Genomic DNA, 110,759 nt, shown 5'->3' with positions numbered 1-110,759 from the left:
AGTGCGAGGACGTAGAAGAGTACTGCTGACGGTGCATGGGGCGCGTACTCCTCCGGGAAGACTCCCACGAGGAACAGGAATACCATCGCGAGCGGCATCAGGTAGCTCAGGCCGTTTCTAAAGGCACCGGCCGCCGCGATAAAGCCCACGGCCGCGAAGGCCATCAGGAAGCCGTTGAAGTAGTAGTTTACCGGGTTCCTTATCGAACCCATGTCGCTGAGGGCGTTCCCCGTGAAGGAGAACCACGGGTTCCGGCTCATCACCAGCAGCAGACCCATCACGAATATCAGAGGCAGGGCGAGAGACAGGCGTGCGGAGAGCTTAGTGAGGTCCATTTTATCACCTCAGCACTCTTTTTTTCTTGGCTCCTCCCCAAAGATGGCTCTGTAGAGCTTCCGGAATTCCTCCCAGGAGCCCCTTATGACGGGGTGCTTGGGGATGAAGGGTATCTCGTCTTCGGGGAGAGTTGACAGCTCAAATGTGCCTATCTTTTTCGCTATTCCCACTATCTCCTCTTTGTCCATGCCGATGAGCGGCCTGTAAATCGGTAAATCGCTCGCCTGGCTGACGATGTACATGTTCTCAAGCGTCTGGCTGGCGACCTGGCCGAGGGAGTCGCCCATGACTATCCCCTTCGCCCCAAACTCCCTCGCAATCCTGTCAGCGTTCCTCACCATCATGTACTTGCAGAAGACGCAGGTATACTTGTCTTTCTTCAGCTCCTTGAGCTTTTGAATAATTCTCTCGCGCTCCTTGGGCTTAACCACTATCAGCTCGCCCTTTCCGCCGTAGTGGTACTTCTTGAGCTGGTTCCATATCCTGCGCACTTTCTCAAGGGTCTGCTCGCCCATGTAGATGTGGACTGGGATGACCTCAACGCCCCTCTTCATCATGAGGAAAGCCGCCACCGGCGAGTCTATGCCGCCGCTGAGCAGTGCGACCACTTTTCCCTGCGTCCCTATCGGCAGGCCTCCCCAGGCCCTCACCTTGTCCACGTAAATGTAGGCCTTTCCCTCCATCAACTCGACACCGACCTCGATGTCGTACTCGTGCAGGTCAACCCTGCTTTCCTCGTTCTCAAGGATGTATTCCCCGACCTTCGCCTGTATCTCAGGGCTCTTGAGCGGGAACTCCTTGGTTATCCTTCTCGCGGTAACGCGGAAGCTAGGCTTTTCGAGGCCAAGCTCGCGCTTCTTCTTCCTGAAGAGCTTGAGGGCGGTTTTGTTTATTTTCTCCATTTCGGCCTCGACTTCCATTGCGGGCGAGAGGGAGACTATTCCGAAAACCCTCGTGAGGACTTCAACGGCTTCATTTGCCTTGTTAGTCCTGACGAGAACGCGGCCGTGTTTGGCCTCGACCTTCTTGAACCCGATCTCCTCGCTAACCAGAGCCTCACGGATGTTGTTCATGAGGATGTTCTCGAACCATCTCCGCGTCTGTCTGGACTTCGTACCTATCTCGCCGTAGCGGACTATAACGACGTTCATGCTCTCACCCCGGCATATGGGGGAACTTTATTACTATCTCCACGTACTTCTGGATGCCCTCGTAGAGGAGCAGCGAGGCGATGTAAGAGGACAGCAGGATCAGCTCGTTCATCTCGAAGATGTGCGCCGCTATGGCCTTCGCCCTGGGGGTGGCGTTCACGATCGTGCTCATGTACCTCCTCTTCAGGGTGTTGTTTATCTGGATCGATGCCACGAGCAGGAGGATGCCCGCCAGCCCCCAGGTCTGGCCGAGGGCAAGCATCAGGAAGAGCGTTGAGGCCACAATGATCCAGCCGCCAATGACCCCCAGCAGGATAACGAACTCTATCATCTTTCCACCAAATAAGATGGGGCGGGAAAAATAAAAACGTTTAGATGAACCGGGTTACATCTTCGAGGCCTTTCCGCCTCTTCCGCGGCTTCACCTCGCCCCTCGGATATCCGACGGGAATCAGGCCCACCAGGTAGTAGTTTTCGTCGAGGCCCGCGAGCTCGCGAACCTCTTCCTCTATGTCCTCAAAGTTCGTGACCCCGATATAGACCGTCCCGAGGCCGAGCTCCACTGCCTTCAGCATGAGGTTCTGGATCGCCATGGCAGCGCTCTCGACGCTCCAGAGGAACTCCAGCTCGTCGAACTCCTCCCCCTTAAGGAAGCGGACGCGCCTGTCAATGAAGACTGCTATGTAAACAGGGGCCCTGAACATCCCGTCCCTGTAAATCCTTTCCCTGAGCTTTTCTATCTTCTCCTCCGGCAGGTTGACGGCCCGGTAGTACGCCTCCATGCCCTCCCCTATGAGACGGTATATCTTGTCCCTTGCCTCATCGCTCCGAAAAACCACAAAAAGCCAGTTCTCAAGCCCGCTTGCCGTCGGCGCCCGCATGGCGGCCTCTATAAGGGCCCGGACATGCTCGTCCGGAACCTGCCTGTCGAGGAAATGCCTTACGGACGTTCTGTTCATTATGGCATCGTCCAGCTCCACACCATCACCCCCGTGGGCAGTTTTTTCCGCGGGTTAATCAGCCTTTCCGAAACCAAAGGTTTAAGAGAACTCCGGAGTAGTTCAAGGGAGGTGGGAATATGTACGGATGGAGGGGCAGGCTCGGTCTTATCGTGCCCTCATCAAACACGACCATGGAGATGGAGCTCCACTCGGTTCTCCCGGACGGTGTTTCCCTGCATACGGCCAGGGTTCCGCTTAAAAATGTCAGCGAGGACGAACTGATAAAGATGAACTCCCTCGCCGTTGAAGCGGCAAGGCTTCTGGCGGACGCCGGGGTGGAGCTTATACTCTACGGCTGCACCAGCGGCTCCTTCATAGGTGGGAAGGACTACGAGAGGGAGCTTGAGGCGAGGATAGAGGACGAGGTCAACGTGCCCGTCGTGAGCACCAGCACGGCTGTGGTTGAGGCCCTCAAGGTTCTCGATGCTAGGGATATACTCGTGATAACCCCCTATACGGAGGAGATAAACCTCCGTGAGAAGGAGTTCTTGGAGGCCCATGACTTCAACGTCCTTGACATAAGGGGGCTGGGTATAGAGGACAACACCCAGATTGGAAAGCTTGAGCCCCACGAGGCCTACCGCTTGGCCAAGGCCAGCTTCATGGACGAGGCAGATGCGATATTCATAAGCTGTACGAACCTGCGGACGTTTGAGATAATAGAGCCCCTTGAGGACGACCTCGGCATCCCCGTCGTCACGAGCAACCAGGCCTCTCTGTGGCTGGCCCTGCGCGAGATGGACGTGATGGAGAGGATACCCGAGCTCGGCAGGCTCTTCGTGGAGTTCTGAGCCTGTAGGCGCTTTCTGGTACAACTTTTTTTGGCTTCTTTCCCCGCGGGAGACGAAACCCTTTTAAGAACTGCACCACATCTCCAAATGTTAGTCACTGAGGGTGATACATATGGGGCTCCTGGACGAGGCGAGAAAGCTTTCGGTGTACACCGCTTACAACACCAACGTTGATGCCATAACTTACCTGAAGGGAGAGACGGTTCAGAGGCTCATAGACGAGTTTGGAGCCGAAGCAGTGGAGGGGAGAATGGAAGACTATCCTAGAGAGATAAACGAGCCCCTAGACTTCGTTGCCCGCCTAGTCCACGCCCTCAAAACGGGCAAGCCTATGGCGGTTCCCCTCGTCAACGAGGAGCTTCACGAATGGTTCGACTCCCACTTCGAATACGACGTCGAGAGAATGGGCGGCCAGGCGGGCATAATCGCGAACCTCCTCGCGAACCTGGACTTCAACCGTGTGATAGTTTACACTCCCCACCTTGCCAAAAAGCAGGCCCTCATGTTCGTGGACAGGCCAAATCTCTTCTATCCCGTCGTCGAGGGCGGGAGGTTGACCTTCAGGCACCCGCGCGAGGCCTACCGCGAGGGGGACCCGGTAAAGGTCAACAGGATATTCGAGTTCCGCGCCGGAACGACATTCAAGCTTGGAAGCGAGACTGTAACCGTCCCCTTCTCGGGCAGGTTCATCGTTTCGGCGAGATTCGAGAGCATAAGAATCTACACCGAGCCAGAGCTGAAGCCGTTCCTCCCGGAGATAGGCGAGGCCGTTGACGGTGCCATCCTCTCGGGCTACCAGGGGATAAAGCTCCGCTATTCCGACGGGAGGGATGCGAACCACTACCTGAAGGAAGCCAAGAAGGACATTCTCCTCCTCAAGCGCGAGAGGGATGTCAAGGTTCACCTTGAGTTTGCCTCGATCCAGAACCGTGAGCTCAGAAAGAAAGTCATCTACAACCTCTTCCCGCTCGTTGACAGCGTGGGAATGGACGAGGCGGAGATAGCGCACGTCCTCAACGCCCTCGGCTACTCAAAACTCGCGGAGAGGATATTCACCTACAACCGCATAGAGGACACTGTCCTCGGCGGCAAGATTCTGGTGGACGAGATGAACCTTGAGGTGCTCCAGATACACACCATCTACTACATCATGTACATCACCCACGCCGACAACCCCCTGAGTGAGGGGGAGCTGAGACAGAGCCTTGAGCTGGCAACGACACTGGCAGCCACCAGGGCCTCTCTTGGTGAGATAAAGAGCCCTGCGGATGTACGGGTGGGCACGGGCGTCCCCTACAATGAGCGCGGTGAGTACGTCAAGCTGCGCTTCGAAGAGGCCAAGAGGCGCCTGAGAACCAGGGAGTACAAGATAGTCATAATACCGACGAGGCTCGTCAAAAACCCCGTCTCGACGGTCGGCCTCGGCGACACAATTTCGGCGGGAGCTTTCACGAGCTACCTGGCGATGCTGAAGAAGAAGGGCGCGCTGTGATTTTCACCCCCTTATTTCCCATTAAACCGGACTATTCCATCAGCCCCTCTATGAGTTTCGCCTTCTCCTGGGCCTTCCGCAGATGTTCAACTGTAACCTTCGTGTATATCTGGGTCGTCGAGAGGTTTGAGTGGCCGAGCAGCTCCTGGATGGCCCTTATGTCCACACCGTTTTCGAGCATGTGAGTCGCGAAGCTGTGGCGGAGCTTGTGGGGCGTAACCTCGACACCGGCTTTCTGTCCATACTTTTTGAGGAGGTGCCAGACAGTCTTCGGCGAGAGCCTGTCCTTGTTCCTCCTGCGGTCCTCTACGATGAGGTACTCGCTCCCGTCGTTTCTGCCTTCGAGGTACTCCCTTATCGCTCTGCCCAGAAAAGCTGGAATCGGGACGACCCTGTCCTTCGCCCCTTTGCCTCCCCTAACCACTATCAGGTTTCTATCTAGGTCAACATCGCTCTTCTTGAGGTTGCACAGTTCACTGACGCGTAATCCAGCGCCGTAGAGGAGGAGAACGATGAGCCTGTCGCGCTTCCTCGTCGGGGGGATAACTGAGAGGAGCCTCTTGACCTCCTCCCTAGTTAGGGCCTTCGGCAGACTGCGCGGAACTTTGGGAGGTTTGAGCCTCTCCGCCTCCTCATCGTGGCCCTCGAAGCGGAAGTATGCCCTCAGGGCCTGGACTACCAGGTTTAGACTCCTGTTTGAGTAGCCTTCCCTTCTAAGGCGGGCCAGAAATCTCAAAGCGGAGCGGGCGTTTAAGCTCCCGCCCCCCTCCAGATAGCGCCTGACGTAGTATGAGTACATCCTGATCGTGTTTGGGCTTTTTCCCTCCAGGTCGAGGTACGTCTCGAACTCCTCGATGATATCCCCTACTTCACTCATCTCCGATACCCTTGAGAAGCCTCTCTATCTCGTCCGGATTGACCTCCGGGTTCTCAACTATGTTGCCTCCGGGCTCTTCGGTCTCCTGGGCTTCTGGTTTCGAGCCCTCCTGACGTTTCTTTGTCCCCTCATCGAGCTCCTCTCTGATGGCCAGGCTGAGGTAGACCGTCTTGAGGAGCTCGTCTATGAGTTCCCCTTCCTCGGCAAAGATGTATCCCTGCCCCACTATCACCCTTCCGGTCAGCCCGAGCTTCTCGACGGCTGTGGCCAGTATCCTTTCGTCCGGGACGGGCTCCGCCGGGAAGAGTCCCTTCCATGCGTCTTCAATCTTCACGGGCCTGCTCTTCCTCTCAAGGAGCTCCTTCAGCCCCTCATTTTCGTTCCGGATGCGGACGTACTCCGCCTGGAGTTCCTCGTACTTTCTCCTCAGCTCCTCGTGCTCCCTGTAGAGCTCTTCATACTCCTGGGCCAGGGTGTCGTGCTTCCCTTTGACGTCCAGCAGCTGCTTTCTCAGTTCCATGTATCCGGGCAACACCTGGAGGCTCTTCAGCCCCGCCCTTACGAGGGTGTTCTTCAGCTCCTTCCTCACGAGCTCGACGTCTACGTGTTCCAGATCGTGGCCGAGGGGGAGCTTCATCCTCTCAACGTGGCCGACCATCTCACCGAGCTCGCTGAACAGCCTTTCGGCAAGGTCCCGCCCGACCCTGTCGGCGTCCGTCGCTATGATGAGCAGGTCTGCGCCGGCCGCGGCGCTCTTCGCTATTTCCACGTTGGTCGTCGGGATTATCGCGGATATCGTTATGTTGTACTCGCTTCCAAGGGCAAGCCCCTGGAGGGCCTTGCTTACGACCTCGACGTCGCTCGCGCCTTCAACAAGGATCCTGACGTCTACTATGGCCATTCCCATCACCTCACGGGGTCGTTACCCCCTGTGGAACTAGGGCGGCTTCTTTAAAAATCCTCCTCCAGCTCGATGTACAGGCTCGGCCTTTCAAGAACGATCCTCCCGTCGGGAAGGAGGGCCAGGCTCAGTGCGTGGATTTCAACGCCGGCCTTTTGAGCCTCAGCAAGCAGTCTCGCTATCTCCGGGTCACCCTGAGAATACGGTCTAAACCTCTCGACGCCGGGCATCGCACCTATGAAGAATATCATGGCCCTTTCCCCGGCTTTTGAAAGCTCTATGAGCTCCCTTATGTGCCTTCGCCCCCTTACGCTGGGGCAGTCCGGGTACATGGCGTACTCCCCGCGCTCTCCACCCCTAAGCACGGCACTCTTCATCTCGGCGTAGATTTTTCCACCTGGGCACCCAAAAAGGTAGTCCAGGCGAGATTTCCCAACGGTTACTTCCTTCCTCTCTATCCTGCAGTCCCTGAGCCAGGGTACCAGACCGAGTTCGACGGCCCTCTCAAAGGCCCTCGCCTGGGTTCTCGTGTCTATTATGGCGCCCCTGCCCCCGAGGTCTTCAAAGGCCACCAGCACGAAGTCCGTCTTTCCACCCCTCTTCGGGGTGCAGAAGGCCCTCCTCCCGGGAACCATGAACTCCTCCAGGCGTCCTGTGTTGGTTACGAGTGCTTTTCTGGTCTCGCCGTTCACATCCACGAGGGCAACGAAGCGGTTGAGCCTCTCGATGAAGGTGCACGGGACGACGTTGAGCTTGAGCAGTGCTGACTTTGTCATGGAGGGTGTTGGAAACAGAATCTTTTAACGTTTTCAGGGCATCTGAAGTCCCGGGTTCACCTAAAACCTTAAATATTCTTCACCGGACATTCAGATGGAAATCTGAACGGAAGGTGATGGGAATGGTTGACTTTGAACTGCTGAAGAGGATTGTAGAGGCGCCGGGCGTCACCGGCTACGAGTTTCTGGGAATCAGGGACGTTGTCATTGAGGCTTTCAAGCCACACGTCGATGAAATCAGGGTGGACAAGCTCGGCAACGTCATAGCCCACAAGAAAGGCAAGGGCCCGAAGGTCATGCTCGCGGGCCACATGGACCAGATAGGCCTCATGGTCACCCACATCGAGAAGAACGGGTTCCTCCGCGTCGCCCCCGTGGGAGGCGTTGACCCGAGGACGCTTATAGCCCAGAGGTTTAAAGTCTGGGTCGGCCCGAACGAGTACATCTACGGCGTCGGCGGAAGCGTCCCGCCGCACATCCAGAAGCCGGAGCAGAGGAACAAGGCCCCGACCTGGGATCAGGTCTTCATCGACGTCGGTGCAGAGAGCAAGGAGGAAGCCGAGGAGATGGGCGTCAAGATAGGCACCGTCATCACCTGGGACGGAAGGCTTGAGCGCCTCGGCAAGCACCGCCTCGTCAGCATCGCCCACGACGACAGGATAGCCGTTTACATCCTCGTCGAGGCGGCGAGACAGCTGGCCGAGACCGACGCGGATGTCTACTTTGTCGCCACCGTCCAGGAGGAGGTCGGGCTCAGGGGGGCGAAGGTCTCAGCCTTCGGCATCGACCCGGACTACGGCTTCGCCCTTGACGTTACCATCGCCGCCGACGTTCCGGGAACGCCGGAGCACAAGCAGATAAGCCAGCTCGGAAAGGGCGTCGCCATAAAGATTATGGACCGCTCCGTCATCTGCCACCCGACCATCGTCCGCTGGATGGAGGAGATTGCCAAGAAGCACGAGATTCCCTACCAGTGGGACATCCTCCTCGGCGGCGGAACCGACGCGGGAGCTATACACCTCAACAAGGCCGGCGTCCCGACGGGCGGCATAAGCATCCCGGCGCGCTACATCCACTCGAACACGGAAGTCGTTGACGAGCGCGACGTTGACGCTGCTGTGAAGCTGACCGTCAAGGTTCTCGAGGAGATTCCGGAGCTTAGGCTCTGATTTTTCTTCTCTTGTCCTGTTCTCTTGGTGCCCTCCGGGGCGCCAACTTTAAAAATCCATGAAAGGTACTTCTTGGGGAAGAGTGTACAAGGGTGCGCTTCATGGAGTCGAGGACGGCAGAGGTGCCATTTCGGGCCGGCTGGGAGGCGCTCATAGGCGTTGCGGCGAAGCCGGAGAACATGTTCCCTGCACTCCCCTACAGGGCAGAGTTCACTAAATCGGGCAAAAAAGTGCTGATCCGGCTTTCTTTCAGGAAGTTTCTCACCAGGTTTGAGTTTGAGGGTGTCCTGGAGTCCGCCTCCAATGAGCCCCACGTAACCTACATCATGAAAGGCCGGCGGGGGCTGCTTATATTCTCATTCGCCGCTTATGAAGGCAGCCTCTCCGCTAGGGTCTCCGCGGACATCCCCGGCGAGAGGGGCCTGGGCAAGAAGCTGAAGTTCCTTGCGGAGAACTCGGCGCTTGCGGTCTCGAGGATGGCCGAGAGCCACCATCTAGTAGCGCCCAGGGCCTTCGGTTCCCAAAAGGACTTCATAATACGGAACTTCAGCCCCTTACTTCTGCCCCACACGGTGAGGTACGTCCGTTTTAACCTCGGCAGGCCGACTTTCAGGATAATCGGAGAAAACGGGGGCGAGAGGTTCACCGTCCAGGTCGAGGACGACATTGTGAAGAGGGTTGAGTACGAATCCGCCTCCGGAAGTTCAATAATAGAGGTCGAGAAAAGGGTGCTGGACGTTGACGGGGACGACTTTGGTGGGATAGATGTGAGCGGGGAGTACGTGATAAAGGTCATGGGATGAGGCTTTCTTCGTTCTCTGAAGGGGGTTTTTGGTTAGCAAGCGCATCCCCCGCCTCCGTGTCCGTCAAAGGCGCGGAGCCTGAACCCCCCGAAACGGCTGGGACTGTGGATTCGGAAACGGCATGGTCTTTCTTCTCAAACTCCTTTTCGAGCCTGGACCACTCGTACCAGAAGAACAGGGCCCCGAGGACTATTCCCGCAACAATGAAAGGGGACTTGGACGGCAGCGGAAGCCCGCGGTGCCAGGTGTATAGGAGATAGTTCTGGTACAGGAAAAGGTAGCCGAGCCATCCAACTAGAACAGCCTCTGCAATGTACTCGATGAGTCTCTGATCTCTCTTTTCCACCTTTTTCACCTGGGGAAAAGTTAAAAGCGAGCAGTTAAAACTCTTTCCCATGAGCGAACTCAGCGGTACAGCGGACTACTTTCCCTACGACCACCTCCGGCCGAACCAGAGGGAGTTCATAGACCTGGTATCGGAAGTGGTGAGGAACGGGGAGAACGCCATAATCGAGGCCCCGACGGGCTTTGGAAAGACCGTTAGTGTCCTTGCGGGGGTGCTCCCCCACGCGAAGGAGATGGGCTACAAGGTGCTCTACCTCGCGAGGACGCACAGGCAGATGGACCGCGTTATAGAGGAGCTCAAGGTGATAAGCAGGAAAAGCCCCGTCTCAGGCGTCGAGCTGAGGAGCAGGAGGGAACTGTGCCTCCACAACTACCTCACGCAGTTCACGAGCGATGCCTACACGGCGATGGTCGTCTGCAAGAACCTCAAGAAGCTCGGTAAGTGCGAGTTCTACGAGAATGAGAAGAAGAAAAAGGCGGAGTTTGATGAACTCATCATGTTCTTCCTTGAGAGCCCGAGCCATCCGGCTGAGGTGCTGAGCCACGCAGAGACGCTTGAGCTGTGCCCCTACGATCTGACGAAGAGGATGGCCGAGAAGGCCGACGTTATAGTGGCCAGCTACCTCTACCTGCTCAACCCTACCATAAGGGAGAACTTCATGAGTTCGATAGACGCCGACTATTCTGACCTGATAGTCGTTTTCGACGAGGCCCACAATTTGCCGGACCAGGCCATTTCTGCCCTGAGCGACAGGATAAGCATCCATACGGTGAATCGGGCAATAAAGGAGGCCGACGAGTACCGTGAGCATGAGATAGCCAACTTCCTCAGCATCTTCGGGCGCGGACTGGAGATCCTCTACGAGGAGAAGCTCAAGGACAGGGAGGTTCAGGAGACCCCCATCCAGCCGGAGCTCGTCTTTGCGCACGTTACCGACATCCTGAGCCTTGATACCAGGGGGCTGGTCAGGATTCTCAACGACATGGTGGCAGTTGGGGATTCAATCAGGGAGGACAGGATAGAGAAGGGCAAGCCGCCGCGCTCTTACATTGGGCGCGTTGGCGAGTTTCTGCTCCTCTGGCTGTCCCTCATTGGGAGGGAGGATTACCTCTTCCTGATGAGCAGGGACAAAGGGCTGAGCCTTGAGCTGGTTGCTTTAGACCCCTCCAAAGCATTGGGCTTCATCAGAAACGTCCAGGGCGCGATCTTCATGTCCGGGACGCTGACTCCCCTTGAGGCCTTCCGCGACGTCATGGGCATCGAGAACGCCCGACTGAAGAAGTTTCCGCGCATGGTGAAGCGCGAGAACGCGCAGGTTTTAGTTGCCAGAGACGTCTCCACCAGGGGGGAGGAGCGCTCCCTCCAGGTTTATAGGAAGATGGTTGACTACATAGTCGAGGCCGCAAAGATGATCCCCAAGAACGTGGGGGTCTTTGCAGCGTCTTATGAGGTTCTGCAGGGCCTCCTCTCGGCCAACCTTCAGGTACGCCTTGAGGAGGCTGGGAAGGCGATATTCATAGAGAAGCAGGGTGTCTCATCTGCGGAGAATGACGCCATGATAGCCAGGTTCAAGGCCCACGCGAAGGCCAACGGTGCTGTTCTGCTCGGCGTCATGGGTGGAAGAAACAGCGAGGGACAGGACTACAGCGGTGACGAGATGAATGGGGTCATATTAGTGGGGATACCCTACGCGAGGCCAACACCGAGGGTTCAGGCTCAGGTAAGATACTTCGAGAGGAAGTTTCCCGGAAAGGGTAGGTACTACGGATACTATCTGCCGGCCCACAGGAAGCTGGTTCAGGCCGCGGGAAGGGTGCACCGCTCTGCGGAGGAGAGGGGGTCTATAATAGTCCTCGACTACCGCCTGCTCTGGGGTTCGATAAAGAAGGATCTGCCGGACTGGATGCGCGAGACGATGAGACCTGTTGACATCGCGAGGATGAGGCTCTACCTGAGGCGGTTCTGGGGGAACGGGCGCTGAACCACGTTTTTAGGGAAGGTTCTACTTTCTAAACCAGTTATCTCCTAAGAAACACACCAGAAACCAGCGACTTGAGAAGGGGCTACAAATTTTTGATCAAACTTTTGTCCAGCAAAAGTTTGTGTTGGTGCGGTGGCCGGGATTTGAACCCGGGTTACCGGCTTGGGAGGCCGGTGTCCTAGACCAGGCTAGACTACCACCGCGCTGTCCAGCCCGTAATATAAGGCATCCTCGGACTTTAAAAGTTTTATCCTTCCTTTCTCCCCACAATAAGCCTTACAATCCCGTGGTAGCGGCTCTCCTCATGCTCGACCTTGAAGTACTTCCCCACCAGTCTGTGGGTTTCCCGGAGGGTGTTGTCCTCTATTAGCCACCCGAGGAGAAGGTCAAGGGGCTTGAGGAAGAGCCAGTTGATCAGCCTGCAGTCGCTTTTTGTGTGTTCGAGGAATACCGCCCTCCCGCCCGGCCTCAGGACGCGATGGATTTCTTTCATCGCCTTCTCCGGGTTCGGGACCGTGCAGAACACGAAGGTCGAGACGACCGTGTCGAAGCTCCCGTTCGGGAATTCAAGGTTCTCGGCGTCCATGACGTAGAAGTGGGCGTTCAGGCCGAGTTCCTTAGCCTTTTTCTTGGCAGCCTCCACCATCTCCGGGACTGCATCAACCGCGTGAAGTTCAATGGTCTTTGGATAGTAGGGGAGCATCAAGCCCGTCCCCACACCGACCTCCAAAACCTTTCCGGAAACAAAGGCGGCCGCTTTCCTTCTCAGGGGGTCGAAGAACCTCTCAAGCGGCCCGTCTATGCGCTCGTACCTCTCGCCGAGCCTCGCGTACTTCTCCCGGAAGCCCATGACCTCGAATTTTAATCAGTGGTTAAAACCCTTGCTGGACAGAAACGGGGAGTCGGCAGGCTTTTAAGGCCGGACCCTAAAGCTCCCCCGGTGATGCTCATGCCGTACCTGATAATCGAGCACCTTGAGGAGCTGAGGGAGTGGGTTCTGCTGGAGTACCGGCACGCGAGCGAGTGGTGGGGAGAGAGGCTTATCTTCACCAACGTAGAGCCCCACGAGAGGGAAGAGCTGGCGAAGCTCGGCGGGGTTATACCGCAGAGTGTCACTGAGTTCCCCTTCGACAGGTCGAGGCTCATAATCCTCGACCCCTTCGCAGAAGAGGAGCTGAAGCCGGAGGACATTGACGAGGACACGATGATAGTGGTCGGCGGAATCCTTGGGGACTTCGAGTTCACGGGCAAGACCAAGAAGTTCATCACGTCCAAAATCGAGGGGGCCAGGGCCAGGCACATAGGAAGCGTGCAGTTTTCGATAGATGGCTCGGCCATCGTCGCGAAGCTGATAGCGGAGGGGAAGAGACTTGAGGAGATAGAGTACGAGCTGAACCCCACGATAAAGCTCGACGAGTTCAGCGAGATAACGCTCCACTACGCTGTTCCAAAGCTCGATGGGAAGCTCCTGCTCACGCCGGGCCTGATAGAACTCCAGAAGAGGGAGCTTGGATACACTGAGGCTGACACTGAGGTAAGCGACGAGGAGCTGGAGGCGTTCTTTGAGGGGAAAGGGGAACTCTAGTCCTTCTTCCACTCCTCCGCGAGCCTCTCTATCTCCCTCCATACCTTCTCTCTGTCGGCTTTGTCAACCACAAGAAACACGTCCTGAACGGAGCCGTCGCTTTTGGCTATCAGCTTCAAACCAGTTGCCGTTTCCCTCGAGACCTTTATCTCGAAGCCCCTAGAATCGCTGGCGTAAATCCTGCCAGGGATTACCTTCTTAACCCCTGGGATCTGGGCTATCTCTTCGAGCGGCCGCTCAATACCCTTGAGAAAGTGGTGCTCCCTCTTGACGCCCCTCTTGAAGTGCTTCGGCATGTTTGAGAATATTAGGTGGGCTTTTTAGCGTTTTCTCTCATTTCTTCACCACGAAGAACCCCACGAACCCTATGACGGCCAGGAGAATGACGGCAGTCCAGAAGGCGACTTCATGCGTCTCCGGGGGATGACAGGCTCTGAACGACACGTTCTCGGCATTCACAATGAACCCGCTGCCCGCGGGCTCTCCAAGCTTGAACGCCTTCAAAGTCCCGTTGTAGTGGATGACGTAAACCGCTGAAATCGAACGCACAGGGACTTTCTCGTTCCCAAAGATGAGGAGCTCGCCGGTGGAGTTCGCATCGGGCGCGAAATAGTGCATCACATCGGGAGGGATCATCAAAATGCCGCTTTCCAGAGGGTAGACTCTGATATGTTCCGCCTCCTCCTCGCTCCAGAGGTAGGGTCTGAGCCTTTCCAGGGGTATGGAAACCTTCCCCCTGCCCAGGGCTACGATAAGGTTTCCGTCCCGCAGGTCCGGCTTAAGGGGGGATGGTGGACTTTCCGGGTTATCCCCGACGAGGCGGGTTCTGCTCCCCTCCTTAACGATGGTCACGCCCTTGAAGTAGGCTCCGTTCTCCGCTCTGGTCAGGTCCAGCGTATCGACCGTCACGTTCTTGGCGATGTTTATCGCCACGAGCTTCCACGGCGCAACCCTGACCACGAGGTAGGGCATCGCGATGGCGAAGTCCATCTGATAGTCCTCAATCTCCGGCCTTATCGTGGTGACCCTCTCAAAGCAGTCCTCCCCCAGACGGAAGACTTCAAGTGAGTTGTTTCCGATTGTTGGGGTGATGAAGACGTAGTAGAAACCCCTGTACCAGTGAACCACTGGCTTCTCCCATGATTCGTCTATTAGGTATGTCCCGCTGGAGTTGGCGTAGAAGTTGAAGCTCAGACAACAGACGGTGGGGACGAGCGAACCGCTCATGGAGGGGGAGTACGTTGTGTAAGTCACCGAAAGGATAGCTGAATCGCCTGAGATGACGACCACATCAAACTCCAGCCTTTCGGCCCCGTTGTACCCTGCAGAAGCCTGAGGAAGAGGGGCGAGAACTGCCAGGGCTAAGAAAAGCAGTCCAATGGCCCTCCTCATAGCTATGCCCTCTTCCCGACCTTCACGGCAACGCCCTTCTTAGCCCTCACCATCTCCTCGCCGCTGAGGACGGCCTTCCCGACGCCAATGACTCTCCCGTCCCTAACAACGCCAACGATGTCGTCCGGACGGATTCTCTCATCGGCCTCGCCAACGCCCACTGCGAAGACATCACCGCGAAGGTCGAAGTCTATCTTCACCCAGTAGGACTTGGTTGCATCATAAATCCTCTGCATGCCGAAGGGCGTCACGCTTATCACGCCGTCCTTGTAAGTTCCCGTCTGCTGGCCGTCGACGAAGAGGCGAAGCATCTTGGAGCCCTTAACCTGGCCTTTATCCGGCAGGACGGCTTCTCCAGCGCCGGGACCAAAGTAGAAGTCAAAGACCTTCCTTATGCCCTCGAAGTAGCGGTATGTCCTATCCTCCTTGGTTCCCTCAAGCTTGAACTCCCTGAGGGTTTCAGTCAGTGACCTGAGACTCTCCTTGCTCGTGGTCCCGTTCTCAACGCGGGTGAAGATTATTTCCCTGCCGCTTATCTCCGAGGCGAGCTTGGCTATCTCCACGTAGGCCTCGTCGAGGTGGGCTATTATCGGGACGTCCTTCGGGTACTTCTCCAGGGTCTTCGCGAGCAGCTCTGCCGCTGGCTTGATCTCCTCCTCACTCCAGTGACCGGTGACGACTATGTCGTACTTGGCCAGCCATTCCCACTCCCTTGGGACGACTCCGAATGGAGAGGTTAAAATCAGCTCGTGGATCTTTGCTATGCCAGAGCCTAGGGCTTCTTTCATTGCCTTGCGGTAGAGCGTGTGGGAGCGCGAGTGGGAGTAGGGCTTTTTAGCTGAGCAGGGGAAGAGGAGGAGCAACTCGGTGTTCTTGGGCGGAACGAACCTCTCCACAACGCGAGCATGCCAGCGCTTAACCTCAGGCCTCCTTATCGAGGCGTCGCTTATGAAGTAGACCGTCTCCTTCTGGATTGGAGTGTACTTCTCAAGGTAATCACCGTGCTCAAGGTCGGCTATCCGCAGTATTCCCGCGTGGTACTGGGTCGAGAAGTAGTTCTCCACCAGATAGCGGAGCTTGCCGCTTTCGAGGGCCTTTCTCACTTCCAGAATCGTCTTCCTCGCAAAGTCGAGGGAGTTGGGTTCATCGCTCCAAAGGAAGGGACTGAACTGGGTGAAGCCCCTGCCCTCGAAGTCATACAGTTTGAGCGAGCGCGTGTCGAAGGCATCGACACCGAGATAAACTGCCAGCGGGTAAAAGAAGGGCTCCAGGTCTGCTATTATCATGATGTTGGGAAACCTCTCGCGCAGCTCGCGCAGAATTCTCACGAAGTAGCGGTACTCCCTCACCAGAATCTTTGAGTTGCCGAGGTAGACGGCATCGAAGTTATAGCGCTCAATTATCTTGAAGAACTCCTCTAAATAGGCGGTCCTTCTCAAAGCGGGCAGATAAAAGGCGTTGAAGCCCTCGTAGTTTACGCTCCAGAGCCTCCCGAGGGCTTTTTCTATCACCTCGTTTGGCGTGTAGAATCCCAGGGGTATAGAGGGAGCCAGATTGAAGTCGTACTCCCCGGGTTCGGAAGGGTGGAAGAAGGAGTTGAACGGGGATAGTGTGAAGTCTACCCCCACTAGGGCGGGAGTTCTGAACGTATGCTCCCCGAGCCTTACGAGGCCCAGCCTTCCTGGCCCTTCGTGCCTGATGACTTCCATAGCCAGGCCTCAGACGAGGTTGTACCTCTGGAGGAGGAGCAGTTCGTCGAGGGTGAGCTTCTCGCCGCGCTTGAACTTCTCAAGGGCCTCGACGGCCTTCTCGAAGCTCGCGTCCTTCTTGGCGCGCATCCTGGCTACAAGCCTGTAGGCTATGAGTTCCTTGTGCTTCTCGTCGTACTCCCTTATCTTCTTCTCTATCTCGCGGAGCTCTCTTCTGACGTCCCTGACCTTTTCGCGGAGCTCGACGACCTTGGCGTGGTACTCGTCGGCCTCCTTCTTGACCTCGTCGGCCTGGTTGAATGACTTGATCATCATCTCGTGGAACTGCTGGCTCTGGTTCGCGAGCTTCTGTATCTCCAGACTGATGGCTTTTCTGGCCTTTTTGAGCTGGTCCACCTTCTTTCTGGTCTCCACGAGCCTGTTGTGGAACCTCTGGGCCTGCTGGATTATCTCAAGCTCGGTCGCCAGAACCTGAATCTGGTCGACTATCTGCTTCTCCCTGTCGGGGGTGATGTTCGGGTTGGTCTGGAGCTCCCATTCGAGCTTCTCGATGCGCTCCTGTATCCTCTCGGGCGGCATCTTGAGCCTGCGGAGCTGGTTGTACTCGTCCCTCTTCGTCCTGTACTCGAGTATCTCCTGGTAGAGGAGATCGAGCTTGGCGTTTATCTCCTCGCGGTTCTTCTTGAGCTCCTGTATCTGCTGGTTGATTTCATCACGCTTGGCCTTGTATTCGCGTCCCTTCTGGCGGAGCTGCTTGACCTCGTTGTTCTTTTCATCCCTCTTTTGGATCCAGATTTGAAGCTCCTTTTCGAGCTCCTCAAGTTTGGCCCTTATCTCATTTCTCTCCTTTTCAAGGGCCTCTATCTCCCTCTTGATCCTCTTAATTTCCTCTGGGTCTACTTTCACTTGCATCTCTCTTCCCCTTCCCTATTTTTAGAACAGCGTTCTTCGCTCCAAACATCTGGACTGAAAAAGGTGGGAGTAAATAAAAACTTTTTGGCTTTGTCCCGGCCGGCGGCCCGAAACCAGTTGGGAGTAAATGAAAACTGAAAGCCTCAGGAGCTCTCGCCCCTCTGAGTGTAGGGCATGAACTCAACCGTCCCCCTCTGCTTCATCGGCTGCTTGTACATTTCCATCAGGGCGTACACTTCCTCTGGGACGTCCGTGCTGACGTGGAGCCCCAGCTCTCTGGCGTGCTCGTAGGTGATTGGATAGTCGTGGGTCCACCTGCCCTCTGTCAGAACCTGCGCCAATTCTCTGGCCTTTTCGTCGCCGTACCTGTCCTTCAGGAGGTCGTATACGAAGTCCCTGACCTGGACTATCGCCTTCTCGGCCACATCCGCAAGGATAAGGGTCTGATCGTCAACCTTGTCGGCACCCTTCTTCTCCACAGCCTTCACGATGCTGGGTGCTGGGTACTGACCCAGCTGGGGGTCAACGGGCCCCAGTACTGCGTGGGGATCCATTATTATCTTGTCCGCGGCAAGAGCTATCAGCGTCCCTCCGCTCATCGCGTAGTGGGGCACAATGACCCTCGTCTCTGCGGGATGGTCTTTGAGGGCCCTGGCTATCTGCGTGGCCGCCAGAACCAGGCCGCCAGGCGTGTGAATTATCAGGTCAATGGGCTTGTCCTTGGGCGCCATCCTGATGGCCCTGAGAACCTCCTCACTGTCCTCGATGCTTATGAACTTGTAGAAAGGTATGCCGAAGAGGCCGACGCTCTCCTGCCGGTGGATCATTGTGATGACTGTTGAGCCCCTTTTCTCCGAGAGCTTTTTGAGCATCCTCGCCCTCGCAGCCTGCAGCCCTTTGTACTGCATCTGGGGCCACAGCAGGATGTACAGGAAGAACAGCCACCAGAGCAGGGAGCCGAAGAACCCGGTCGTCGCGTCCGCCATGTCATCACCGGATAAAATTTGGGGAGGGGGGTATTTATAGGATTTGGTTCAGCCCTTTATGACCTGTGTCCCGGTCTTTCCTTCCAGGGCCTCAACGGCCCTGTCGAGCGCCGCTATGACGGCTCTCTCACCGCCCCACTCGACGAAGCGTATAGCCGCTAAAACCTTCGGCCCCATGCTTCCCTTCTTGAAGTGTCCTTCCTCGTAATACTTTTTCAACTCCTTCACGGTCACCTTTCCGAGCCACCTCTCGTCCGGCCTGCCGAAGTTCACAGCGGCGCCGTTCACGTCGGTAAGTATCATGAAGATGTCGGCGTTAACCTCTTCCGCAAGCTTCTCACCGGCCAGATCCTTGTCTATGACCGCTTCAACGCCCTTCAGCTGTCCGTCCTTCTCGATAACCGGGACGCCGCCACCACCGCTCGCTATGACGATGAAGCCCTTTTCCACCAGGTCAACTATGATCGGCGCCTCGACGTGTCCTATTGGATCTGGACTCGGAACGACGCGCCTCCATCCCCTTCCGGAGTCTTCTATGACCGTCCAGCCCTTCTCGGCGGCAAGCTTTTTTGCCGTCTCCTCGTCGTAGAAGGGTCCCACCGGCTTGCTGGGGTGCTGGAAGGCCGGGTCGTCCTTGTCAACTATGGTCTGGGTGACTATCGTCGCCACAGGCCTGTCCACACCCCTCCTCCTTAGCTCGTTCATTATCGCCTGCTGGATCATGTAACCTATCTGTCCCTGGGTCATGGCCCCAGCAACGTCCATGGGCTGGGCCGGGATGCCGTGAACCTGCTGTCCAGCGTCCATGTGGAGGAGCAGGGCCCCAACCTGCGGCCCGTTTCCATGGGTAATAACGACCTCGTAATCGCCGTCAAGGATGATATCAACGATTTGCTTAGCCGTTTTTCTCACGTTCTCCATCTGCTCCTCGTAAGTGCCCCTCTGGCCCCTCTGGAGAATAGCGTTCCCGCCAAGAGCGATAACAACCCTCTTCATTCTCCCACCTCCGGGATGGATAACTCAGCGCGGGAGAATAAAAACGTTCGTTAGGAGCCAGCCATGTTCACCGAAAAAAGGTTCGGTTATTGGATGGATAAGTTGGCAAAGATAAAATGGAAATGCCCCGCCTGGAAGTCAGAGGTACCACTCGGAGAAGTTCCCAAGGCCGAGCCTCTCAAGCGTCCTCATGACACCAAGGGCTATTCCTTCGACCTCTATCCCACCAGGGAGCTTGTAGGCATCGCCGACGATGTAGACGTCCTTGACTGGGAAGTCCTCAATGACCTGGCCGCTGGCGACCCTGTTGACGGGATTTCCGTTGAGGTATGTCTGGATCAGCAGTATCTCGCCCTCCTCGTCGAGGTTCGGGAAGATGCGGTAGATGTCCTCGATGCCCTTCCTCTGCTCTGCCTTGACGTTCCTGTCCTGCAAAGCGTGGTGGAGCATTACCAGGGTATATCCCTCCCTCGCCAGCTCTGGGGAAAGGCTCGAAGGCTCGTTGTAGCCGTTTATCCTCTCGGTGTCAAGTGTGAAGACGACGGTGTTCCCTATCCTTGGCCCGCCCTTCAGGACAACGTTATACTTGATGCCCTCGCTCGGCTTGAGGGCGTTCACCCGTTTGAGGTAGTTCCGGTCGAAGTTCTCCCTTCCAATCAGCTCGACCGTCTCCCTGATGCCGATGTTGGAAACGAGCACGTCGTAGGCGAACTCCTCACCGTCGGAGGTAAAGACCCTCTTCGCCTCGGGGTCAATTTCGACGACCCTCTTCTTCGTGAGGATTTTTCCGCCGTTGGCTTCCGTTATCCTTGCCAGCTCTCCGGTTATCGCCCTACAGCCGCCCTTGACCAGTCCGGGCCCACCCCATTTCAAAGCCGCCTTTATCTCCCGCGCAAGCTCGCCTGCCGGGACGTCAAGGACGCTGTCGGCCCAGCCAAGGAAGCTTTTGATGAACAGATCAACGAACTCGTTGTCGCCTATCCTTTCCCTTATCCACTCGCGCCCGCTCATCTCGGCCTCTTCTTCGGTTGGGAGCCTGTTCCTCTTGATGTCCGCGAGGAGCTTCATCGCTTTCGCCTTCTCCTTCAGACCGAGGTATCTCCAGCCGTCTCTGTAGTGGAAGGTCTTACTCTTGTAGAATATTCTGCCCTTGGGGTTGGAGTTTACTATGGTGACGTCCGCGCCGAGGAGCCTGAGGAGGTGCGCTAAGGGCCCGTCCTCCCCGTGGGGGAGCATATGGAAGGCTCCCGTCGAGAGCCCGAACCCTTTATAGTTTAAATTTGTGAAGCGGCCGCCGACGTAGGGAGCCTTCTCAAGGACAGTAACTTCGTAACCGTTCTTCACGAGAAAGGAGGATGCTAAAAGCCCGCCGATTCCGGAGCCTATGACGACTGCCCTCATTCTACCACCTGAGAATGTGGGGCTGGGGGAAATATAAGGGTGTCGGAAGGCGTTAAAGCCTCCACTCCACACCTAGCATCTTGCTGTATGCATCGAGCACCCTTTCGAGGTACTCCTTGGCGGTGCCGACCTTGTCGAGCCTGAACTTTTCGGCCCAGCGCTCGTTTCCGAACTCCTCGCTGCCAGCGGAGACCAGGTCAATAACGCGCATGCTGTCCCAGAAGACGGGGGTGTAGCCGGCCTTTCTGGCGTACTCTATCAGCCTCTTTATCTGCTTCTTCGCGTGCTCCTCCATATCGACGTTCTCGCCGTAGGCGTCCATGAAGAGGGCCTTCAGAACTGGCTTCATCCAGCCGCGGTGGAAGCGGCACCAGCCGATGTTGTCGTACCAGAACTCCCATAGTGCTGAGGCAATAATCTTGCTTGCAAGTTCCTCGGGCTCGAGGAAGACGCCGAACTGGTAGAACGTCCAGTAGCGACCCTGAATCGGGAGCGGGATGTAGTTTCCTATCGCCCAGTACATCGTTGGCGTCATTTCGCCGTCCTCGCCGAGCGGGGTGAAGACCGCGTAGTCCTTGAAGCTCTCGCCGTACTTGAGCCTGTCCTTGAACCTCTCGTCGAGTATAACGCTGGCCTTCCTCTTTCCAAGGCCGATTATCTTGGCTATCTCGTTCTCGGCGAAGGCCACCCTGCGGGCCAGCTCGGCGACGAGCTTGGCGTTGGTCTCGCTCGCCTCAACAGGCCTCTCAAGCAGGGCCTCCTTCGTGAAGTCGGGCTTTCCGCTTAATCCAACTTCCTCTGGCTTCAGCAGACCGCGGTGAACGAGTTCGAGAACCCACGCTGCCGTTCCTCCAAACTCTATCGCGTCGAAGCCCATCGCATCTGCCGCGTGGACACTCATATCGCTGGCCCTGAGCGAGATGCTGCCGCTCAGAGGGCCGTTGGCCTCGTAGGGCTCGTACTCGACGTGGTGCCCCCTGCGGTGCTTCTTACACACGACCGGACAGGGCTCGCCACAGGTCGTCCAGTTCTTGGGCTTTATGGCCTCCTCATTGAAGGGCTCCCAGTAGTGCTTCATTATGTTCTCGTGTATCCTTATGCGCTCCTCTTTTTCGATGTACGGCATCTGCCAGTTCAGGATGGGCACGAAGTCGCCTTCGGCCGGGTAGTTGCCGCCGAAGGTTCCACCAGTGTTGAGCTTGGGGTTGAAGCGGTACTTTGTTGTTTTCTCGCTCACGACCTCGTTGTAGGGCTTCTTGTGGACGCCCTCAACGATGGCCTTCGCCGTCCTGAAGCTCCCTATGTTTTCGCCAGGGAATTCCCTCTTTCTGGGCTTTCCGCCGAATATTATTCCGACGACGTTGTGGGCCCTGAGAAGAACCGAACCGGGGCCACCGCGGGCGGCCCAGTCCTCGCTCCCCACGAGCCTCTCTCCCTTCCTGAGTGCCTGGGAAAATATGGCGCCGTAGTTGGTGTTCAAAGCGGCAGGCCCGACAACGGCAACCCTGTATTCGAAATCAAAACGCTCTCCGAAGCTGTCTATGAGGTACTGGGTGAGGGCATACACGCCCTCTTCACCCTTGTAGTCCCTCCATATCTCGATGACCTTCTCCAGCTCTATCTCGTGGAGCTCGACTTTAACGTTTTCACCGTCGTTGTAGAGGAGAACGACAACAGGCTTTTCGGCCTTACCTTCGAAGGTCACGAAGTCAACACCGACGTTCTTGAAGGCGTATGCCGCCCCTCCCATTGCGGAGGGGAACAGGGTCCCGTAGAGGGGGGAACGGAAGAAGAACATGAGCCTGTGTGCCCCGGGCAGGGTTGAGCCGGAGAAGGGCCCCATGCCCATTACCATGACGTTCTGGGGGTCGTACGGGTCAAATTTGTGGGTCTCAAGGCCTTCGTGAACGTGAATCCCGTAATCAATTATGCCATATATCCCTTCCCTTTCCAGCTCCTCACTCTTCACGCTTTTTTCGCTCAGGTCGAGCCTGAGAACGGTGAACCTCATGTTCTCACCCCTTTGTATCACTCCGAGTGTTAGTTTTGGGTGAAGAATATTTAAGGCTTCCGATGGGTCTAACTAAAAAGTTGGAGCGGGAAGTATAAAAGATTTAGGCTGGGAAGAGAAAGTTAGAAAAGAGGGTCATTCAATGTCCTCGAAGCGCTCCTCAAGCCTCTTGAGGACGCCTGGAAGGGTCGTGTACTCCATGTCCTCAAGCGGCAGCCTGTGTGGCTCGAAGGGCCCGTGCCTGCGCATGTACTCGGTTATCTCAAGCGCCTTCTTCCTGGCGTAGTCAAAGGCAGGATCGTCGAAGAGGTCGACAGGGCCGACGAGCTTTCCTTCGGGGCTTATCTGCCAGCCGAGCGCGACGACCCTCGGCGGACCGTCGAATCTTGTCGGGTTGGCCTGGTGCATGGGGACTGGCATTATTGGGCCGTTGTGAGAGCCGCGCATCCAGCCGCTGACGAGGTGCGGGAATGCGAAGGGCTCAAGGACTTCTCCCAGGGCCGGCAGGCCGCTCTGAGCCCTGACTATGGCTACCGGATCGTCCTTTCCGACGTATTCTCCGGCAACCTCAAAGAGTTTCTCCGTGCTGACGACGGCGACGGGTTCGTCCGGGCTTATCCTGTGGCCCTCCTTCGGGAAGACCCTCTTGATGACGTACCTTGACTTAGCGCCGATGAGGGCAAGGAGGTCGTAGAGCTCCTCGGGGGTATTGAGGACAACGCGCTTGTGCCGGAGGATGTCCCAGACTTCAAACCTGAAGCCCATGTGCATGTTTGGGTCTATGACGAGGCCGGCCGTGTTGAACGGGTCGGCAAACATCCTGAATATCGGGAGGTTGAAGGCACCGGGCTCGGTCTTGTCCATGTGGAATGTAACGACCGGCTCGCTCTTCCTGAGGGTTATCTCCATTTCTGCTATTCCTGGTCCCATACCCCTTATGTTTCCGCTGAAGGCGTCCTTGAGGAGGTCTTGACCGGCTCCGTAGAGGCCGAGTTCCTTGGCTACCTTCGTGGCCTCTTCAAAGGCTCTCCATGCCAATCCATGTATCTCGGGGCTGTCGGTGCCCTTCCGGTGGGTCATGATGAGCTGAAGGTCGTCGCCGCAGGTGGCGACGTAGAAGTCAGCTATGACCCCCTCCTCAACGGCCTTTGACAGAACCTCTTCGGCGGTCTCGACAAGCTGCGGGTGAACCCTTGAGTGGCCGGGCCAGCCGCCTATGTCCGCCTTGATAACGCTGATGGTGATCCTGTCTCCGACTGACATAACTACCACCCAAAGGGCTTTAACCACTTTTATGCTTATAAAACGTTAATATCACCGCCGATGATACACATAGAAGCGTTAAATCCCTGATCCAGCTGGAAAAAAGGAGATAACGGCTCACTCGCAGATGTCCGTCCATCCGAACTTTTCTCTGGCCACCCTGATAAGGTTCTTCAGTTCTTCCCTTTTGATGTTCACGCTGGAGCTTGCACCCACCAGGGCGATAATGCCATGAACCTCTTCCTGTACCTGTATGACATCATCGTGGACTTTGATGATGCGGAGCTCCCTTCTTGCCGTCTCATCCTCGCTTATGCGGAACTTGTCCTTTCCAATAACAATGGGTTCTTCCATCGGTGCCACCCTCTGTATTTTTTGTGTTAAAGTTAATAAAACTTCCGCATTGGGGGAAAGATTTAAATATCCATCCCTACCCACATATGAGTAAGAGGTGAACAAAAATGATGCTCATACTCGAGGCCTACTTCAAGAACTATCCCGCTAGGAGGAAAGTCGCGGAGTTCCTCTTTGAAAACGGCCTCAGCGTGAAGAACGGCAGGATATACCTCAGAAACGTTGAGGTGCCCATAAGCGAGCTCGCCAGGGTCATAGGTGTCAACAGGAAAATAGTCTACCACACCATCGAGTACATAGAGAAGACGTACCCGCTCAAGCTCATCTTCGAGCAGCTCGCCCCGCTGCCGAGCCTGATTGACGTCGCGCCCCTGATGGGGTGGGAAGTTCTGGAGATAGAGCTGGAGAAGGACAGCTACCTCCGGGGGTTTTCGGAGGCCCTGAGGCTCCTCTCCGACAACGGCGTTTCGGTAATGGAGGTGTTCAGCAGAAACCTGCGGGAGGAACCCACTAAACTCTACATAGTCATAGACGGGACGCTTCCCGTTGAGGTCTTCATGAAAGTGAAGGAGATGGAGGGCTTCAGGAAGCTCATCCTCCACACTCCTGAGAAGGACAAGGAGAGGTTTGTGTGTAAGTACTGCGAGGTCAAGTACTGCCCCAAGAGGGTTCTCCTTGAGCGGATAGAGGCTACCCCGTGACTTTAAACCCTTCCAGCCCCTCTGGTTCTTCCCATTTTACCTCGACGCGCGTCACCCGCGCCAGCGGCGGCCCCTGGTGGGCCCAGCCGATGAGCGTCTCAACCCTTTCAGGGTCGCCCTCGACAACGGCCTCAACCGTTCCGTCCGGAAGGTTCCTCACCCATCCGCTGACACCGAGCTTTCTGGCCTCCCTCTGCATGCTCCACCTGAAGCCAACACCCTGAACGCGCCCGTAAATCCTGAGATGAGCCCTCACCCGCTCCATACCACATCCCTCATGGGTTATCCCCACAACCGATTTAAGCTTATCCGTCGAGTCTGGAACTGGGGGTGGTTTCATGGACATGATATTCGTTTACACGACCTTTCCAGACTGGGAGAGTGCGGAGAGGGTAGTGAAGGCCCTCCTTGAGAAAAAGCTCATCGCCTGCGCCAACCTCAGGGAGCACAAGGCATTCTATTGGTGGCAGGGGAAGATAGAGGAAGACACGGAAGTCGGCGCCATACTCAAGACGAGCGTTGAGAAGTGGAAAGAACTAAGGGAGGCCATAAAGGAGATGCACCCCTACACCGTTCCCATAATCGCACGCATCGAAGTCGACAAGGTAAACGATGAATATGCGGAGTGGCTTGAGAAGGTGCTGTCATGATAAGAAAGGTCAAGCCTCAGATTCGCGTCGTCGGATTCGACGATGGAACTTTCTCATTTTCTTCTAAACTCAAAGGAGAGAAGACCATTCTAGTGGGAGTCATCATGAAAGGCTCGTCCGAAGTAGTTGGTGTCCTCTCCCGCTGGATAACCGTCGATGGACTAGACGCCACCGACGCGATGATTGAGGCCGTTCTGAGCTCCCGCTTCAAAGACCTGAGGGTTATCCTCCTCAAGGGAATAACCTACGCGGGCTTCAACGTCGTGGATCTGGAGAGGCTCCACGGGGAGACGGGTCTGCCCGTTATTGTGGTGGTCAGGAAGAGGCCGAATCTGGAGGCAATGGAGGCGGCCATCAGAAAGCACTTCCCTGACGCGGAGGAAAGGATAGCCCTTCTGAGGAAGGCACCCAGGATAGAGGAGCTGGTCCCCGGAAGGCTCTACTTCCAGGCTGTGGGGGTCCGGAAGGATACCGCGGCTGAGGTCATCAGGACAACGACTAGGACGGGCCTTACCCCCGAACCCCTCCGTCTGGCCCATATGATGGCCTCCGCTGTCATGACCGGTGAAAGCCGGAGGGAGTAGGTTTATAAGAGGGGTCGAAAAGAAAGAAACGACCGATGATGGCAACAGGGTAGCTACCGAAACTTGATGTGGAAGCCGTTCCAGTCTGAGGTCTAACCGCAGGGCACCAGGAGCACGGGGATTCTTGAGTCCCTCATCACCCTCTCGGCCGTGCTTCCCAGAATCAGGTCTTTCAGAAAGTTCCTTCCTTTCTTGCCGAGCACTATGAGTGTCGCCCTTCTCGCGAGTGCGCTCCCTATAATGGCCTGGCTGGCGGGCCCCGTGAGGACGTCGGTTTCAAACTCCACGTTCATGCCTCTGGCGGATTTCTCCAGGCGTTCCTTCGCGCGTTCGATGTTCTCCTCGAGCTCCTCTATCTTCCCGTAGTCAACCGAGTGTATAAGTATGCCCCTCTCCACGAGCTCCGCGAACTTCCTTACCTCCTTTAGCACCCTGATGGAGCAGCTGGAGAAGTCTAGGGCGACTAGGGGCCTCTTGAAGATGTCTGCACAGTCCACTGGAAGCTCAAACTTCCCGTCTTTTCTGAGGTATTTGAGTATCAAGACGGGCCTCTTCGTTGTCCTGGCTAGGTTGGAGGCTGTGCTCCCGAGGAACATGGTGCGCCATATGTTTTCGCCTGCGCTGGGTATTACGACGAGGTCTATCTGCTCCTCCTCTGCCACCTCGGCTATCTCTATCGATGGGATTCCTATCCTCACGATGGGGTTAACCTCAATGCCCTCTGTCTTCATCTCCTCCGCCAGCTTTTCGAGCTTCTCCTGGTATATCTCCTCGAGCTCGAAGGCCTCGAACTCGGCCAGGGTTATGTCTATAACGTGGACGATGTGGAGCTCCCTGACTCCGAGCGATATGAGCCGGGGGATGCAGTTGTGGAGTGCGTGGAGAGACACATCCGAGAAGTCGGTGGGATACAGAACCCTCTCAAACATGTGATCACCTCAGTATTAACTTGTACTGTGATGCTTATTATAGTTGTCTATGCATTGGAAAGTGTTATAACGCTCAGGTTGAAGTTTGAACGGTGATAGCTATGGTCAAGAGAGTTCACATATTCGACTGGCATAAGGAGCATGCCAAGAAGGTTGAGGAGTTCGCCGGCTGGGAGATGCCCATCTGGTACTCCAGCATAAAGGAGGAGCACCTCGCCGTCAGGAACGGCGTGGCGATCTTCGACGTCTCCCACATGGGGGAGTTCATATTCAGGGGTAAGGACGCCCTTGAGTTCCTCCAGTACGTCACCACCAACGACATAAGCAGACCCCCCGCGATAAGCGGAACCTACACCCTCGTTCTCAACGAGCGCGGAGCGGTAAAGGACGAGACGCTGGTATTCAACATGGGGGACGACACCTACATGATGGTCTGTGACAGTGATGCCTTCGAGAAGCTCGACGCCTGGTTTAACGCCATAAAGAGGGGAATCGAGAAGTTCGGCCAGCTCGACCTCGAAATCGAGAACAAGACCTATGACATGGTCATGTTCTCGATCCAGGGTCCGAGGGCGAGGGATCTGGCGAAAGACCTCTTCGGCATCGACATCAACGAGCTCTGGTGGTTCCAGGCCAAGGAGGTCGAGCTCGACGGAATAAAGATGCTCCTCTCAAGGAGCGGCTACACCGGCGAGAACGGTTTTGAGGTCTACTTCGAGGACGCGAACCCCTACCACCCGGACGAGAGCAAGAGGGGCGAGCCAGAGAAGGCCCTCCACGTCTGGAAGACCATCCTTGAGGCGGGAGAAAAGTACGGCATAAAACCCGCTGGACTCGGGGCCAGGGACACGCTTCGCCTTGAGGCCGGCTATACCCTCTACGGCAACGAGACCAAGGAGCTCCAGCTTCTCAGCACGGACATAGACGAGGTCACCCCGCTCCAGGCCAACCTCGACTTCGCCATCTTCTGGGACAAAGAGTTCATAGGAAAGGACGCCCTCCTCAAGCAGAAAGAGCGCGGCCTCGGCAGGAAGATGGTGCACTTCAAGATGGTGGACAGGGGAATCCCGAGGGAGGGATACAGGGTTCTCGTTAACGGCGAACCCATAGGCGAGGTCACCAGCGGAACCAGCTCGCCGCTCCTCGGAATAGGCATTGGAATAGCCTTCGTCAGGGAGGAGTACGCCAGGCCGGGCGTTGAGATTGAAATCGAGATCAGGGGCAAACCCAAGAAGGCCATAACAGTTGCGCCGCCCTTCTATGACCCGAAGAAGTACGGAGCTTTCAGGGAGGAGTGAGTTTTCCTCTTTTTTACCCCTACTTTTGTCTCCTGACCAAGCCTTATAGGTAATAGGGGTGTTGTCTGGTAACGGGGGCAGAACCAAATTTTATTCGGAGAGTCAAAATCGCTGAATTTATATGTCCCGAGAATGAATTGAACCCATGTCCAAAAAACACGCCGTCGGTGCGGTGTTACTGTGGTCAACGGTTGCCAGCGCTTTCAAGCTCTCGCTGCGCTATTTAACTCCCCTCCAGCTCCTCTTCTACGCATCCCTGACCTCCCTAATCCTCTTCGGGCTCCTCTACGCTCCCAACTTTTCGCCGAGGAGAGAGAACCTCCGCTCCGCCTACCTAGGCCTGATAAACCCCCTCCTATATTACACCGTCCTCTTCTCCGCCTACGACAGGCTTCCCGCCCAGGAGGCCCAAGCTTTGAACTACACGTGGCCTCTAATGCTCGTTCTTCTCTCAATCCCGCTCCTCGGAAAGAGACCCGGGGCAAGAACCGTCATCGGCTTAGCCCTCGGTTTCCTCGGTGCCCTCATTGTGGCCACGAAGGGACAGCTCACAACCTTAAACTTCTCCGACCCAGTAGGAGTCGCCCTCGGCCTCGGTAGCGCGGTTATATGGGCATCCTACTGGCTCCTCAACCTGCGCGATGGGAGAGCCCTCGCTGAAAAGATGTTCTGGAACTTCCTCTTCGGCTTCGCTTACGTCTCGGCTGCACTCTTTCTCTCCGGCGGGTTTGCGGTTCCTCTGAGGGAGGGTCTCGCCGGAGCCGTTTACGTCGGCCTCTTCGAGATGGGGGTCACTTTCCTCCTCTGGTACAGGGCGGTGGAGGGGGACATGGCCTTCGCCTCGAACCTGGCCTACCTCGTGCCCTTCCTGAGCCTGTTCTTCATCTCCCTCGTCGTTGGAGAGAGCATAGCTCCGGCGACTGTCTTGGGGCTGGCGATGATAGTGGGGGGCATATCCCTCGGCAGAGGAGGGCAAAGCTTATAAACTCGGTGTTGGTAGGTTAAGCCGGATGGGGGCGTGGTGTAGCCTGGTCCATCATCGCGGGCTCCAGAGGTATGAGGACTTGCGGGTTTGCTGATTTGGGGATGAGCCTTTGGAGCTCTGACCCGGAGAAACCCGCGGACCGGGGTTCAAATCCCCGCGCCCCCACCATTGAACTTCTCTGTCCCTGCTGTTGCGCTCTTCTGTTCCGTCCTGTGCGCCCCACCGCAACGTTATTAACACATACCTCCAACCTATTCCCATCGCCTTTTCAGGAGGGGTTGTGATGAAGCTCGACGTCATAGGGGTTGGAAACCTCAACTACGACATCATAATGCTCCTTGACAGGTTCCCCGAGTTTCACGAGAAGGTAAGTGCCCAGAAGGCATTCTTCGGTCTTGGGGGGGCCGCAGCCAACACCATAACGTGGCTGGCCCACTTCGGCCTCAGAACGGGCTACATAGGTGCCGTTGGACGGGATGAGATAGGTGAGGCCCACCTGTCTTACTTCAGGAAGATAGGGGTCAACACGGATGGCATACGGGTCGTGGACGCACCGTCGGGCGTGGCCGTGGCGATGATAAGGGGGGAGGACAAAAGGATTGTCAAGTACCCCGGTGCCAACACCATGAAGATGGTTGACTTCGAGTATCTGGCGAGGGCCAGGCATGTCCACCTCTCCTCCAATCCCCCTGAGACGATATCCCAGGTCGTGAACTTTGCTCATGAAAATGGAATCACGGTGTCCCTCGACATCGGGGAGGCCGAGCTTCCACCTGGGGTCGAGGAGAAGGTGGACTACCTCACCATGAACGAGGACGAATACAGAAGAAAGTTCGGCTCCCTGGATCTGGGCCTGTCCAAGGCCAGGAACCTCGTGGTAACACTCAATGGGGGAGGAGCCCTTGTTAGGGACGAGGACGGAAACGTCTTTGAGGTCAGAGGGCTAAGCGCTGAGGTTGTGGACTCGACAGGGGCAGGGGACTCTTTTGATGCGGGGGTAATATACGGGGTTCTTCAGGGTTGGAGCCTCAGGGATGCCGCGAAGCTCGGGATGCTGCTGGCGTACCTTACCGTACAGAAGGTGGGGGCCAGGAGTGCCGTGATACCCCTGGATAGGGTCGTGGAGACCGCCCGCCGCCTTGGCCTTGATCTGCCCTTCGGAGAAGGATGAGCCTCTTCTTTCCCTTCCATGTTTTTGGCTTCCGTTAGCCGTCTTATGCCCCTGGCCGTCCACTCACAACGTTTAAATAACACTACCGAGGTACTTTATCCAGAACATCGGGCCCCTAAGAAACCCTTAAAAATCCGGGCTCTGGAAGGCTTTAGAGGAACCAAAATATCTTAGGCCGGAGGTGGACCTCTTGGAAATCATAATTGACAACTTCAAGCCGAAGATCACTCGTCCGTTCAAGAGGAAGAACGAGTATTGGGTCAAGCTCATCCTGCCCGAGGGAGAGGAGTATATAATGAAGTTCAAGACCCCCCTTGAAGCGGAGGATGCTATATACGGCATGCTGGATGACCTCCAGGTCTACGGCGGGAAGGTGAAGTTAAGGCTTCGCGAGGGCAACGTGATAGAGGATATCGAGGTCTTGGAGCTGTACAAGCCCTCGGCCAAGGAGCTTCTTGACGAGTACTTTACTGACTGACTCCTTTAACGCTCTTTTCTGTTCATTGTGGTTGGAAATCTGACAAAAACCTATATATACTTCAGGCCACATAGTCTATTATTGGACGACTTTGCGGTGTCAAAACCAGCGGCTCAAATATTCTCCTGGGGGTTGTCGTTGTGGCAAGGAGGAAGAACAAGGAGCTCTTTGAACTTGCAATGGATCTTGGCGGTGAAGAGGCCGTTGAGGTAATCAAGGCTCTGGAAAAAAAGAAGGAGTCCACAGATGAGGAACTCGCCGAGATAACCGGAATACGGGTCAACACCGTCAGGAAGGTTCTCTATATGCTTTACGACCAGGGACTGGCAGAATTCAAGCGTATTCGCGACAAGGAAACCGGGTGGTATTACTACTACTGGCGCCTTGAGACCAAGCGCCTCCCTGAGATAATCCGTTCCAAGAAGATGGCCGAGCTGAAGAAGCTCAAGGAAATGCTCGAGGAGGAGACCAGCGAGATGTACTATCACTGCGGCACGCCCGGGCATCCGAAGCTGACCTTTGACGAGTCCATGGAATACGAGTTCCAGTGCCCGATATGCGGGGCCATGCTCATGCAGTACGACAACACTGCCGTTGTTGAGGAGCTTAAAAGGCGCATAGAGGAGCTTGAGATTGAGCTCGGGCTGAAGAAAAAGCCCAGAAAGAAAAAGAAGTGAATGATGCTGTTTGCTGATGAACTTCGGGGATGGTGGGAATGGAAGAGGTAGTTATTCTGGAGAAGGTTTACGGGGACAGGAGTGGCTTTTTGAAGCTCGATAAAAAGCTCAAAGCCCTGCTCGGTGATCTGGAAGTTGAATGGAAGCTCTCAGCTGTGAAAAAGAACTGGGTCAAGGTAAGCCTCAACGGTGAGGACGAGGAAATAAGCACGAACCTCGTCCGTGAGGAGTTCGGGGAGGTCCCCTACAGGCTCAAGGCCGTTGAGGAGGGCAAGACCTACCGGGGGCGCTTTATAGACCTCGGAAAGGTTGGCTACGGCGCCTACGTCGATATTGGGATTTTCACTCCCAAGCCTAAGGATGCCCTTCTCCCCCTCTACTATCTGAAGGAGACCTTTGGCGAAATGCCTGTCAGGCAGATGATAAGGGAGTTCGGCTGGGTAGACAACATTCCCGTTGAGGTCACCGTTACCGACGTCGAGTTTGGTACGAGGGAGGTCGAGCTGGCCTTCAGCGACGCCCAGTTAAAACGCATAAAGACTTGGCTCAGCGACGGCCACGACAAACTCTTCATCGCTGGGACGATAAGCGAGAACGTTGAGAAGGCGCTAATCCGCACCGGCCACGGAAGGGATGTCAAGCGGATTGAGGAGCTCGGCCTCATGGAGACCCTCCTCATACTCAAGAAGGGGACTCAGGCGCCGGGCATAATCAAGGAGATAGGCCCCCACCTTCGGGGGACCGTGATAGGGGCGATCAAGTTCCAGGAGTGAACCCGTAGAGGAGCCTGACGACCAGACCCGCAAGGAGCACGAAGCAGTATGGCAACAGAGATGGCACAAACAGTGACAGGGGCAGGTACACGGCGGTCGCCAGGAGGAAAAATGCTGTCTGGCCCTTTATTTTTACCTCCCTCCTCGTGACCGCGTACCCTGCGGTGGCGAGCGCAAGCCCGCTGTTGAGGAGAAACCGCCTCACCATCACCGGCCCGTTTGGATCCATACCCTGAGGGATATGTGGGGGGAACCCCAGGTAAACGTACATCAGGAAAACTCCAAGGGCCGTTAAGGCGAGGTACGTGTAGTTTCTCAGGTACCTCTTCGGAAAGACCAGCACAAACACCAGTGGAGTGAGGGCTAGATATGGGTTGATGGCCGTGGCCAGCAGGGTAAACGCTGACAGGATCACCGTCTGTGCGAGGGCCTTCCCCTTCTCCGGCGAGAAAGTCACGTTGCTTATTATTGCAACGGCGGCTATGAAGGAAGCCAAGCCAAGGATGCCCCCACTGATGGTTCCTATTTCCTCCCTGAACATAGGGGCGACGAACGTCAGTCCGAAGATTATGAAGCCCATCTCGCGGAATCTCCTTGGAGCTATGCAGAAGGAGCATGATATCACCAGGAGTACCAGGATCCAGTGAATAAAGACGAGATTCTCCTCTATCGGTGGGATGACCCTGAACACGAGCCCCATGATAACGCTCAAAGGAGACTCAGGGGGACCTCCTTTGGTAAAGCTCAGGGCTTGGAGGAACTGGTGCAGAAAGCCCTCAGTCGGGGCCGGTCTCTGGCCCGTGAGGTACCAGAGCACAAAGAGGGACACCGTGAGCAGGTAGAAGCTGCCGGCATGTTTTCCATCCCTTGTGAGGGCTGTGAGAAAAACGGTCACGATGGCCAGAGCCAGCAGGGATGAGAGCAGCACTGATGAAAGGGGAGGGTTCCACAGCTCTCGGAACGCCAGCTCCGTGAGGTATATGTTGTCCTTCGAACCAGTTATGAGCACTGTGTCGTTGAGGATTATCACCGACGGGTGAAAAGACTCCTCCGCCGGCAGTCCTGTCCGGTTCCAGACCTCCGCCATCAACCGGTTGTTTTTGACGTTACCTACGAGGACGAGGACTCCGTCCCCATGCCCCTTTATGGTGTCCAGCTTTTCGTCAATGTAGTATGCCCACCCCCTGGCCCAGCTTTCGTTGCCCCCCACCACCCTGTATGTTGAGTCCGAGGTTAAAAACTCCCGAAACGCGGCTCTGTCGGGGTGATATGTAACCCCGCCCGCAGAGGCTAAGGGGGCCGCGAGAAGTATTATGAGCGCCGCCAGAAAGAGGGCCCTTTTCATGTTCTCCCTCCCAATGGGATAGCCCGATGTGGTTAAAAAGTTAATGTAGCCCGGCCCAGCGCGGCCCCATCGCTTCGGCCCCCAGCCGGTCTGAGCCGCGCTGGCTAGGGATAATACCAAAGGCTTAAAAGCTTCACTCCGATTCGGGGCTCTCCTTCTCCCCTCCCTTCATCTCCTCAAGCCTTTTCACGAGCTTCTCCGCGATCTCCACGAAGGCCTTCGCCGCCACGGTGTCCCCGTAGAGGACTATCGGCATGCCCGCGTCGCTGGCTTCTCTGGCCTTGAGGTCTATCGGAATCTCGCCAAGGAAGTCAACTCCCTCCTTCTCGGCGAGCTTTTTACCACCGCCCTTGCCGAAGAGGTCTATCTCGTTGCCGCAGTGCGGACAGATGAGGTAACTCATGTTTTCAATGACCGCTATGTAGGGGACCTCCATCTTCTTCATCATGTTAACCGCCTTGCCCGTATCGAGGAGGGCGACCTCCTGCGGGGTGGTGACTATTATCGCCGCGTCGAGGTGTATGCTCTGAGTAACCGTGAGTATCTGGTCTCCGGTTCCGGGCGGGAAGTCGATTATCATGAAGTCGAGCTCTCCCCATTTTACGTCTCCCAAAAGCTGCTTTATGGCCTTGGTGACGAGGGAACCCCTCCAGATTATCGGCTGGTTCTCCGGAACCATGAATCCCATGCTCATGACCTTTATCGGTGTCGTCTGCCCAAGGAAGTCGTTCATTGGGGGTATCATCTCGAACCTGCCGTCCTCCAGCCTCTCCGCGAGGACATCTGCCCTGTCAACACCGAGCATCTTAGCGACGTTGGGGCCGTGTATGTCAGCGTCGAGGATTCCCACGAAGTAGCCCTTCTTAGCCAGGGCCGCCGCAAGGTTGACCGCGACGGTGCTCTTCCCGACGCCGCCCTTGCCGCTCAGCACGGCTATCTTGTACTTCCACTTCCTCTGCTTCTCGTTTATTCTCTGGGTAAGGGGATCAGCGCCCAGTCCTCCTATGTTGAGCGTGGGGGCTTTGATCGTCATGTCTAACACCTCCGGTTTAGGTTGGCCTAAGGGCTTAAAAGTTTTGTCCCAAAATTCGACAGTGTTGCCCAGATCTGGGTAATCAAAGCGGGAGCACGACTGGAATGCCCCTGACTTTCCCCACCTCAACGTCCACACCGTAGACTTCCCTGAAGAGCTTCCTATCAAGAACCTCGATCCCACCGTCCGCGACTATCTTCCCACCCTTCATGAAGACTAACCTCTTCGCGAAGCGCATGGCGAGGTTTACCTCGTGCATGACCACGATCACCGTCCCCCCTCCCTTTAAGAACTCCCTCGCTATCCTCATCACCTCGAGCTGGCTCCTTATGTCGAGGTTGTTTGTGGGCTCGTCCATCATCAGAACCTTCGGCTCCTGGGCTAGGGCCCTCGCTATGCTCACCTTCTGGAGCTCACCTCCGCTCAGTTTGTTGGTGGTTTTGAGGGCGAGGCCCTCTATTCCCAGCCTCCTCAGCGCGTTCCTAACTGCCTCTATATCCCTCTTTGAGGGCCTCAGCCCCATGTACGGCCTCCTTCCGAGGAGAACACTGTCAAACACCGTCATGAAGCCGGGTTCGGTCCTTTGGGAGACGTACGCTACCAGCTTTGCTAGTTCGTCCCGGGAGTATTCCTCTATGGGTCTCTCGAACACCTCGACGCCCCGGCAGTTCAGGATTCCGGAGATGCACTTCAGGAGGGTGCTCTTTCCGGCTCCATTAGGCCCGAGGATAGCGACGAACTCTCCCTCCTCGACTTCCAGGTCTATCCCCTTCAGGATATCGGTGCCGTTGTAGGAGAAGCTGAGCCCCCTAGTTCTTACGGCCTTCATCTTCTTCCCTCCATCCTTATTAGGAGGTAAATGAAAGCCGGGGCCCCAAGGAATGAAGTCACGATTCCAACCGGGAGCATAATCGGAGCGAGAACCAGTCTCGCGGCGGCATCTGCGGTAATGAGGAGTAGAGCCCCCGCCAGGGCCGAGAGGGGTACGAGGAAGCGGTAGTCGCCGCCGGCGACGAGCCTTACCGCGTGGGGTGCTATCAGGCCGATGAAGCCTATCACCCCGACGAAGGCGACGCTCACGGCAGTTATGAGGGCGGCGAGGAACGTAGATACCAGGCGGACCCTTTCGACGTCAACGCCGACGCTTTTAGCGACCTCCTCGCCTATGGCTGACGCGTTCAAATCCCACCTTTTTATGACGAAGTAGACGAACACCGGGACGAAAACCAGGAGCATCATGCCGTCCTCCCGCCAGGTGGCCCGTCCGAGGTCGCCGAAGCTCCAGTAGACCATAGCAGCTAATTGGAGTTCGTCCGCGAAGTACTGGACAAGCGTCGTGAGGGCAACGAAGAGGGAGCTCATGGCCACTCCTGCCAGGATTATGGCTTCGGGAGAGAGCTCCTTGAGCCTCGCCAGGAGCAGGATTATTCCTACCGCAACCATGGCACCCATGAAAGCGAATAAAACTACTGCGTAGGGGTTGTCGAGCGATATCCTTCCCGAGCTCTCGGTGTAGCCCGCGCCGAGGATTATGGCTAAGGAGGCGCCGAACATCGCCCCGTGGGAGACACCCATCGTGAAGGGCGTCGCCAGAGGGTTCCTCAGGAAGCCCTGCATGACTGCACCGGCCACCGCTAGGGCAGCCCCCACGAGGAGTCCGGCCACTATGCGTGGCAGGCGGATCTTCCAGACAACGAGAATGGCGCTCTCGCTCCCCCTGCCGATAAGAGCGTCCACCACTTCCCGAATGGAGAGGTAATAAGAACCATGGGAGAGGGAGTACAGGCTAACAAGAAGGATTGCGAGGAATAAAAAGAGGCCGATAAAGAGCTTTCTTGCTATGTACCCCTCGTAGTCCATAACCATCACGGCGATGTCGGCAGTGAGTACTTAACCGTTCCGTTTTCAAGGTCTACCCTTCCAAACCCGCCGAACTGGTCGGTCATGTCCATGTAAACGGGCTTTCCGAGGAGGAAATTGTATATCTCGTCGGCCTTCTTTGCCGGGTCAACGTCCTTGAAGCGCTCTGGGTAGAGTACTTTGCCGATGTAGTAGGCGTCCGCTAAAGCGGTTCCCACGTTGGTGGTGTAGAAGTTGTAGGGCAGTATGCCGTAGACGTTGCCGTTCTTCACGGCCTTCAGCGAGTTATAAAAGTCCGGGTTCTTCCTGTAGTCATCGAGAACCAGCTTCAGCCCACCCTCGTCGATGAAGATGTAGTCCGGCTGCCACTCAAGGAGCTTCTCCTTATCTATGGAGTGGTGGCCCGAGCCGAGCTCGTCGGCGACGTTATCTGCGTGGACTGCAACGAAAGGCGAGTACTTGCCCTCAGTGCTCTCGATGCCGTGGGCGCCCTTGTAGCCGATTCCACCGACGTAGACCTTCTTGGGCTCAACGCCCTCGGTGCGCTTTGAGAGGTCATCCTGAATTGATTTTATGAAGTTTATTACCTCCTGCGCTCTCTTTTCCTTTCCGAGTATTCTCCCCGCGAGTTCGAGGGACCTGAAGAGCTCTTCGTCCTCGAAGGTGGCCAGCTGGCCATAGCTGAGAACCACTACGGGGATGCCTGTTTTCTCCTGTATTTCATCGGCGGTCTTTGCATCGACGTAGGTCAGGAATATCACGTCCGGCTTGAGGTTTATCAGGGCCTCGAAGTCCGGCAGCTTGCCCGGCCCGCCGGGGCCTATGCTCGGCAAGTCTTTGAGCTCGGGGTGGGCTATGATGTAGGGTCTCCCAAAGTTGTAGCGCTTCTCGAAGTCCTCAACGCCCACAACCATGTCGCTCGCGTTGAGATAGACCACGAGCCTCAGCGCTCCGGGGCCCGCTGCGACAACTTTGGTTACCTCTGTGGGCACTTCTACGGTTCTTCCAATGGCGTCGGTCACCGTTACGGTTCCTTTCTCAGTTCCAGAGTTGCTGGTGCTCCCGATGCAGCCGCTGACTGCCACAACCAGAAAGACTAGAAAAATAGCTAGCAGCTTTCTCATTTCAACCCCTCCCTCCGAGTTTGACTATTCCACGACCAATGACTCCGAGGTACCTCTCGCCTGCACAGCGGAGGCAGAAGGGCTTTCCGTCCACGTGAACGGCCCTGGTCGACATGACGAGCTCACCGCACTCTGAGCAGCGGACGCTCTCGAATATGGGGGCCTGCTCTATCGGCGGGACCTTAACGCGCTCGATCTTGAACTCCTCCGTTGGAATGTGGAGCATCCTGTGAGCGGCCTCCTCCCAGAGCTCCCAGAGCCTGGCCCTCTCCTCCGAAGTTCCCTTCCTCTCCCTGACAACTTTGTTGAAGAGCTCCGTCGCTCCGGGCGGGTAGTACTTCGCCAGCCTTTCCGCGTCGGCGTAGACCCTAACACCCTCCCACGTTGAGCGCTTTACGAGCGTGAGAGCGGTCTTTCCGAGGTCGAGGTAGACCAGCGAGTTGTTCCCGAGTGTGCAGCCCGTTGCGACCTGAACTCCGTCCGTGAAGCAGCTGTTTATCTCCACTATTGCCAGAACCGACTCGTCCACGCTGCCGGAATAATCAAGCCTTCCAACGCCGAGCTTGTCCATCGCCACCAGTGATGCCCTTATTCCGAGTGCGAGGTAGGGGCAGACGTGCCCGTGAAACTCCCTCGCGTACTTTAGGATGCCCTCTACATCCCTCTCATCGACTAATCTGTTGAGCGTGAGCATGGTATCACCGATTTCGGATAAAGTAACACGATTTTTAACAGTTTTTTAAAATTGGTGTTATGAACAAAAGGTTGAAAACCGGGAAAGTATTACGCGGGTTTAAATCAGGAAGCTTTAGAAAAGCCTTGAAATGAAAAAGGGGAGGAAATCACTCCTCCGGCTTCGGGAGTGTGACCTCGACGCCGAGGACCTTCCACATGGCCTTGATCTGCTCGCGGAGCTGGTCAATTGCCTCTGGCTGCTTGAAGAGGTGCTTGAACCTGCCCTGGAGCTTGAGGTACTCCTCGATGGGCTTCTTGAACTCGATGGCCACGACTCTTCCTCCCTCGCGCTTGACCTTTGCGCCTCCGCCCGGTGCCTGTATCTTGATGTTGTGGAAGTCGCCGTTCTCAATCTCGAAGAGCGGCCAGACACCGGTCTCAATGGCTAGCCTGGTGATCTCAATGCTCTTCTCAGGCGGGGCGCGCCAGCCCGGAACACAGGTACACTGGACCTGAACGAAAGCCGGGCCATCGATCTTTGCCGCCTTCTTCATCTTCCTGATGTAGTCGTAGGGGTTGGCGACGCTGGCGGTGGCAACGTAGGGTATCTGGTGTGCTGCCGCGATGAGGGCGACCCACTTCTTGGGCTTGTCCTCACCGATGGAGAGCTTGCCCGGCGGGCTGGTGGTGGTCCAGGCGCCGTAGGGTGTGGAGCTTGACCTCTGGATTCCGGTGTTCATGTAGGCCTCGTTGTCGTACATGAGGTATACGACGTTGTGCCAGCGCTCGAGCATGCCGCTCAAAGCCTGCATACCGATGTCGGCTGTTCCACCGTCACCGCCTATTGCCAGTATCTTGCCCTTCCTGCCCACCTTCTTCCAGGCGGCCTCAACACCGCTGGCAACGGCAGCCGCGTTCTCAAAGGCCACGTGAACCCACGGGGCCTTCCAGGCGGTGTACGGGAAGACAGCGCTGACGACCTCCATACATCCGGTGGCCTGGGCTATTGCAAAGGCATTCGGGTCTCCGTACTTCTCCTCCATGGCCTCGCTAAACGCTTTGGTGGCGAGCCTCAGGGCGGCGGCACAGCCGCAGCCGGCACAGGCGGCGTGTCCTGGGGCCCAGTACTCGCGAGTAGTGATCGGGGGCTTCCTAACGGCCATCTTCCTCACCTCACAGTATCTCCTTCCTCAGTCCTATCCAGTTGACTTCATCAAACTCCTCTCCAGCGAGGGCCTTCTGGGCTATGCCGAGGGCCTCGTCGAGGTCCTTGAAGGTGACGTCCCTTCCACCGAGGCCGAGGATGAAGTCAACTATGACGGGCTTCTCCTTCTCGTTGATAAGTGCCCTGCTGAAGTCCTGGAAGAGGGCACCGCCGACGCTGAAGGTGACGTTCTTCTCAAGCAGAGCGAGAACCTTGGCCTTCTTCGCCAGCTCCCTGACCTCTTCAGTCGGGAACGGCCTGTAGACGGTGAGCTTGGCGACTCCAACCTTGACGCCCTTCTCGCGGAGCATGTCAACGTACTCCTTGACGGTTCCGGCGAGTGAGCCCATGGTGACGAAGATTATCTCGGCGTCGTCGGTCTTGTACTCCTCAATCTTCTGGTACCTTCTACCAAAGCGCTTCTCGAACTCAGCAAAGGCCTCGTCAATGACCTTCTTTGCTGCCTCATTGGCCTCCCAGACGGTGTATCTCGCCTCCATGTAGTGGGCCGGGAAGGCGAGGGTACCCTGGGTTATCGGCTTGCTCGGGTCGAGGTAGGCGTGCTTTGGCACATACTCGCCGAGGAACTCGTCGACGAGCTCCTGGTCGGGTATCTCGACCGGTTCGACCGTGTGGGTGAGGATGAACGCGTCAAAGCCGACCATGGCCGGGAGGAGAACGCGCTCGTCCTCGGCGACCTTGAAGGCTATCAGGATGAGGTCGAGAGCCTCCTGGTTGTTCTCAGCGTAGAACTGGAGCCACCCGGTGTCGCGCTCGCTGATGGTGTCCTGCCAGTCGTTCCAGATGTTGATCGGAGCTGAGAGAGCGCGGTTTCCGACGGCGATGACTATCGGGAGGCGCATTCCGGCGGCGATGAAGAGTATCTCGTGCATGAGGGCGAGACCCTGCGAGGCGGTCGCAGTGAAGGTTCTGACTCCAGCGGCTGAGGCACCGACACAGGCTGAAATCGCTGAGTGCTCGCTCTCGACCTTGATGAACTCTGCGTCAAGCTCTCCATCCGCGACAAACTCGCTGATCTTCTCAGGAACCAGTGTGGACGGCGTAATTGGGAACGCGGCTATAACCTTTGGCTTGGCCAGCTTAGCCGCCCAGGCAGCCGCTTCGTTGGCCTTCATAACCTTTCTAATCGGCATCTTCCACCACCTCACTTGACTTCCCTAACCATTGTTATGGCATCAACAGGGCACTCGTTCGCACAAATTCCACAGCCCTTACAGTAGTCGTAGTCAAAGACCGGGTAGTTCTCCTCGTCGAGGTATATGGCCGGCTCCGGGCAGTAGATGTAGCAGAGATAGCACCTAACGCACTTGTCCCTGTTGAACTCCGGCATGAAGACACGCCAGGAACCGGTCTTGTTGACGACGCTGCTTCCGGGTATGGTCGCTATTGCCCCAACCGTCATCTTTTCGCTATACTCCTTCTGAACCCTCTCAATCTCGGCCTTAAACGGACTCTCGGCCATGTTTATCACCTCGGGTGAATTATCAGATGGGAACTTAAATCTTGGGGTAAAGAGGGAAAGCTCAGCCGAAGACCTCGGCGAGCTTCTTGAGCTTCTCCCACTCGCGGTTGACCCACTCCTGGAGCCTCTCAATGTCCTCCTTGGTCATGTACTTGAACCTGCCCTGGTACTTGAGGAACTCCTCGATGGGCTTCGGCTCCTTCTTCGTTGACGGCATGTTGATCTTGTACTTTCCGTTCTCGTACTCAAAGAGCGGGAAGTAGGCAGTCTGGACCGCGAGCCTTGCAAGCTCGATGCTCTTGTCTGTGGGTGAGCGCCAGCCTGTCGGGCACGGGGCGAAGAGCTGTATGAAGCTCGGCCCCGGAATCTTCTGGGCCTTCTTGAGCTTCCTTATGAAGTCCTCCGGGTATGCTATGCTGGCGGTTGCCGCGTAGGGCACCTCGTGGGCGATGACGATGTCAATGACCTTCTTCTTGTTCCTCTTTTCCAAGAAGTGCATCTTTCCGCCTGGGGTGTTGGTGGTCCAGGCTCCGTATGGGGTTGAACTTGACCTCTGGATTCCGGTGTTCATGTAAGCCTCGTTGTCGTACATTATGTAGACCGCGTCGTGGCCCCTCTCAAGGAAGCCCGAAAGGGCCTGGAGGCCTATATCCGCTGTACCGCCGTCGCCGGCCCAGCCGACGACCATTATTCCGTCCTCGCCCTTGACCTTGTACCCCTTGGCCTTCAAAGCCGCCTCGATGCCGCCTATGACCGCTCCGGTCGTCTCGAAGGCGGTGTGGAAGAGGTTGGCGTCGAGGGCGCTGTAGGGCCACGGGCCGGCTATGATGGTTGAACAGCACGCCGGGATAGCGAATATGGTCTTCTTTCCGTAAGCTTTAAGAACGTAACGGAGTCCCAGGGAAGCACCACAGCCCTGGCAGGCCGTGTGCCCTGCGTAAAAGTGCTCGTCGGCCGGAATGCTCAGCCTCTTCCTAACGTTCTCGGGGATCTCCATCTTTCTCACCTCTTAAGGTGGTACCAGTCCACCTCTACATCCAGCTCGCCCTTCTCGATTATGGCCTTCATGTTCTCAGCTATCTTCCTGACGTCGCTGACGGTGAAGTCCCTTCCTCCGAGGCCGACGATGTAGTTCTTCATGAGCGGCTTCGCCTTGGTGTTGTAGAGCGCTCCCTTGGCCTCGGTGAAGAGTATGCCTTCCATACCGAAGGAGTAGTTCCTGTCGAGAACGGCTATGCCTTCAACGTTCTTGGCGAGCTCGTAGAGCTCCTCCTTCGGGAAGGGCCTGAACCAGCGAACCTTGGCTGCTCCGACCTTGTAGCCCTCCTCGCGGAGTACATCAACGGCCTGCTTGACGGTTCCCATGAGGGAGCCCATTCCCATGAAGACGAAGTCCGCGTCCTCAGTCCTGTAGAGCTCTATCATCTGGCTGTAGTCTCTTCCAAACTTCTCGCCGAACTCCTTGCCGACGTCCCTGATGACTTCCTTGGCCTTCTCCATGGCCTTCTGTATCTTGTAGCGGAACTCGTAGTAGTCGGCGGGCGTTCCGAGGGCGCCGACCGCTATCGGGTTGTCGAAGTCGGTCAGCGTGTAGAGGGGCTTCCTCGGCGGGAGGAACTCGTCAACGAGCTCCTGGGGGATCATCTCGACGACGTCGTAGGTGTGGCTCAGGATGAACGCGCTCTCAACGACCATGGCCGGCAGGTTGACGGTCTCCGCCACCTTGAACGCCATAAGGACGCCGTCGTAGACCTCCTGGTTGTTCTCGGCGTAGAACTGCATCCATCCAGTGTCCCTCTGGGCAAGGCTGTCGGTCTGGTCGTCCCAGACGCTCCACGGTGGGGCCATGGCACGGTTCACATCAACCATGACAACCGGAAGCCTCGCCCCGCTGGCCCAGTGGAGCATCTCGTGCATCAGAGCCAGACCCTGGGCGGAGGTGGCTGTGAAGACCCTGGCTCCAGCGGCGCTCGCCCCTATACATGCCGCCATGGCAGAGTGTTCGCTCTCAACTGGAACGTACTCAAGGTTCTCCACTTCGCCGTTGGCCAGGAACTCGGCTATCTTCTCGATGATGCTCGTCTGGGGGGTGATGGGGTAAGCGGCCACAACCTCAACGCGGGCGTGCTTGACGGCGTAAGCGGCCGCGTAGTTGCCGCTCACAACCTTTCTAATGGGCTTGTACTCCATGGCCAACACCTCACTTCTCCTCTTTCTCCATGGTTATCGCCTTGGTCGGGCACTCGTTGGCGCAGATTCCGCAGCCCTTACAGTAGTCGTAGTCAATCCCCACATAACCGTCCTCACGGATGTATATGGCCGGCTCTGGGCAGAACTTCCAGCAGATGTAGCACTTGACGCACTTGCTGTCATCAACGACGGGTATGAACGTCCTCCAGTCTCCCGTGAAGTTGGTGAGGGTTGTGCCCAGGCTTATCGGGGCCTCCGGATACTCGTCCACGGACGTGAGGACGATTTTGACGGCCCCTTCTTTCCTTTCACCAAACAACGTGTTCACGCTTTTCACCCCTTCAAGGATTATAAGGAAAGAGAATCAGAGTTCGTAGAGGACGGTCTTGTTGAAGGCTTCTGCTGCGGCCTTGGCGTTCTTCTCGCCAAGGGCTCCTGAGAAGACGTCCTGGATGGCCTTCTGGACGTGCTCAAGGGTAACGACGCCGGTAGCCTTGGCGACGGCACCGAGGATCGCGGTGTTGGTGATGGGCAGGCCGAGGACTTCAAGTGCGATGGTGGTTGCGTCAACGAGCGCCAGCTTGGCCGGCTTCTTCTTGAGCTTCTTAAGGACTTCCTCCTTGCCCTTCTCGGTGTTGACTATGACGATTCCGCCCTCCTTTAGGCCTGCGGTGACATCAACCGTGTCGAGAAGGCTCGGGTCGAGAACGACGACGATGTCTGGCTCGTAGATCTGGGTCTTTATCCTGATTGGCTTCTCGTCGATCCTGGTGAAGGCCGTAACCGGCGCTCCACGCCTCTCAACACCAAAGAACGGGAACGCCTGGACGTACTTGCCCTCAAGGAAGGCAGCTGAGGCTAGTATGTTGGCGGCAGTAACTGCACCCTGTCCACCCCTACCGTGAAAACGAATCTCGATCATCTTCTCTGCCTCCTTAAATTTGTCAAAACTTATTCATCCATTGCATTTATTTAAGTTTCGGTATTGGCTTAAGCTCCCTTCGTCAGCTGTCTTTGGGTAGGCGTGAACTTTGTCAGTCGTCAATGGCATGATTGGGGCATCGTTTCCCGAAAAAGGTTCGTCCGCTAAATTTTTAAGCCCATAAACTACATGCCGGTATATAGACTATATAGGTGATGCTCATGGATGGCATTGCCCTTGCAGCGATAGCAGTGGCCTTCTACATCGCCTGGAACATAGGTTCCAATGATTCCGCCAACGCTATGGGCACCGCGGTTGGTGCGGGCATACTCAGCTTCCGCCAGGCAACGCTGACGATAGCCATCTTTGTTCTCATGGGGGCGTACCTCAAGGGCTACAAGGTCATGAAGACCGTGGGCAAGGGCATAGTTCCGGAGGGATACCTCACAATGGAGATGGCGGTGATAGCGCTTTTGGCAGCCGGCGTCTGGGTCACGATAGCGACCGTAAAGGGGCTCCCTGTCTCGACAACTCAGGCTATAGTTGGGGGTGTCATCGGAGTGGGCCTGGCCACCCACGCACCCGTCAACTGGTACACCCTCGGGAAGATAGCCGCAGCGTGGGTCGTTTCACCGGTTCTCTCTGGGATACTTGCGATGTTCCTTTACAGGTTCTACTCATGGGTTGTCTCTAAAATCAAGAGCATGTCAACAATCGAGGCCCTCTATAAGGCCCTGGCCATACTGGGCGGCTCCTACATGGCCTTCAACTTCGGAACCAATGAGGTGGCGAACGCCTCCGGGCCAATAGTGGGAGCAGGCTTCATGGAGCCCAAGACGGCCGGAATAGTGGTGGCCCTCAGCCTAGCGGTGGGGGCTCTGACCTTCAGCTACGCGGTCATGCACACCGTCGGCAAGAGGATAACCGCCCTCGGCCCAATTTCGGCCTTCGCGGCCCAGTTCGGCTCCGCCATAGCGGTGAGCCTGGCGAACTTCTTCGGACTGCCGGTCAGCTCGAGCCAGTCTATAGTGGGCGGCGTCGTTGGGGTGGGCCTCCTAGCGGGCGAGGGCATCGAGAAGTCCGTGATAATGGACATAATCTTCGGATGGGTCGCCACACCGCTGACGGCGATATTCATCTCACTGGCCATCTTCAAGGCCTTCTCTCTGGTGGGGCTAGTTTAACCTCTTTATTCCGACGCCCAGCCTCGTCAGCTCCTTTATCATTCCGGTCTGAATGTAGGCCTCTATCCTCGTTTCCTCCCCGTACTCCACATTCAGAACCTCACCGATGGCGTTTATCAGCGCTATCGCCTGGGGGACCTTCTCTGGCTCCCCCACTGTTATCTCGAAGGCCCCGTACTTGGGCAGGGTCAGTATGACATCTTCAATGGCCTCGTACAGTTCCTCCAGTTCTCCAAGCTTGGCTGATATCGAAACGACGCGGGAAACGTTTATCTCCCTCTCCTCGGCTAGCTCCCTTATTCTGTCGGCCTTGTCCCTGACGTCTTCAACGGCTGTTAGGTCCCTCTTGTTGAGCACCACTATCATTGGCTTATCGAGTGTTTTAAGCTCCCTTAGGACGTTAATGGACGCCAAAAACTTCCTCCTTATCTCGCCCCACGGTTCGCTTACGTCCAGAACGAGGAGTATTATGTCCGCCTTCACTATCTCCTCCAGCGTCGAGTGGAAGGCCTCTACTATGAAGGGAGGAAGTCCGTCTATAAACCCGACGGTATCGGTAACGAGAACCCTCTTCCCGCCGAGTTTAAAGCGCCGGGTGGTCGTATCTAGGGTCGTGAACATCTGGTCCTTGGCCTCGATCTCCTCCCTTGCGAGCGCGTTCAGGAGCGTGGACTTGCCCGCGTTGGTGTAGCCCGCGAGGGCTATGAGTATGAAGCCGACCTCTTCGCGCCTTTTCCTCTTGACCTCCCTGTCTGCCTTGACCCTTTCGAGCTCCTTCCTTATGCGGCCCATCCTGTAGCGGATGTGCTTGAGGTACTGCTGGGTCTGGTACTCACCCATTCCCTTGAAGCCTGCCCTGTCGCCGAGCTTTATCCTCCGTATGGCCTCCTTCACGAGGGGAACCTCGTACTGGAGTGAAGCGAGCTCCACCTGGAGCTTGGCTTCCTTTGAGTGGGCCCTCTTTTCGAATATCTCAAGGACGAGCTGCCACCTGTCTATGACCTCAACCCTGAGTTCCTTCCAGAGGTTGTAGGCCTGGCTGGGCGTGAGCCTGTTGGCGAAGACCACCCTGTCCGGCCTCAGCTCATCAACGAGTTCCTTCAGCTCCTCCAGTTTCCCCTTCCCGATGTTGTACTTCGGGTGCTCCTCCCGGTTCTGTTCGAGTATCGCCACTATCTCGTAGCCAGCACTCCGGAGGAGCTCTTCAAACTCCTCCCGGCTTATTCTCTCCCGCCGGGACTTCCTTACTACGCCGATTGCCCTCATCGTCAGCGCCTACTCCCCTTCCTTTATATTCTTTTGGTATGGTTTCCAACCTGAAGTTTGGGATACGCCTTTAAACTGAAAATGCAAGTAATATGTGGTGGTTCCCGTGAATTCCGACGAGGTTAACGTCAAACTTAGGGAGATAGAGGAGCTCCTCGACACCCTGGGGAAGCAGCACCCCAAGGAGATGGCCGCGTTTTCCCGGTTCCTCAGAGAGGTCGTTGATAACAAGGCCCTTACCACCCGTGAGAAGGAGCTCATAGCGGTCGCCCTTGGCATAGCACAGGGCTGTGAGTGGTGCATAACCCTGCACACCCAGAAGGCCCTTGAGGCGGGGGCAAAGAGGGAGGAGCTGATAGAAGCGGGCCTGGTTGCCGTTCTTATGGCAGGAGGACCTGCCCTTATGCACCTGATACCGCTCATGAAGGCCATTGAGGCCTTTGAAAGGGGAGAAAAGGGATGACTTTTTTACCTTTTGATTGATCATTCCGTTAGCCGGAGTATCGCCTCAGCGAGGTCGCCCTCGGCCTCTTCCAGGGCCTTTTTTGCTGTCTCGTAGTCCACCCCAGCCTGCTCCATGACGAGCCTGATGTCCTCCTCGGATATGCTGATTATTGGCCTTACCTCCTCGCTCCCTGGAACGATCTGGTAGCTCTTCTCTCCCTGGGCGGTTATGACGGTTATAACGGGGTCTTTGATGACTACCTCCTTGTTCGCGAACCTTATCACCACCTCGGTGACGCCTTCTAACTCCTCCATTTTGATGCCCATTTGGCGCATGAGCTTCTTCATCTGCCTCGGGTTCATTCCCATCATGTTCGTCCACCTGCGTAGAATTTGGTGGAGGATTTTAAAAAGGTGTGGGATCTCCCAGGGCTTTCAGGCCTGCCGCTGGTCACGCTGCCCCTATAGCCTCCCTCACCAGCTTCTCGGCTTTTTCCATCAGCCCCCTCGCCTTCTCCTCCGTGTGGGCTTCCAGCGTTATCCTCATTATCGGCTCGGTTCCGCTCGGGCGGAAGAGAACCCACCACTCGTCGTTCTCGATTCTAACGCCGTCTATGTCGATGAGCCTCCTGTAGTCGAAAGTCTTGAGGGCTTCCCTGGCGATTATCTCCATCGCCTTTGCCTTCTTCTCGTTGGGGCAGGGTATCTTGGCCCTCAGCGTAACGTAGCGCGGGACATCCCTGGCCAGTTCACTTAGGGGGCCGAGCCTGTCAATCATCTCCAGGACGAGAGCCCCAGCAAAGATTCCATCCGGAGTGAGGTTCCACTGGGGCATTATCCACGTCCCGCTCGGCTCACCGCCAAAGACGCCGCCGTGCTTTGCAAGTTCGTCCGCAACGGCAACGTCTCCAACACGCGTCCTCACGACTTCTCCGCCGAGGGGTCTAACGTAGTCGTCCAAAGCGAAACCGGCATCGACGGTGGTGATTATCTTCCCCTTCCCGAACTTGCGGAGGGTGTAGCCGGCTATAAGGCTCAGCATGACCTCGTACTCGATGAAGTTGCCCTCATCGTCCACAACTCCAATCCTGTCGGCGTCGCCGTCGTGCGCTATGCCGACGTCGGCATCCATCACCCTCACGGTTTTGGCGAGCATGGCTAGGCTCTTCGCGTTCGGCTCAAGCTCCCTGACAAAGAAGCCGCTCGGGTGGGAGTTGAGCGAGATAACCTTATTTCCGAGCTCGCGCTGGAGGTATGGGCTTAGAATCGAGCCAGCACCGTTTCCAGAATCGAGAACGACCGTGTACGAATCCTCAAGGCGGACCATATCAAGGGCGGCTTTTATGTACTCCCCCCGCGGGTTAGCGGTTCTGAGGTTACCAATCTCGTTCCAGGGGGCCTTCTTGAAGTTCCCGGATTCGAGGATTCCCTCAAGCTCGTTCTCCATCTCGGGGGTGTAGGCCATTCCGTTGGCCTGCCAGACCTTTATGCCGTTGTACTCGGGCGGGTTGTGGCTTGCCGTGATAGTGACGCCGGCATCGGCACCGTAAAGCTTGATGGCGAAGCCGGTCAGGGGCGTGGGCGCGAGGCCGATGTCTATGACGTCTATCCCAGTGGATAGAAGCCCGCTTATTAAAGCTCTCTTAAGCATCTCGCCGCTCGTCCTGGTGTCCTTCCCAACTACCACCGTTCCACCGCCAAGGTAGGTTCCCAGTGCCCTGCCGACCTTTAGGGCAAGCTCGGGAGTTAGCTTCTCGTTGACGACCTCCCTGATGCCGCTGGTTCCGAAGTACTTCCCCATGATGACCACCCGTGAGAATTATGATTTGTGATGAGAACGGGAGAAATATAACCTTTTCCCACGAACTGGAGAGAAAAAGAAAGGGCTCAGATGAAGCTGAAGCGCGGGTCCTTAACCCTGACGCCTAGCCCTTCGAGGGACTTTTTGACCTCCCGAATGGGAATCGTGCTCGCATCGGCGTAGAACTTGTAGCTCTTCCCGGCCTTTACCTCAAGCTCGTCCCTCTTCCCGGACTCGGAGTCACCATTCTTCATCTTTACCTCCCTGACCTCGCGGATTGGGATCTCAAAGTTCTCCGGGCTCTCTCCGAGGATTTCGTCAGGGCTCATGTCGTAGTACTCCTTCCAGTGGCCGTATGCCGTGGTGATACCCTTGAGAAAGCCCCTAACCCCTCCTTCAGTCTCTTTCTTCATTTTCTTGGCGAGTTCGGGAGTTAGAAACGCCACTATAAGCCTCCCGTCAGTTATCACAAGGCTCGCCCTGCTCTCCCTCATGAAACCCCTCTTGTAGTCAACGTTGCCCACAACGTAGAGAACCTTCTCCATTCCCTTCACCTCAACTCGTAAACCTCGCTATCTCCTCACCGCTCGGATTGAGAACCCTGAGGACGACCTTTCCACCGAGCTTTTCGGAGAGGTCCGATGCCATCTTCCTGTACGCGCCCTCGGCATCGCCTATCTCGTCCCTGCTCTCGAAGGAACTCATGGCGCTTATCGTGTAAGGGTTGCTCCCGTCGATGAAGATATCCCAAGGGCCGTTCCCCGCGAAGGAAACCGCATAGTCGAGTACCTTCTGGGCGTCATCCTTCCCAACGCCGACGTACCAGACGGTTATACCGTTGGACTCGATGTAGGTGTATTTGCTCTCCGCCGAGAAGACCTCGTTTTCATCGGGGCTCAGGAGCTTAAGGAACACTTTTTCCCCGTTAAACACCTCCTGAGACATCTTGGACGCCATTATCCTCACGTAGAAGGCAGTTTTTTCATCGACCTCGCTCCCGCTCCCGTAGGGTGTGGTCACCCCGACGGTGTATGAATCGCCGCTCTTTGAGAGGTAAACGTCCGTTTCCCCGGTTATCTGAAAGTTGTCGCGGACGAAGTTCAAAACGGAATTAGCCTGGGATAGTGAGATATCCCCCGAGTAGTGCACGGTTATATCGTTCACCGTGAGAGTCTTCTCGGTCTCCACGTTTGCATCGGGACTTTCACAGCCCGCCGCGATGACCAGAAGGGTCACCAGCAGGGCAAAGACGAACCTTCTCATTCCCATTCCTCCAGTTTTCGTGTGAAAAAACAAAAGGGCTCACTTCTTTTCCAGCAGGTAAATTCCAACGCTGACTTTGTAGGAATCCACGTTCAGGGGGCTCTTGTAGTCAATCCTGACCTGGAAGGGCTTGCTTGAGCCGTAGATCATACTGTCTGTTTCCGATTCGGTCAGGACGTTGTTGTTCTCGTCGAGTATCGTTATCTTCTCCACCGTCCCATCGCTGCTCGCGTTGATGTAGTACTTCCCGGGATCGAGGACGTGCGAGAGGTAAAAGACATCGCCGCTCACAGTTTCCGTTTTGACCTCGACCGGAACCTTGTCGTAGGTGCTGAGGTAGTAGTACTGGGTGCCGAAGACCGCGACTATGCCTATGACTATGAGCAGGAAGAAGCCAACGATCAGCTTTTTGATCAGTCCCATATCATCACCTCCTCCGAGTTATTGCAATCACCAGCAGCGCGAGCAGGGCCATCATCCCTGGCCCGCAGGTCACGTCTACCGAAACTCCCCCGTCAGTGCCTGTTCCCTCGCTGCTGGGGCCGCTGGATGGGCTTGGGCTTGTGAAGCCGGAACCTTCGGATGTGGCTGTTGGCGAGTGGACCGATGTGGCAGGGCCGGTAGAGTCTTCAGTTCCCCCCTCGGATAAACCCGTCTGGTTGCAGGCTTCCTCAACGTGGAAGTACTCGCTCGGGTGGTCGTGAACCCATATCTCCACTGGAGCGATCTTGTACCACTCCCCCGTCGGGAGGTCGTCGAACTCAAAGGTTCCCTCAAAGCTGGCCTCAGAGTAGAAAGGCACCTTCACGAACTTCACGTCATCCTTTCCGAGCTCCACGAAGTTCGGAACCCAAGCGGCCAGCTCTCCGCCCTGCTCGACGTGGTGAACGTCGCAGCCGGCGAATTCCATGTTCGGGCCAAGTTTCAGGAGCCTGTCCGGAGGAAGGAATATAACGAAGCCGTCCCCTGCGCGGGATATGTACCTGCTGTGGGGCTGAACGTCGTAGTAGACCTTGAGGATCTCCCCCGAGGGGGAGGTCTTGACGAGAGGGTCAAGGAATACGTAGTTTCCGTCATCTGCGAGGGCAAAGCCCGCCGGGGACTGTCCATTGTAGATGGTCGTATTCCAGAAGCCGCTCCAGAGGATGTTGCCCTTCTTGTCGAGCTTTACCCAGATTGAGGCTCCGCCGTCGTACTTCCCGGGAAGGCCGTTGGTGTAGAGCCACCCACCGGGAACGCTGTAGAGCATTGGCCTTCCGCCGGAGAGGGTATTGAAGCGCCCCATCTTCCAGAGTTCGTCACCATCGATGGCCTGTTTATACTCCTTAACCCATTTCGGCTCTCCCGTTACGGGGTCTATGCCTAGGAATCCGAGGTCTGGACCCCCGGGAGAGGAGAACGCTATCACCACCTCGTTTCCATCGAAGCTCACTGCCTGAATATGCTCGTGTAGACCCTCCCTTCCGTAGATGTGAATCCACTCCAGGTTTCCAGAGGGATCAAACTTTATCGCCCCTACGTCGAGGGCGGAAGCTATGTGATCGTAATCGTACGGGTCATCGGGGTCTTTGTGGTGCATGTGCGCGTAAATCGGAGCGACCACTATGACCCCGTCGCCGGTAGGTTGAACCCTGATGCCCCCATAGCCATTGTCGGAGTTCTTGAAGGCCCTGGCCCAGACGGGGTTCCCCGAGAAGTCGAACTTGACCAGCGTGAAGAGCGGGTCCCCCTTGATCCAGTCATCTGGTGCCGAAACATTGACGACGCCGTTCGTCCTTAAGACGACGTAGATGCCATCATTCCCAACGGCTATATCCGACACGACCTGATACTGCCCGTAGGGGAGGTTGAGGGGAAGTTCCTGACTGAGGCTGAAGTTCTTGGCCCAGAGAACCTCTCCCATCGGCGAGAGGTGTATCAGAACCGCCAATCCGGCCCCGTGGCTTCCGAGGAGATAGTAATCCCCCGAGCTCCCCGGAACAAATGCCACAGGGTTGTAAGGACTGTCAAACATCGTTTTATCGGGCTGGACCTCGTAGATGACCTCCCACGCGCTGGAAGGGCTTGCAAGGGGCAGAAAAAGGCCCATAGCAAGAAAAAATGCAACGAAGATGCCGGATTTTTTCATTTTTCCATCTCCTCATGGTTTTCCGATTTCAGAAATGCTTATTGAGTTCGCGAACTCCTCCGGCGAGAGCTCCCCGGAGAGGGCCTTCAGCAGGTCGCCGCTGGAAACGGAAACGCTGACGTTCCTCTCGCCGAGGTATACTATCTCCACCCTCTCGACCCAGGGGGCGTCCTCCAGAATGGCGAGACTCATCCTGGCGTAGTCCCTCCAGAAGGAGTCCTCATCAGCCAAATACTCAAGGGAAACGCTCGCTGTGTCGTTCGTGACCGTCACGTTGTGCACGATGACGTCGAAGAGGCCCAGGTCGTTCTCAATCATGAACTCCGGCCTTCTAATGTCCTCGAAGGCCGCGTTGTCGAGGTCACCGTTTTTGACCGTCAGCGCGATTACCGGCTCGTCCCCGAAGTAAGCCTCGACCCTGATGTTCTCGGAGCCGTTTTCGCGGGCCTTCTCCGCGAGGGTGTAGAGGGCACCAAGAAGGCTCCCGTCGATGACGCTCGTCTCGAAGTGTATAACCGTCCAGTTGCCGGAGCTAACCACGCTGACGTTCCCGGCTAAATCGGTGCCCGTTTCCTCCAAGGGGGTTTCCGTGGTGGTGGAGGTCTCACCAAGGTTGTTCGTCATGTTTTTGGCCGTGTCTATGACCCCCTTGGGACTCAGGTCGTCTGGAATCTGAAAGTCCCAGTTGAGGTACAGGTAGGCACCCGCGATTAGGAGGAGTACCAGGAGCAGCTTCCCCTTCATATTACCCCCTCCTCGTAGAGCTTGTTTATGTAGAAGCGTATCCTCGCCTCCTGATCCTTGAAGTCGCCCTTGGAGTTCCTGTCCATCATGTTGACTCGGTGCATCCCGGTCGTGGTGTCCCTCATCTCATCGATGGTGTTCCTGATTATGTCGCGGTACTTCAGCCCGGCCTTCTTGTAGCGGACGGCAATCTTCGCGGTGGTTTCAAACTCCCACCTGTAGTCCTGGGCGAGCGTCTTCTTTATGGCAACTCCCATCGAGTTGAGAACTATCTCTATCGGCTTCGTCTCGATGTTCGACGGGACGGCGTTCTTGTATGGTGAGAGGGCCTTCTCGCGGTTCTCTATGTCAGACATGTCGTTGTAGAACGAGGCGCTCTTCTCGTCCACGTGCAGGTCCTTGGCGGTCTTCTTCACCGCCTCGCTATCGGAGAAGACGTTGATGTCCTTGTCGGCCTTGAAGTAGTCCTTGAAGAGGCCCAGGGGCTTAGGGAGGTAGTTGGCGACCTGGTCGATAAAGGCATCGAGCGCCTTGTTGCCATAGTACTTGGTCTTCCAGCCGAGGGCGGAGCTATCGCCGGTGTAATCGGCCTTCGAGTTGACGACTTTGACGACGTCTCCCCTCGGCGTTTTGATGACCATGAAGCCTCCCCAGTTTTCACCGAGGCTCTTGAGCCCCTCGATGTTTTCATCCATCCGTTTGGCAGCTTCGGGACTCAAGCCCTTAGATGAACCTTCCGAGCTCCCCGGGACGGCGACCGAGGAGTTCACCGGAACCCTCATCGTGCTGTTGGGGATTCTCTCCAGGTACATGTTGAGCAGAACCGGGGCGAGTCCCTCAAGGTTGCATGCGGTGGTTCCCTTAACGTAGACGGCCTTCGACGTCACCCAGTAGTGGTCGTTGACCAGGGCCTCGTAGGTGTGGTCGACCGATATGAAGCTGTACCCGTCGAAGTACTCCCTGCCATGCACGACTTTCAAATCGGCATAGTTCGCCCCGCCGCTGAACTCGTAGTGGGTGTACTCCTTTCCTATGTTGCCCATGTCGGGATCCCATATATCGTACTCGCTGTCAGTGTAGTTCATTCCCATCTTGACGAACCAGTTGAACTGCTCCACCGCTCCGTTGTCAGTGTAGTAAACTATCGTGACCTCTATGTAGTTGCCGCTGTCCGGGTCGTGGTTGGCGCACATGAAGTCCTGGTAAAACAGGACGTAGTTTGAATGCGTCGCCCCGTTGCTGAATGTGAGCATCAGACCGAGGGATTTAGCCTCTTCCTTCGTTATCGAGGGTAACTGATCCGGAAACTGGGAGGCAGAAACGGGTAAGGCAAGTAAGAGCGTAACTCCCAGGAAAAGGGCCAGGTTCTTGAACATCATACCAACCTCCGTAGAAGCCTCAGAAACCACCTCACGAGGAGAAGAAACATCCCGACTGCTCCTATAGCCAGGAGAAGCCCGAGGAAGGGGCCAAGAACGTTGAAGCCCGTGAGGGGTTCGGGAGGCATGTAATCACTTCCGGGTGAAACCCATCTCGCGGAAAAGAAAAGCGGGACAGGGCCTGCTTTTTAACATATTACGCATTCTTGGGTAATAAGACTTTCGGAAAAGAAAATTCGAGGAAGGAATTTATAAAGCAAATTTCCTTCATGAGCGAAGCGTTTTCACCAACTCGACGAGCTTTTTAGTTCGTTCTAGAGAAACCTCGTTCTCGACGTTTCCACCGCGCTTTATCCATGTGCCGACTATGAAGCCGTCCGCGTGCTTCCAGAGCTCCGGAAGGTTGTCGTAGGTGGTTCCAGAGCCGACGATAACCGGGACCGGGGAGATCTTCTTCGCCAGCGCGAGCCTCCCAACATCGACGGGCTTCCCCGTTGCTTTCCCGCTTACAACCACAGCATCGGCCAGGCCCCTCTCAACCGTGTCCCTCAGAGAGTCCTCAAATTCAGCGAAGTGAACGGCGTGCTTGACGTGGACGTCGGCAAAGACCTGGATTTTTGAGGGGAGGAGCTTCCTAAGCTTTGCAAGCTCGTGGGCGATGCCCTCTATAACTCCCTGGTCCGTGTAGGCGACGCCACTGAGGACGTTCACCCTTATGAAGTCTGCCTTGACCGCGTAGGCTATCGAATAAGCCGCAATCCCGTCGTTCCTGAGGACGTTTATTCCGAGCGGGAGGGAGATCTCGTCCCGGAGGGCCTTAGCGACTGCCGTGAAGGCCGCGACGGTGGTCTTGTCAACGTACTTCGGGAAGGGCACGTCGCCGAAGTTCTCAACCATTATCGCGTCGAAGCCCGCTTTCTCAATCGTCCGCGCATCCCTCAGGGCGGCTTCAACCACCCCGTCCAGATCACCGTCGTAGAGGTAGGAACCGGGAAGCGGTTTCAGATGAACCATCCCTATGAGGGGTTTTCTCTCGAAGTCCATAGTACCACCGGAGATGAGACGTCAGTGGGGTAGTTAAGGGTTTTGTATCGTGGGACGCACGGATGTACAAACTTTTACATTAATGAAAAGCCTTATATAACACGTGGAAGAAGTAATGCACATCATGGTGAGGCGGAAGTACGTTGCCTTTTTCATGCTAGTCCTGCTCTCGATGCTCGTAGCCTCCACCGTGCTGAGCCGGTTTCTTATAGTTGTGCCTCCAGAGACCCCGTCTCTGGACGAGCTCCTTTTTCCTACACTTTCCCCTGGCAACGATACTGACGGAACCCTTCCCTCACCGTCCGTCCCAGTGAAGCCCCGGTTCACGATGATAGTGGCCGGGGCGGCCCACACTCACTACCTCCGGAGGGTGGTGTACACTGACTACGTAAATGGCACGTGGGTCACTCGGAACGCCACGTCCATCCCGCAGAGCGCAGTGGCGCCGCCGGAGGTAGCCATACCCCACCACGCTGAGAGGGACAGCGTCACCATCACGCTTTTTTCTCCCTTCCGGGGAAACCTTTACACCTCCCTCTACACTGTGAGGGTGAACGCCGTTGGCGTGGAGGCCGTGCCCGACTACAACCTGTTCCGGACGGCCTTCAACCTGACGTCCTACTCCTTTTCCTCTGTGGCGTTCACCTTTGACTGGCCGTACCTCCTGAACGTTACCGCGGGCAATCAGAGCGAGTACCTTGTGGTTCCAGACGACCCGGAGCTCATGAACCTCTCCGAGATGATAACGGCCGACGCTGGCTCGGACTACCTGAAGGCCCTCGCCATAATGCGCTACCTCTCCCGGCACTACAAGTACAGCGAGAACACATCTGCCCCGCAGGGGTATGAGAGGCTGAAGTGGTTTCTCTTTGAGTCTGGGGAGGGCAGTTCCTATGACTTTGCATCGGCCTTCGTGATACTCGCGAGGATGAGCGGCCTCCCCGCGAGGCTGGTTGAGGGCCTCTACATAGACGCGGTTCCGCAGGCCCAGGTGGTGACCGAGAGGAACATTCACTACTGGGCGGAGGTCTACTTCAGGGAGACCGGCTGGCTGACCTTCGACCCCCTCCACCCGGATCCTAATATTTTCGTGCCGTTTGAGCTCTCGGTTTCCCCGGACAGAATGACCCTTGGGCCCGGTGAGAACGGCACCCTGACACTGAAGCTCATGAGGGTGGCTAGAGGGATAAACGCCACGGTAACGGTTAAATCCCCCGACGGCAGGATTCTTGCGGCCTTCGACCGTGCCGGTGTTTATTCTGTGGAGGTGGGCGGTTTCACCGAACCGGGCTATTACCCCGTCATGATCAACGCCTCGGCAGGGGGGTATCCGTTCAGGGTCGTTAGATTCGTCCCCGTGACGGTTCCGGGAAATCTCACTGTCTTTCCGGAGGCGGAACAGGTGACACTTCTCCGTGGGGGCCAGAGCTGGCTTGACGTGGATGTAAACGGCTCCGAGAGCATTCCCGCCGTGAGAAGCAGCTCTAAACTGTTCTACATGGCCCTCTCCATCGGGGGGAGGAGGATGAGCATAGGGCTGCTTGCCGGGCGAGACTCGGAGCTCGGCTGGAGGATCGAGAAATTCTCCTTCGTGTCCGGAAATGGGGCCTTCGATCTTTATATCCCTGTCCTGGTGGCCGAGTCGTCCCGTGTGGTTCTCTCGTCTCCGCAGGAGGGCACCGCTGGAAAGGAGTTGCTGGTTAAAGGGTACGTGAAGGCGGGGGAGACGTCCCTTGGGAAAGGGAATGTGCTGGTATACACCGTCAGCGGGGGCAGGCTGGTTATCCTTGGGTATGCCAACGTCAGCGGGGACGGATCCTTCTCGATCAGCGGACGGCTCCCTAAAAGCCTGCCTCCTGGGACGTACGGGATCACCGCTGAGTACATCCCCCCGACAGGAAGCCCATACCTCCCCAACCGCTCCACGGTGAACGTTCCGGTCAAGGGGCTGGCCGAGCTGAAGGTTCCGGACACTGTCGTTTCAAGGCCGGGACGGGTTCTGGTGGGGGGCGAGCTTGTTGGCGGGGACGGGAGGGCAATAGCAAACGCCACCATTGAGTACTTTGTGGACGGGACTCCTTCCGGCACAGTAAAAACGACCGATGACGGGAGGTTCTCGATAGAGCTTAATGTTTCGGGCATAGAGCGCCACACCCTCCGGCTGGTTTACGGTGGCAGTGCCAATTACTCGGCGGCCGGTGGGGTCGTGAATGTCTTCACTGTGAGGATGGACGTCCCGGAAAGGGTGGAGACGGAGGTTGGAAAGCCCGTGGAGATCAGGGGGAGGGTCATTGGACTGGAGGGGGGCACCATAACGGCGTACGTCTTTCCGGGAAAGAGCTACACTGTGAGGGTTGTGAACGAAACGTTCAGCCTCGTCCTGGAGCCCTTCCAGACCGTTGGAGAGCGTTCGGTGGACTTCCGCCATGGTGCAAACGTTCTTGGCAGGAACACGGTGGTCGTCATGTCCCCCGTCCGGGTGGAGCTCCTGACGCCGACGGCCAGCGGGGAGGAAACTGCGCGGCTCGTGTTCCGCCTTATGGACGGGGATGGAAACCCCCTCCAGAACGTCCCGGTCATGGTGTGGCTCAACGGGACGGCTTTCACCTTGGAGACCAACGGATCGGGCGTGGCGGTTCTAACGGTTCCCGTCCCTGAAAGGAGCACCAACACAACGGTGACCGTTGTTTTCCGGGGCACCCGCTACTATCTCCCGGTGAACGAGACTTTTCACGTCGTTATCTCACCAAAAAGGAGTGTCCCGTGGCTGTATATTGGGGCGCTCTTAGTAATCGCGGCGGTGCTGCTCAGATACCGCCTGGCCAGAAAGAGGGCCGGGGCCGCCGGGGAGGAGAGGATACTCAAGATAATCTTCAACAACGGAGTCCCACTCTTCAGAGACGGGGAGGTAGTTGAGCTCACTGTTGAGTGCGACGGGGTACCGGAGCTGTACGTGGACGGAAAGTCTGTGGGTAGGGGGAGGGACTTCAGGCTGGTTCTCTCCCCTGGTGAACACACAGTGGAGGCCCGTTGCGGGGATCTCGTGGAGGCAGCCCGGGTGAGGGTCGTCGGCAGGTACAACGACGCGGTCGTAGAGTACTATGAGAGATGCTTCCTGCCGTGGGCCAGGAATGCAGGGGTGGAGGTGGATGGAATGACGCCGAGGGAAATAGCCGCCGAGCTGACGGGGAGGATGTACCCGTGGGAGCCCGTAGACACCCTCACCGAGATATTCGAGAGGGCCAAGTACAGCCCGCTTGAGATATCACGCTCGGAGTTCATACGCTTTTACCGCGCTGTCCTAACTTTGACCGGGGGTGAGTGCGTTGTTTAGGCTCAACTGGGGGAGGATTCTCATCTACGCAGGCATAGCTTCGATCGCATACGCTGTCTCCCGGCAGGTGGGCGTGGGGGGCCTGGCCGTACCCGCTCTCCTGTGGGTCGTCCTCATGACGGGGGCGGACATTGTGGAGTCCCTTGGGAACACCGGGTGGGCCCTGCTGATCCGCGTTGCCGGCCTCTCCGCGCCCATCGCCATGCTGCCCTTCCCGGAATGGAGGGTGCAGATGTCCCTTCTGATACTGGGTGCTGGCAGTGCACTCGTCGCCCCGAGGCTCGAAAAGTATCAGCGCACTGTGAGGGGGGCTGGGATTTTTCTGGCCATGTATGCACTGTCGGGAATTGGGCCTCTCCTGGTTCTTGGGGATGTTTTCCTGTACGCGGGCGCTTCGGTCTTTGTGGCGTACCTCGCCTCGGAGCTCAGCGTTAGGGGCCATCCCTGGGCCGAGATGATCGAGAGGAACATCATCGGGATAGGGGTGCTGGGAGGGATCCTGGGCCTCTACGTTTCGGTGAGGGGCAGTCTGGGGAGGAGTCACCCCGAACTTGTATTTTACGGGGAGTGGCTGGTGATGGTTCTGGGGGTGGCGGCCGCGGGGGCGGTGGTCTACTCCTACATCGTTGAGAAGGATCCTGAGGAGTACCTCCTCTCCCAGTGGAGGCGGCATGAGAGCAGAGTTCTTGAGAAGACTGGGTCAGAGCTGGCGAGGGCCAGAGAGGCCGTGGAGGACTTCGTTATAAGGGGCAAGAGGGGTCCCCTGATAACGTTCATCACATATTACGGTGCGCCCCTCTTCGATGACAGGGAGGACTTTGGGAGGCTGGTCTCAAAGATAGCCGACTATGAGGGAAAGAAAACGTCCCTCCTGACGCCGGTCTGGATACGGCGCCACTACGAGAGGAGGGAGCTTGAAAGGAGGGCCAGGATAGTTGAGGAGGTTTTTGGGGAGCTGAGAAGGCTTATGGGGTGGGAGCGATGAAGGTTGAGGAGGCATCTGGAATACTTGGGGAGATAGTCGAAAGGATAGGGGAAGTCTACATTGGTAACGAGGCCGTTATCAGGAAGACTCTTGCGGCTGCTCTGGTGAATGGGAATGTCCTCTTCGAGGACTACCCGGGCTTGGGCAAGACGCTCTTAGCCAAAGCCTTTGGAAGGGTTCTTGGCTTAAAGTACACGCGAGTCCAATTCACTCCAGACTTACTACCAGCGGACATTCTGGGGACAAAAGTCTGGCGGCAGAACCTTGGAACCTTCGAACTCATCAAGGGCCCAATCTTCACACATGTGCTTTTGGCAGATGAGATTAATCGGGCCCCGCCAAAGACTCAATCGGCACTGCTCGAAGCCATGGAGGAGCGGCAGGTCACCATCGAAGGGGAAACCTTCCCTCTCGAACGCCCCTTCTTCGTGATTGCAACTCAAAACCCGATTGAGTTCGAGGGGACTTATCCTTTGCCTGAAGCCCAGCTTGACCGTTTCCTCCTCCGCCTGCGCGTTGGTTATCCCAAGAGTTTGGAGGATGAGGTGGCAATTCTTGAGGCTCGCTTGACCTGGGGGAAGGACGACCCGACGGTCGACTTGAGGCCGGTTATTGACAGGGAAACCTTTGTTAGGATGCAGGATTTGGTGGAGGAGGGGATCTTCATCGGCAGGGATGTTGTCAGGTACATTGTAAACCTGGTGCGGAATGCTCGCGCGGATGAGCGTGTTGAGGCTGGACCAAGCCCCCGCGGGGGCATTGCGCTGATGAAGGTTGCGAAGGCCAACGCGTTGCTTGAGGGAAGGGATTTTGTCCTGCCTGATGATGTTAAGGCTTATACGGTTGATGCTTTGGCTCACAGGGTTGTGATTAAGCCGGAGTATGCTTTTGAGGGGTTGACTGGTGAGGACGTCGTGAGAGAAGCCCTAGAAAAAACACCCGTGCCGAAGGGAGATGGGTCATGAGGAGGGTGCTCTTCGGATACCTGCTCTGGGCACTGCTCACGGGAGTGCTGTTCCTTTCCCCGGGAATGGTGGGAGTGGCAGTGATTCCCCTCTCCCTGCTCGCGGCGGGAATGCTCATGGATCCTCCCGGTGCCATCTCTCTGAGGAGAACAGTCTCAAGGACTGAGGTGAGGACGGGGGAGGAGGTGGAGGTGTCCGTCAGGCTCCGCGTGGAGAGGGGCGTTGGCATAGTGGTCGTCCGCGACCGCCTGCCCGGGAACGTGGCCGTAACGAGGGGGAGCAATGTGGGTGTCTTCTTCAAGGGCTTCAGGCCATTGGAGGTCAGCTACAGCTATACCGTGAGGCCAGTCCTGAGGGGCACCTACGTCCTTCCGAAGAGTGAGGTGACCACGAGAAATCCCCTAGGTGTACGTTACTTCTGGGGCCTCTACGGCGATGAGATAGAGCTGAGGGCGATCCCCGCGGTTGTCAGGGGCATCCCGCTCAGGGGTGTGAGGAGGAGGGCAAAGATAAACGTCCCCGAGACCAGCTTCTCCATAAGGGGCCCCCTCTCCACGGACTTCAGGGAGATAAGGGCGTACCAGACTGGTGACCCTATGAAGCTCATCAACTGGAAGGCGACTGCCAGGACGGGCAGGGTTCTTGTGAACGAGTTTGAGAGGGAGGGGAAGAAGACGGTGGTCTTCATAGTGGACGCAAGGGACTCGATGAAGGTTGGGGTGGAGGGCGAAAGCCCCTATGAGCACGCGATGAACCTTGTCGCTTCGATGGCGCGCGGCTTTCTCAGGAGGGACTACCACGTCGGACTGTACATTCTCGGGGCGAAGAAGTTTATACCCCCCTCTACAGGGCCAAGGCAGCTCCACAAGATTGTTAAGGCCATGGTGGACTTTGAGAGGGTCAAGACCGGGGAGGAGCGCCTGAAGGAGGCCGTGGAAAGGATGAGGCGAACCCTGGTGCAGTACACGCCCCTCGTCGTCTACGTGTCTAACATTCTTGAGGGTCAGAGGGAGGACACTAAACAGGGCCTGCTCTCTCTGATGGCCGTCAGCAGGGGGAGTGTGAAGCCAGTGGTGGTGGACGTGTCCGTCTACTCCGCCCTTGACCCTCACACGGGCACCCTCCTGGAGATGGAGAAGAGGTTCATTTCGGGGGAGCTCGGAGAAACTGGGGCCTACGTCGTCAGGTGGGTCGTGGAGAAGGAGGACGTAGGGAGCATGCTCAGCAGGCTGATGGGGGAGATAAAATGAGGGCCCTCACACTGGTGAAGCTTTCTGTGGTCGTTCCGGTGATAGCCCTGACCGCGCTGGCATATTCGAGCATCTTCCCTGGGGTAGGGAGGGTACTGGGGGTCTCCCTGGCGGTTGTCCTGATGGGCGTGTTCCTGTCCAGCCGTTCCGCTGGAAGGGTGGTCTTTACGTCGGTTGTCCTGTACACAGTCCCGTTCACTATAGCGCTCTCCCAGTTCCTTCCTGTGGCTTTCCCGAGCGCCTACCAGGAGCTGGGGTCGCTGATAACGGGGAGCCCGTACTTTTCGGACGAGAGGGTGCTGTTCCTGCTGGTATCTCTGGGTATCTTGGGGGAGTACGTGGAGACCACCGACGAGTGGGAGAGGGCACTTCTGGCGCTGGGAAGAGAGGGGACGGGTGTTAGGGTGCTGGTATACGGCCTTCCGGCCTTTATTGCGTCCATGCTCCTGTCCTTTGCGGTGTTTGCCATCGCTGAGGCCGCGGGAGTTGCCCTGGCCGGCGTGGTTCTGCCCTTTCTGATGCTGGCCACGGGGCTGGCGGTCTCCTACGGCACGGCTGGGTCTGGCAGATATAGGAGAGTGGTCGCTGCTGTGGAGGTGGAGCCCCCGGCCGCGGGCGGTGAGGTGAGGATAACCTTGCGGGACGGGGAGGTGGTTGTCCCTGTTTCTCCTTCCGCGGGCTTCGAGTGGAGAGTGCTCAGGATAGAGGTCGAACTTAAGAAGAGACCGATAAGGGTCGTTTTCATGGAGGGAGGTCGTGAAACCGTCCTCGTCCCCATGATGGAGAGCACCGACGGGGACACCCTCTTTGTTCTGTACCACCCCGTAAGCTGAATGGAATATCAACAGATCCCGTACGAGGAAAGAGGAAGAAACCGCTGGAGCAAATTTAGCCCCTCTTCTTCCAGATTGTTGACAGCAGGGTTATTGCAGCCATCGCGGCCAGGGCATAGAACCCGTACCTCCCCGATTTCTGCGGAATATCCTCTGTGTTCGTTGTGTACGCTGGTGCAGGTTTCTCCGGGGGTTCATCGGTCAGAACAACGGTTCTCTTGCCAACTCCGTAGAGGGTGATGTTGAGCGGTTCGAGCTCTCCCCATGCAGAACCCCTGTAGAGCCTCACCGAAAACGGTTCCCCTTTTGGCAACGGCACCACTGTAAAGTAGTAGCCCGTCGATGATCTGAAGAGGGGCCTTGGTTCGGCGAGTTCCGAGATGTTGCCCTCAATCCAGAGCTGGCCGGTTAGGTTCGTCGCGTTTATCGCCATCAGTGCGGGAACCTCGTTGCCTGAGTAGTAGCGGAGCTTAGCGGCGTTACTGGCCTTTCCGGCGGTTTCCACAACCACATCAACCCAGGCCTTTGGTGTTTTGACTTCGGGGACGCGGGCGAGTATCTCGCCGGGGCTCCATGACAGGACTTCCGCCTCAACGCCACCGATGAAGACCTTCCCACCGTTCCCAAAGCCTGCCCCGGCTATGAGGATTTCCTGGCCAGGCTGGGCCGCATAGGGGGTTAAGGAACCGATTAAAGGCTCCTCCTGCTCGCGCTCAATGTGGAAGACGTAGAAGCTGTTTCTAGGCAGTGTTACGGTCGCTCTGCCGTTCTCAACTGCTATCTCCGCTCCGTAGAGGGCGTCGATGTAGGTTCCGTCGGGCCAGTCGAGGTTGAGGGTCAGACTAACGGGCGAGCCTTTGTTCATTACGACGAGCAGCCTGTGCGTCCCAAAGGCCCTCTCGAAGGCCCAGACCGAGTAGTTGGAGTAGATGGTTTTGAAGTCTCCGAGGGCCAAGGCGTCGTTGGTTTTCCTCAGCTCCGCGAGGGTCCTTATTATCCGGGCCGCCTCGGTGGTGTTGTTGAAGACCATCATGGGCCTGTTGTATGGGTCGCCCTTTCCGTCCCTGCTCACAAGGTAGCTCTCGTCGCCGTAGTAGATGACCGGGATTCCCGGGAGGGTCATCGTCAACGCCAGTGCCATGTGGAAGCGCTCCACCGCGTCGTCCCTCTTCGCGGCGTTGAGGAAACGGACGAGGTCGTGGCTGTCGAGGAAGTTCAGCTGCTTGTTTGGATAAACGAAGAGGGAGTAATAACCCTCAAGCTTCTCCGAGAGCGTCTCAAAGCTCCCGACGAAGCCAAAGGTTCTCACTATGTCCTCCCTTATGGGGATGTTGAGAACTGGTGAGACGTTGGAATAGCGGTACAGCTCGTAGAGGTCGCTGGTTTTATCGGTGGAGAGGGAGTAGTACTCGCCGTAGATGAAGAGAGGCTTTTCGGAGTAGAGCTGGAGGTAGAAACTCTCCAGCCAGCCCAGCTCCATGTGCTTCACCGCGTCGATCCTGAGGCCGCAGGCGCCTGCCTTCACGAAGAGTCTTGCCCCTTCGGTGAGGTAGGAATCGACCCACGGGTTTCCCTGGTTGAAATCCGCCAGGCCATAGAGGTTGGCGTATTTCAGCGGAATCCCTTCCCAGGTGAATATGTTGCCGTTGTGGTGGTAAATACCCTCCCTGATTCCCGTTATCGGGTTCACGCTCGCGTTCTTCGTGTCCTCGTAGTAGTCCGTGATTTTAACTCCGTCGTCGTAGAGCGCGCCGAATTCCCCATCGGTTGAAGGGCCGGCGTGGTTCGGAACGTAGTCCACTATGACGCAGATGTTCCTCTTCCTTGCCTCCTCAACCAGGTGAGCAAAGTCCTCCCAAGTTCCAAAGTGCTCCTCTATGCGCTTATAGTCCCTCGTCCAGTAGCCGTGGTATGGGGCTGAGCCGTGGGCCATTCTGTTGATGTTGTCGTTGAGGGGAGAGACCCATATCATCGAGACGCCGAGGCTTTCGATGTAGTCGAGCTTCTCTGTAACCCCCTCGATGTCACCGCCCCAGTATAGGCGGTAGTTTCTGTGTTCCGGGTCGTAGAAGGGGTCGTTGTTGCTATGGTTCCCGTCGTAGAAGCGGTCAATCATGATTTGATAGACGACGCCCCTCTCGGGAACCTGATATGCACCAGCAAAAGGGGTTAGCAGGAGTATGAGCACAACCACAACCCATGTCCTCATTATATCACCAAAAGTGATAAGATAAGAAGCTTAAAAACCTCACGTCCCCCTGATGTCTCTGAAGCTCACCAGGATCCTGGAGCCGGGGAGTTCCGGGCTGGGGGCCTTTGCGACATCAAGGCGGTAGGTGCCCCCGTCCACGCCCCACCTCAGAACTGTGGTCGCTGTTTCCTCCAGCAGGGGCAGTATCTCTGGTATCCTCCGCTCGACAGCGTCCTGGTTTATGAAGTAGATTGCAAAGCGGCTTTTCTTTCCGACGAACGTGGCTATATTGCGCACGAGCCTTATAACCTCGTGCCTTTCCCTCGCTATGAAGAGCTTGTATATTCCGAGAACTGGGTTGCATACGACCTTCTCTGGGATCACTCCCTCGTAGATCTCCCCGTAGTACTTGAAGTCGAGCGAATACTTGTCCACTTCAACCCTTCCAACGACGTTGCCCACTCCCCTGCTCCCGCCCACCTTTATGACGGGTACCTCCAAGAGGCTTTCCACGGAAATGCCCGCAATCTCGAGCCGCGTTATGTACTCCGGAAACGTGTCGGAGACGTCGTCTATGAGGAGGGGTATATCCATACGGGTGCAGGCGCGGTGCAGCAGGTACAGCAGCAGTTCTGGGGAGGAAACGGGGGTGTACTCCAGAAGGACGGTCTCTCCAGGGCGGATGTTCGATACGACATCTGCGATTCCCACAGTCCCCACGCCGGCTCACCGAATTATTTTAAGGGCTGCGGGGTATAAAAGCCTACCCCATTGAAAAAGCAGGTGCATCAGACTATCCGCAGGTTCCCTGCCACCCTCGGCGAGCAGAAGGAGCCTATCCTTTTCACGTCCCTGCCAACGGCGGTCAGGGACTTCAGGAACTCAAAGGCGTTGCCCACGAGCATGTTGCCCTTGAACGGCCTGACTTCGCCGTCGTGGATGACGTAGCCCAGCTCCACGGTGAGCGAGAAGTCCCCGCTTATGGGGTTAGCGGTGTGTTCTCCGAAGACCTTCCTGATGAAGACCCCGTTTATGTCCTCCAGGTCATCCCTTCCGGGCCCAACCAGCACGTTGCTCGTCCCGATGTGGGGAGCTGTCCTGAAGTCCCTCACGGCGTTTCCGGTGCTCGTCATGCCCAGAAACCGGGCGTGGGTCTCGTCCAGGAGGAAGGACTTTAAAACGCCCCCTTCAATGAGCACCGTTCTTGACCCTGGGCTGCCCTCTCCGTCGAAGGAGTAGCTTCCCGTCCCGGATTCCACCGTTGCATCATCTGTGACCGTCAGCTCCCCGCTTGCCACCTCAACGTCCACCTCGGAGAAGCGGCTCCGGCCGTAGTAGACGCTGTCCCCGAACACGTTCTCAAGGAAGATGCCCAGGATGGCCTGGAACGCCTCCGGCTCGAGGATGACCTCTCCGCTGTATGACCCGATGTTTGACGCCTCCCTGCTCATCTTGGCCTCCTCGATGGCGCGCTCTATGGCATCCCTGAGCTCCCCGAAGGGCTGCATGGTGCGGTACGACTGGTAGTACGAGCCCGTCCCGGAGGGGTCCATGACTGCATATGCGAAGACGCTCATGCCCGTCGAGCGCTCCTCCAGATGAACCCCGTTCGAGTTGGCGACACCGTAACGGTTCACTCCGAAGGCAAGGGATCCCGAGAGCGTAACGCCTCCTTCTCCCTCCTTGAGCTCTTTCATTGTGCTGGCGAAGTCGAGGGCCAGGGAGTAGGCGTCCTCGAATGGTATCTCGTCTATCCTCCTGTCGTAGAGGCCCCCCACTCTTGGGGCTCTGTTCTTGTCCGGGAACCCGACGAAGGGCACCTCACTGACCCTAGCCAGCTTGATGGTCTTCTCGACGAAGTCCTCAAGGGTTCCTCTGTCGTGGGTGAGGCCGGTTATGTAGGAGAAGCCAAGTTTCCCCCTGTAGCCGATCCTGAGGCCTATCCCCGAGTAGAACTTCCTCTGGGAGCGCTCCACCCTCTCGCGCTCTATCCTGAAGGAGCCCCCTCTCCCGCGCTCCCAGTAGAGCTCCCACTCCACGTTTTTTCTCTCGAGTATCCTAACCAGCTCGTCTATCATCGGCCCACCCGGCTGGAGTTCCATGGGGGGCTTAAAAGGTATTCCATCCCGCGGGACTTCAAACGGGGTTGAAGCGGTGGGAAGGGTTAAAACGTTCGGGGGCGGAATGGAACGTGGAGGAGCTGAGATGAGAATGAAGCTACTCGCCCTCGTGGCCCTGATCCTCATAGCCGGAGCCGGCTGCATAGGGGGCTGGGGCGAGAGAACGACCTCCCCCTCTTACTTTCCCGGCTACGGGGAGTTCAACGCCGGCAACGTCCTCGTCGGAACTGGAGACAATATGAGGGACTACTACGGCATCGTCGTGCCCGTGAACCGGACGGTGACGCTCAGGGGGCTCGTCTTCGCGAAGGAGTACAGGGTCTCATCTGCTGGGGGCGAAGCCAGTACCGGCTACTATGGAGGAAGGGTGGAGCTGAGGGCGTACCTCGGCGAACCTGGGAGGCACAGCTCCTGGAGCGGCCTGGAGTCGAAGCTCCGGCCCGTATCGGGGATAGAAGTGGGGATAACGCCTGAAACCCTCGAAGTCGAGCCCGGGAAGAACGGGACGTTCGAGGTAAAGATAAACACAGCAAACGCCACCCCCGGAAAGACCTACTACCTCTACATCGTCGCCTCTGGGGAAGAAGGGTGGAAGGGCTGGGCGGTCGTGGAGGTAATAACCTGGGCGACCGAGAACACCTCACCTTAGGCCCCCAACGAGGGCCCTCGTGAGCAGGTGCGGCCCCCCGTCATCAACTGGGACGATCTGCCCCTTGCCGCAGTAACCGGGGAACTCCACCTTCAGCTCCTTCCCTATTGCCCTCACACTTCTCAGGACGTCGAGTATCCTCCCGGACATGGCAACGTCCCGCACCATCTCTCCTATCTCGCCGTCCTTGATGATGTAACCGAAGGCGGCACCGAAGGTGAACGTCCCGCTGGCTGTGTCAACCTGACCGCCCCTGTCTCCGACCATGTAGAGGCCGTTCCTGACTTCCTCGACCATCTCCTCAAAGCTCCAGTCACCGGGCTCGACGTAGGTGTTGCTCATCCTCACTAGGGGCTGGTGGCTGTAGCTCTGGGCCCTGCCGTGTCCGTTGGGCTCTAGCCCAAGGAGCGCGCTCGTTTCCCTGTCGTTGAGGTAGCTAACCAGGACGCCGTCCCTGATGAGCTCGACGCGCTTTGCCCTAACCCCTTCGTCGTCGTAGATGTACGAGCCGAACCTGCCTGGCATGGTGGGGTCGTCAACAACGGTGAGCCCGTCAACGGCTATCTTCTCCCCCAGCTTTCCGGCAAGTATGCTGTCGCCGTTTTTGACAGAGTCGGCCTCAACGGCGTGGCCGAGGGCCTCGTGTATGAGAACCCCTGTCAGCTCGGGGTCGGTTATGACGTCAAACCGGCCTGCCGGAGGTGCCTTTGCCTTCAGGAGTGAAAGGGCCATCCCCTTTACGAAGTCTGCCCAGTACTCGAAGTCTATCCCCTCCACCAGTTCCCAGCCGGCCGTTCCGCCGAAGTACCGCCAGTAATGCTGCATCCCGCCCTCTCCTCTGGCAGTCGCGGAGAAGCGTATCCTTATCCTCGGCACGACGGTCTCTATCTCGCTTCCGAGGGAGTTGAAGTAGAGCTGCTCCTTTATCCCGTCTCCATAGGAGACGCTCCTGTTGGATATGCCCCTCCCCCTGAGGAGGGCGTCCACTTCTTTGACCAGGGCGAGCTTATCTTCCACGTCCACGTCGAGGGCGCTCTTCTTTGGCCTTATCTCCGCCCTGTCCACAACCGGGTCACCGAGGTGTATCCTCGAACTCCCCCTGGAAAGCTTGGCTATCTTCATGGCGGTTTCTATGGCCTTTTCGGCCCTGCTCATGTCGTTGGCGCTGGAAAACCCCCACGCACCGTTGAACGCCCTTACCCCTATCCCGATCTCCGTGTTGAGAGAGAGGTCCTGGAGCTGGCCGTTCTCCATGGCAAGGTGGGACGCAGTTACCCTTGTTATCCTCAACTCGTAATAGGGTATGCCGTAGCGCCTCGCAAGCTCCTCCGCCCTTCTCAAGAGGGTCTCCATTCTCCCACCGATGGACATAAAAGGGGTAGCGTTTATATGGCTTCTCATAGAGGGATGAACCACAAGGGTTTAAGTGTTGGGCATGGAGAGACGTAACGAGATACTCGAGACCATCAGGAACAAACCCGGGATAACGTTCAGGGAGCTTGCGAGGGAGCTTGGAATAGGCATAGGCGACCTGCAGTACCACCTCCACCGCCTGGAAAAGGAGGGGGCAGTGTTCTCAAGGAAGGTGGGCCGGAGGAGGTACCTGTTTCCAAGGGGTCTTGAGGGCGATGCCCAGAGGCTGCTCATAGCGATATCCACGGAAACGAGGAGGAAGATACTGATGCTACTGATGGAGAGGGACATGACCCAGAGTGGGATAGCAAAGGCGCTGGGTCTGAGCCAGCCGACGGTGAGCTACCACATGGGCGAGCTCGCCAGGTTGGGAATAGTATCGGCAAGGAGGGACGGGAAGAGTGTGATGTACTCCCTCTCCTACGACCTTGAGACCGTGGCGAGGATAATCAGGGACTACCGCCCGAGCCTGTGGGAGAAGCTCGCGGACAGCCTGATAGACCTCCTCGCTAGTGTGGGTGATGGGGAATGATGGAGACTGTGCTGGCGCTCATAACGCTGGTTCTCGCCTTAACCCTGGCGGGGGTGTCCTTTGTAGCGTACAAAAAGAGCCACCTGAGGGCTGCGCTCTACCTGCTCGTGGCGTTCGTCCTCTTGGTAATAAAGAAGGTCATAGAAACTCTCCACCTGGCCGCGTGGATAGAGCGGGACGTGAGCCTAGCCGTTGGAACCCTTGAAATCCTCGTGCTGGTGCTGTTCATCATGGCCCTCTGGAGGCGCTAGCGGACTATCATCACGGGGGGCTCGATCAGGCCCACGACGTCCTCAAGGAGGCTCCCTATCCTCGTCTTTCCGCTCCTGCCGTAGGCACCCATTACAACGAGGGTGTAGCCGCCGGAATTGGCCTCTTCGAGTATCTTGTCCTTGGCGGAGCCCTCGACTATTTTGAGGGAGCAGTTCACGCCCTCCCTGTGGCACATCTCAAGGAGGTTGGACATTATGTGCTTGATGCTCTTCTTCATGTCCTTCCATATCTCCTCCTCGAACCTCTGGACGTCCCTCAGGTTCTGACTGAGTATCCCCATGTTGAACGCTATCGCCTTGGCTTCCCTCCTGTCGAGAACCGAGAACAGGATGACCTTTCCTCCTTTCCTTTTTGCCACTGCTATTGCATGGAGAGCGGCCTTCTGGCTCCACTTGGAGCCGTCTATGAGTACGAGCACCTTCATGACCTCACACCCCTATGTACCTCACCCACAGGATCCCCATACCCACGGCGACGGTCGTGAACATTATCACCGTACCTACTTTGAGGAAGTCCATGAACGTTATTTTGACCCCCTCGCGGGCAGCTATACCGAGCACGACGACGTTGGCGCTGGCGCCTATTGCGGTTCCGTTTCCCCCCAGGCACGCCCCCAGGGAGAGGGCCCACCAGAGGGGGTATATGTTCATCGTGCTCCCCATAGCCTTTATGAGGGGTATCATAGCGGCGGTCAGGGGGATGTTGTCAACCACCGCGGAGGCTACAGCTGAGAACCACGTTATAGCCACCAGGGCCTCTCCCGTGCCGTTGACGTACCCGAGCAACCACTTTGCCACGCCGTCTATAACGCCGGTTTCGACTAGGGCCCCGACGAGGATAAACAGACCTGCGAAGAAAAATATGGCCGTCCACTCAACCTTTTCGAGTATCTCATCCGGCTCCATCCTGCTCCATATCAGCAGTGTTGCGGCCCCGACCCACGCAACAACAGCGGGGGGAAGGCCGAAGCGGTCGTGGAGGAAGAACAGAACAACAACCGCCAGGATGACTGTCACAGACTTTCTGAAAAGTGAATAGTCCCGTATAACCTCCGTTTCCCTGAGCTCGTCTATCGTTGACAGTATCCTCCTCTTCTTGTCCTCGCTGACCATCATGGCGCTCCTGTACGTCAGGTATATTATCGCGAGGGAAACGAAAAGGTCAACGAGCGCTATCGGCCCCATGTTCAGGAGGAACTCGTTGAAGCTCAGGTCAGCGGCGGAGCCTATCATGATGTTGGGGGGGTCTCCGATGAGGGTGGCGGTGCCCCCTATGTTCGACGCGAATATCTCCGCCAGGAGGAACGGGATCGGATTCACGTCCATTAGGCGGGTTATGTAGAGGAGCATGGGGGTGAGCAGCAGGACAGTTGTGACGTTGTCCAGCACGGAACTTATAAGGGCCGTGACAACGGAGAACAGCAGGAGAACCCTCATCGGACTCCCTCTGGCGAACTTTGCGGTCTTGATTGCTATAAACTCAAAGAGGCCGCTTTCCCTGGCGGTGTTGACGATTATCATCATCCCTATAAGGAGGAATATGGTGTCCAGGTCGAGGTACTCCGGGAGCTTTTCCCAGGGGACGATCTTAAGAAAAAGTACGACCGCCGCCCCAAAGAGGGCCGCCACCGTCCTGTGAACCCTTTCACTGATTATGAGCGCGTACGTGAACAGGAACACTGCAACGGCAATGCCGGTTATCAGCGTCTGCTCCATGGTCGCACCACCTAGTAGATTATAACAGGGGTCTCCACGTGCTGGACTATCTTAAGGACAAGGGGGCTCACTGGGGACGTCCGGGTGACCTCGGAGCCGTAGCTCCTTGACATGACCAGGAGGTCAAACTCCCCGCTCCCGGCGAGCTTTACAACATCGTCGCTCTTGCTCCCTATGAAGTACCTCCCCCTGACTTTCAGCCCGTGGCTTTCGAGCCTTGCAGCGATCTTTGAGACGAGGCTTTCGGCGAACTCCATCTTTGCCCTTTTGAGCTTTTCCGCCTCTTCCTTTCCAAGGGTCTGCTCTATCAGCCAGAGAGTCCTTTTTTCTGATATGTACACGACGGTCACGGAGGCGCCCAGGTATGAGCTCATGGTCTCATAGAGCTCTTCAGGTATTTCCCCCGAAAAGCGGTCAACGGGCATCAGGATAGACCTGACCTCCGGCAGGACAAACTCCTCCGGAAGGAGAAGGAACTCACGGTAGCGTTTTACAATTTCATCGTACCTCTCGCCTGCGATGTTCCTGAACTTCCTCTGGATGAGCCTGCTGAAGACGTCCATCCCTATCCCCACTTTGGCCACTCAATGGGGGTATATATAAGCCTTTTTGTTCCTCCCACCGTGGGGAGGAGGAGACTGCTGGGTTAAATGAATGAACCATAAACGCTTTATTAAAGGCCTCGTTGGATAGGAACGGGGTGAGATAATGAAAAAAACCGCAGCACTGACGGTGTTCCTGCTCCTGATTCTGCCCCTCACTGGGCTGAGTTACGCCCAGTGTCCAAGCGAGGGACACACGGTGGTTCTCAAGGCTCCTGCGGTTTCTAAGACTGCCGATGGGGAGCTGGTGGGTGTGGCCACTGACTTCGTCATAACCGTCGCGCCCGGAACCGGACACGTCTACGTCGAGACGTGGCCCCTTGCAGAGGTGGACATGCAGGCAAGCGCCCGGCTCGCTGCCCAGATGGCGGGCAAAGTCCTCGGCGTTGACATGAGCAAGTACGATGTGTTCATCCAGATAAAGGCGGACTCCCCGATCATAGGCGGCCCCTCCGCGGGGGGCACTATGACCGTCGGAATAATAGCGGCACTCCAGGGATGGAATGTCAACCCGAATGTCATGATGACTGGCATGATAAACCCGGACGGCACCATCGGGCCAGTGGGCGGGATACTGGAGAAGGCGTCGGCGGCCCACGACGTCGGGGCGCAGCTGTTCCTGATACCAGAGGGCCAGCGCATCCAGTACGTCCAGGAGACGCAGAAGAGGGAGATAGGGGGTATAGTTGAGATCAACACTCAGACGAAGAGGGTAGACGTGGTGGAGTACGCCAAGGAGCGCTGGGGCCTTACGGTTATCGAGATAAGGGACATATACGACGCGGTCTACTACTTCACAGGCCACAGGCTCAAGAGGCCCCAGGCGCCCTCCTACCTGAAAATAGACACGTCTTTCCTGAAGGACGATGCCGTGAAGGACTACGACAATACCACCGCGTACTATCAGGACATCCTCCAGAGGCTGAAGAAGAGCAACGTGGGCTACGCCACCTACACGACCCTTATGGAAGCACTTGACGAGGCGAAGGCCATACTAGACCAGTCAAAAAATGCCCTTGACGACGGGAGGTATTACACCACCCTGAGCAAGGACTTCCAGGCGAGGATCATCATAAGGCACGTTGACTGGTACCTTGGTGTCAGTTCCCCGGAAGACGTCCAGAGGTACCTCAGGCTAACCGACTCTGAAATAAACGCCTCTGAAAGGAGGGTCTCCAACGTTACAATCAGGGGCACCACGATGCTCCAGGCAATCGCCGCCGCGGAGGAGAGGGTGGAGCAGGCTAAGGAGCTCCTCGATGAGGCCAGGAAGTACTACTACAGCAATGATTACTGGAACGCCGTGGGAGACGCGGCCTATGCCTACGAAAGGGCCAGAACAGCGGTCTTCTGGGCGAGCCTTGGCGAGAGGTTTGCCGGCGGCGACGTTATAGGCAGGGACGCCATAAAGGCGGTCGCCAGGGACTACATAGACGAGTCGAACCTAATCATAACGTACATAGAGTCCATGTACGGAACCGTGGGGGGTGACCTGAGCCAGAGCATCCAGCAGGCGGAGCAGTACTACGAGGACGGCAAGTACTCGGCGGCCCTTTTCACGGCAATGGAAGCAAGGGTTCGGGCCCAGGTGTTCCTGGACACCCTCGGAATAGACAACCAGACGGTGCTGGCCGACAAGATGAAGCGCATGAAGGATGACGCCAAGACTGCCATCGCCCTGGCACAGAACCAGGGGATAACACCCGTCCTGGCCATGGCCTACTACGAGTTCGCGGAGAGCTACGAGCAGAGCGCCCAGGAAAACGGAAGTATGGAGGACATCCAGACGGCGATGTTCTTCTACCAGTACGCTAGGGAGACCGCCAACCTGTTCCTGGGTTCGGCCCCGGCCCCGGTCACGGTTCCGGAGGGGAACGCGACGGCAGACGTCCCCCAGATAGTGATACCCACCCCCTCGGACACGAACACGACCCGGACTCCGGCGGCGTCAGATGAGTCCCCGTCAGTCCCAGCGGCCGCAGTGGCACTGGTGGCCATCGGTGCGTTCCTTGTTGGGGCCGCGGTAGGACGAAAGCTTTGAGGACTCCTTTTTTTCATTTAGTCCATCACTGCCTGCGGGGAAAACACTAAAACCTGTGCCCCCACTTTTCTCTGCCGATGATGACAACTCCCTGCCCTGAGCAGTGATGACGACCGGTTGCCTGAGGCTGCGCCGGGCCTGGTAGGCCTTGCAGGGCACAGAAAGACTTTTTAATATTTGCCACAGTGTTAAACTCTGGTGTTTAAGATGCCTCCGAAGAGCTTCCTCACCGAGCAGCAGATTAGGATCCTCCGTCTTCGGGCCAAGGGGCTGAAGCAGAGCGAGATAGCGGAGCTTCTCGGCACGAGCAGGGCCAACATAAGCATCCTGGAAAGACGGGCCCTCGACAAGATAGAAAAGGCCCGGAACACCCTGCTCATATGGGAGCAGATAAACTCCAAGATCAGCGTGGAGGTGAAGAAGGGCGAGGACATATTCACTGTGCCAGAGAGACTTTTCAGAAAGGCGGACGAAATTAAAATCAAAGTCCCTTACAGCACGGCGGAAATAATAGCCTTCCTTGTGGAGCACGCTCCCGTCGAGGACAGGCTTGCGAAGAGGGACTTCACGCTGTTCCTTGACGCAAGGGACCGGCTCAGGATAAGCGAGTGCCTACTTGAGCAGTTCGATGAGGTAGGGCAGAAAGAGCGACGTAAAGACGCCGTTTAGGGCCATGGCCAGTCCGCTGACGGCGCCGGCGAGCTCGTCCTCCAGTATTATCCTTGCGGTTCCGAGACCGTGGGATGAGACCCCGACCCCAAGGCCCCTCGCTATTCTGTCCCTTATCCCCGCGAGGTTCAGTACCTCCGGAGCGAAGGCGTTGCCCATCAGACCGGTGAGTATCACCAGGACGGCCGTCAGGGAGGGAATTCCACCTATCTTCTCGCTTATCCCAATGGCTATTGCCGTCGTGACGCTCTTGGGGGCCATGCTGAGGAGAACCTCCTCGCTTCCGCCGAGGAACTTCGCTATGTAGAACGCGCTCAGAATTGCAACCGTCCCGCCGATCGTTATGCCAACTGCTATCTCCCTCGCGTAGGCCTTTATCGTCGCCCTACCTTTGTAGACCGGAACCGCGAGGCTTACTACAGCGGGCCCGAGGAGGAACTTCAGTATGGATGCGCTTTCCATGTAGGTCTCGTAGGGGACACCGCTCAGGGCGAGAAAAGCGGCTATGGCCATTATTGAGAGCAGGACGGGATTGGTATAGAACGCCCTCTTCCTGGCATGGAGTTCCGAGAAGAGGTAGAATACCGCAAGTGTTAATGCAATTCCGAGGGGGTTCATTCTCCTTCCCTCCTGAGGAGCTCGACGGTCTTGGTCGTTACCAGCAGCGTGGCGGCGAAGCTTATCACCAGCGCCCCGAATATTGGGAGGGCCTGGCTCCTCAGCAGGCCGAGGTAGGTCACTATCCCCACCCCCGGTGGGATAAACATCACGCTCATGTTCCTCACGAGCAGCTCTGCCTCGCTTTCGACCCACTCAAGCTTTATCGTGCCTCCGAGAAGGGCGGAGAGCAGAAAGAGCATGCCCAGAACGCTTCCGGGGATGGGGAGGCTTAGGGCCGAACTGGTGAGCTCGCCCATTGCATAGAATCCAAATATTATAGCCAGTCCTCGGTAGGGCCTCATGTTCTGCGCTAGGGCCTTTCCCTATAAAAGCCTCCCGAATGCGAAAGGGCAATAAGGGCCGACGGTGTAGGGTGGGTGGTGGTATCATGCTCCTCAGGGACTACCGGTTTTCCCCAGGATACGGCCCGGAGTGGGGCAGCGGCGGGATATTTGGGATGCGGTACCACAGAGGGACGCTCTACTTTACGGTCGCCTTCGAGGCCGAAGCGCACTTCATAGACGTGAAGAGCGGCGAGGAGAAGACCTACGACTTCACTCTCCTCGGGGACACACCTACAAGCGGCGGTGACACATACAACGCGGTGGAGACCGTTGACGAGTACATATACTTCGGCGGCTGGGTTCACGCCCCCGCCGTCTACAGGGAAGACAGGAGGATACTCTTCAACAACAAATACTCCCACGTCCACGTCTACGACACAGAGGAGGGCTCTGTAAAGCTACTCTGGAAGGATTCCATCCACCACGAAACCGACTGGGCAGGCGAAGTTAGCGACATAATCTACGACCCCTACAACGACAGGCTCCTGCTCGCGAGGGAGGATGGGCATGCCAACCTTGGTGTCTACTCCCTCGACAGGAGGAGGGGAAAGGCTGAACCTCTGATCCACGAGCCGTCCCTGAAGGGGGCGCTCGTCCACGACACAGCGTTTTTCGGAGTCGGGAACAACTTCACCGAGGGGCTCAGGGAGATACGGGCCCTTGACCTCATCAGCGGAAAGTGGTGGGCCTTTAAGCCCGGCAAAAGTGCGGACGGCAGGCCGTACATAAAGCCGCAGCTCGGTGCCATGGCGGGCGCCTACAACAGGGCCTTTGCCTTTGTCCGCGGTGGTGTAGTGGCCGGGAACCCGCTGATGGGCGAGGGGTTCACGTTTTTCCGGCTCTTTGAGTTTTACACGTTCTACGCGCCCTTCAGGGTGAACGCGATAAACGTCGGCGGCGGCATTCTCACGGCCTTCAACGCCCACCATGATGCCCTTTACAGGCCCGAGTCGAACGATGCCGGAATAGGCTGGGCGACCACCAACACAGTCGTTGGGCCGAGCGTGCTCGTTTACATCGCCCCGCCGATGGTGAAGATAGTGGGAACCTTCGGGGCGAGGGTGACCAGCATCGAAAAGATGGGAGGGAAGATCCTGGTGGCCACCAACAGCGCCCCCAACACCGGCGCGACCGAGGCGACACCCTTTGATACTGGGCACAGGGATATAGTGGTTCTCGATGAGAGGGTACTCCAGGGGAAACCGGCCCCCGTGAGCTTCTCCCTCCCGCTAGCGCTTCCAAGCAGGGTAAAGGGCATGGGTGCGGGAACCTTCGGAGGGATCCCGCTCGACGGCTACCGCGAACCAAGGATGGTTCTCTACCTCAGCGGGGACAACAGGCTGACGGTCTATGAGTACGACCTTTCACTGCCGGCTGGGGATGCAGTAGAAGAAACCTTTGATGTCAAGGCCGGCAAGAACATTCTTGACCTGAGTTCATTCAGCGGGATCGTGAGCTTCGAGCTCGAAAAGGAAGACGTGAAAGGAAAAGTGAGGATAGAGCTCCGGTGAGCTTTTCTTTTTACGACTCCATGTTCCCGAGGATGTTGTTCCAGCTCGCGCTGGACTCGATGAGCTCCTGGACTGTTAGTCTCTCCTCCCTGACGACCTCTGGCTCAAGCTCCTTCAGCTTCTCTAGGAGCTCTCCCCTAGGCATAGCCTCTTCGTCGAAGATGATGACGCCGTTCTTGGCGTATCCGTTGAGGAAGGCCCGCCACACCCTGGTGTCCTTAAGGAGTTCGTACTGCTTGGCGGCGGCCCTTTCGGGGTCTATGCTCCCAAACCTGAGGACGAGCTTGGTGAGCTTCTTCTCCAGTCCGACCGTCATGTCGCCCACCTCACTCCTTTGAGAGGCCGAAGTAGTCCTCGATCTCAATGTAGGTCTTCCTGTAGAGCTCGCTGTTCTTCATCTCTTCGACGAACTCCTTGGTTCTGACGTATTTATCCTTCTTGTAGTCCCAGTCCGGGTGCAGAGCCTTCCACTCCTCCCAGGTGTAGCTGAACTGTGCCTGTACCTTGTCCCTGTAGAGCTCCGGGATCACGTTGAAGGTGCAGAAGGGCACTATCCTTCCGTCCGGCATTGCGTAGTGGATTACACAGCGTTCAACGCGCTCGACGTCGTAGTTGTACTCGTCCATGAAGTGCATCATTCCCAGGAAGAGTGCGTTGAGGTGGAACTTTCCTAAGGCGTCGTAGTTGCCGTGCATGAAGGCGTTCTTTATGAGTTCGAGGACGCCCACTCCCTTCGGGGCGTACTTCTCGTCGTAGAAGCTCTTGAATTTAAGGAATATCTCCGCGCCGAGCTTGAGCTTCTGGAGCCTCCCCAGACTTCCCCACTTCTCTATTTCCTCGGCCCTGCTCTCCAGGTACTCGACGAAGCCCTCGACATCCAGGAACCTGCTTATGGGCACCACCCTCTTGTTCTCACGGTCGATGAAAACGTAGGTGGCAGCACCGCACCCGAAGTGGCTGGTCATGTAGTACCTGCTACCGGAGAACGCCTCGAAGAACCTGGCTATGTGTCCCGCTATCGGTATCGGGTACCAGTCGTCCATAGCTATTGCCCCGTTGGTCTGCTCCTCTATCCTCTTTATCGCGCCCGGTATGGTTATCCTGAACCTCTGGCGCTCCTTCTTAGGAACTCTGCCGACGAGGGAAATCGGCTGGAAGTTTACACCGCGGACGATGTCGAGGTGGTTGAGGCCAAAGTTTATTATCGCCCCGAGCTCGTGGTCGTTGACGTTCCTTATGGTGGTCGGGACGAGGACTATTCCGGGCCCGCCGGCCTTTCTCACGTTCTCAAATATGAGCGGTATCTCCCAGTGGTTCTTCCAGTTGGTCTGGGGGGTCATTCCGTCATAGCTCAGGTAGAGAGTGTTTACACCCGCCTTACGTATCTTCCTGACCAGATCGGGCTCGAAGGCGAGCTTTATGCCGTCGGTGTTGAGCTGGACGTGGTCGTATCCTTCCTCCTTGGCGATCTTGATTATTTCGATGAGATCCTCCCTCAGGGTTGGCTCGCCGCCGGTGAGCTGGACAGCGTTTGCCCCGATGGGGTGCTCCTTCTTCGCATTGCGGAGCATCATCCGTATCTGCTCAAGGGTCGGCTCGTATATCGGCTGGCCCTCCTTGGCATAGAAGAAGCAATACCAGCAGCTCAAATTGCACCTGTTTGTCAGAACTATGTTCAAAAGGTTTGTGTGCGAGCGGTGCCTTGGACAGAGGCCGCAGTCGAGGGGACAGTTGAGGCCGCTGTTGTCAACGTTGGAACTCATAAGGTTGAAGTCGAACTTCCACTTAAGGAACCGATTGTACTGCTCCACGCTCTCATAATATACATCGGTTATCATGCCCTCAGGACAGCGCTTCGTTATCCACACTATTCCTTCTTTCTCCCAGACAACGGCCGGGACGACCCTCCTGGTCTCGGGGCATATGGAGTACGTTCTGTGGGGTAGCGGGCCGCCGTAGCCCCTGCTCGCGGTTCTGAGCATTTCTTCGAACTCTTCCTCACTTATCTCGGGGAACTTTATTATGTCCCTGACACGCTTTGTCAGCTCCCCGAATTCCTTTTCGCCGCTGGGCACCTCGCCCACGCTCTCCGCCATGATCGTTCACCTCTTTCTTTCTACCCACTTACTGGGCTTTAATTCCCTCAGGGGATATAAAAACTTTTGCGTAAATATGCAGATTTGCCTTCATAGGTATGGGGGCTCTGGAGCAGGAGAAGTGTTAAAAGCCGCCCCCCGAACTTACTCCGGTGGTGAGATGCCCGCGAGGGAAATGAGGATGGAAATGTTCCTCCGTGCCCTGCTGAGGAGGGACTTCACAAAGGCGAAGGCCCACCTTGAAAAGCTCCAGAAGATGGCCGGAAGCGACGAGTGGGGCAGGGGATACGGAAAGGCGATAAACGGCTTCCTGAGCGCCATCAAGGACAATGATCCCGACGCTCTAATAGTCCAGCTCGTAACCGAACACGACAGGAAAAAGGCTGAGGAGCTTTTGAAGCACTTCCAAGAGGTAATACTTGAGCACGAGTTCAGGGACGAGTACGAGAAGGGCTACTACACGGCGTGGGTCGAGTTCCTCAAGGCTTACCTCAGCCAGAAGACCCTTGCGTGATGGCCATGGGAAAAGAAGAACTGATGAAGAGACTGGAGGAGAAAATCAGGGCCTGTCAGAAGTGCCCGCTCGGCCAGCTGAGGACCAACGCCGTGCCCGGCTCAGGGAGCTACGATGCAAAAATCATGTTCGTCGGTGAAGCGCCTGGTTACTGGGAGGATCAGAAAGGCCTGCCATTCGTCGGCAGGGCGGGAAAGGTTCTCGACGAGCTTCTGGCGGAGATCGGTCTGACCAGGGACGAGGTCTACATCACCAACATCGTCAAGTGCCGCCCACCGGACAACAGGGATCCGGCAGATGATGAAATAAAGGCCTGCTCGCCCTACCTTGACAGGCAGATTGACATCATCAGGCCGAAGGTCATAGTTCCGCTCGGCAGGCACTCGATGCGCTATATCCTCGAAAAGTTCGGCTTCCAGCCCGAACCTATAAGCAGAATACACGGGAAGACCTTCGAGGCCCGCACCCTGTTCGGGAGGATTGTCATAATGCCAATCTATCATCCCGCTGTTGCCCTGTACCGCCCTGCACTGAGGGAGGAGCTGAAAAAGGACTTCATGAGGCTTCGGGATATAATAGAGGGTCGCTGATGGCGGCATTGGTGTCCTGCTGCCCTCCAGGGGTGGAGGGGTTTTTCTTGAATTTTTAAGGTCCATTGACGCTTTATGGGAACCGTTCTCTGGGAAAGATTTTTATGGTATGCGTGCGCATTAATGTTCCTGAGGGCATCCTATAATGCATGGATGGGTCGAATAGGCACGCACTGCATGCATGGGGCAATAAATGCACGGAAGAGTTCCCAAAAAATTTTCGGCAATATGTCATTATGTCAAAAAGTTTTCAGGAAGATTTATATTGCAACCATGGCTTTCCTGGGTGAAACCCCTTCGGAGGTGAAACCATGTCGGACTTCGGTATACTGTCCCTGTTGCCGCCCCTGGTGGCCATTATACTGGCGATATGGACAAAGAGGGTTATACTGGCGCTGTTTGCAGGTGTCTGGATTGGAGGCGTCATGGTATCAGGCTGGAACCCCGTAACAGGAACCACCCAGACCCTTGACTGGATAGTAGCGAACGCCACCGACGACTGGAACGTCAAGATACTGCTGTTCGACTTCCTCATTGGAGCCGGCGTCGGGCTGATCTATAAGTCCGGCGGTGCGTATGCGATAGGCCGCGCCCTCGCGAGCAAGGTTCGCAGCAGTCGCGGCGCCTCTCTGATGGGATGGCTCCTCGGTGTGCTCATATTCTTCGACGACTACACCAACACCATCATCGTCGGTAACACTATGAGGCCCATCACCGACAGGACAAGGGTTTCGAGGGAGATGCTGGCCTACATAGACGACTCAACGGCCGCACCGGTCGCGGGTCTAGCGATAGTCTCGACGTGGATAGGCTACGAGGTCGGCCTGATAGGGGACGCCTTCAGCAAGCTGAACGTTGACCTGGCGTCTGTTGGGGGCGCCTATGGTGCGTGGGCCCACAGCGTTCCCTTCAGGTTCTACTCGATACTCGCGATAATACTCGTCTTCATCGTGGCGCTCACCCACAGGCACTATGGGGCCATGCTCCAGGCCGAGATGCGCGCCAGGACCGAGGGCAAAGTCCTGCGTGACGGTGCGAAGCCGCTCATGACCACGGAAATAGACCTCGGAATGCCCAAGGAGGGGGGAAGCGTCCACATCTTCATATGGCCCATACTGACGCTGATCTTCGTCACGCTCTACGGCATGTGGTACACCGGCGGTGGGGGCGAGGTCTACGCCACCGATGGGCTGATGGGGGTCCTCGGGAACTCCGACTCTGCACTGGCGCTCCTCTGGGGAAGCTTTGCGATGGTCGTCGTGGCCTTCTTCCTCGTGCTCGTCACCAGGCAGATGACGATTGAGGAAGCCGAGGACGCCATAATCCGCGGCATGAAGCAGATGATCATAGCCAACACCATACTCCTCCTGGCATGGAGCATCAAGAGCGCCACCGACGCCGTTGGAACCGCACCCTACATCGTCGACCTCGCCAAGAGCGCCGGCGTCACCGGGAGCTGGGTGCCGCTGATAGTGTTCCTCATCTCGATGTTCATCTCATTCACGACCGGAACGAGCTGGGGAACCTTCAGCATCATGCTGCCGATAGCGATACCCCTCGCCTACGGCGTTACCGGCTACCTCGGCCCGGAGGTCTTCGCGGCAATCGGTGCTGTCTTCGCAGGAGGAATCTTCGGCGACCACTGCTCCCCGATCAGTGATACGACAATCATGAGCTCGATGTTCAGCGGTTCCGACCACATAGACCACGTCACGACCCAGGTTCCCTACGCAATGACCGCCTCGGGCGTCGGCATAATACTCTACCTCCTCTTCGGACTCGGAGTCCACAGCTGGTGGATCCTCCTGCCGCTCGGTCTGATACTCCTGGTTGGGGCCTGGTACTTCCTCAGCGAGTGGTACGGCAAGAAGTACGGTATACCGCACGGAAAGGTCCCGGTGTACGTGGTAGAGGAGTGAGGCTTTCCTTCTTTCCGCTTTATTTCCTCCGTTTTTATGAAGCTTTGCGGAATCTAAAAGCCTTTAAAAGCACTCCAGAGCACTTTTTCTGGAGGTGAGGGTATGCTGGTCAGGTCGTTCGTTCCCGCGCACATCACGGCGTTCTTCGTCCCCCAGTTTCACGATGACCCTCTCAAAGCCGGCTCCCTTGGGGCGGGCGTGAACCTTGACAAGGGCGTCAACGTCTTCGCGAGCATAGAGACGGGCACGCTTGAGAGGCACATCCACGTTGCCTTCAACGGTGAGCCTGTGAAGCGGGAGGAGGCGAGGATAACCTATTCCGTTGCCGATGAACTGGTGCCCAAAGACTTCTCCGGTGAGGTCGAGATCTGGCAGTACTTTGACTTCCCCAACGGCTACGGCTTCGGCAACAGCGCTGGAGGTGCTCTCGGGACCGCATTGGCTTTGAGCTACACCTTCGGCGGGACATGGCTGAAGGCGGCTCAGATAGCGCACAAGTATGAGGTCATCAACAGGGGCGGCCTCGGCGACGTCATAGCCCAGCTCGCCGGCGGGATGGAGGTTCGCGTTAAAGCTGGAGGCCCCGGAATAGGCGTCGTTGACAACCTGTTTTTTGAGGGATACAAAGTCCTCGTCGTCCCCCTCGGAAGGCTTTCGACCAGAGAGGTGCTTGATGGGGATGTCGTTAAAGCGATAGAGGTTGAAGGAAAGCTCGCCCTCGAAAAGCTCCTCATGGAACCGAGGCCCGAGCGCATGATGGCCCTCGCGAGAGGGTTCGCGGAGAGAACCGGCCTCCTGAGCGGTGAGCTCCTTGAGCTCGCGCGCCAGCTGGATAAACTTCTCTCGAACCCATCATCGATGATAATGCTTGGAAAGGGCCTCTTCGCGTTGGTGAGGGAAAAGGAGCTCGAGGGAGCCAAGGCACTGCTGGCCGACCTCAACGTCCCCTACGACGTGGCAGAAATCTACACGGAGAAGCCCAGGGTCGGCAGGTGGATGGGCTGAGTCTCTTATACAATAATTTTTAGGGTGCCTTCTACAGCTGGAAGTGCTCAATCATTATTTTAAATGCTATCTTGGGCTTCTAGATATCTACTGATGGTCTAAGGTGTTTTTGCTCCTTTTATATCGACGAAATGAATTTACATCTATAATTTCTCCCGGCAGGAAATGATACATGATTATTGGGATGTTTTTTAACGGAATCATATCATCAACTGGGATGTAAATGAGAAGAAATTCAGCAAGATCTTGATTAGAAAAGAGCTCTAAGAATTTTTTCTGGCTAGTTGAGAATTCCACGCGGGCTTGGGGCTTGGTACTCTTTGTTTCTACCACTATTAGTCTTTTAACGTCTATAACTGGCAACTTGAATGTCTTTCTTATTTGTAAACTTTTGGATCGTGAACTGACGTTAATCTTCTTTTCTCCCACGACATCAAGAGCAATGATTATGAAATCTGGGGCATATTTGCTCTCTTTTAAGATGTTGTAAAATTTTAATAGTCCATCTTTACTTCGTTCAGTGACGAAACATGAGTGTCTTATCCAGTCTGCGGTGTCATTTAACGCTTCGGATAATGCTCCTGAACGCATTCTATAGCGGAGAGGGGATATTACGGTAAAGATGCTGTCTTGCTTACAAGCAGTACTTACAATCTCCGAATATCCAAACTCGTCCGTTGTTTTTTTGATGTATATTCTTTTGCAATCGGGGGGCAACACCCAAGATGCAGGATACGCCAATTTTATAATCTCTAAAGCAGTTTTAAGAGATTTGGCCTCCATATTGTCTGACGAATAGGTTCTAGTTTCGTGCAGCCTATGCCAATATGGCAAGCTCTCTTTTCCACTGGGGTTAGCATAGAGTGGGGTAAATTCTCTTGTGAATATCCTGACGTTGGGTCCATACATCGCAACATACTCATGATTTTCCTTTAACCGTGGAATGATTTCCATGGAAATATATTCTTGGGCAATTCTCTCGGTATAGTTTCCCACTATATTATTTATAACGGATTGTCTGGGTGTAAAAGTGGTTCTTTCGCCATTCTTGTTATCCAGCCGTATCTTCAATGTAACCCCCTTTTACGTGGGTTATTATCAAGTTAATAACACTTACGGAGTATAAACTGGAGTGTCATCAGAAGCCGTTATAATCCATTAGACATTTCTGATGGTGGGCTAACCTTTTATCCCCATCGCCGTATCTTTCAGGTGGTGGGAGTGACCATGAAGTACGCTGAACTCGCTGACCTTTACAGGCGCCTGGAGAAGACAACCTTAAAGACCCTCAAAACACGCTTTGTCGCAGATTTCCTCAAGAAGACCCCTGATGATCTCCTGGAGATAGTCCCCTACCTCATCCTTGGCAAGGTCTTCCCTGATTGGGACGAGAGGGAACTCGGCGTCGGCGAGAAGCTCCTCATAAAGGCCGTCTCGATGGCCACCGGCGTCCCCGAGAGGGAGATAGAGAACTCCGTTAAGGACACCGGCGACTTGGGCGGGAGCGTTGCCCTCGCTCTAAAGAAGAGGAAACAGAGGAGCTTCTTCAGCCAGCCCTTAACGGTCAAGCGCGTTTACGACACCTTCGTCAAGGTCGCCGAGGCGAGCGGCGAGAGGAGCCAGGACAGGAAGATGAAATATCTGGCGAACATCTTCATGGACGCCCAGCCTGAGGAGGGGAAGTACATAGCGAGAACCGTTCTGGGCACGATGAGGACCGGCGTCGCCGAGGGGATTCTGAGGGACGCCATAGCTGAGGCATTCAAGGTCAAAGCCGAGCTCGTTGAGAGGGCCTACATGCTCACCAGCGACTTCGGCCACGTGGCAAAGGTGGCGAAGCTTGAGGGCAACGAGGGCCTCTCAGAGGTTAAAATCCAGGTGGGAAAGCCTATACGACCGATGCTCGCCCAGAACGCAGCGAGCGTTAAGGAAGCCCTGGCGGAGATGGGTGGAAAGGCGGCATTCGAGATAAAGTACGACGGTGCCCGCGTCCAGGTTCACAAGGATGGCAGCAGGGTTGTCATTTACTCTCGCAGGCTGGAGAACGTCACCAGATCCATCCCCGACGTGGTTTCGGCCGTCCTGGAGAGCGTTAAAGCGGAAAAGGCCATCATTGAGGGTGAACTCGTTGCCGTCGGCGAAGGTGGAAGGCCGAGGCCCTTCCAGTACGTCCTGAGGCGCTTCAGGAGAAAGTACAACATCGAGGAGATGATAGAGAAGATCCCCCTTGAGCTGAACCTCTTCGACGTCCTCTACGTTGACGGTGAGGGTCTGATAGACACGCCCTTCTCCGAGCGCAGGAAGAGGCTGGAGGGGATAATCTCTCCGGGGGAGCGGATAAGGCTGGCGGAGCAGCTCGTGACGGCAAAGGCCGAGGAGGCCGAGGCCTTTTACCAGCACGCCCTTGAGCTCGGCCACGAGGGGCTCATGGCCAAGAGGCTGGATTCGGTTTACGAGCCAGGAAACCGGGGCAAGAAGTGGCTCAAGATAAAGCCGACGATGGAAGATCTCGACCTAGTTATTGTCGGCGCGGAGTGGGGCGAAGGCAGGCGCGCCCATCTCCTCGGCTCCTTCCTAGTTGCGGCCTTCGACCAGCATAGTGGTGAGTTTGTCCCAGTCGGAAAGGTCGGCAGCGGCTTCACCGACGAGGATCTAGCGGAGTTCACCAGGATGCTCAAGCCGCTCATCAGGGGAGGTGAGGGCAAGTTCGTCGAGATAGAGCCCAAGGTAGTTATCCAAGTTACCTATCAGGAGATACAGAGGAGCCCGAAGTACGAGAGCGGCTTTGCTCTGCGCTTCCCGCGCTACGTGGCTTTAAGGGAGGACAAGAGCCCCGAGGAGGCGGACACCATAGAGAGGGTCGCCCAGCTCTATGAACTCCAGGAGAGGTTCAAGGCGAAGAGGTGAGGCATTCTTCCCTCTCAGTCTTCCTCCTGCGCTCTTCTATCTCCCTTCTTCCGATGCTGTACGCGTATCCGAAGGCCCCATCAACGCGTCTGTACATGTATATGACCGCCAGGATTCCTGCAAGCGTCAGGGGGACTGTGATTGTTGCAGAAACACCCACGAGCACCATGATAACTGGGGCATCGTAAAGAGAGTGCAGGAGGGATGATTTCAGGTACCCAACAAAGGCGCGCCCTTTGAGAGCGTCCTCTAGAGCTATCGTAGTCCAGAGGACGTGGAACGTTACCACGATTATCCTAAGGAGAGCGCCCAGGATGTTTCCTGTAATGATTAGTACGATGCCGTATAGAACTGCCTCGATAACTGCGAACGTCATGGCGGCGCTTATGGTAACCCTCCACCTCACGAGCTGGGTGCCCCGAACTGCCCAGAAAGGCAACAGCTTTGAAAGCTCCTCTATGGGTCCGACGAACACTGTCAGTGCGATGGCCGCCGACACCGCGGATCCCCCGAAGGCCACCAGCACTATGGACTCCAGTACAACTACAGTGACTATGGCCACCACGCCGTAAAGGTGGGGCCTCCTCTCTCGCCACCTGGGGGGGACGACGTAGTCTACCGTGCCGATCCATTTTAGCACTGCGTCAAAGACCTTGACACCAACTGCGAGCACTACAATCAAGTATGCTGGAAGGAGCAGAGTTTCCACCGTAGGGCCACCAGATAAACTTCCTGGGGTTGTATTTTAAACTTTACCGTGAGTTGGAATTACATCCATGTGTCAAAAATATCACTATTTGGCCATATTTTTGCCGCTATCTTTTTAAAAACCTCTGAGAGATGTGTTCGGTGGTTTGGATGGACGGCAAAGGGAAGCTCGTGGAGGCCTTCTTCTCTGAGGGGGCGATACTCTTCGGGCATTTTGTGCTCACTTCAGGAAAGGAGAGTGACTACTACATAAACGTCAAGAGGCTCAGCACGAACCCTAATGCACTCAAACTCATCGCGAGACTGATGGCGGAAGAAGCCCAAAAAGCCGGGATAAGCTTCGACCGTGTTGCCGGTCCCGAGCTTGGGGCGGTTCCCATCACGACCGCTCTGGCGCTCGAAACCGGAAAGCCCCTCGTGATAGTCAGGAAGAAGCCGAAGGGGCATGGGACAGAGAGCCAGATCGAGGGCGAGGTCAGGCCCGGCGATAGGATCCTCCTCGTCGAGGATGTCACAACGACCGGCGGTAGCGTCCTGAGGGCGGCGGAAGTTCTCGAAGAACTTGGGGCCGAGATCGCCGCCATAAGCGTCGTCGTGGACAGAGAAGAGGGGGCGGCGGAAAAAATCCGCGGGAGGTATCCTTTCATACCCCTTGTCACGGTCTCGGAGCTTTTTAGACGCCTGGATTCTGAAACCGGAGGGCGAGCTTAGACGTAGTCCTCTATTGTCTTGGCCTTTACCATTATTGAGGCCTTGTCCCTGCCGTAGAACACCTCTACAAGACCGTCGGATTCGAGCTGCTTAACGGTCTTGAGAACAGCAGGCATGGGGGTATCCAGCTCGGCGCTGAGCTTCTGAAGCGCCACGGCCTTTTTCTTGGTAGCCAAAACCCGGTAGACTATATCCTTGCGTCGGCCAAACATTCAGCGGCCACCATTTCTATTTAGTTGGTTGGGATAAATAAACCTTCCGTGGTCGGATTTGACGTTTCTCCAAGGCAGGTTTATAAGCCATTCTTTCGAGTCTGGGAGCATGAGGGGAGTCATCGAAAAGCTCGACACTGAAGGGATGGGCGTCGTGCGCCTGGGGAGGAAGGAGATCCATGTGCCCTTTACTGCACCTGGGGACGTTGTGGATGTCAGGAAATGGCGCCGGAGGAAAAAGACCCTCGTGGCCACGGACTTTGAGGTAGTGGAGCCCTCTCCTGCAAGGATCGAGCCAAAATGCCCCTATTTCGGGACGTGCGGTGGCTGTCTCCTCCAGCACATTCCCTATTCCGAACAGGTCAGGTTTAAGTCGGAGAAGCTCTCCAGTATGGTCGGCTTTGATGTCGGTGTTATCCCCTCCCCCGTGATATATGGACACCGAAACAGGATTGATGTTGTCATCTCGACGAGGGGAATAGGGTTTAGGAGACGCGGCACGTGGTGGGATGCAGTTGACATCGAGTGGTGTCCGGTGTTTGGGGAGTCGAGCAGGAAGGTTCTTGGCTCGCTGAGGGAGTTTATCGAGGACTTCCGGCCTTCCCTCTACGAGATAGGCAGGAACACAGGGTTTCTCAGGTACATAGTCATCAGGGAGGGCAAGTTCACGGGGGAGCTCATGGTAAACATCGTGACTGCCGAGGGCCGTCTTCCCGAGGAGTTCCCGGACTACTTTGACTATGCTGATTCGGTGTACTGGAGCATCAACAGGACTAAGAGCGATGTCTCCTACGGCGATGTTGAACGGTTCTGGGGGAGGGAGCTTATAAGGGAACGCCTTGACAACGTCACCTACCTCATCCATCCGAACAGCTTCTTCCAGACGAACAGCTATCAGGCCGTAAACCTAGTGAGAGAGGTCGCGGAAAGAGTGGAGGGGGAGAGGGTTCTGGATCTGTACTCGGGGGTGGGAACCTTCGGCGTCTACCTCGCGGGGCGGGGATTTGTAGTAGAGGGCGTTGAGGTCAACCCCTTCGCCGTTGAGATGGCAAGGAGGAACGCGGAGCTCAACGGTGTAGACGCCGCCTTCTACGTTGGAGAAGACCGGGACGTTGGGGATCTCTCTGTCTACGACACAGTCATAGTTGATCCGCCGCGTGCTGGCCTCCACCCGAAACTGATAAGGAAAATATTAAAAGACAGGCCGGAAAACATCGTCTACGTTTCGTGCAACCCCAAAACGCTCAGAGAAAACTTGGACTCCCTTGGAAGTGCGTACACTGTGGAGGACGCCGTGGGCCTTGACATGTTCCCGCACACCCCGCATGTGGAGACAGTTGTCAAACTTAAACTCAAGGTTTAACTTTAGAACCAGAAGGTTCAAAAACTTAATATACTTAGTCCGCATATCTCTGGGTAGGGGTGATGAAGAATGCTTGACGAAAGGGACAGGATTATAATTGAGATGCTCACCAGGGACGCCAGGACTCCGTTCACGGAGATAGCCAAGGTTCTGGGCATAAGTGAGACTGCAGTCAGGAAGCGCGTGAAGGCCCTTGAGGAAGCGGGAGTGATAAAGCAGTACACCGTTGTGGTGGATCCGTCCAAGCTCGGCTACAACCTCGTCAGCCTGACGGGCGTTGACACTCTGCCGGAAAAGATATTCGAGGTTGCGAGCAGACTTAAGGAGTTTGACTTCGTGAGGAACGTATACCTCACCAGTGGAGACCACATGATCATGGCAGAGGTGTGGGCCCGGGACGGAGAGGATCTATCGGACATCATCTCCAACAAGATCGGCAAGATTGAGGGGGTTACTAAGGTCTGCCCTGCCATAATCCTTGAGAAATTTAAGTGAGCGTTCTGTTTGGCATTGTTCTATTTCCACTCTTTTTTTTATGTACTCCTTCTACGGAACCCGATGCCGTGCTGAATCCGCGCCTGGAGTTTAGATTATTCCGAATGTGCAGTTCAGCGGTTTTCTACATTAGCAATGCTTAAATATATCAATATTGATAAATTTATGCGGTGTTCAAACCATAAGGGGTGCACCAAGATGGCATGGAAGAGGTTCTTGTCCCTAATACTTGTTGTTTTTATTGCCGGTTTTCTCATCAATCCCGTCGCTGCAGTGACCTCCTCCACGGATCCTGAACTGCCGGACAGCATAGAAGAGAATAAGGTCGTTGATTTTTCACTGACCATAACCGATATCAGGGGGAGCTGTGTGCTGATTGAAACGGATCTGGAGAAAGACGGTGGCACACCGATATTTGATGTCACTGACCTAACTGGGTACACCCTCGGTTCTGACGGAAAGTCCTTGAAGATATGCAACAACCTTCCCAGCAAGCTCGTCATCCCGATCCACGGAAGGATTCCGGAGGGAATAACGCGGAAGACAGTTCTTCTGCCCACGGGTGAAAGCCTTTACCTGAAGTTCTTTGACCAGGGCCAGAAGAGCTACTACCGCGTAAAGGATCTGAGCGGGAACACGGTGATAGACACGACGAGCAAGTCGTTCACAATAATCCACCCCCAGCTCGAGGACATCATGAGGATCATAGACACCAATATAACCGATCCAAACGCCAGGGGGGTCGCGAAGAAGTACATATCCCTCGGGCTCATTGATTACGTCTATGGGGATCTGATCCCGATTTTTGTTAAGTATGACCCCGGTAGGGTGGCGAACCTTGAACAGCGGGTCTCCAAGCTTCAGAGCCTTACCGATGAGCTGAACTCAACGATTAAGGACCAGAGTGCCACCCTGAGCTCTCTCGAGGCGGAAAACTCCCGGCTGAAGAGCCAGACCTCTGACCTTGAGTCGAAGGTCTCAGAGCTCCAGAACGAAAACAGCGATTTGAAGGGACAGATTGAGGCTCTCACTCAGGAGAGGGACGAATACCGGAAGAGTGCAGGAACCTTCAAGACTGTCTCAATACTCCTGTTCGTCGTTCTCCTGGCGGGCTCGTTCTTTGCTTACAGGACGGGCCGCCAGTCTGGCTACAAGGAGGGATACAGGAAAGGGTACGATGAAGGGAAGCGGGAGGGCTACAACCGGGGCAAGCGCGATGGTTATGAGCAGTGTATGGAGGAAATGGGCCGCAGTGAGCCCTCTATTGGGTCGGGGGTGTTGTGAATGCTCCAGTTCCCTGATGTCGTGGTGGGTATTGGTGGCGCCGGAAAGAACATAGTTTTTTCGATTCTGGAAACTGAGTGGCTTATAGAGCAGCTCCTGAAGGAGGACAGGAGGTATACTTTTATTGTCATGGACACCGCCTCCGCTGAATACGGTACCGACGTTGCCAAGGCCGAGAAGCTCAAGGAGAAAATAGAGGACATGGCATCAAGGCTTGGAAGGCCCTCGAACATAGAAATTGACGTCAGGAACATAATCTCCAACCTGAGCATAGACAGGCCCGAGGTTCTCTACACCACGAACCTCATAGAGGCCCTCCACAGGAAGAGGAAGGTCAAGGTGTGGTGGATACTGGATCCGGAGAAGGGTGTCAACAACACTGAAGGCCTTAAGAAGTACGAAGCCGCCGGCTTCTCCAAGGGGACCATAAGGAGGAGGGGAGTTACCAAGGCAATGTTCTATAAGGCCCTAGTTGAGGGCAAGGTTGACGATGTTTTCCAGATACCTCCAGGGTCGCAGGAAGTGGCCATCATTGTGGGACTCGGGGGTGGAACGGGCTCCGGGCTTTTCATTGACATAGCCAAGCGGCTGGCGGAGGTCAACTTCGGTGCCCAGGTGGTTCTCTTCGGGATCCTCCCAACGCTTAAGGAGGGCAACAACGAAAAGGCGAACGCGTATATAGCCCTCTCTGAGCTGGAGTACCTCCGCCTGACCCAGGGCAAGGTGGACGACCAGCTCTTTACCCACGTGGTTCTCACCACCATCGAGCCCACCGGGTTCACTGGGGCCGGGGACGCCTACAAGGCCAAGACTGAAGCCCTCAACGAGTTCGCCGAGACGTTCACCCACATCCTCATGAACTTCTACGACGCGAAGAGCGGCAATTTCTCGGACATCCTTGAGGGAGGCCACTACGGGCGCTTTATCCTCGCCACGGGTGGAATAGTCCGCTACGAAGTCGAGAGCACGATGGAGAGCAAAAAGAACCTTGAGAAGGCTATAAACTCGCTGAACAGCGCAATATCCAAGGAGAAGGACATCAGGGATAAGGACATACGGCCCCTCATAAAATACCTCCAGGAGAAACGCCTCATAGACATTGGCCGGGACGAGAATAAGTTCTACAGCAGGTACATCGAGTACCTCAAAAACCAGCGCATTCTCCAAGAGTTCTACGGGTTCCTCACTAACCCCATACTGGGGATCTTCAACTACGAGTCCCCTCGGAGCATCATTGAAGGAATCCACTCCCGCATCCTGATGGACGAGAGGGGCTTTTCGGAGAAGGTTGCGGGTGTAAAGACCTCCGGCGAGGTTTTGGAACTGATAAGCCAGCTTAAGACGACTATAGACTCATCGAAACCTGAGTCCTTCAGGGACGACATTGACAAGGCCATTCTCGACATCGCGATGAGGATACTGGACAACATCCAGCTGTCCCTTGACCACCTGAGGGAGCTCCACAAGTTCGCCTTCCCCGACCCGATAAGGGCGAGGTATGAGGCCTATGAGAGTGAAATGGGACAGATGCTCAGGGATCTCGTCACCTTTGACGTAAAGCCCGCCCAGATCGCGAAGCTTGAGGAGCTGAAACGTGCGGTGGGCACGGACGTAACGAAGCTTGAGCGCCAGGCCCAGGAGCTCAGGGAGAAGCAGGGCGAGATTGAGGGGGAAATGAAGGCCATAGAATCGCAGGTGGATGCCGTTATTGACGCGAACTCAAAGCTTCTTGTTGAGTACTACGAGATGGTCAAGGAGCTGCCCTCCCTGAGGGGTACCCTCAGCACGTCCACCAAGAAGATAAACGGCGTTCTTGAGGAGCTTAAGGCCAAGGTTCTGAGCGACTCCGTAAACCGGAATCTCGGGCCTGATGAGCTGGCGGCAAGGGTCAACCAGGAGCTCGACCCCGTCCTCACGAACCTCAGGACGATATTCACAAGGCTCGCCCAGAAGTTCCCGGGAAGCTCTGAACTCGGCTCCCTCAGGGAGGTGATAGACTACATAAACCTTGTCAAAAACGCCCTGCTCCACTACTACGGCTACAAATACTACAGGTACAGGCAGGAGAACAGGAGCCTGAGTGAAAGGCTGCGCGGCAGGGACTACGAGGCCGAGATGGACAAGTACCTTGGCGACTATGAGAGGGATCTCACCAGCATGATGAGGTACAGGGACTTCTTCCACTACATCCGCATAAGAACGACCGAGGACGGAGAAATCGGAGACCTCGAGGTGACAATGCTCTACGACCTGATAGCCACGACCATCAACAAGATGTTCAGCTCGATCCAAATGGACGTCGCCACGAACATCGGGGGGAAGATAAACGTTGATCTCAGCGAGGTGCCCCTCCAGAAGCTGGCGGAGGAAAGCTCGACACCGAGAGAGTTCCTCAAGAAGGCCAAGGAGGCAATATACCTGAGGATGCTATCCCAGAAGGGCCTTGACAGGCAGATGGACGAGGTTAAGGAGCAGATAGCGGCCATCGAGAGGGATATTGAGTCCCTCAGGGACTTCGGTTCCATACTTGACTACGTTATGGACGCCGTCCTGACGATATCCGGAAGGATACGGAAGGAGTGGAGGGAGGAGTACGAAAACTACGAGAGCAGCATCAATGAGCTCAAGAAATACCTGGAGGAGAAAGCCCTTCGCCGCCATGAGAGGGGCACGTTCATATACAAAGTCCAGCCTTCCCCCGAGGCCCTCGGCCTTATACTGGACGTTGCCACCAGCAACCTTGCCCAGGTTCTCAGGAACCCGACCCTTTCGGCCATCTCAAAGAACGAGTTCCAGAAGATAGTGAACACCTACCGCGAGCTGCTTTCGAAGCTCATGCAGCCTGCGTACCTCGGCATACGGAGGCCCAGGGTTATTGTCCAGGATGAGCGGGCGCCGGTTGAGTGGGAGCTCAAGGGCTCGATGACCTACGTCAACTCCTCAATAAACAACATCATGACTGAAATGGCGCAGGAGATCAAAAACGTCACCCTCCAGGTGTTCAGAAGGAGCCTCCACAAAGGGAAGGACACCCTCTACATACCCGTCCCTGTGGCGGGGCCATGGGACATAGCTGTCACAATATTCCTTCCGGGGATATTCTTCGAGAACATCTACGGCGTCTACGACCTCAGTGAGAGCTACCACGACGCCTACTACCAGCTCAAGAACTCCGGGAAAAAGAGGGAGCTCTTCCACCACGTTTACAAGCTTGAGGACGGCTGGTACATCGAGAGGATCCCGATGGACTTCGAAGATGCTATCAAATACGCCGCGGCTGAGCTTTACAACAACGTTGACGTGACGGAGGAGATAGAGAAGAAGAACTACATCAAGCAGTACATAATACCCGAGTCGGAGGGAGAGACCGAATGAAAATCCGGTCTCTGGAATCCTTCGGCCTGCTGCCTTTTTTTTCATACCTGCTCTTTGGTTTTCTCCTTTACAGAGTCCTTGACGGGTTTCTTGGTGCAGGCGCGCCTCGAGAAACTTTTACGGTTCTCGCCGGGAGCGTCCTCTTCAAGGTGGCCTCAGGGATATCTCTCGGCCTCATAATGGCCGTCGCCCTGACCAGACATTCGGCTTACACCCGAAAGGCTCTGGGTCTCTGGTTGGGAATGCTTTTTCCCGTTGCCAGCGGCTATACAGGGACGACTGATTTTATGGGGGCCCTTGGTGCGGGGCTCCTGCTGGGCCTTGTTCTGATAAGGAGGCCCACCGCCCAGCTCAAACTCGCAAAGGCCCTAGTGCCTCTGCCGATTCTTATTATGATGCTCCCTTATCTATCCCAGCTGTTTTGGATGCTTGACAGGGGGGTTATTCTCACCGAGCTCCAGACCACGGTGACGTACCTGAGGATAGTTGCCGTGCTCTTGGTCGGTGACGTGCTTATCTACATTGTTCTCAGGCACGCGGCGTACGACGAGGAGACGGCCAGGGAGAGCACGCTGTTCCTAGGCCCAAGCAAGTCAGGAAAGACCATACTCTCTCTCGGCCTGTTCCATGCCATAGTCCAGGGCAACGTTGGGGGCCTGAAGGCAACGTCGGACTCCATGGTTCTTGTGGATAAAAACGAGATTGCGGCGAGGCTGGAGGATCTTTACGACACCTTTGTCCGTGCAGGATTTGCGGGAGTAAAGGGCACGATGAGGGGCTGGCTTTCGATAAACATCTTCGACATCTCCAGGAGCCCCCTGGACAAGTTCCTCTATGGCATGAAGGATCTGTCACTTGAGATCACTGACTACGCTGGTGAGGATCTGTGGAACATAGCGGAAATCCTCGAAGATAGAACCAAGTACAAGGAAAGGATCGTGGAGGCTTTCAAGGCTGAGACCAATCCGTCAGACAAAAAGAAGTTTGAAACGTTCATGAAGGCCGTTGTCTACCCTAAGGGCTTGGACAGGCAGGCAAGGGCCACGTACGCCGCCACCCTTCGGAACCGCATACTGAAGGATCTCAGGAAGGGCGCCTTTGACTTCAGAAACTACCGCAGGAGGATCCGGTGGGAAGAGCTCCCTGAGGCCATAAGGACACCCCTTGCGACGGCCCACACCTACAGGGGCATCATAAACGCGGACAGGATCGTGTTCCTCCTCGATGGTGAGAAGATACTTTACGAGCTCTACAAGAAGGACCCGGACTTCAGGACGAACCTTGAGTACCTTGAGAGCTCCAACCGGAAGTACTATGAAAAGATTAAGAAGATCGTGGAGTATCTCTCAGACCTCGATAACAAACTGGGCGACCCCACCCTCGACAAGAGGATACGGGAGCCGATAAGCAGGGAAACCCTGGGCCACCACCTCAATGCGTACAGGAGGATAGTGCTTGCGTCAAGGTCAAAGATCCGCAGGGAGAGCTTTGTATTCCTGGTGACCAAGGCAGATCTGATAGGGGCGGTCTTCAACAGCGACGTTGTCAGCATAAACCTCAACCGGCTCAAGAGGAGGGTTCTCCGGGCCCTTAAGAAGTCGGTTCTGTTCAGGAACTTCCTTAAGAACATGAACATAACCGAAAAGGACCTTTCCGACAAGCTGATGTTCTCGATTGTACTGCCACGGAAGGAGCTGGAGGACTCCGGCTCGATCACGCCCCTGTCCGAGGACGTCCTCGTCAGGGGGCTCGACGACGTTATTAGGTGGATACGGAAAGCCCCGCGGATTAAGGTTCTGAAGGAGGTTCTGAAGCCATGACTTCCTACGGGTTCTATTCCACCCAGGGGGTTCTTCTCCGGAAGGTGGGGAAGCACTCTCCATCTCCGGAGATAGTGCCCTTCGCGGATAAGTACCACATCTGGGCGTCCCTTGTACTGAACGTCCTGAACGGTTCCGTGGAGTACTACGTTGCCTCCAGGTTTGACTACGTTAAGGAGCCCTTCGGGAGGTTCAGCAGGGGGGTGCTGGTGGTTCGCGTCCGCGATATCTCCGAGATTGCGAGGGAGTTCTTGATCTCGGTCAAGGATCTGTTCAACAGCGGTGTGGCCGATTTCTCCCATGAGGCCAAGATGTCCGCGGGGGAAGGGATCGAAGGAAAAAAGGAGGCCCTAGTCTCATCCGTGGCCAACATCGTGGAGGAGTACCTTCGCGGGACATCGCGTCCGAGAACCATTGCGGATATCCCCTTCCGGCAGATAGCGGTGGGGCCCCTCTCAGACGTGGGGTACCCCCCTGTGTTCTACAGGTGGGTGTTTCTTGAGGGCGTCAGGGTGGCGCTTGAAATCCTCAGACTGGAGGGTGCGAGTCCTCTGGACACCTACGAGGACGCCGTTCTCTCCGCCAGTGAGGATGTTGTATACCCTCTCTTCAACTATGCCAGATCCGCCCCGACAACGCTGGGCGGGCTGTGGCTTGTTTCCTCCTCGGGGGTGATGCCCCATGAGTGATATCGTGCTGACGGTTTACACGACCCAAGGGATACCCATATTTGAGATAGGTGGAACGGTTCCTCTTGATGCGCTTGGTATAAGCTACGAAAACATAGATTCCCTGGGAGTGTGGCTGGGCGTTCGTATGGATGAATACTCTGACAACGCCGTCATAGGCCTTCGCCTTGACCGGATGTTCGAGGCGGGGGGCAGGGAAAACAGATACATCCTCCTCATCAGGACTTCCAGAAGGCTTCTTGAGTCCGGTGAGTTCCGCTTCACTGAGTTTCTATCCAGGGTGCTCCAGAAGGTTGCCGAGTTGAAGGAAATAACGTACGGGGGCTCCCCCGGGGCGTCAAAGTGGGAAGAGCTCAAAAAGTACGCCGGGGATCTGGCGTTCATTCTTATGAACAGCGAGGAAAATGCCGTGGAGGTAAACATCCCTGTCCTGGATTATCTCGATCCGGGCCTGGCTGAACGCGGTGACGTCCTGATGCTCTTCCTAAAGCTCAGCGAGGCACTGCCTGCGGGCAGAAGGCCTTCCCTCTACGTGTTCTCGAAGTCGGGTTCCAGCGAGTATTCCGGCCTCTGGATAACGGGCCACGGAAAGGACGTATCCGAACTCCGGGAGGAAACCGAGGAGAGGATCGAACAGCTCAAAAGGGACTCTAAGGAACTTCGGAGGATTCAGAGCGAGCTCTCTGAGTGCAGACAGAGACTTGAAGACATCGAGAGCAGGTACGAGTACTACGTCAGGAAAGAGGCCTCCGGGAGGTTTTCGTCCCTTTTGAAGACCGCAGGCATACTCGTGCTGGCGGTCGTGCTGGGTATCGGGATTGGTTTTCTGCTCTTGCCAATGTGGTACACGCCACCCTTTGCACACCCGGGCTTCCAGATGACGTCTGTGGGCGCGGCCTCTCTCAATCAGGCCCTGGGAGACATTGAAAAGATAGACGCACTCTACGGGAATGAGAGCTCCACCGTGCTTAGGGACTACGTTTTATTTATAAACGCCTCCCAGAGCAAGAAGGAGTTCAACATGTCCCGGCTTCTTCAGATTCTCCGGAGGGACGTGGAGATCCACAGGACCCTTCTTGAAAAACTGGAATCAGAGAGAAAAAGTGTTTCTGAGCTCAATTCAACTGTGAGGGATCTCCGGAAGCGACTGGAGCTGGTAAACGGCACGGCATCGGAGCTGGAGATGAACACTATGTATTTTGTCAAGCTCAGCCCAGGAAACGTGACTCTGACGGAGGAAGATATCCGGATCCTTAACGAAAACCCGGGGGTTGAGGGCTGGAACGAGGTCTTGACAGCCCACTGTAGGCTGCTGGTGGAGTCAGAGGCTCAGAAGAACGTTGAATACTTGGTAGCATTAAAAGGGAACATGACGCAGACGAACGAGGCCGTTGCCGGGATCATAACGCTTTTGAACGCCATCTACAGTGAGGCGGGCAACATGGAGGTGCAGGAGGCTTCCAACTCTTTTGAGGATCTTGAGAGGAACCTAACGCCGCTGATTGGATCCGTGGAGGATTACATCAGCGAAATAAATGCCACCGTTACCAGGATAAAGACCTGCGAAAACGCGTACTCTCTCATCCGCTCGTGGGATTCCGGGGAATTTGGAATGAAGTTTGAGCTCCTGATTGAGGACTCCCGGGCCATGGGATACATAGACGGTCTCATCGAGGCGGTCCAGAGCGGTGCCCTGCTGGATGACCCCTTCACCCGTGCCCTCTACGAGTACTCCAGGAACAACAAGGGGTTCTCAGTGGAGGATCTGAAGAACCAGATAATTGCGCACCTCTTTGAGAACGGAGCGCCTAAGCAGGACCCGGTGTTGAAGATAGAAGGATTTATGGGTCTCCTTGAGTCCATAGTTACTTAGGGGGTGGAGGCCATGAGAAAAGCAGGAACCACCGTTATCGCCATCATCATCCTTCTCTCCGTGGTATCGGGGATCCACAGCGACTACACCTACGGGGCCGACGTTAAGATCACATCGCAGTGGCTTGATATAGGTGCCTCCTTCCAGTTCTACTATTTCAACATAACACTTGTGGACATAAGCGTCTATGGCGACTCCGCGATAGTCCTGGTTGAGGGCCTCCAGGGCACTATGCAGGTCAGGATAACCAACTCCACCGCAACGGACGTCTTCGGGGATGGGACCATACAGATCTCCCTCCAGGACACCCGCATCATTGTGGGAACGGAGGCCTCGGCGGAACTGCAGGTCGCGGTGGATCTAGAGGCCCTGGCAGGCGTGGCCAGGGGGCTTTTCAAGGAGGAGCTTGATGAGGTTCAGTCGCAGGGGCTGCTGCCCGACTCAGTCGTCCAGAAGTACGTCAAGACCCTCAGTACGGTGGACGAGTACATAAGCAGTGGAAACTTCACAAATGCCATAGAGCTCTCGAAGACAAGTATTGACGAGCTGCAGTCCCTCATATCGGCGGCCCAGGACGCACTCTCCGCAATAAACCGTGCCGAAGAGGCGATTTCCGACCCCGCTACAGTCTTTGATGGCTGTGAGGTTCCCGAGGCCGTCCTCAATAAGGCACGGGGGAAGCTGGACTACGCAAAGGGGGCATTTGACAGCGGCTACTTCGACACGGCGAAGGAGTACGCGGAAAAAGCCTACAACATCATTTACTCCTCGTGCACCCTGTGCAGGGATTACCCCCTGAGGGAAAACGAGACCCGCCGGTTTTTGGAGAACCTGACCATCCCGATACCTGACCTTCCCCTCAAACCTGCATGGGACAAACTGAAGCTGGCGGGTGAGGCGTTCGAGGCGGGGAAGTGTGACGTGGCGAACAGCTATCTGGAGGAAGCGGTGAATATCTCGAACTCGATCCTAGAAGAATGGAACGATGTGTACTCGTGCAGGGTTGAGCTCGTGAGGATGATTGAGGAGTATTCGCGGAAGTATGCCTTTGTCTACAAAGGAGAGATGATAAAGATAGACCTCGATGGCATACTCAAGGAGATACCCGAGGCAGTGGATAAAAACATGAAAAAGGGGTATTTCCTGACAGCAAAGGACAACTGCAACCGGTTAAAGGATCAGGTCAATCTCACGGGCACTGCGTTCCTGAACATCTGGGGCGAGATGAACAAAACTGCGGAGCTGCTGGACAACCTCAGCTTGGAGGGCTACGTCGTGGACATGGCGTGGGACCGCTTCAATGTCGCGGTGGAGTTTTTCAGGAACGGGTCGTACTCAAGTGCCAGGGATGAATTCGTGGCCGCCCGCGAGATTGCGGCCCAGATAAAGACCGCAGCCGACGAGGCGAAGAGTGCCGAGAAAGCCGCCAGGGAGTGCCTCCTTGAGCTGAAAGGGCAGGGCGTCAACGTTGATGCCCTCTTCAAAGCGGACGTGTCGAAGGCCACCGGTCTCTATAAGTCCGGCAACTACACTGAAGCGGCCAAGGCATGGAACGCTATATACGCAAGCTGTAAGAACCCCGAGATACACATGGTAATCAGGCAGAGGGAGAGCATAGTTAACTTCACAAAGCAGCTTGAGTCAGAGGGGGTGGTGGTGCCCCGTAACGTGACCCTGCTCCTTCAGGCGGCGGAGGCGTACTTTGAGTCGGGGAACATCACCAGGGCCGTGGAGATGTATGGGCAGGTAAAACTGGAGCTCGAAAAGATAACCTCCCTCAGCAGGAAGATCATCTACGAGCTCAACCAGACCGCGGTATTTTTGGGTGGAAACGAGGAGCGCGCTGATTACCTGGTAAAGCTCCTCGGAATACCTGAAGTGCGGGAGAGGATGCAGCTCCTTTGGAACATGTCCAGAATCGTGGAGAACTCCTACCGCGCCGGGGACTACTCTAAAGCGGCTGAAGAGGTCAATGAACTGAGGGACATCCGGCTCGACATAGACGGGGACGGATACCCCAACTCCAGCGATCTTCTCCCGTACATTCCGAACTACTACATCTTTGGCCTTGCCATAGTCCTGACGCTGCTGTTCGTCCATCTCTGGAGGTGAGGCCTTTCTTTTTAATTACCTCCTCAGAAGGAGCACTGGGGTGCTGGAGCAGCCAGAAGATGGTGGACCGGGCGGGATTTGAACCCGCGGCCTCCGCCTTGCGAGGGCGGCGCTCATACCAGGCTGAGCTACCGGCCCACACCCGGTAATAGTGAACCCTGGTGAGGTTTAAAAAGTTTTGGTCTCGGGCCGTCCATCTCTGGACAGGTTTGAGTTTATTTTTAAGTGGGAGTTTTGGTGTTTTAACTGTTTCATGCCGATGATTTCGGTGGTTGCCGGACAAAAACTTTCGTACTGGCAAATTGGCAAACTTTTGAAAGAAGGAAAAGGGCTCAGCCCTTCAGGATCTCAACTATCTGTTCTGCAACTTGAACGCCCGCCCTCATCTGGGCCTCGACGGTTGAGGCTCCGATGTGAGGGGTGAGGACAACGTTGTCGAGCTCCGTGAGCGGGTGGCCGGCAGGTAGGGGCTCCTCCTCGAAGACGTCGAGGCCAGCTCCAGCGATCCAGCCCTCCTTCAGGGCCTTTACGAGGGCCTCGGTGTCAACGACGGCACCCCTTGCCGCATTGATGAGTATCGCGGTCGGCTTCATGAGCTTGAGCCTCTCCTCGTTGATGAGGTGGTAGGTTTGCTCTATTAACGGAACGTGGAGCGTAACGACGTCGCTCTCCTTCAGGAGGGTCTCAAGGTCGACGAACTTCCCACCGACTTCCTTCGCCCTCTCCTCGTTCGGGTAGGGGTCGTAGAGGAGGACGTTCATCCCTAAGGCCTTGGCTATCTTGGCTATCTGGTAGCCTATCCTGCCGAAGCCGACTATTCCGAGAGTCTTGCCCTCAAGCTCGATCCCCATGCACTGCTTCTTGGCCCAGACGCCTTCCCTCATCTTTCTGTCGGCGAAGGCCACCTTCCTGGCGACGTTGAACATCAGGGCAAGGACGAGCTCGGCGACGCTTCTGCTGGAAGCACCGGGGCTGTTGACGACTTTAATCCCCCTCTCTTTTGCTGCCTCAAGGTCTATGTTGTCGAGGCCGACGCCCGCCCTTCCGATGACCTTGAGCTTTGGAGCGGCCTCGATGACTTTCCTGGTCACCTTTGGCTTGCTCCTGACGATGATGGCATCAACGTCCCCGACGAGCCCTATGAGCCTCTCCTCATCGGGGTACTCCTCGTAAAGAACCTCAAAACCGGCGTTCTTCAGAACCTCTATCGCCTTTTCGTGCAACGGCGCCGCAACGAGAACCTTCACCATATCCATCACCTCATCCCATTCTCTTTATTGCCATGAGCATGACCTGGTCGGAAGCGTCCTCCGCACGGTCTGCTATGTCGCCTATCTTGGTCAGTATCTGGTTCCAGATAATCTTGGCATAGGTTGTGATGGTCTCGCTTTCAAAAACCTTCCCCTTCACGTCATACTCCACATCGTCGGCCCCCTCTTCTGAGTCCTCCACGGCTTTTGCCAGCTCTATGGCCTTGTCAACGTCGCGGTTTAGGGCCCTCACGGCCTCAACGAGAACCTTATAGCTTTTGATTGATGAGTCTACAAGCTCCATAATCTCGTCTTTGAGCTCCGCCGGCACCTTTGGCTTTGCAAGGATCAGGGTGTGTGCCGCACTCTCGGCCGCATCGGCGACCTGGTCTATGAGCTCGCTGAGCCTTACGTAGTCGCCCCTGTTTGCTGGAAGGAATGCACCCTCGTAGAGCATGGTCTCGATGTCCCTTCTCAGCCTGTCGGCTTTGCTCTCAAGCTCGTCGACCTCTCTCTCAAAGGCCTTTGCCCTCTCGAAGTCCCCTTCAAGGTACACCCTCATGAGCTCCCTGAACGCCACGAGGGTTTCGTCCACGACCGCAAGGTGGTTCTCGATGGTCTCAAAGACCCCGCTCTCCTTACCACCGAATATCGGCATTTTCGTCCCCTCCGTTCTAAACTTCGCAGGCGGGTTTATCTACTTTGCCCCTCCTTGGCCTTTATGAGGGCCCACAGGAGCTCGTTCCTCGGGGCGTCAAGGCCGACTGAGTGGGCGTACTCGACTATTTTCCCGTGGATGTAATCGACCTCCGTTCTCTTTCCCCTCTTTATGTCCTGGAGCGTCGAGTTGTAGTTTTCCCGGGTGCGCTCTATGGTGTCCCAGAGGAGCTCAAGCGGGTGTATCTCGAATTCTATGCCGAGCTGCTGTGCGACGATACACCCCTCCCTGGCGATGTCCACCGAGAGAGACTCCAGATAGGGGTTGTCCTTCAGAAACCCGTTTTTGACTTCAAGAACCGTTCCGAGCCCGTTTATTACCGAGTTCACGATGGCCTTTGCCCACTTCCAGCCAATGATGTTCTCCGTCACAGCGGTTTCTATACCTGCGTCGTTGAAAGCCTCCGCGACCCTTTCGACGAAGGCGTCTCTCCCCCTCGGGTACCTCCCTATGACGGTGACTCCCTTTCCGGCCCATCTGACATGTCCCCACTCGACCAGCATTGCCCCGTTGGTTGTGATGCCCCCCATGACATTCCGGGTGATCTTCAGGGCCAGATCCTCGTTTCCAAGGCCGTTCTGGATGCTAAGGATCCATGTGTCGGGCCCGATGCAGTTGCGGGCACATTCGAGGGCGGTTTTCGTCGAGTATGACTTTGTGGCCAGGATCAGAAGTTCGGGCGGCTCGTCAGGGGCGTACAGGCTCGCTTCAGGGCGGACGGTGAACTCCTCGACCCCCGAAACGCGAAGGCCGTTCTCCCGTACCGCGGCTACCTGTTCCTCCCGGCCTATGAGGGTAACATCGTTGCCGGCCCTCGCGAGCAGGGCACCGATGAGGGAGCCTATCGAACCGGCGCCGAGGACGTAAACTCTCATTCCACCACCGCAACGGTTTAAAGCCCCATCCTTAAAGCCTTACCGATGATAGGTGTCGTTCTCGTTGAGCCAGAGGGGCCGGTCAACATTGGAATGGTGGCCAGGACGATGAAAAACTTTGGCCTTAGGGAGCTTGTTCTGGTCAGTCCAAACATCACGGAGGAGAGCTATGCCTACGCAGTGCGTGCAGTGGACATCCTGGACAACGCTACTATCCTTGAGAGCTTTGATGAGGCGCTGGAACTCTTTGACCTCACCGTCGGGACGACTGGAAAGCCCGGAAGGACGTTCATTCCGCACCGAGCCCCGCTCTATCCGTGGGAGCTGGCCGAAACCCTGAGGGGCTACCCGGGGAGGGTCGGCCTTTTCTTTGGCAGGGAGAGCATCGGACTGAAAAACGAAGAACTCTCCAGGATGGACTTTACGGTCACGATCCCCACGAGCGAGGAGTACCCCGTGATGAATCTTGCCCAGGCAGTCGCCGTGGTTCTCTATGAGCTAGCCAAGACGAGACCAGAACCGATGGTTGAGGCCTTAAAACCAGCGACGAGAGGGGAGAAAGAACAGCTGATAGCAGCATGGGGGAAGCTTCTCGATGTCCTCAACTACCCCAAGGACGACGAGCGGAGGGAGGTCTTCGTCAAGATTTTCAGGCGTTTCGTTGGCAGGGCAGTCCTCTACGGGAGAGAGGTTCACACCCTCATAGGTCCGCTGAGAAAGGCCACTATGAAACTGGAGGAGTGTAGAAATGCTGAGCGTTGAGAGCTTTGAAATAGCTGGCAGAATCATCTGGATAGCAGTCCTCTGGGAAGAGAAAATCCAGGGGATAACTTTTGCCCTCGATGAGGTGCAGTTTGAGAAGAACACCGAGCGCCTGACGGGTTTTCTAAAGGGGCGTAGGGTTAATGTCGATCCAACCCCAGAAACCTCCCCATACCCCTCACTTGTCCGTGACGTTATCCTTGGGAAGACGGACAACGCCGAAATCCTGCCCGGGCTCTCCTTCGAGGGCGTAACACCTTTTGAGAGGCGGGTTTACGAATGGCTCACGAAAAACGTTAAAAGAGGGAGCGTTATAACCTATGGTAGCCTTGCGAAGGCACTCGGGACGTCCCCGAGGGCTGTGGGTGGCGCGATGAGGAGAAACCCGTACCCCATAGTCGTGCCCTGCCACAGGGTAGTCTCCCGTGATGGCATTGGATACTACACTCCAAGGCTCGATGAAAAGGTGTTCCTGCTCGAAATCGAGGGGGTGAAAGAATGGACAAGCTCAAGGCATATCTTATAGGCTTTTTAGCGGCGGTTATAGCTGTGGCCGCAGGGATAGTGTGGTACGGTGGTTGGAAGCTGTTGGTTCAGGTGATACTCACTCTCGGATTTCTCGGTGTCACGTTGATGTTGCTCTTCTTTACAGGACTGACGTTCTACGCCGAGAGCTGGAAATACGGGACGATACTCGCTATCTTTACGGCCATAAGCGGCTACGGCCTATACCTGAGTGCGACCTGGCAGAGGCTCGACATCGTGGCCGGCATTATAGTCTTCTTCATAGCCATTGTCGCCTTCGGCATCTGGTACATCAGCGAGCCCGACCTTGGACTGGTCGACCGCTTCAAGAGTCCGGAAAGCCTCGAAAGGGCCGGAAAGTACAAGCAGGCCGCCAGAAAGTACGAAAAGGCCGGCAACTACCTGAAGGCGGCCGAGATGTACGAGAAGCTCGGCTGGATGGAGAGCGCCGCCTGGGCCTACGAGAAGGCCGGGAGGTATGAAAAAGCCGCGGAGATTTACGAGCAGCTGTATGAGAAGGAGAAGGACACCTACTACCTCAAGGAGGCCCACGAGTACTGGAAGAAGGCCGGAAACATGGAGAGAGCAGCTAAAGCCCTTGAGAGGTACGCCGAGGAGGAACCGTGGTTCTGGGAGGACGTGGCAAAGCTCTACGAGGAGCTGGGCAACGAGGAGAAGGCCAGGGAGGCATGGGAGAAGGCATTGGAGTACTATCAGAAGGAGGCCGAAGAGGAGGGCGTCTTCTGGGAGGACGTCGGAAACATAGCGAGGAAACTCGGAAGGGAGGAGCTGGCCAGGGAGGCGTACCAGAAGTTCCTTGAGTACTGCCTGAAAGAGGCCGAGGCCGATCCGATGTGGTGGAAGCACGTCGCCGAGGCGTACGACTACCTTGGGGAAAAGGAGAGGGCAGAGGAGGCCAGAAAGAAGTACGAAGAGTACCGGGAGAGGATAATGAGGGCGAACGAGGAGACATCAAAGTTCCCCGGGGATGGGGGAGGGGAGGCCTGACTCTGTCTTTGTCCATTTGGGTGGGCCCTCCTCAGTTATCAGGAGAGCTTCGGCCGCTGGCCGTGGCCCTTTTGACCCTTTTTATACTGGCAAACGGGTTCCCCTTGTCAAACTCCAGAAACTCAGCCTCCGGGAACCTCGCCATTAGTATCTCGAAGAGTATCCCGGGCAGGTTTACCAGCCTGAAGCCCTGCCCCTCAACTATCTCCTTCGAGCGCTTTATCCTCCCCTCTTTGCTCAGGTAGAAAAACTCCTGCATGGAGCGGTACGGATATCTATCTGGATCGCTCGAACTGGTGTGGAAGACCCCGCAGGTCGGAGAGCCCTTGACCCCTAGGAAAATGACCTTTTCCGGCTTTTCCTCGGTTAGAACCCTTCCGATGAAGTCCGCTATGATCTTTGCCCTCTCGCGCATCCCGAGCCTCTCGTAAACTTCCCTGCTCGCCGGTGCCCTCGGCCAGCCTATAAGCTCGTACTCGGGGCAGGGATAGGCTAGAACCTGCCAGTCTTTGCCGAGCTCTCCAATCAGCTCCCTCAAAAGCCCTGCCGTCTCGTACTCCTTCTCCTTCGGCCCGCGGTAGACGTAGAAGGGACTCAAGAGGCAGGGAGCTATGATGAGGAGGTTCACCCAATCACCTCCTCAATTATCTCCCCAACTTTCTCCCTCAACTCTTCCAGCGTCCCCTCGTTGGTTATTACATAGTCGGCCAGGCCCTTCAGCTCGCCCGTGCGGTAGAGCCTCTCCTCGGCGTCGTCCATAGCTTTGAAGTCATCGAAGCTCTTTATGCTCTTATCCTTGCTCGCCTTTCTCTTCATCAGACGCTCGAACCTTACCTCCGGCCTCGCCTCAACGTAGATAACCTTTCCCCCAAGCCTCTTGACAGCTTTTATCTCCCCCTCCGAGCGGACGCCGTCTATGACGATGTTCCGGCAGTGCCGCATCTTATCCACTGCCAGCCTTATGAGGATGTCCTCGCCATATTTCTCCTTCAGGTACTTCCCGAACTCGATGAGCCTGCCCCTGGTGGGCTCTGCCTTCTCCGGCAGTTCCGGGATCCAGGAGTATTCCGAGACGTTGTGGGTGAGCAGGTCTATCAGCGGATCGCTGCAGGAAACCCTGCAGAAGCCTTTCTCCTCGAAGAACTTCGCGACAGTCGTCTTTCCAGCGGCTATCTTTCCAACGACGCCCACTATCATTTTCTCCACATCCTCCAGATTAGATTTGCCCCGTCAGTTGACTCCATCAGTCCTTCGTAGGTTAAACTAACAACGAACTCGATTAAGGCCTTTTTGTCGTAGACCACCGGCCTGTCGAAGCCGAAGAGGTACTTAAGCTCGAAGAAGCCGATGTGCAGAAAGCGGAACGGGTTGAGGAGGGCTATCTCACCTTTCCACCTCAGGCCGAAGGGGAAATCCGCTAAGATGAGCTCCGCCCTCTTCTCCTCAGCTATCCTCACGAGCTTCTCCTCGTCGGGGAAGAGGACCTCCCTTGGTTCGCCTTCAACTGGTTCATAGTTCAGCTTTGGAAACGCGTACTTAATCCCGACGGCCCCATAGGGAAGCTTCAGCTTTTCGGCAAAGCCGACTAAGGCCTTCGCGTTGAAGCTCAGGAAAACGAGCGTTTTGGTGTCCCCTTTTACCTCGGGCCACTTTCTGGGAGGGAATCTCTTCTCGGCCTCGATTATAGGGAGCAGGAACTCGAGTTTCGTGCCTTTCACGAGCCTCTCTGCCTCCTCCAGCCTCCTCCTCTTTACCTCCAGGTCGAGGTTGGAGTAGACCGTCAGCTGCTTCACACCGAGCCTCTCACGGAGCTTGCCGATGACGAAGCTGTTGCCTATCACAACGCTCTTGTCCGTTCTGTCGTGCGTGATTATGAAGAGTTTGTCGCCTTCAGGGTCGTATCTGACCTCATCTATCCTGAAGGGGCTGTCGGGAAAACCGTTTCCACGCCGTATCTCCCTGACCAGCTCCGAAATTTCGTCAATAGTGAACATGGTGCCTCCCAATTCCCGTTAAGGGTCTGGCTTTTAAGGTTCTCGCCCCAATATTGTTCCAAAATAGGAACAAAAATTTATAAAAAATGGAACAAACTTGTGGCCGGTGGTAGTGATGAACGCAAAGAAAGTGGCCGTGATTGGAATAACTCTATCTCTGTCCCTGCTCCTGGACGTCGTCCCCCTGGACCTCCCGACTGTTTGGGGCATGAAGATAGATCTCGTTGCGGTGCCCCTCGTGGTGGCCTATTTCATCACGGGCTTCCGTGGTGGTGTTGCCGGGGTCGTGATGCTGTTTCTGGGCCTTTCAATGGTATCCCCCGCCAGCTGGCTCGGGGCCATGATGAAATCAACAGCCACACTCTCGGTTATCGCCGGTTTGGAGCTATCAAGACGCATCCTGAGGCCAGAGTTCGGAAGGGCCGGTGTCAGGGGGCTGATCCCGTATGCGGCGGCCGCCTACGTCCTCGGTCTCCTTATCAGAGTGCCCCTCATGGTCGCTCTCAACTACTACGTTGCCCTTCCGCTGTGGCTTGGAATTCCCCGGGAGCAGGTTATCGGTGCGGTGGAGGCGTGGACTGGAGTTCCCTTCTGGGTCGCAATTGCGGTGCCCAACGCCCTTCAGAGTGCCATTGACGTGTTCGTGGGGCTGGCAGCCGCTGTACCGGTTCTAAGGCGCATACCGCACCTGCTGGAGTAGCGCGTTGATATTTTCCTTTTTCAGACCTTTCTTTTCGAGGTAGCCGTTCCACTTTTCAGCGTACTCCAGGAAGATACCATCTCCCGTCCGCGCATAGAGCCAGACGAGGAGCCTTATGTGGAGCCTGTGGTAGTCCTCCCTCGCCTCCGGCCCGTTCACTGAGTAGAGGCTCCACTCACCGGTGTCGCAGTCCCGGAGGGCCTTCTTGACGCTCTCCAGTCCCTCGTTGAACAGTTCAAGCGCCCTTTCGTCGCCTGTGAAGCGATAGTAGAGCCACAGGCCCTTCATCGTGATTATGTGGCCGTTCAGGACGAGGAAGCCGGGCCTGTACGGGTATTCGAGGAACCACGTACCGTATTCGGTCTCCCTGAGGAATCCCCCGTCTCTCAGCGGGATGTAGAAGGAGTTAAAGAGCAGCCTGGAGGCGTTGAGGTACGTCTCGTTGCCGGTCTCGTTGTAGAGCCACGCGTAGAGGCCGGCGAGCATGCCCTGTGAGAAGGATGATGTCCAGGGAACCGGAGAGCCTTCTGGTGGTGAGAAGTAGACCCGGAACACGCCCGCTTTCCCTTGGCTCGTGTTGACCTCATCCATGAGCGGCAGCATCTCGCTCAGGAGTGCTTCAGCTCTCTTCACCTGCCCCGTTTTGAGGTAGTGGTATGCCCAGTTGGAGGCCGTGACTGGGTAGTACTGGAAGCCCCTGCCCTTGTAGTACACGAAAGGCAGCATCGAGGTGAAGTTGGAGCATCCGATGTACGGAACGCTTTCGAGGGGCCGCTCCTTTGAGAATGAGATGACGTGGTAGCTTTTTTCTGGTGGCGAATGGGTTGAAAAGTAGCAGTTGTTTGCCCTTAGGGTTGCCCTGAGAACCTCCACCTCTGCCGGGGTGAGGGGCCGCTCCCTCGCCATCCCCGCAAAGACCCGGACGGTGTAGCCCGCGTCCGGCCGGAGGGACGATATTATCCTGTTCTGCTCCAGCTCTTTTTCCAGCTCCGGGTATAGTGACGCAAGGAGGGCGTGGTCGCTTGTGTCCTGCCTTTCCGGAGGTGCTGTTGGGGCAACCGTGGTGGTTCCTGCAGGAGAGGTTTCGGGGGGATTGCTCCCGGAGTGGGTGGGGAGAGCCGTACCGGCGTTCTGTGAATGGTTCCCGAGACAGCCTGAGATGACAACGATGACAATAACCAAAATTGACACAGCCACTTTTCTCATAGTACTCACAGTCATAACTATCAAAAAAAGTTAAAAAACTTTTCGAAATCAAAAATAATGGTCATCAAAGGTTCCCGAGTATCTCCTCGCCCTCAACGGTCCTCTCGCAGTAGTGGCAGCGGAGCTTGAGGGGTTCCCTGCTCTCTATCCTGAACTTCGGAAGAACGTACTCGTGGTTGCTGACGCAGTTCGGATTCGGGCAGGTCAGGATTCCAACTATCTCGTCCGGTATCGAGACCTTGAACTTCTCGACTATCTTGTAGTCCCTCACGATGTTGACGGTCGCCATCGGTGCTATCAGCGCTATCTTGTTGACCTCCTCCTCGCTCAGGTAGCGCCCCTCGACCTTGACTATGTCCTTTCTCCCGAGTTTCTTGCTGGGAACGTTCGAAG

At 56.2% G+C, this 110,759-nt stretch carries 113 protein-coding genes and 3 tRNA genes (2 of these 116 cut by a window edge); 47 read left to right on the top strand and 69 right to left on the bottom strand.

Going from position 1 to position 110,759, the window contains the following annotated elements; genetic code table 11:
- The 4 genes in view from E3E36_RS04670 to E3E36_RS04655 are tightly spaced (at most 40 nt apart) and all read right to left on the bottom strand, a layout consistent with a single transcriptional unit that may run on beyond the window.
- Positions 1–335 carry the 5' portion of a DUF998 domain-containing protein gene (locus tag E3E36_RS04670; RefSeq protein ID WP_167894155.1) on the bottom strand. 217 nt of this gene lie to the left of the window's left edge, so 335 of the gene's 552 nt are visible here — the first part of the coding sequence; the start codon lies at positions 333–335; the stop codon falls past the left edge of the window.
- A 9-nt stretch (positions 336–344) separates the two neighbouring features.
- Positions 345–1,487 (bottom strand): tRNA uracil 4-sulfurtransferase ThiI, encoded by a 1,143-nt coding sequence (thiI, locus tag E3E36_RS04665; RefSeq protein WP_167894154.1) that lies wholly within the window; start codon positions 1,485–1,487, stop codon positions 345–347.
- A 4-nt stretch (positions 1,488–1,491) separates the two neighbouring features.
- Positions 1,492–1,818: a hypothetical protein gene (locus tag E3E36_RS04660; RefSeq protein ID WP_167894153.1), complete on the bottom strand. Its 327-nt coding sequence runs from the start codon at positions 1,816–1,818 to the stop codon at positions 1,492–1,494.
- A 40-nt stretch (positions 1,819–1,858) separates the two neighbouring features.
- Entirely contained in the window at positions 1,859–2,467 is a 609-nt protein-coding gene (locus tag E3E36_RS04655; RefSeq protein WP_167894152.1) for a nitroreductase family protein, read from the bottom strand.
- A 98-nt stretch (positions 2,468–2,565) separates the two neighbouring features.
- On the opposite strand from E3E36_RS04655, the gene E3E36_RS04650 reads away from it, so the two are divergent.
- Positions 2,566–3,279, top strand: coding sequence for an aspartate/glutamate racemase family protein (locus E3E36_RS04650; RefSeq protein ID WP_167894151.1), 714 nt, complete (start codon positions 2,566–2,568; stop codon positions 3,277–3,279).
- 112 nt (positions 3,280–3,391) lie between these two features.
- Positions 3,392–4,771, top strand: coding sequence for an ADP-specific phosphofructokinase (pfkC, locus tag E3E36_RS04645; RefSeq protein ID WP_206203474.1), 1,380 nt, complete (start codon positions 3,392–3,394; stop codon positions 4,769–4,771).
- Between the two features lie 31 nt (positions 4,772–4,802).
- On the opposite strand, the gene xerA is transcribed toward pfkC, so the two are convergent.
- Genes xerA through sfsA form a run of 3 tightly spaced genes read right to left on the bottom strand, consistent with a single transcriptional unit; the run spans position 4,803 to position 7,325 of the window.
- Positions 4,803–5,648 (bottom strand): site-specific tyrosine recombinase/integron integrase, encoded by an 846-nt coding sequence (xerA, locus tag E3E36_RS04640; RefSeq protein WP_167894150.1) that lies wholly within the window; start codon positions 5,646–5,648, stop codon positions 4,803–4,805.
- The gene (locus E3E36_RS04635) at positions 5,641–6,549 is read right to left on the bottom strand and encodes a toprim domain-containing protein (RefSeq protein ID WP_167894785.1); all 909 of its coding nucleotides are present in this window, start codon (positions 6,547–6,549) and stop codon (positions 5,641–5,643) included. The genes xerA and E3E36_RS04635 overlap by 8 nt, the downstream gene beginning before the upstream one ends.
- A 50-nt stretch (positions 6,550–6,599) precedes the next feature.
- Positions 6,600–7,325 (bottom strand): DNA/RNA nuclease SfsA, encoded by a 726-nt coding sequence (gene sfsA / locus E3E36_RS04630; protein WP_167894149.1) that lies wholly within the window; start codon positions 7,323–7,325, stop codon positions 6,600–6,602.
- 122 nt (positions 7,326–7,447) lie between these two features.
- Here sfsA and E3E36_RS04625 point away from each other — a divergent pair, with 122 nt between their 5' ends.
- The gene (locus E3E36_RS04625) at positions 7,448–8,494 is read left to right on the top strand and encodes a M42 family metallopeptidase (protein ID WP_167894784.1); all 1,047 of its coding nucleotides are present in this window, start codon (positions 7,448–7,450) and stop codon (positions 8,492–8,494) included.
- A 101-nt stretch (positions 8,495–8,595) separates the two neighbouring features.
- Positions 8,596–9,297, top strand: coding sequence for a hypothetical protein (locus tag E3E36_RS04620; protein WP_167894148.1), 702 nt, complete (start codon positions 8,596–8,598; stop codon positions 9,295–9,297).
- On the opposite strand, the gene E3E36_RS04615 is transcribed toward E3E36_RS04620, so the two are convergent.
- Positions 9,287–9,643, bottom strand: a complete 357-nt coding sequence (locus tag E3E36_RS04615; RefSeq protein WP_167893434.1) for a hypothetical protein — start codon at positions 9,641–9,643, stop codon at positions 9,287–9,289. The genes E3E36_RS04620 and E3E36_RS04615 overlap by 11 nt on opposite strands.
- A 49-nt stretch (positions 9,644–9,692) precedes the next feature.
- On the opposite strand from E3E36_RS04615, the gene E3E36_RS04610 reads away from it, so the two are divergent.
- Entirely contained in the window at positions 9,693–11,624 is a 1,932-nt protein-coding gene (locus E3E36_RS04610) for a helicase C-terminal domain-containing protein (protein WP_167894147.1), read from the top strand.
- A 125-nt stretch (positions 11,625–11,749) separates the two neighbouring features.
- Here the strand turns inward: E3E36_RS04610 and E3E36_RS04605 are convergent.
- Together E3E36_RS04605 and E3E36_RS04600 are read right to left on the bottom strand one after the other, a co-directional pair.
- Positions 11,750–11,827: transfer RNA gene (locus E3E36_RS04605), tRNA-Gly, on the bottom strand.
- Positions 11,828–11,871: 44 nt separating this feature from the next.
- Positions 11,872–12,474, bottom strand: coding sequence for a class I SAM-dependent methyltransferase (locus tag E3E36_RS04600; protein WP_167894146.1), 603 nt, complete (start codon positions 12,472–12,474; stop codon positions 11,872–11,874).
- A gap of 99 nt (positions 12,475–12,573) precedes the next feature.
- Here E3E36_RS04600 and E3E36_RS04595 point away from each other — a divergent pair, with 99 nt between their 5' ends.
- A complete protein-coding gene (locus E3E36_RS04595; protein ID WP_167894783.1) occupies positions 12,574–13,209 on the top strand; it encodes a hypothetical protein in 636 nt (211 codons plus the stop codon).
- Here the strand turns inward: E3E36_RS04595 and E3E36_RS04590 are convergent.
- The 10 genes from E3E36_RS04590 to E3E36_RS04545 form a co-directional block, all read right to left on the bottom strand.
- Positions 13,206–13,505, bottom strand: a complete 300-nt coding sequence (locus E3E36_RS04590) for a DUF2103 domain-containing protein (protein WP_167894145.1) — start codon at positions 13,503–13,505, stop codon at positions 13,206–13,208. The genes E3E36_RS04595 and E3E36_RS04590 overlap by 4 nt on opposite strands.
- 37 nt (positions 13,506–13,542) lie before the next feature.
- On the bottom strand, positions 13,543–14,601 hold the full coding sequence (locus tag E3E36_RS04585) for a hypothetical protein (RefSeq protein WP_167894144.1): 1,059 nt from the start codon (positions 14,599–14,601) through the stop codon (positions 13,543–13,545).
- A gap of 2 nt (positions 14,602–14,603) precedes the next feature.
- Complete coding sequence (gene arcS / locus E3E36_RS04580) at positions 14,604–16,310, bottom strand: archaeosine synthase subunit alpha (protein WP_167894143.1); 1,707 nt, start codon at positions 16,308–16,310, stop codon at positions 14,604–14,606.
- Between the two features lie 9 nt (positions 16,311–16,319).
- Positions 16,320–17,222, bottom strand: a complete 903-nt coding sequence (locus tag E3E36_RS04575; protein ID WP_167894142.1) for a coiled-coil protein — start codon at positions 17,220–17,222, stop codon at positions 16,320–16,322.
- A 143-nt stretch (positions 17,223–17,365) separates the two neighbouring features.
- The gene (locus tag E3E36_RS04570) at positions 17,366–18,208 is read right to left on the bottom strand and encodes an ATP-dependent Clp protease proteolytic subunit (RefSeq protein WP_167894141.1); all 843 of its coding nucleotides are present in this window, start codon (positions 18,206–18,208) and stop codon (positions 17,366–17,368) included.
- A gap of 48 nt (positions 18,209–18,256) precedes the next feature.
- The gene (gene arcC / locus E3E36_RS04565) at positions 18,257–19,204 is read right to left on the bottom strand and encodes a carbamate kinase (RefSeq protein WP_167894140.1); all 948 of its coding nucleotides are present in this window, start codon (positions 19,202–19,204) and stop codon (positions 18,257–18,259) included.
- 138 nt (positions 19,205–19,342) lie between these two features.
- Positions 19,343–20,605 carry an NAD(P)/FAD-dependent oxidoreductase gene (locus E3E36_RS04560; RefSeq protein ID WP_167894139.1) on the bottom strand — a complete coding sequence of 421 codons (1,263 nt, stop codon included), beginning with the start codon at positions 20,603–20,605 and terminating at the stop codon, positions 19,343–19,345.
- 52 nt (positions 20,606–20,657) lie between these two features.
- A complete protein-coding gene (gene gor, locus E3E36_RS04555) occupies positions 20,658–22,616 on the bottom strand; it encodes a glyceraldehyde-3-phosphate:ferredoxin oxidoreductase (RefSeq protein ID WP_167894138.1) in 1,959 nt (652 codons plus the stop codon).
- 135 nt (positions 22,617–22,751) lie between these two features.
- A complete protein-coding gene (gene fbp / locus E3E36_RS04550) occupies positions 22,752–23,879 on the bottom strand; it encodes a fructose-1,6-bisphosphate aldolase/phosphatase (RefSeq protein WP_167894782.1) in 1,128 nt (375 codons plus the stop codon).
- 117 nt (positions 23,880–23,996) lie between these two features.
- Entirely contained in the window at positions 23,997–24,233 is a 237-nt protein-coding gene (locus tag E3E36_RS04545) for a hypothetical protein (protein WP_167894137.1), read from the bottom strand.
- Between the two features lie 107 nt (positions 24,234–24,340).
- Here E3E36_RS04545 and E3E36_RS04540 point away from each other — a divergent pair, with 107 nt between their 5' ends.
- Positions 24,341–24,934 carry a regulator of amino acid metabolism, contains ACT domain protein gene (locus E3E36_RS04540; RefSeq protein WP_167894136.1) on the top strand — a complete coding sequence of 198 codons (594 nt, stop codon included), beginning with the start codon at positions 24,341–24,343 and terminating at the stop codon, positions 24,932–24,934.
- Here E3E36_RS04540 and E3E36_RS04535 read toward each other — a convergent pair.
- Positions 24,924–25,199, bottom strand: a complete 276-nt coding sequence (locus E3E36_RS04535; RefSeq protein WP_167894135.1) for an acylphosphatase — start codon at positions 25,197–25,199, stop codon at positions 24,924–24,926. The two genes, E3E36_RS04540 and E3E36_RS04535, sit on opposite strands and share 11 nt — an antisense overlap.
- Before the next feature lie 73 nt (positions 25,200–25,272).
- Between E3E36_RS04535 and cutA the strand changes: the two genes are divergently transcribed.
- Positions 25,273–25,584 (top strand): divalent-cation tolerance protein CutA, encoded by a 312-nt coding sequence (gene cutA / locus E3E36_RS04530; protein WP_167894134.1) that lies wholly within the window; start codon positions 25,273–25,275, stop codon positions 25,582–25,584.
- Positions 25,581–26,168 carry a DUF99 family protein gene (locus E3E36_RS04525; protein WP_167894133.1) on the top strand — a complete coding sequence of 196 codons (588 nt, stop codon included), beginning with the start codon at positions 25,581–25,583 and terminating at the stop codon, positions 26,166–26,168. The genes cutA and E3E36_RS04525 overlap by 4 nt, the downstream gene beginning before the upstream one ends.
- A gap of 92 nt (positions 26,169–26,260) precedes the next feature.
- Here the strand turns inward: E3E36_RS04525 and E3E36_RS04520 are convergent, their stop codons facing one another.
- Positions 26,261–27,097 carry a universal stress protein gene (locus E3E36_RS04520; RefSeq protein WP_167894132.1) on the bottom strand — a complete coding sequence of 279 codons (837 nt, stop codon included), beginning with the start codon at positions 27,095–27,097 and terminating at the stop codon, positions 26,261–26,263.
- Positions 27,098–27,198: 101 nt separating this feature from the next.
- Between E3E36_RS04520 and gcvT the strand changes: the two genes are divergently transcribed.
- From gcvT to E3E36_RS04485, 7 genes are all read left to right on the top strand, one after another.
- Positions 27,199–28,395, top strand: coding sequence for a glycine cleavage system aminomethyltransferase GcvT (gene gcvT, locus E3E36_RS04515; protein WP_167894781.1), 1,197 nt, complete (start codon positions 27,199–27,201; stop codon positions 28,393–28,395).
- 145 nt (positions 28,396–28,540) lie between these two features.
- Positions 28,541–29,380: a DMT family transporter gene (locus tag E3E36_RS04510; protein ID WP_167894131.1), complete on the top strand. Its 840-nt coding sequence runs from the start codon at positions 28,541–28,543 to the stop codon at positions 29,378–29,380.
- Between the two features lie 27 nt (positions 29,381–29,407).
- Positions 29,408–29,548: transfer RNA gene (locus tag E3E36_RS04505), tRNA-Trp, on the top strand.
- Positions 29,549–29,663: 115 nt separating this feature from the next.
- On the top strand, positions 29,664–30,551 hold the full coding sequence (locus E3E36_RS04500) for an ADP-dependent ribose-1-phosphate kinase (RefSeq protein WP_167894130.1): 888 nt from the start codon (positions 29,664–29,666) through the stop codon (positions 30,549–30,551).
- Positions 30,552–30,741: 190 nt separating this feature from the next.
- Positions 30,742–31,029, top strand: coding sequence for a hypothetical protein (locus E3E36_RS04495; RefSeq protein WP_167894129.1), 288 nt, complete (start codon positions 30,742–30,744; stop codon positions 31,027–31,029).
- 140 nt (positions 31,030–31,169) lie between these two features.
- The gene (tfe, locus tag E3E36_RS04490) at positions 31,170–31,706 is read left to right on the top strand and encodes a transcription factor E (RefSeq protein ID WP_167894128.1); all 537 of its coding nucleotides are present in this window, start codon (positions 31,170–31,172) and stop codon (positions 31,704–31,706) included.
- Between the two features lie 38 nt (positions 31,707–31,744).
- The gene (locus E3E36_RS04485) at positions 31,745–32,479 is read left to right on the top strand and encodes a DUF2110 family protein (protein ID WP_167894780.1); all 735 of its coding nucleotides are present in this window, start codon (positions 31,745–31,747) and stop codon (positions 32,477–32,479) included.
- On the opposite strand, the gene E3E36_RS04480 is transcribed toward E3E36_RS04485, so the two are convergent.
- The 13 genes from E3E36_RS04480 to E3E36_RS04420 form a co-directional block, all read right to left on the bottom strand.
- Positions 32,463–33,824, bottom strand: coding sequence for a hypothetical protein (locus tag E3E36_RS04480; RefSeq protein WP_167894127.1), 1,362 nt, complete (start codon positions 33,822–33,824; stop codon positions 32,463–32,465). The two genes, E3E36_RS04485 and E3E36_RS04480, sit on opposite strands and share 17 nt — an antisense overlap.
- Positions 33,825–33,957: 133 nt before the next feature.
- The gene (locus E3E36_RS04475) at positions 33,958–34,857 is read right to left on the bottom strand and encodes an Mrp/NBP35 family ATP-binding protein (protein WP_167894779.1); all 900 of its coding nucleotides are present in this window, start codon (positions 34,855–34,857) and stop codon (positions 33,958–33,960) included.
- An 82-nt stretch (positions 34,858–34,939) separates the two neighbouring features.
- Complete coding sequence (locus E3E36_RS04470; protein ID WP_167894126.1) at positions 34,940–35,686, bottom strand: ABC transporter ATP-binding protein; 747 nt, start codon at positions 35,684–35,686, stop codon at positions 34,940–34,942.
- A complete protein-coding gene (locus E3E36_RS04465) occupies positions 35,683–36,717 on the bottom strand; it encodes an iron ABC transporter permease (protein ID WP_167894778.1) in 1,035 nt (344 codons plus the stop codon). The genes E3E36_RS04470 and E3E36_RS04465 overlap by 4 nt, the downstream gene beginning before the upstream one ends.
- Positions 36,718–36,722: 5 nt before the next feature.
- The gene (locus E3E36_RS04460; protein ID WP_167894125.1) at positions 36,723–37,841 is read right to left on the bottom strand and encodes an iron ABC transporter substrate-binding protein; all 1,119 of its coding nucleotides are present in this window, start codon (positions 37,839–37,841) and stop codon (positions 36,723–36,725) included.
- Between the two features lies 1 nt (position 37,842).
- Positions 37,843–38,535: an FmdE family protein gene (locus E3E36_RS04455; protein WP_167894124.1), complete on the bottom strand. Its 693-nt coding sequence runs from the start codon at positions 38,533–38,535 to the stop codon at positions 37,843–37,845.
- Between the two features lie 148 nt (positions 38,536–38,683).
- A complete protein-coding gene (gene porB, locus E3E36_RS04450; protein WP_167894123.1) occupies positions 38,684–39,679 on the bottom strand; it encodes a pyruvate synthase subunit PorB in 996 nt (331 codons plus the stop codon).
- Between the two features lie 10 nt (positions 39,680–39,689).
- On the bottom strand, positions 39,690–40,874 hold the full coding sequence (porA, locus tag E3E36_RS04445; protein WP_167894122.1) for a pyruvate synthase subunit PorA: 1,185 nt from the start codon (positions 40,872–40,874) through the stop codon (positions 39,690–39,692).
- Positions 40,875–40,885: 11 nt separating this feature from the next.
- Positions 40,886–41,203: a pyruvate synthase subunit PorD gene (gene porD / locus E3E36_RS04440; RefSeq protein WP_167894121.1), complete on the bottom strand. Its 318-nt coding sequence runs from the start codon at positions 41,201–41,203 to the stop codon at positions 40,886–40,888.
- A 61-nt stretch (positions 41,204–41,264) separates the two neighbouring features.
- Complete coding sequence (locus E3E36_RS04435; RefSeq protein WP_167894120.1) at positions 41,265–42,200, bottom strand: 3-methyl-2-oxobutanoate dehydrogenase subunit beta; 936 nt, start codon at positions 42,198–42,200, stop codon at positions 41,265–41,267.
- A 5-nt stretch (positions 42,201–42,205) separates the two neighbouring features.
- A complete protein-coding gene (gene porA / locus E3E36_RS04430) occupies positions 42,206–43,393 on the bottom strand; it encodes a pyruvate ferredoxin oxidoreductase (RefSeq protein WP_167894119.1) in 1,188 nt (395 codons plus the stop codon).
- A gap of 10 nt (positions 43,394–43,403) precedes the next feature.
- Positions 43,404–43,721 (bottom strand): 3-methyl-2-oxobutanoate dehydrogenase subunit delta, encoded by a 318-nt coding sequence (locus E3E36_RS04425; RefSeq protein WP_167894118.1) that lies wholly within the window; start codon positions 43,719–43,721, stop codon positions 43,404–43,406.
- A gap of 36 nt (positions 43,722–43,757) precedes the next feature.
- Positions 43,758–44,315: a pyruvate/ketoisovalerate ferredoxin oxidoreductase subunit gamma gene (locus tag E3E36_RS04420; protein WP_167894117.1), complete on the bottom strand. Its 558-nt coding sequence runs from the start codon at positions 44,313–44,315 to the stop codon at positions 43,758–43,760.
- Between the two features lie 221 nt (positions 44,316–44,536).
- Here E3E36_RS04420 and E3E36_RS04415 point away from each other — a divergent pair, with 221 nt between their 5' ends.
- Positions 44,537–45,499 carry an inorganic phosphate transporter gene (locus E3E36_RS04415; RefSeq protein ID WP_167894777.1) on the top strand — a complete coding sequence of 321 codons (963 nt, stop codon included), beginning with the start codon at positions 44,537–44,539 and terminating at the stop codon, positions 45,497–45,499.
- Here the strand turns inward: E3E36_RS04415 and hflX are convergent.
- A complete protein-coding gene (hflX, locus tag E3E36_RS04410) occupies positions 45,491–46,765 on the bottom strand; it encodes a GTPase HflX (RefSeq protein WP_167894116.1) in 1,275 nt (424 codons plus the stop codon). The genes E3E36_RS04415 and hflX overlap by 9 nt on opposite strands.
- A 97-nt stretch (positions 46,766–46,862) precedes the next feature.
- Between hflX and E3E36_RS04405 the strand changes: the two genes are divergently transcribed.
- Positions 46,863–47,228, top strand: a complete 366-nt coding sequence (locus E3E36_RS04405) for a carboxymuconolactone decarboxylase family protein (RefSeq protein WP_342764377.1) — start codon at positions 46,863–46,865, stop codon at positions 47,226–47,228.
- 20 nt (positions 47,229–47,248) lie between these two features.
- On the opposite strand, the gene E3E36_RS04400 is transcribed toward E3E36_RS04405, so the two are convergent.
- The 10 genes from E3E36_RS04400 to E3E36_RS04360 all read right to left on the bottom strand — a co-directional run bounded on the left by E3E36_RS04400 (position 47,249) and on the right by E3E36_RS04360 (position 55,568).
- The gene (locus E3E36_RS04400) at positions 47,249–47,581 is read right to left on the bottom strand and encodes a nascent polypeptide-associated complex protein (RefSeq protein ID WP_167894115.1); all 333 of its coding nucleotides are present in this window, start codon (positions 47,579–47,581) and stop codon (positions 47,249–47,251) included.
- Positions 47,582–47,660: 79 nt separating this feature from the next.
- Positions 47,661–49,010 carry a phosphoglucosamine mutase gene (gene glmM / locus E3E36_RS04395; protein ID WP_167894114.1) on the bottom strand — a complete coding sequence of 450 codons (1,350 nt, stop codon included), beginning with the start codon at positions 49,008–49,010 and terminating at the stop codon, positions 47,661–47,663.
- An 86-nt stretch (positions 49,011–49,096) separates the two neighbouring features.
- Positions 49,097–49,555, bottom strand: a complete 459-nt coding sequence (locus E3E36_RS04390; protein ID WP_167894113.1) for a hypothetical protein — start codon at positions 49,553–49,555, stop codon at positions 49,097–49,099.
- A 10-nt stretch (positions 49,556–49,565) separates the two neighbouring features.
- Entirely contained in the window at positions 49,566–50,279 is a 714-nt protein-coding gene (locus tag E3E36_RS04385) for a hypothetical protein (RefSeq protein ID WP_167894112.1), read from the bottom strand.
- A gap of 33 nt (positions 50,280–50,312) precedes the next feature.
- Positions 50,313–50,696 (bottom strand): hypothetical protein, encoded by a 384-nt coding sequence (locus tag E3E36_RS04380; RefSeq protein ID WP_167894111.1) that lies wholly within the window; start codon positions 50,694–50,696, stop codon positions 50,313–50,315.
- Between the two features lie 4 nt (positions 50,697–50,700).
- Complete coding sequence (locus E3E36_RS04375) at positions 50,701–52,401, bottom strand: CGP-CTERM sorting domain-containing protein (protein WP_167894110.1); 1,701 nt, start codon at positions 52,399–52,401, stop codon at positions 50,701–50,703.
- A gap of 12 nt (positions 52,402–52,413) precedes the next feature.
- Positions 52,414–53,145 carry a hypothetical protein gene (locus tag E3E36_RS04370; protein WP_167894109.1) on the bottom strand — a complete coding sequence of 244 codons (732 nt, stop codon included), beginning with the start codon at positions 53,143–53,145 and terminating at the stop codon, positions 52,414–52,416.
- Complete coding sequence (locus E3E36_RS04365; RefSeq protein WP_167894108.1) at positions 53,142–54,524, bottom strand: hypothetical protein; 1,383 nt, start codon at positions 54,522–54,524, stop codon at positions 53,142–53,144. The genes E3E36_RS04370 and E3E36_RS04365 overlap by 4 nt, the downstream gene beginning before the upstream one ends.
- Positions 54,521–54,652: a hypothetical protein gene (locus E3E36_RS13270; RefSeq protein ID WP_255452954.1), complete on the bottom strand. Its 132-nt coding sequence runs from the start codon at positions 54,650–54,652 to the stop codon at positions 54,521–54,523. Before E3E36_RS13270 ends, E3E36_RS04365 begins: the two co-directional genes overlap by 4 nt.
- 139 nt (positions 54,653–54,791) lie before the next feature.
- The gene (locus tag E3E36_RS04360) at positions 54,792–55,568 is read right to left on the bottom strand and encodes a BtpA/SgcQ family protein (protein WP_167894107.1); all 777 of its coding nucleotides are present in this window, start codon (positions 55,566–55,568) and stop codon (positions 54,792–54,794) included.
- A 115-nt stretch (positions 55,569–55,683) separates the two neighbouring features.
- Between E3E36_RS04360 and E3E36_RS04355 the strand changes: the two genes are divergently transcribed.
- From E3E36_RS04355 to E3E36_RS04335, 5 genes are read left to right on the top strand one after another with little or no spacing between them, the layout of a single operon-like run.
- Complete coding sequence (locus E3E36_RS04355) at positions 55,684–58,902, top strand: transglutaminase domain-containing protein (protein ID WP_240911765.1); 3,219 nt, start codon at positions 55,684–55,686, stop codon at positions 58,900–58,902.
- Entirely contained in the window at positions 58,895–59,887 is a 993-nt protein-coding gene (locus E3E36_RS04350; protein ID WP_167894106.1) for a hypothetical protein, read from the top strand. The genes E3E36_RS04355 and E3E36_RS04350 overlap by 8 nt, the downstream gene beginning before the upstream one ends.
- Positions 59,884–60,852, top strand: a complete 969-nt coding sequence (locus E3E36_RS04345) for a MoxR family ATPase (RefSeq protein ID WP_167894105.1) — start codon at positions 59,884–59,886, stop codon at positions 60,850–60,852. The genes E3E36_RS04350 and E3E36_RS04345 overlap by 4 nt, the downstream gene beginning before the upstream one ends.
- A complete protein-coding gene (locus tag E3E36_RS04340) occupies positions 60,849–62,102 on the top strand; it encodes a DUF58 domain-containing protein (RefSeq protein ID WP_167894104.1) in 1,254 nt (417 codons plus the stop codon). Before E3E36_RS04345 ends, E3E36_RS04340 begins: the two co-directional genes overlap by 4 nt.
- Positions 62,099–62,935, top strand: coding sequence for a hypothetical protein (locus tag E3E36_RS04335; RefSeq protein WP_167894103.1), 837 nt, complete (start codon positions 62,099–62,101; stop codon positions 62,933–62,935). Before E3E36_RS04340 ends, E3E36_RS04335 begins: the two co-directional genes overlap by 4 nt.
- A gap of 55 nt (positions 62,936–62,990) precedes the next feature.
- Here the strand turns inward: E3E36_RS04335 and E3E36_RS04330 are convergent, their stop codons facing one another.
- The 3 genes from E3E36_RS04330 to E3E36_RS04320 form a co-directional block, all read right to left on the bottom strand.
- Positions 62,991–65,144, bottom strand: coding sequence for an alpha-amylase family glycosyl hydrolase (locus E3E36_RS04330; protein ID WP_167894102.1), 2,154 nt, complete (start codon positions 65,142–65,144; stop codon positions 62,991–62,993).
- 39 nt (positions 65,145–65,183) lie between these two features.
- The gene (locus tag E3E36_RS04325) at positions 65,184–65,846 is read right to left on the bottom strand and encodes a DUF257 family protein (RefSeq protein ID WP_167894101.1); all 663 of its coding nucleotides are present in this window, start codon (positions 65,844–65,846) and stop codon (positions 65,184–65,186) included.
- A gap of 68 nt (positions 65,847–65,914) precedes the next feature.
- Entirely contained in the window at positions 65,915–67,204 is a 1,290-nt protein-coding gene (locus E3E36_RS04320) for a TldD/PmbA family protein (RefSeq protein WP_167894100.1), read from the bottom strand.
- A 127-nt stretch (positions 67,205–67,331) separates the two neighbouring features.
- On the opposite strand from E3E36_RS04320, the gene E3E36_RS04315 reads away from it, so the two are divergent.
- Complete coding sequence (locus E3E36_RS04315; RefSeq protein WP_167894099.1) at positions 67,332–67,895, top strand: hypothetical protein; 564 nt, start codon at positions 67,332–67,334, stop codon at positions 67,893–67,895.
- Here E3E36_RS04315 and E3E36_RS04310 read toward each other — a convergent pair.
- A complete protein-coding gene (locus E3E36_RS04310) occupies positions 67,887–69,248 on the bottom strand; it encodes a TldD/PmbA family protein (RefSeq protein ID WP_167894098.1) in 1,362 nt (453 codons plus the stop codon). The genes E3E36_RS04315 and E3E36_RS04310 overlap by 9 nt on opposite strands.
- 82 nt (positions 69,249–69,330) lie before the next feature.
- Between E3E36_RS04310 and E3E36_RS04305 the strand changes: the two genes are divergently transcribed.
- Positions 69,331–69,840 carry an ArsR family transcriptional regulator gene (locus tag E3E36_RS04305; protein WP_167894097.1) on the top strand — a complete coding sequence of 170 codons (510 nt, stop codon included), beginning with the start codon at positions 69,331–69,333 and terminating at the stop codon, positions 69,838–69,840.
- The gene (locus tag E3E36_RS04300) at positions 69,837–70,091 is read left to right on the top strand and encodes a hypothetical protein (RefSeq protein ID WP_167894096.1); all 255 of its coding nucleotides are present in this window, start codon (positions 69,837–69,839) and stop codon (positions 70,089–70,091) included. The genes E3E36_RS04305 and E3E36_RS04300 overlap by 4 nt, the downstream gene beginning before the upstream one ends.
- On the opposite strand, the gene E3E36_RS04295 is transcribed toward E3E36_RS04300, so the two are convergent.
- From E3E36_RS04295 to E3E36_RS04285, 3 genes are read right to left on the bottom strand one after another with little or no spacing between them, the layout of a single operon-like run.
- Positions 70,088–70,537: a universal stress protein gene (locus E3E36_RS04295; RefSeq protein ID WP_167894095.1), complete on the bottom strand. Its 450-nt coding sequence runs from the start codon at positions 70,535–70,537 to the stop codon at positions 70,088–70,090. The genes E3E36_RS04300 and E3E36_RS04295 overlap by 4 nt on opposite strands.
- A 4-nt stretch (positions 70,538–70,541) precedes the next feature.
- Positions 70,542–71,828 carry an SLC13 family permease gene (locus E3E36_RS04290; RefSeq protein WP_167894094.1) on the bottom strand — a complete coding sequence of 429 codons (1,287 nt, stop codon included), beginning with the start codon at positions 71,826–71,828 and terminating at the stop codon, positions 70,542–70,544.
- 11 nt (positions 71,829–71,839) lie between these two features.
- The gene (locus tag E3E36_RS04285) at positions 71,840–72,403 is read right to left on the bottom strand and encodes a universal stress protein (protein WP_342764376.1); all 564 of its coding nucleotides are present in this window, start codon (positions 72,401–72,403) and stop codon (positions 71,840–71,842) included.
- Positions 72,404–72,536: 133 nt separating this feature from the next.
- Between E3E36_RS04285 and E3E36_RS04280 the strand changes: the two genes are divergently transcribed.
- Together E3E36_RS04280 and E3E36_RS04275 are read left to right on the top strand one after the other, a co-directional pair.
- A complete protein-coding gene (locus E3E36_RS04280; protein WP_167894093.1) occupies positions 72,537–74,471 on the top strand; it encodes a S16 family serine protease in 1,935 nt (644 codons plus the stop codon).
- Positions 74,472–74,678: 207 nt separating this feature from the next.
- A complete protein-coding gene (locus E3E36_RS04275) occupies positions 74,679–75,140 on the top strand; it encodes a Tfx family DNA-binding protein (RefSeq protein WP_167894773.1) in 462 nt (153 codons plus the stop codon).
- Here E3E36_RS04275 and E3E36_RS04270 read toward each other — a convergent pair.
- On the bottom strand, positions 75,084–75,758 hold the full coding sequence (locus E3E36_RS04270) for a CidB/LrgB family autolysis modulator (RefSeq protein WP_167894092.1): 675 nt from the start codon (positions 75,756–75,758) through the stop codon (positions 75,084–75,086). The genes E3E36_RS04275 and E3E36_RS04270 overlap by 57 nt on opposite strands.
- Positions 75,755–76,102 (bottom strand): CidA/LrgA family protein, encoded by a 348-nt coding sequence (locus E3E36_RS04265; protein ID WP_167894091.1) that lies wholly within the window; start codon positions 76,100–76,102, stop codon positions 75,755–75,757. Before E3E36_RS04265 ends, E3E36_RS04270 begins: the two co-directional genes overlap by 4 nt.
- A gap of 86 nt (positions 76,103–76,188) precedes the next feature.
- On the opposite strand from E3E36_RS04265, the gene E3E36_RS04260 reads away from it, so the two are divergent.
- Positions 76,189–77,655 carry a DUF2139 domain-containing protein gene (locus E3E36_RS04260; RefSeq protein WP_167894090.1) on the top strand — a complete coding sequence of 489 codons (1,467 nt, stop codon included), beginning with the start codon at positions 76,189–76,191 and terminating at the stop codon, positions 77,653–77,655.
- 10 nt (positions 77,656–77,665) lie between these two features.
- Here the strand turns inward: E3E36_RS04260 and E3E36_RS04255 are convergent, their stop codons facing one another.
- Both E3E36_RS04255 and tes read right to left on the bottom strand, forming a co-directional pair.
- Positions 77,666–77,971: a DUF3213 domain-containing protein gene (locus E3E36_RS04255; protein WP_167894089.1), complete on the bottom strand. Its 306-nt coding sequence runs from the start codon at positions 77,969–77,971 to the stop codon at positions 77,666–77,668.
- 10 nt (positions 77,972–77,981) lie between these two features.
- Complete coding sequence (gene tes / locus E3E36_RS04250; RefSeq protein WP_167894088.1) at positions 77,982–79,751, bottom strand: tetraether lipid synthase Tes; 1,770 nt, start codon at positions 79,749–79,751, stop codon at positions 77,982–77,984.
- A 160-nt stretch (positions 79,752–79,911) separates the two neighbouring features.
- On the opposite strand from tes, the gene E3E36_RS04245 reads away from it, so the two are divergent.
- From E3E36_RS04245 to E3E36_RS04230, 4 genes are all read left to right on the top strand, one after another.
- Positions 79,912–80,265 carry a hypothetical protein gene (locus E3E36_RS04245; RefSeq protein WP_167894087.1) on the top strand — a complete coding sequence of 118 codons (354 nt, stop codon included), beginning with the start codon at positions 79,912–79,914 and terminating at the stop codon, positions 80,263–80,265.
- 5 nt (positions 80,266–80,270) lie between these two features.
- On the top strand, positions 80,271–80,855 hold the full coding sequence (gene udg / locus E3E36_RS04240) for a type-4 uracil-DNA glycosylase (protein WP_167894772.1): 585 nt from the start codon (positions 80,271–80,273) through the stop codon (positions 80,853–80,855).
- 311 nt (positions 80,856–81,166) lie between these two features.
- Positions 81,167–82,774: a Na+/H+ antiporter NhaC family protein gene (locus E3E36_RS04235; RefSeq protein WP_167894086.1), complete on the top strand. Its 1,608-nt coding sequence runs from the start codon at positions 81,167–81,169 to the stop codon at positions 82,772–82,774.
- Between the two features lie 102 nt (positions 82,775–82,876).
- On the top strand, positions 82,877–83,779 hold the full coding sequence (locus E3E36_RS04230; protein ID WP_167894085.1) for a pantoate kinase: 903 nt from the start codon (positions 82,877–82,879) through the stop codon (positions 83,777–83,779).
- An 87-nt stretch (positions 83,780–83,866) separates the two neighbouring features.
- Here E3E36_RS04230 and E3E36_RS04225 read toward each other — a convergent pair whose 3' ends face one another.
- Complete coding sequence (locus tag E3E36_RS04225) at positions 83,867–84,850, bottom strand: hypothetical protein (protein ID WP_167894084.1); 984 nt, start codon at positions 84,848–84,850, stop codon at positions 83,867–83,869.
- 156 nt (positions 84,851–85,006) lie between these two features.
- Here E3E36_RS04225 and E3E36_RS04220 point away from each other — a divergent pair, with 156 nt between their 5' ends.
- Entirely contained in the window at positions 85,007–86,686 is a 1,680-nt protein-coding gene (locus E3E36_RS04220) for an ATP-dependent DNA ligase (protein WP_167894771.1), read from the top strand.
- Here E3E36_RS04220 and E3E36_RS04215 read toward each other — a convergent pair.
- Positions 86,670–87,395: a hypothetical protein gene (locus E3E36_RS04215; RefSeq protein WP_167894083.1), complete on the bottom strand. Its 726-nt coding sequence runs from the start codon at positions 87,393–87,395 to the stop codon at positions 86,670–86,672. The genes E3E36_RS04220 and E3E36_RS04215 overlap by 17 nt on opposite strands.
- Positions 87,396–87,544: 149 nt before the next feature.
- On the opposite strand from E3E36_RS04215, the gene pyrE reads away from it, so the two are divergent.
- Positions 87,545–88,105, top strand: coding sequence for an orotate phosphoribosyltransferase (gene pyrE / locus E3E36_RS04210; protein ID WP_167894770.1), 561 nt, complete (start codon positions 87,545–87,547; stop codon positions 88,103–88,105).
- Here pyrE and E3E36_RS04205 read toward each other — a convergent pair.
- Positions 88,102–88,317 carry a helix-turn-helix transcriptional regulator gene (locus tag E3E36_RS04205; protein ID WP_167894082.1) on the bottom strand — a complete coding sequence of 72 codons (216 nt, stop codon included), beginning with the start codon at positions 88,315–88,317 and terminating at the stop codon, positions 88,102–88,104. The two genes, pyrE and E3E36_RS04205, sit on opposite strands and share 4 nt — an antisense overlap.
- A 109-nt stretch (positions 88,318–88,426) precedes the next feature.
- Here E3E36_RS04205 and rlmD point away from each other — a divergent pair, with 109 nt between their 5' ends.
- The 8 genes from rlmD to E3E36_RS04165 all read left to right on the top strand — a co-directional run bounded on the left by rlmD (position 88,427) and on the right by E3E36_RS04165 (position 101,328).
- Complete coding sequence (gene rlmD / locus E3E36_RS04200; protein ID WP_167894081.1) at positions 88,427–89,680, top strand: 23S rRNA (uracil(1939)-C(5))-methyltransferase RlmD; 1,254 nt, start codon at positions 88,427–88,429, stop codon at positions 89,678–89,680.
- Positions 89,681–89,749: 69 nt separating this feature from the next.
- Positions 89,750–90,175, top strand: a complete 426-nt coding sequence (gene lrpA, locus E3E36_RS04195; RefSeq protein ID WP_167894080.1) for an HTH-type transcriptional regulator LrpA — start codon at positions 89,750–89,752, stop codon at positions 90,173–90,175.
- A gap of 198 nt (positions 90,176–90,373) precedes the next feature.
- Entirely contained in the window at positions 90,374–91,459 is a 1,086-nt protein-coding gene (locus E3E36_RS04190; RefSeq protein WP_167894079.1) for a hypothetical protein, read from the top strand.
- On the top strand, positions 91,460–94,834 hold the full coding sequence (locus tag E3E36_RS04185) for a tubulin-like doman-containing protein (protein WP_167894078.1): 3,375 nt from the start codon (positions 91,460–91,462) through the stop codon (positions 94,832–94,834).
- Positions 94,831–96,654: a hypothetical protein gene (locus E3E36_RS04180; protein WP_167894077.1), complete on the top strand. Its 1,824-nt coding sequence runs from the start codon at positions 94,831–94,833 to the stop codon at positions 96,652–96,654. Before E3E36_RS04185 ends, E3E36_RS04180 begins: the two co-directional genes overlap by 4 nt.
- A complete protein-coding gene (locus E3E36_RS04175; RefSeq protein ID WP_167894076.1) occupies positions 96,651–97,343 on the top strand; it encodes a hypothetical protein in 693 nt (230 codons plus the stop codon). Before E3E36_RS04180 ends, E3E36_RS04175 begins: the two co-directional genes overlap by 4 nt.
- Entirely contained in the window at positions 97,336–99,216 is a 1,881-nt protein-coding gene (locus E3E36_RS04170; RefSeq protein WP_167894075.1) for a hypothetical protein, read from the top strand. The genes E3E36_RS04175 and E3E36_RS04170 overlap by 8 nt, the downstream gene beginning before the upstream one ends.
- Positions 99,217–99,228: 12 nt before the next feature.
- Positions 99,229–101,328 carry a hypothetical protein gene (locus E3E36_RS04165; RefSeq protein WP_167894074.1) on the top strand — a complete coding sequence of 700 codons (2,100 nt, stop codon included), beginning with the start codon at positions 99,229–99,231 and terminating at the stop codon, positions 101,326–101,328.
- A 60-nt stretch (positions 101,329–101,388) separates the two neighbouring features.
- Here E3E36_RS04165 and E3E36_RS04160 read toward each other — a convergent pair.
- From E3E36_RS04160 to E3E36_RS04145, 4 genes are all read right to left on the bottom strand, one after another.
- A tRNA-Ala gene (locus E3E36_RS04160) sits at positions 101,389–101,466 on the bottom strand.
- 194 nt (positions 101,467–101,660) lie between these two features.
- Positions 101,661–102,575, bottom strand: a complete 915-nt coding sequence (locus E3E36_RS04155; protein ID WP_167894769.1) for a hydroxyacid dehydrogenase — start codon at positions 102,573–102,575, stop codon at positions 101,661–101,663.
- A gap of 13 nt (positions 102,576–102,588) precedes the next feature.
- Positions 102,589–103,236, bottom strand: a complete 648-nt coding sequence (locus E3E36_RS04150; RefSeq protein ID WP_167894073.1) for a TIGR00153 family protein — start codon at positions 103,234–103,236, stop codon at positions 102,589–102,591.
- Positions 103,237–103,271: 35 nt separating this feature from the next.
- The gene (locus E3E36_RS04145) at positions 103,272–104,171 is read right to left on the bottom strand and encodes a 2-dehydropantoate 2-reductase (RefSeq protein WP_167894072.1); all 900 of its coding nucleotides are present in this window, start codon (positions 104,169–104,171) and stop codon (positions 103,272–103,274) included.
- Positions 104,172–104,216: 45 nt separating this feature from the next.
- Between E3E36_RS04145 and E3E36_RS04140 the strand changes: the two genes are divergently transcribed.
- Genes E3E36_RS04140 through E3E36_RS04130 form a run of 3 tightly spaced genes read left to right on the top strand, consistent with a single transcriptional unit; the run spans position 104,217 to position 106,466 of the window.
- Complete coding sequence (locus tag E3E36_RS04140) at positions 104,217–104,933, top strand: RNA methyltransferase (protein ID WP_167894071.1); 717 nt, start codon at positions 104,217–104,219, stop codon at positions 104,931–104,933.
- Positions 104,920–105,459: a methylated-DNA--protein-cysteine methyltransferase gene (gene otg / locus E3E36_RS04135; RefSeq protein WP_167894070.1), complete on the top strand. Its 540-nt coding sequence runs from the start codon at positions 104,920–104,922 to the stop codon at positions 105,457–105,459. Before E3E36_RS04140 ends, otg begins: the two co-directional genes overlap by 14 nt.
- Positions 105,432–106,466 carry a lipopolysaccharide assembly protein LapB gene (locus E3E36_RS04130; protein ID WP_167894069.1) on the top strand — a complete coding sequence of 345 codons (1,035 nt, stop codon included), beginning with the start codon at positions 105,432–105,434 and terminating at the stop codon, positions 106,464–106,466. Before otg ends, E3E36_RS04130 begins: the two co-directional genes overlap by 28 nt.
- 31 nt (positions 106,467–106,497) lie before the next feature.
- On the opposite strand, the gene E3E36_RS04125 is transcribed toward E3E36_RS04130, so the two are convergent.
- The 3 genes from E3E36_RS04125 to E3E36_RS04115 are packed head-to-tail and all read right to left on the bottom strand — an operon-like array spanning position 106,498 to position 108,460.
- Complete coding sequence (locus E3E36_RS04125) at positions 106,498–107,094, bottom strand: hypothetical protein (RefSeq protein WP_167894068.1); 597 nt, start codon at positions 107,092–107,094, stop codon at positions 106,498–106,500.
- Entirely contained in the window at positions 107,091–107,663 is a 573-nt protein-coding gene (locus E3E36_RS04120) for an AAA family ATPase (RefSeq protein ID WP_167894768.1), read from the bottom strand. Before E3E36_RS04120 ends, E3E36_RS04125 begins: the two co-directional genes overlap by 4 nt.
- Complete coding sequence (locus E3E36_RS04115; protein ID WP_167894067.1) at positions 107,660–108,460, bottom strand: hypothetical protein; 801 nt, start codon at positions 108,458–108,460, stop codon at positions 107,660–107,662. Before E3E36_RS04115 ends, E3E36_RS04120 begins: the two co-directional genes overlap by 4 nt.
- Before the next feature lie 115 nt (positions 108,461–108,575).
- Here E3E36_RS04115 and E3E36_RS04110 point away from each other — a divergent pair, with 115 nt between their 5' ends.
- On the top strand, positions 108,576–109,160 hold the full coding sequence (locus E3E36_RS04110) for a hypothetical protein (protein ID WP_167894767.1): 585 nt from the start codon (positions 108,576–108,578) through the stop codon (positions 109,158–109,160).
- On the opposite strand, the gene E3E36_RS04105 is transcribed toward E3E36_RS04110, so the two are convergent.
- Positions 109,131–110,366, bottom strand: coding sequence for a D-glucuronyl C5-epimerase family protein (locus tag E3E36_RS04105; RefSeq protein WP_240911809.1), 1,236 nt, complete (start codon positions 110,364–110,366; stop codon positions 109,131–109,133). The genes E3E36_RS04110 and E3E36_RS04105 overlap by 30 nt on opposite strands.
- A gap of 64 nt (positions 110,367–110,430) precedes the next feature.
- Positions 110,431–110,759, bottom strand: partial view of an aspartate carbamoyltransferase regulatory subunit gene (gene pyrI / locus E3E36_RS04100; RefSeq protein WP_167894065.1) — the 3' portion only. It continues 130 nt past the right edge of the window; only the last 329 of its 459 coding nucleotides appear in the window; its start codon lies off the right edge, out of view; the stop codon is at positions 110,431–110,433.

It is taken from the genome of Thermococcus sp. M36 (assembly GCF_012027355.1).
GTDB lineage: Archaea > Methanobacteriota_B > Thermococci > Thermococcales > Thermococcaceae > Thermococcus.
This window is presented reverse-complemented; position numbering and strand designations above follow the sequence as displayed.

Bases quoted from the DNA above. Each gene is read 5' to 3' on its own strand.
- E3E36_RS04345 (WP_167894105.1), top strand. From the start codon at position 59,884: ATGAAGGTTGAGGAGGCATCTGGAATACTTGGGGAGATAGTCGAAAGG.
- lrpA (WP_167894080.1), top strand. From the start codon at position 89,750: ATGCTTGACGAAAGGGACAGGATTATAATTGAGATGCTCACCAGGGAC.
- porD (WP_167894121.1), bottom strand. From the start codon at position 41,203: ATGGCCGAGAGTCCGTTTAAGGCCGAGATTGAGAGGGTTCAGAAGGAG.
- E3E36_RS04575 (WP_167894142.1), bottom strand. From the start codon at position 17,222: ATGCAAGTGAAAGTAGACCCAGAGGAAATTAAGAGGATCAAGAGGGAG.
- E3E36_RS04340 (WP_167894104.1), top strand. From the start codon at position 60,849: ATGAGGAGGGTGCTCTTCGGATACCTGCTCTGGGCACTGCTCACGGGA.
- E3E36_RS04435 (WP_167894120.1), bottom strand. From the start codon at position 42,200: ATGGAGATCCCCGAGAACGTTAGGAAGAGGCTGAGCATTCCGGCCGAC.
- E3E36_RS04300 (WP_167894096.1), top strand. From the start codon at position 69,837: ATGATGGAGACTGTGCTGGCGCTCATAACGCTGGTTCTCGCCTTAACC.
- E3E36_RS04525 (WP_167894133.1), top strand. From the start codon at position 25,581: ATGATAAGAAAGGTCAAGCCTCAGATTCGCGTCGTCGGATTCGACGAT.
- E3E36_RS04545 (WP_167894137.1), bottom strand. From the start codon at position 24,233: ATGGAAGAACCCATTGTTATTGGAAAGGACAAGTTCCGCATAAGCGAG.
- E3E36_RS04265 (WP_167894091.1), bottom strand. From the start codon at position 76,102: ATGAGGCCCTACCGAGGACTGGCTATAATATTTGGATTCTATGCAATG.
- E3E36_RS04165 (WP_167894074.1), top strand. From the start codon at position 99,229: ATGAGAAAAGCAGGAACCACCGTTATCGCCATCATCATCCTTCTCTCC.
- E3E36_RS04145 (WP_167894072.1), bottom strand. From the start codon at position 104,171: ATGAGAGTTTACGTCCTCGGCGCCGGTTCGATAGGCTCCCTCATCGGT.
- E3E36_RS04380 (WP_167894111.1), bottom strand. From the start codon at position 50,696: ATGGGACTGATCAAAAAGCTGATCGTTGGCTTCTTCCTGCTCATAGTC.
- E3E36_RS04270 (WP_167894092.1), bottom strand. From the start codon at position 75,758: ATGAACCCCCTCGGAATTGCATTAACACTTGCGGTATTCTACCTCTTC.
- gor (WP_167894138.1), bottom strand. From the start codon at position 22,616: ATGAGGTTCACCGTTCTCAGGCTCGACCTGAGCGAAAAAAGCGTGAAG.
- hflX (WP_167894116.1), bottom strand. From the start codon at position 46,765: ATGAGGGCAATCGGCGTAGTAAGGAAGTCCCGGCGGGAGAGAATAAGC.
- pyrE (WP_167894770.1), top strand. From the start codon at position 87,545: ATGGACGGCAAAGGGAAGCTCGTGGAGGCCTTCTTCTCTGAGGGGGCG.
- E3E36_RS04400 (WP_167894115.1), bottom strand. From the start codon at position 47,581: ATGATGGGAATGAACCCGAGGCAGATGAAGAAGCTCATGCGCCAAATG.
- E3E36_RS04295 (WP_167894095.1), bottom strand. From the start codon at position 70,537: ATGAAGGTGCTCGTACTCATAGACGGCTCCAAGTGGAGCCAGAAGGCC.
- porB (WP_167894123.1), bottom strand. From the start codon at position 39,679: ATGGCCGTTAGGAAGCCCCCGATCACTACTCGCGAGTACTGGGCCCCA.
- E3E36_RS04415 (WP_167894777.1), top strand. From the start codon at position 44,537: ATGGATGGCATTGCCCTTGCAGCGATAGCAGTGGCCTTCTACATCGCC.
- E3E36_RS04105 (WP_240911809.1), bottom strand. From the start codon at position 110,366: ATGAGAAAAGTGGCTGTGTCAATTTTGGTTATTGTCATCGTTGTCATC.
- E3E36_RS04335 (WP_167894103.1), top strand. From the start codon at position 62,099: ATGAGGGCCCTCACACTGGTGAAGCTTTCTGTGGTCGTTCCGGTGATA.
- E3E36_RS04185 (WP_167894078.1), top strand. From the start codon at position 91,460: ATGCTCCAGTTCCCTGATGTCGTGGTGGGTATTGGTGGCGCCGGAAAG.
- otg (WP_167894070.1), top strand. From the start codon at position 104,920: ATGCTGAGCGTTGAGAGCTTTGAAATAGCTGGCAGAATCATCTGGATA.
- gcvT (WP_167894781.1), top strand. From the start codon at position 27,199: ATGGTCAAGAGAGTTCACATATTCGACTGGCATAAGGAGCATGCCAAG.
- E3E36_RS04315 (WP_167894099.1), top strand. From the start codon at position 67,332: ATGAGAATGAAGCTACTCGCCCTCGTGGCCCTGATCCTCATAGCCGGA.
- E3E36_RS04170 (WP_167894075.1), top strand. From the start codon at position 97,336: ATGAGTGATATCGTGCTGACGGTTTACACGACCCAAGGGATACCCATA.
- E3E36_RS04130 (WP_167894069.1), top strand. From the start codon at position 105,432: ATGGACAAGCTCAAGGCATATCTTATAGGCTTTTTAGCGGCGGTTATA.
- E3E36_RS04660 (WP_167894153.1), bottom strand. From the start codon at position 1,818: ATGATAGAGTTCGTTATCCTGCTGGGGGTCATTGGCGGCTGGATCATT.
- E3E36_RS04355 (WP_240911765.1), top strand. From the start codon at position 55,684: ATGCACATCATGGTGAGGCGGAAGTACGTTGCCTTTTTCATGCTAGTC.
- E3E36_RS04500 (WP_167894130.1), top strand. From the start codon at position 29,664: ATGAAGCTCGACGTCATAGGGGTTGGAAACCTCAACTACGACATCATA.
- E3E36_RS04175 (WP_167894076.1), top strand. From the start codon at position 96,651: ATGACTTCCTACGGGTTCTATTCCACCCAGGGGGTTCTTCTCCGGAAG.
- E3E36_RS04510 (WP_167894131.1), top strand. From the start codon at position 28,541: ATGTCCAAAAAACACGCCGTCGGTGCGGTGTTACTGTGGTCAACGGTT.
- E3E36_RS04120 (WP_167894768.1), bottom strand. From the start codon at position 107,663: ATGATAGTGGGCGTCGTTGGAAAGATAGCCGCTGGAAAGACGACTGTC.
- sfsA (WP_167894149.1), bottom strand. From the start codon at position 7,325: ATGACAAAGTCAGCACTGCTCAAGCTCAACGTCGTCCCGTGCACCTTC.
- E3E36_RS04420 (WP_167894117.1), bottom strand. From the start codon at position 44,315: ATGATCGAGATTCGTTTTCACGGTAGGGGTGGACAGGGTGCAGTTACT.
- E3E36_RS04320 (WP_167894100.1), bottom strand. From the start codon at position 67,204: ATGATAGACGAGCTGGTTAGGATACTCGAGAGAAAAAACGTGGAGTGG.
- E3E36_RS04290 (WP_167894094.1), bottom strand. From the start codon at position 71,828: ATGGAGCAGACGCTGATAACCGGCATTGCCGTTGCAGTGTTCCTGTTC.
- E3E36_RS04180 (WP_167894077.1), top strand. From the start codon at position 94,831: ATGAAAATCCGGTCTCTGGAATCCTTCGGCCTGCTGCCTTTTTTTTCA.
- tes (WP_167894088.1), bottom strand. From the start codon at position 79,751: ATGGCGGAGAGCGTGGGCGAGGTGCCCAGCGGCGAAAAGGAATTCGGG.
- E3E36_RS04140 (WP_167894071.1), top strand. From the start codon at position 104,217: ATGATAGGTGTCGTTCTCGTTGAGCCAGAGGGGCCGGTCAACATTGGA.
- porA (WP_167894122.1), bottom strand. From the start codon at position 40,874: ATGCCGATTAGAAAGGTTATGAAGGCCAACGAAGCGGCTGCCTGGGCG.
- E3E36_RS04385 (WP_167894112.1), bottom strand. From the start codon at position 50,279: ATGGGAATGAGAAGGTTCGTCTTTGCCCTGCTGGTGACCCTTCTGGTC.
- E3E36_RS04115 (WP_167894067.1), bottom strand. From the start codon at position 108,460: ATGTTCACTATTGACGAAATTTCGGAGCTGGTCAGGGAGATACGGCGT.
- E3E36_RS04585 (WP_167894144.1), bottom strand. From the start codon at position 14,601: ATGAGGAGGGCCATTGGACTGCTTTTCTTAGCCCTGGCAGTTCTCGCC.
- arcC (WP_167894140.1), bottom strand. From the start codon at position 19,204: ATGAAGAGGGTTGTTATCGCTCTTGGCGGGAACGCTATTCTCCAGAGG.
- pfkC (WP_206203474.1), top strand. From the start codon at position 3,392: ATGGGGCTCCTGGACGAGGCGAGAAAGCTTTCGGTGTACACCGCTTAC.
- E3E36_RS04610 (WP_167894147.1), top strand. From the start codon at position 9,693: ATGAGCGAACTCAGCGGTACAGCGGACTACTTTCCCTACGACCACCTC.
- E3E36_RS04360 (WP_167894107.1), bottom strand. From the start codon at position 55,568: ATGGACTTCGAGAGAAAACCCCTCATAGGGATGGTTCATCTGAAACCG.
- E3E36_RS04475 (WP_167894779.1), bottom strand. From the start codon at position 34,857: ATGACGATCAAAGCCCCCACGCTCAACATAGGAGGACTGGGCGCTGAT.
- E3E36_RS04330 (WP_167894102.1), bottom strand. From the start codon at position 65,144: ATGAGGACATGGGTTGTGGTTGTGCTCATACTCCTGCTAACCCCTTTT.
- xerA (WP_167894150.1), bottom strand. From the start codon at position 5,648: ATGAGTGAAGTAGGGGATATCATCGAGGAGTTCGAGACGTACCTCGAC.
- fbp (WP_167894782.1), bottom strand. From the start codon at position 23,879: ATGTCAGTCGGAGACAGGATCACCATCAGCGTTATCAAGGCGGACATA.
- rlmD (WP_167894081.1), top strand. From the start codon at position 88,427: ATGAGGGGAGTCATCGAAAAGCTCGACACTGAAGGGATGGGCGTCGTG.
- E3E36_RS04600 (WP_167894146.1), bottom strand. From the start codon at position 12,474: ATGGGCTTCCGGGAGAAGTACGCGAGGCTCGGCGAGAGGTACGAGCGC.
- E3E36_RS04540 (WP_167894136.1), top strand. From the start codon at position 24,341: ATGATGCTCATACTCGAGGCCTACTTCAAGAACTATCCCGCTAGGAGG.
- E3E36_RS04150 (WP_167894073.1), bottom strand. From the start codon at position 103,236: ATGCCGATATTCGGTGGTAAGGAGAGCGGGGTCTTTGAGACCATCGAG.
- E3E36_RS04275 (WP_167894773.1), top strand. From the start codon at position 74,679: ATGCCTCCGAAGAGCTTCCTCACCGAGCAGCAGATTAGGATCCTCCGT.
- E3E36_RS04485 (WP_167894780.1), top strand. From the start codon at position 31,745: ATGGAAGAGGTAGTTATTCTGGAGAAGGTTTACGGGGACAGGAGTGGC.
- E3E36_RS04460 (WP_167894125.1), bottom strand. From the start codon at position 37,841: ATGAGAAAGCTGCTAGCTATTTTTCTAGTCTTTCTGGTTGTGGCAGTC.
- E3E36_RS04620 (WP_167894148.1), top strand. From the start codon at position 8,596: ATGGAGTCGAGGACGGCAGAGGTGCCATTTCGGGCCGGCTGGGAGGCG.
- E3E36_RS04650 (WP_167894151.1), top strand. From the start codon at position 2,566: ATGTACGGATGGAGGGGCAGGCTCGGTCTTATCGTGCCCTCATCAAAC.
- E3E36_RS04535 (WP_167894135.1), bottom strand. From the start codon at position 25,199: ATGGAGCGGGTGAGGGCTCATCTCAGGATTTACGGGCGCGTTCAGGGT.
- E3E36_RS04255 (WP_167894089.1), bottom strand. From the start codon at position 77,971: ATGACGGTCGGACTGGAGAAGAAGCTCACCAAGCTCGTCCTCAGGTTT.
- E3E36_RS04370 (WP_167894109.1), bottom strand. From the start codon at position 53,145: ATGAAGGGGAAGCTGCTCCTGGTACTCCTCCTAATCGCGGGTGCCTAC.
- E3E36_RS04590 (WP_167894145.1), bottom strand. From the start codon at position 13,505: ATGCCGAAGCACTTCAAGAGGGGCGTCAAGAGGGAGCACCACTTTCTC.
- E3E36_RS04110 (WP_167894767.1), top strand. From the start codon at position 108,576: ATGAACGCAAAGAAAGTGGCCGTGATTGGAATAACTCTATCTCTGTCC.
- glmM (WP_167894114.1), bottom strand. From the start codon at position 49,010: ATGGGGAAGTACTTCGGAACCAGCGGCATCAGGGAGGTCGTCAACGAG.
- E3E36_RS04205 (WP_167894082.1), bottom strand. From the start codon at position 88,317: ATGTTTGGCCGACGCAAGGATATAGTCTACCGGGTTTTGGCTACCAAG.
- E3E36_RS04260 (WP_167894090.1), top strand. From the start codon at position 76,189: ATGCTCCTCAGGGACTACCGGTTTTCCCCAGGATACGGCCCGGAGTGG.
- E3E36_RS04560 (WP_167894139.1), bottom strand. From the start codon at position 20,605: ATGAGGGCAGTCGTCATAGGCTCCGGAATCGGCGGGCTTTTAGCATCC.
- E3E36_RS04635 (WP_167894785.1), bottom strand. From the start codon at position 6,549: ATGGCCATAGTAGACGTCAGGATCCTTGTTGAAGGCGCGAGCGACGTC.
- E3E36_RS04305 (WP_167894097.1), top strand. From the start codon at position 69,331: ATGGAGAGACGTAACGAGATACTCGAGACCATCAGGAACAAACCCGGG.
- E3E36_RS04365 (WP_167894108.1), bottom strand. From the start codon at position 54,524: ATGATGTTCAAGAACCTGGCCCTTTTCCTGGGAGTTACGCTCTTACTT.
- E3E36_RS04390 (WP_167894113.1), bottom strand. From the start codon at position 49,555: ATGGAGAAGGTTCTCTACGTTGTGGGCAACGTTGACTACAAGAGGGGT.
- cutA (WP_167894134.1), top strand. From the start codon at position 25,273: ATGGACATGATATTCGTTTACACGACCTTTCCAGACTGGGAGAGTGCG.
- E3E36_RS13270 (WP_255452954.1), bottom strand. From the start codon at position 54,652: ATGCCTCCCGAACCCCTCACGGGCTTCAACGTTCTTGGCCCCTTCCTC.
- thiI (WP_167894154.1), bottom strand. From the start codon at position 1,487: ATGAACGTCGTTATAGTCCGCTACGGCGAGATAGGTACGAAGTCCAGA.
- E3E36_RS04245 (WP_167894087.1), top strand. From the start codon at position 79,912: ATGCCCGCGAGGGAAATGAGGATGGAAATGTTCCTCCGTGCCCTGCTG.
- E3E36_RS04595 (WP_167894783.1), top strand. From the start codon at position 12,574: ATGCCGTACCTGATAATCGAGCACCTTGAGGAGCTGAGGGAGTGGGTT.
- E3E36_RS04230 (WP_167894085.1), top strand. From the start codon at position 82,877: ATGCTGGTCAGGTCGTTCGTTCCCGCGCACATCACGGCGTTCTTCGTC.
- E3E36_RS04520 (WP_167894132.1), bottom strand. From the start codon at position 27,097: ATGTTTGAGAGGGTTCTGTATCCCACCGACTTCTCGGATGTGTCTCTC.
- E3E36_RS04235 (WP_167894086.1), top strand. From the start codon at position 81,167: ATGTCGGACTTCGGTATACTGTCCCTGTTGCCGCCCCTGGTGGCCATT.
- arcS (WP_167894143.1), bottom strand. From the start codon at position 16,310: ATGGAAGTCATCAGGCACGAAGGGCCAGGAAGGCTGGGCCTCGTAAGG.
- udg (WP_167894772.1), top strand. From the start codon at position 80,271: ATGGGAAAAGAAGAACTGATGAAGAGACTGGAGGAGAAAATCAGGGCC.
- E3E36_RS04190 (WP_167894079.1), top strand. From the start codon at position 90,374: ATGGCATGGAAGAGGTTCTTGTCCCTAATACTTGTTGTTTTTATTGCC.
- E3E36_RS04310 (WP_167894098.1), bottom strand. From the start codon at position 69,248: ATGGAGACCCTCTTGAGAAGGGCGGAGGAGCTTGCGAGGCGCTACGGC.
- E3E36_RS04375 (WP_167894110.1), bottom strand. From the start codon at position 52,401: ATGAAAAAATCCGGCATCTTCGTTGCATTTTTTCTTGCTATGGGCCTT.
- E3E36_RS04570 (WP_167894141.1), bottom strand. From the start codon at position 18,208: ATGGCGGACGCGACGACCGGGTTCTTCGGCTCCCTGCTCTGGTGGCTG.
- E3E36_RS04465 (WP_167894778.1), bottom strand. From the start codon at position 36,717: ATGGACTACGAGGGGTACATAGCAAGAAAGCTCTTTATCGGCCTCTTT.
- E3E36_RS04480 (WP_167894127.1), bottom strand. From the start codon at position 33,824: ATGAAAAGGGCCCTCTTTCTGGCGGCGCTCATAATACTTCTCGCGGCC.
- E3E36_RS04280 (WP_167894093.1), top strand. From the start codon at position 72,537: ATGAAAAAAACCGCAGCACTGACGGTGTTCCTGCTCCTGATTCTGCCC.
- E3E36_RS04625 (WP_167894784.1), top strand. From the start codon at position 7,448: ATGGTTGACTTTGAACTGCTGAAGAGGATTGTAGAGGCGCCGGGCGTC.
- E3E36_RS04470 (WP_167894126.1), bottom strand. From the start codon at position 35,686: ATGAAGGCCGTAAGAACTAGGGGGCTCAGCTTCTCCTACAACGGCACC.
- E3E36_RS04455 (WP_167894124.1), bottom strand. From the start codon at position 38,535: ATGCTCACGCTCAACAGATTAGTCGATGAGAGGGATGTAGAGGGCATC.
- E3E36_RS04220 (WP_167894771.1), top strand. From the start codon at position 85,007: ATGAAGTACGCTGAACTCGCTGACCTTTACAGGCGCCTGGAGAAGACA.
- porA (WP_167894119.1), bottom strand. From the start codon at position 43,393: ATGGAGTACAAGCCCATTAGAAAGGTTGTGAGCGGCAACTACGCGGCC.